The organism is Embleya sp. NPDC127516, from assembly GCF_044765325.1.
In the GTDB taxonomy this organism is placed as follows: domain Bacteria; phylum Actinomycetota; class Actinomycetes; order Streptomycetales; family Streptomycetaceae; genus Embleya.
The window spans coordinates 115,030-230,372 of the sequence record NZ_JBIWJT010000017.1 but is presented as its reverse complement, the minus strand read 5'-3'; the positions used below and the strand labels follow the sequence as shown (position 1 = coordinate 230,372).

93 protein-coding genes and 5 pseudogenes (1 of these 98 running past the window's edge) are annotated in these 115,343 nt (G+C 71.2%); 46 read left to right on the top strand and 52 right to left on the bottom strand.

Features of this window, described 5'->3' with window-relative positions; genetic code table 11:
- The 4 genes from ACIRL2_RS31045 to ACIRL2_RS31030 form a co-directional block, all read right to left on the bottom strand.
- On the bottom strand, window positions 1–8,483 hold the 5' portion of the coding sequence (locus ACIRL2_RS31045) for an amino acid adenylation domain-containing protein (RefSeq protein ID WP_402236419.1). Its footprint begins 1,921 nt before the window's first position; the window shows 8,483 of its 10,404 coding nt (coding positions 1–8,483); it begins with the start codon at window positions 8,481–8,483; its stop codon lies beyond the left edge, outside the window.
- Window positions 8,484–9,535: 1,052 nt separating this feature from the next.
- Complete coding sequence (locus ACIRL2_RS31040) at window positions 9,536–9,940, bottom strand: RidA family protein (protein ID WP_395861353.1); 405 nt, start codon at window positions 9,938–9,940, stop codon at window positions 9,536–9,538.
- Window positions 9,941–10,284: 344 nt separating this feature from the next.
- Window positions 10,285–11,661 carry an amidase gene (locus ACIRL2_RS31035; protein WP_402236416.1) on the bottom strand — a complete coding sequence of 459 codons (1,377 nt, stop codon included), beginning with the start codon at window positions 11,659–11,661 and terminating at the stop codon, window positions 10,285–10,287.
- Window positions 11,662–11,791: 130 nt separating this feature from the next.
- Window positions 11,792–13,351: a purine-cytosine permease family protein gene (locus tag ACIRL2_RS31030; protein ID WP_395861349.1), complete on the bottom strand. Its 1,560-nt coding sequence runs from the start codon at window positions 13,349–13,351 to the stop codon at window positions 11,792–11,794.
- A 126-nt stretch (window positions 13,352–13,477) separates the two neighbouring features.
- Between ACIRL2_RS31030 and ACIRL2_RS31025 the strand changes: the two genes are divergently transcribed.
- From ACIRL2_RS31025 to ACIRL2_RS31005, 5 genes are all read left to right on the top strand, one after another.
- A complete protein-coding gene (locus tag ACIRL2_RS31025) occupies window positions 13,478–15,043 on the top strand; it encodes a PucR family transcriptional regulator (RefSeq protein WP_402236413.1) in 1,566 nt (521 codons plus the stop codon).
- Window positions 15,044–15,155: 112 nt separating this feature from the next.
- Window positions 15,156–15,824, top strand: a complete 669-nt coding sequence (locus ACIRL2_RS31020; RefSeq protein ID WP_395861345.1) for a DUF1989 domain-containing protein — start codon at window positions 15,156–15,158, stop codon at window positions 15,822–15,824.
- A gap of 13 nt (window positions 15,825–15,837) precedes the next feature.
- A complete protein-coding gene (locus ACIRL2_RS31015) occupies window positions 15,838–16,995 on the top strand; it encodes a tRNA-dihydrouridine synthase (protein ID WP_395861343.1) in 1,158 nt (385 codons plus the stop codon).
- A 150-nt stretch (window positions 16,996–17,145) separates the two neighbouring features.
- Complete coding sequence (locus ACIRL2_RS31010) at window positions 17,146–18,024, top strand: polysaccharide deacetylase (RefSeq protein ID WP_395861342.1); 879 nt, start codon at window positions 17,146–17,148, stop codon at window positions 18,022–18,024.
- 52 nt (window positions 18,025–18,076) lie between these two features.
- Window positions 18,077–18,823, top strand: coding sequence for a class I SAM-dependent methyltransferase (locus tag ACIRL2_RS31005; protein ID WP_395861340.1), 747 nt, complete (start codon window positions 18,077–18,079; stop codon window positions 18,821–18,823).
- A gap of 538 nt (window positions 18,824–19,361) precedes the next feature.
- On the opposite strand, the gene ACIRL2_RS31000 is transcribed toward ACIRL2_RS31005, so the two are convergent.
- Together ACIRL2_RS31000 and ACIRL2_RS30995 are read right to left on the bottom strand one after the other, a co-directional pair.
- A complete protein-coding gene (locus tag ACIRL2_RS31000; RefSeq protein ID WP_402236409.1) occupies window positions 19,362–21,410 on the bottom strand; it encodes a DUF6596 domain-containing protein in 2,049 nt (682 codons plus the stop codon).
- Window positions 21,407–21,736: a YciI family protein gene (locus ACIRL2_RS30995; protein ID WP_395861336.1), complete on the bottom strand. Its 330-nt coding sequence runs from the start codon at window positions 21,734–21,736 to the stop codon at window positions 21,407–21,409. The genes ACIRL2_RS31000 and ACIRL2_RS30995 overlap by 4 nt, the downstream gene beginning before the upstream one ends.
- A 179-nt stretch (window positions 21,737–21,915) precedes the next feature.
- Here ACIRL2_RS30995 and ACIRL2_RS30990 point away from each other — a divergent pair, with 179 nt between their 5' ends.
- On the top strand, window positions 21,916–22,512 hold the full coding sequence (locus ACIRL2_RS30990) for a dihydrofolate reductase family protein (protein WP_402236407.1): 597 nt from the start codon (window positions 21,916–21,918) through the stop codon (window positions 22,510–22,512).
- Between the two features lie 598 nt (window positions 22,513–23,110).
- On the opposite strand, the gene ACIRL2_RS30985 is transcribed toward ACIRL2_RS30990, so the two are convergent.
- Window positions 23,111–24,115, bottom strand: a complete 1,005-nt coding sequence (locus tag ACIRL2_RS30985) for an SDR family NAD(P)-dependent oxidoreductase (protein ID WP_395861332.1) — start codon at window positions 24,113–24,115, stop codon at window positions 23,111–23,113.
- A 404-nt stretch (window positions 24,116–24,519) separates the two neighbouring features.
- Between ACIRL2_RS30985 and ACIRL2_RS30980 the strand changes: the two genes are divergently transcribed.
- Window positions 24,520–24,930, top strand: a complete 411-nt coding sequence (locus tag ACIRL2_RS30980) for a hypothetical protein (protein ID WP_402236404.1) — start codon at window positions 24,520–24,522, stop codon at window positions 24,928–24,930.
- A gap of 66 nt (window positions 24,931–24,996) precedes the next feature.
- Here the strand turns inward: ACIRL2_RS30980 and ACIRL2_RS30975 are convergent, their stop codons facing one another.
- The gene (locus tag ACIRL2_RS30975; protein WP_402236403.1) at window positions 24,997–25,311 is read right to left on the bottom strand and encodes a DUF6479 family protein; all 315 of its coding nucleotides are present in this window, start codon (window positions 25,309–25,311) and stop codon (window positions 24,997–24,999) included.
- Between the two features lie 361 nt (window positions 25,312–25,672).
- On the opposite strand from ACIRL2_RS30975, the gene ACIRL2_RS30970 reads away from it, so the two are divergent.
- The 3 genes from ACIRL2_RS30970 (at window position 25,673) to ACIRL2_RS30960 (ending at window position 27,950) form a co-directional block, all read left to right on the top strand.
- Entirely contained in the window at window positions 25,673–26,854 is a 1,182-nt protein-coding gene (locus ACIRL2_RS30970) for a zinc-dependent alcohol dehydrogenase (protein ID WP_395861831.1), read from the top strand.
- A gap of 249 nt (window positions 26,855–27,103) precedes the next feature.
- Window positions 27,104–27,472, top strand: coding sequence for a hypothetical protein (locus tag ACIRL2_RS30965; RefSeq protein WP_395861326.1), 369 nt, complete (start codon window positions 27,104–27,106; stop codon window positions 27,470–27,472).
- Between the two features lie 145 nt (window positions 27,473–27,617).
- On the top strand, window positions 27,618–27,950 hold the full coding sequence (locus ACIRL2_RS30960) for a hypothetical protein (RefSeq protein WP_402236400.1): 333 nt from the start codon (window positions 27,618–27,620) through the stop codon (window positions 27,948–27,950).
- A gap of 119 nt (window positions 27,951–28,069) precedes the next feature.
- Here ACIRL2_RS30960 and ACIRL2_RS30955 read toward each other — a convergent pair whose 3' ends face one another.
- Window positions 28,070–30,730 carry a serine/threonine-protein kinase gene (locus tag ACIRL2_RS30955; RefSeq protein ID WP_402236397.1) on the bottom strand — a complete coding sequence of 887 codons (2,661 nt, stop codon included), beginning with the start codon at window positions 30,728–30,730 and terminating at the stop codon, window positions 28,070–28,072.
- A gap of 336 nt (window positions 30,731–31,066) precedes the next feature.
- On the opposite strand from ACIRL2_RS30955, the gene ACIRL2_RS30950 reads away from it, so the two are divergent.
- Both ACIRL2_RS30950 and ACIRL2_RS30945 read left to right on the top strand, forming a co-directional pair.
- Complete coding sequence (locus ACIRL2_RS30950; RefSeq protein WP_402236394.1) at window positions 31,067–31,519, top strand: hypothetical protein; 453 nt, start codon at window positions 31,067–31,069, stop codon at window positions 31,517–31,519.
- Window positions 31,520–31,817: 298 nt separating this feature from the next.
- Window positions 31,818–32,132 carry a GNAT family N-acetyltransferase gene (locus tag ACIRL2_RS30945; RefSeq protein WP_402236391.1) on the top strand — a complete coding sequence of 105 codons (315 nt, stop codon included), beginning with the start codon at window positions 31,818–31,820 and terminating at the stop codon, window positions 32,130–32,132.
- A gap of 326 nt (window positions 32,133–32,458) precedes the next feature.
- Here the strand turns inward: ACIRL2_RS30945 and ACIRL2_RS30940 are convergent, their stop codons facing one another.
- Complete coding sequence (locus ACIRL2_RS30940; RefSeq protein WP_395861316.1) at window positions 32,459–32,611, bottom strand: hypothetical protein; 153 nt, start codon at window positions 32,609–32,611, stop codon at window positions 32,459–32,461.
- Window positions 32,612–33,380: 769 nt separating this feature from the next.
- Between ACIRL2_RS30940 and ACIRL2_RS30935 the strand changes: the two genes are divergently transcribed.
- Window positions 33,381–33,932, top strand: a complete 552-nt coding sequence (locus ACIRL2_RS30935; protein WP_402236389.1) for an AAA family ATPase — start codon at window positions 33,381–33,383, stop codon at window positions 33,930–33,932.
- An 807-nt stretch (window positions 33,933–34,739) separates the two neighbouring features.
- The gene (locus ACIRL2_RS30930) at window positions 34,740–35,228 is read left to right on the top strand and encodes a hypothetical protein (protein ID WP_395861312.1); all 489 of its coding nucleotides are present in this window, start codon (window positions 34,740–34,742) and stop codon (window positions 35,226–35,228) included.
- Between the two features lie 420 nt (window positions 35,229–35,648).
- On the opposite strand, the gene ACIRL2_RS30925 is transcribed toward ACIRL2_RS30930, so the two are convergent.
- Both ACIRL2_RS30925 and ACIRL2_RS30920 read right to left on the bottom strand, forming a co-directional pair.
- Window positions 35,649–36,311 (bottom strand): response regulator, encoded by a 663-nt coding sequence (locus ACIRL2_RS30925; protein ID WP_395861311.1) that lies wholly within the window; start codon window positions 36,309–36,311, stop codon window positions 35,649–35,651.
- Entirely contained in the window at window positions 36,308–37,432 is a 1,125-nt protein-coding gene (locus ACIRL2_RS30920) for a sensor histidine kinase (RefSeq protein ID WP_402236386.1), read from the bottom strand. The genes ACIRL2_RS30925 and ACIRL2_RS30920 overlap by 4 nt, the downstream gene beginning before the upstream one ends.
- Before the next feature lie 278 nt (window positions 37,433–37,710).
- Between ACIRL2_RS30920 and ACIRL2_RS30915 the strand changes: the two genes are divergently transcribed.
- Window positions 37,711–38,109: a DUF6223 family protein gene (locus ACIRL2_RS30915; protein WP_402236383.1), complete on the top strand. Its 399-nt coding sequence runs from the start codon at window positions 37,711–37,713 to the stop codon at window positions 38,107–38,109.
- Between the two features lie 336 nt (window positions 38,110–38,445).
- Here ACIRL2_RS30915 and ACIRL2_RS30910 read toward each other — a convergent pair whose 3' ends face one another.
- The 9 genes and pseudogenes from ACIRL2_RS30910 to ACIRL2_RS30870 all read right to left on the bottom strand — a co-directional run bounded on the left by ACIRL2_RS30910 (window position 38,446) and on the right by ACIRL2_RS30870 (window position 46,950).
- A complete protein-coding gene (locus ACIRL2_RS30910) occupies window positions 38,446–38,949 on the bottom strand; it encodes a dihydrofolate reductase (RefSeq protein WP_395861305.1) in 504 nt (167 codons plus the stop codon).
- Window positions 38,946–39,743: a thymidylate synthase gene (locus ACIRL2_RS30905; protein WP_402236380.1), complete on the bottom strand. Its 798-nt coding sequence runs from the start codon at window positions 39,741–39,743 to the stop codon at window positions 38,946–38,948. The genes ACIRL2_RS30910 and ACIRL2_RS30905 overlap by 4 nt, the downstream gene beginning before the upstream one ends.
- Window positions 39,744–40,103: 360 nt before the next feature.
- A pseudogene (locus ACIRL2_RS30900) lies at window positions 40,104–40,274 on the bottom strand (TauD/TfdA family dioxygenase); the annotation flags it as partial.
- Window positions 40,275–40,567: 293 nt separating this feature from the next.
- Entirely contained in the window at window positions 40,568–41,062 is a 495-nt protein-coding gene (locus ACIRL2_RS30895) for a type II toxin-antitoxin system RatA family toxin (protein WP_395861300.1), read from the bottom strand.
- 235 nt (window positions 41,063–41,297) lie between these two features.
- Window positions 41,298–42,251: an SDR family NAD(P)-dependent oxidoreductase gene (locus tag ACIRL2_RS30890; RefSeq protein WP_402236378.1), complete on the bottom strand. Its 954-nt coding sequence runs from the start codon at window positions 42,249–42,251 to the stop codon at window positions 41,298–41,300.
- Between the two features lie 69 nt (window positions 42,252–42,320).
- Window positions 42,321–43,076, bottom strand: coding sequence for an SDR family NAD(P)-dependent oxidoreductase (locus ACIRL2_RS30885; RefSeq protein WP_402236375.1), 756 nt, complete (start codon window positions 43,074–43,076; stop codon window positions 42,321–42,323).
- A complete protein-coding gene (locus ACIRL2_RS30880; protein WP_395861294.1) occupies window positions 43,073–43,588 on the bottom strand; it encodes a MarR family winged helix-turn-helix transcriptional regulator in 516 nt (171 codons plus the stop codon). Before ACIRL2_RS30880 ends, ACIRL2_RS30885 begins: the two co-directional genes overlap by 4 nt.
- Window positions 43,589–44,216: 628 nt before the next feature.
- Window positions 44,217–45,041 (bottom strand): alpha/beta fold hydrolase, encoded by an 825-nt coding sequence (locus ACIRL2_RS30875; protein ID WP_402236372.1) that lies wholly within the window; start codon window positions 45,039–45,041, stop codon window positions 44,217–44,219.
- Window positions 45,042–45,486: 445 nt separating this feature from the next.
- A complete protein-coding gene (locus ACIRL2_RS30870; protein WP_402236370.1) occupies window positions 45,487–46,950 on the bottom strand; it encodes an MFS transporter in 1,464 nt (487 codons plus the stop codon).
- 233 nt (window positions 46,951–47,183) lie between these two features.
- Here ACIRL2_RS30870 and ACIRL2_RS30865 point away from each other — a divergent pair, with 233 nt between their 5' ends.
- On the top strand, window positions 47,184–48,125 hold the full coding sequence (locus ACIRL2_RS30865; protein WP_402236368.1) for a helix-turn-helix domain-containing protein: 942 nt from the start codon (window positions 47,184–47,186) through the stop codon (window positions 48,123–48,125).
- A 272-nt stretch (window positions 48,126–48,397) separates the two neighbouring features.
- Here the strand turns inward: ACIRL2_RS30865 and ACIRL2_RS30860 are convergent.
- The 3 genes and pseudogenes from ACIRL2_RS30860 to ACIRL2_RS30850 all read right to left on the bottom strand — a co-directional run.
- Window positions 48,398–48,556: pseudogene (locus ACIRL2_RS30860) on the bottom strand (alpha/beta hydrolase); the annotation flags it as partial.
- 237 nt (window positions 48,557–48,793) lie between these two features.
- A complete protein-coding gene (locus ACIRL2_RS30855; RefSeq protein WP_395861288.1) occupies window positions 48,794–49,441 on the bottom strand; it encodes an NAD(P)-dependent oxidoreductase in 648 nt (215 codons plus the stop codon).
- A gap of 243 nt (window positions 49,442–49,684) precedes the next feature.
- Entirely contained in the window at window positions 49,685–51,148 is a 1,464-nt protein-coding gene (locus tag ACIRL2_RS30850; protein ID WP_402236365.1) for an MFS transporter, read from the bottom strand.
- Window positions 51,149–51,234: 86 nt separating this feature from the next.
- Here ACIRL2_RS30850 and ACIRL2_RS30845 point away from each other — a divergent pair, with 86 nt between their 5' ends.
- Both ACIRL2_RS30845 and ACIRL2_RS30840 read left to right on the top strand, forming a co-directional pair.
- On the top strand, window positions 51,235–51,987 hold the full coding sequence (locus ACIRL2_RS30845; RefSeq protein WP_402236364.1) for a TetR/AcrR family transcriptional regulator C-terminal domain-containing protein: 753 nt from the start codon (window positions 51,235–51,237) through the stop codon (window positions 51,985–51,987).
- 283 nt (window positions 51,988–52,270) lie between these two features.
- Window positions 52,271–52,696 carry a hypothetical protein gene (locus ACIRL2_RS30840; RefSeq protein ID WP_402236361.1) on the top strand — a complete coding sequence of 142 codons (426 nt, stop codon included), beginning with the start codon at window positions 52,271–52,273 and terminating at the stop codon, window positions 52,694–52,696.
- Between the two features lie 55 nt (window positions 52,697–52,751).
- On the opposite strand, the gene ACIRL2_RS30835 is transcribed toward ACIRL2_RS30840, so the two are convergent.
- Window positions 52,752–53,387, bottom strand: a complete 636-nt coding sequence (locus tag ACIRL2_RS30835; protein WP_395861281.1) for a hypothetical protein — start codon at window positions 53,385–53,387, stop codon at window positions 52,752–52,754.
- A 592-nt stretch (window positions 53,388–53,979) separates the two neighbouring features.
- On the opposite strand from ACIRL2_RS30835, the pseudogene argJ reads away from it, so the two are divergent.
- Window positions 53,980–55,175 (top strand): annotated as a pseudogene (argJ, locus tag ACIRL2_RS30830) (bifunctional glutamate N-acetyltransferase/amino-acid acetyltransferase ArgJ).
- 447 nt (window positions 55,176–55,622) lie between these two features.
- On the top strand, window positions 55,623–56,465 hold the full coding sequence (locus ACIRL2_RS30825) for an alpha/beta fold hydrolase (protein WP_395861271.1): 843 nt from the start codon (window positions 55,623–55,625) through the stop codon (window positions 56,463–56,465).
- Between the two features lie 147 nt (window positions 56,466–56,612).
- Here ACIRL2_RS30825 and ACIRL2_RS30820 read toward each other — a convergent pair whose 3' ends face one another.
- Entirely contained in the window at window positions 56,613–57,434 is an 822-nt protein-coding gene (locus ACIRL2_RS30820; RefSeq protein WP_395861269.1) for a MerR family transcriptional regulator, read from the bottom strand.
- A 100-nt stretch (window positions 57,435–57,534) separates the two neighbouring features.
- Between ACIRL2_RS30820 and ACIRL2_RS30815 the strand changes: the two genes are divergently transcribed.
- The 3 genes from ACIRL2_RS30815 (at window position 57,535) to ACIRL2_RS30805 (ending at window position 61,626) form a co-directional block, all read left to right on the top strand.
- Window positions 57,535–57,675, top strand: coding sequence for a hypothetical protein (locus tag ACIRL2_RS30815; RefSeq protein WP_402236358.1), 141 nt, complete (start codon window positions 57,535–57,537; stop codon window positions 57,673–57,675).
- A gap of 98 nt (window positions 57,676–57,773) precedes the next feature.
- On the top strand, window positions 57,774–58,808 hold the full coding sequence (locus tag ACIRL2_RS30810; RefSeq protein WP_402236356.1) for a hypothetical protein: 1,035 nt from the start codon (window positions 57,774–57,776) through the stop codon (window positions 58,806–58,808).
- Between the two features lie 556 nt (window positions 58,809–59,364).
- Entirely contained in the window at window positions 59,365–61,626 is a 2,262-nt protein-coding gene (locus tag ACIRL2_RS30805) for a catalase (protein WP_402236354.1), read from the top strand.
- Between the two features lie 147 nt (window positions 61,627–61,773).
- Here ACIRL2_RS30805 and ACIRL2_RS30800 read toward each other — a convergent pair whose 3' ends face one another.
- Window positions 61,774–62,739, bottom strand: coding sequence for an LLM class F420-dependent oxidoreductase (locus ACIRL2_RS30800; protein WP_395861263.1), 966 nt, complete (start codon window positions 62,737–62,739; stop codon window positions 61,774–61,776).
- Window positions 62,740–62,896: 157 nt separating this feature from the next.
- Window positions 62,897–64,633, bottom strand: coding sequence for an amidase (locus tag ACIRL2_RS30795; protein WP_402236350.1), 1,737 nt, complete (start codon window positions 64,631–64,633; stop codon window positions 62,897–62,899).
- 222 nt (window positions 64,634–64,855) lie between these two features.
- On the opposite strand from ACIRL2_RS30795, the gene ACIRL2_RS30790 reads away from it, so the two are divergent.
- Window positions 64,856–65,857, top strand: coding sequence for a LacI family DNA-binding transcriptional regulator (locus ACIRL2_RS30790; protein WP_402236347.1), 1,002 nt, complete (start codon window positions 64,856–64,858; stop codon window positions 65,855–65,857).
- 353 nt (window positions 65,858–66,210) lie between these two features.
- Here the strand turns inward: ACIRL2_RS30790 and ACIRL2_RS30785 are convergent, their stop codons facing one another.
- On the bottom strand, window positions 66,211–67,587 hold the full coding sequence (locus ACIRL2_RS30785; RefSeq protein WP_402236345.1) for a phosphoribosyltransferase family protein: 1,377 nt from the start codon (window positions 67,585–67,587) through the stop codon (window positions 66,211–66,213).
- 337 nt (window positions 67,588–67,924) lie between these two features.
- Window positions 67,925–68,416, bottom strand: a complete 492-nt coding sequence (locus ACIRL2_RS30780; protein WP_402236342.1) for a MarR family transcriptional regulator — start codon at window positions 68,414–68,416, stop codon at window positions 67,925–67,927.
- A gap of 85 nt (window positions 68,417–68,501) precedes the next feature.
- Between ACIRL2_RS30780 and ACIRL2_RS30775 the strand changes: the two genes are divergently transcribed.
- From ACIRL2_RS30775 to ACIRL2_RS30765, 3 genes are all read left to right on the top strand, one after another.
- Window positions 68,502–69,383: an NAD(P)H-binding protein gene (locus tag ACIRL2_RS30775; protein ID WP_402236341.1), complete on the top strand. Its 882-nt coding sequence runs from the start codon at window positions 68,502–68,504 to the stop codon at window positions 69,381–69,383.
- Window positions 69,380–69,880, top strand: a complete 501-nt coding sequence (locus ACIRL2_RS30770; protein WP_395861252.1) for an anthrone oxygenase family protein — start codon at window positions 69,380–69,382, stop codon at window positions 69,878–69,880. Before ACIRL2_RS30775 ends, ACIRL2_RS30770 begins: the two co-directional genes overlap by 4 nt.
- Window positions 69,881–70,141: 261 nt before the next feature.
- A complete protein-coding gene (locus ACIRL2_RS30765; protein ID WP_395861250.1) occupies window positions 70,142–70,402 on the top strand; it encodes a hypothetical protein in 261 nt (86 codons plus the stop codon).
- Between the two features lie 227 nt (window positions 70,403–70,629).
- Here the strand turns inward: ACIRL2_RS30765 and ACIRL2_RS30760 are convergent, their stop codons facing one another.
- From ACIRL2_RS30760 to ACIRL2_RS30750, 3 genes are all read right to left on the bottom strand, one after another.
- Window positions 70,630–72,012, bottom strand: a complete 1,383-nt coding sequence (locus ACIRL2_RS30760; protein WP_402236337.1) for a glutamate decarboxylase — start codon at window positions 72,010–72,012, stop codon at window positions 70,630–70,632.
- A 150-nt stretch (window positions 72,013–72,162) separates the two neighbouring features.
- Window positions 72,163–72,561, bottom strand: a complete 399-nt coding sequence (locus tag ACIRL2_RS30755; protein WP_395861246.1) for a hypothetical protein — start codon at window positions 72,559–72,561, stop codon at window positions 72,163–72,165.
- Between the two features lie 265 nt (window positions 72,562–72,826).
- Window positions 72,827–73,279, bottom strand: coding sequence for a DUF3052 domain-containing protein (locus tag ACIRL2_RS30750; RefSeq protein ID WP_402236334.1), 453 nt, complete (start codon window positions 73,277–73,279; stop codon window positions 72,827–72,829).
- Between the two features lie 366 nt (window positions 73,280–73,645).
- Between ACIRL2_RS30750 and ACIRL2_RS30745 the strand changes: the two genes are divergently transcribed.
- Window positions 73,646–76,264: a hypothetical protein gene (locus ACIRL2_RS30745; protein WP_402236333.1), complete on the top strand. Its 2,619-nt coding sequence runs from the start codon at window positions 73,646–73,648 to the stop codon at window positions 76,262–76,264.
- Window positions 76,265–76,408: 144 nt separating this feature from the next.
- On the opposite strand, the gene ACIRL2_RS30740 is transcribed toward ACIRL2_RS30745, so the two are convergent.
- Entirely contained in the window at window positions 76,409–78,520 is a 2,112-nt protein-coding gene (locus ACIRL2_RS30740; RefSeq protein WP_402236331.1) for a SpoIIE family protein phosphatase, read from the bottom strand.
- 497 nt (window positions 78,521–79,017) lie between these two features.
- Here ACIRL2_RS30740 and ACIRL2_RS30735 point away from each other — a divergent pair, with 497 nt between their 5' ends.
- Window positions 79,018–79,329 carry a chaplin gene (locus ACIRL2_RS30735; protein WP_395861238.1) on the top strand — a complete coding sequence of 104 codons (312 nt, stop codon included), beginning with the start codon at window positions 79,018–79,020 and terminating at the stop codon, window positions 79,327–79,329.
- A 157-nt stretch (window positions 79,330–79,486) separates the two neighbouring features.
- Here ACIRL2_RS30735 and ACIRL2_RS30730 read toward each other — a convergent pair whose 3' ends face one another.
- Entirely contained in the window at window positions 79,487–79,843 is a 357-nt protein-coding gene (locus ACIRL2_RS30730; RefSeq protein WP_395861236.1) for a MarR family transcriptional regulator, read from the bottom strand.
- 252 nt (window positions 79,844–80,095) lie between these two features.
- Here ACIRL2_RS30730 and ACIRL2_RS30725 point away from each other — a divergent pair, with 252 nt between their 5' ends.
- From ACIRL2_RS30725 to ACIRL2_RS30715, 3 genes are read left to right on the top strand one after another with little or no spacing between them, the layout of a single operon-like run.
- A complete protein-coding gene (locus ACIRL2_RS30725; protein ID WP_395861234.1) occupies window positions 80,096–80,488 on the top strand; it encodes an STAS domain-containing protein in 393 nt (130 codons plus the stop codon).
- On the top strand, window positions 80,485–80,721 hold the full coding sequence (locus ACIRL2_RS30720; protein ID WP_395861232.1) for a DUF2795 domain-containing protein: 237 nt from the start codon (window positions 80,485–80,487) through the stop codon (window positions 80,719–80,721). Before ACIRL2_RS30725 ends, ACIRL2_RS30720 begins: the two co-directional genes overlap by 4 nt.
- Window positions 80,722–80,772: 51 nt before the next feature.
- Window positions 80,773–80,943, top strand: a complete 171-nt coding sequence (locus ACIRL2_RS30715) for a hydrophobic protein (protein ID WP_395861230.1) — start codon at window positions 80,773–80,775, stop codon at window positions 80,941–80,943.
- A 227-nt stretch (window positions 80,944–81,170) separates the two neighbouring features.
- On the opposite strand, the gene ACIRL2_RS30710 is transcribed toward ACIRL2_RS30715, so the two are convergent.
- The 3 genes and pseudogenes from ACIRL2_RS30710 to ACIRL2_RS30700 form a co-directional block, all read right to left on the bottom strand.
- The gene (locus ACIRL2_RS30710) at window positions 81,171–82,097 is read right to left on the bottom strand and encodes an aldose 1-epimerase family protein (protein WP_402236328.1); all 927 of its coding nucleotides are present in this window, start codon (window positions 82,095–82,097) and stop codon (window positions 81,171–81,173) included.
- Between the two features lie 74 nt (window positions 82,098–82,171).
- Window positions 82,172–83,542 (bottom strand): chloride channel protein, encoded by a 1,371-nt coding sequence (locus ACIRL2_RS30705; RefSeq protein ID WP_402236325.1) that lies wholly within the window; start codon window positions 83,540–83,542, stop codon window positions 82,172–82,174.
- Window positions 83,543–83,733: 191 nt separating this feature from the next.
- Window positions 83,734–84,231, bottom strand: a pseudogene (locus ACIRL2_RS30700) (DUF389 domain-containing protein); the annotation flags it as partial.
- Between the two features lies 1 nt (window position 84,232).
- Here ACIRL2_RS30700 and ACIRL2_RS30695 point away from each other — a divergent pair.
- Window positions 84,233–84,538, top strand: a pseudogene (locus ACIRL2_RS30695) (GMC family oxidoreductase); the annotation flags it as partial.
- A gap of 218 nt (window positions 84,539–84,756) precedes the next feature.
- Here ACIRL2_RS30695 and ACIRL2_RS30690 read toward each other — a convergent pair.
- The 5 genes from ACIRL2_RS30690 to ACIRL2_RS30670 all read right to left on the bottom strand — a co-directional run bounded on the left by ACIRL2_RS30690 (window position 84,757) and on the right by ACIRL2_RS30670 (window position 90,651).
- A complete protein-coding gene (locus ACIRL2_RS30690) occupies window positions 84,757–85,776 on the bottom strand; it encodes a cytochrome d ubiquinol oxidase subunit II (RefSeq protein WP_402236322.1) in 1,020 nt (339 codons plus the stop codon).
- Entirely contained in the window at window positions 85,773–87,278 is a 1,506-nt protein-coding gene (locus ACIRL2_RS30685) for a cytochrome ubiquinol oxidase subunit I (protein WP_402236320.1), read from the bottom strand. The genes ACIRL2_RS30690 and ACIRL2_RS30685 overlap by 4 nt, the downstream gene beginning before the upstream one ends.
- Entirely contained in the window at window positions 87,275–88,645 is a 1,371-nt protein-coding gene (locus tag ACIRL2_RS30680; protein ID WP_402236318.1) for an NAD(P)/FAD-dependent oxidoreductase, read from the bottom strand. The genes ACIRL2_RS30685 and ACIRL2_RS30680 overlap by 4 nt, the downstream gene beginning before the upstream one ends.
- 4 nt (window positions 88,646–88,649) lie before the next feature.
- Window positions 88,650–89,489, bottom strand: coding sequence for an SDR family oxidoreductase (locus ACIRL2_RS30675; protein WP_395861218.1), 840 nt, complete (start codon window positions 89,487–89,489; stop codon window positions 88,650–88,652).
- 565 nt (window positions 89,490–90,054) lie between these two features.
- Window positions 90,055–90,651, bottom strand: a complete 597-nt coding sequence (locus tag ACIRL2_RS30670; RefSeq protein WP_395861216.1) for an NADPH-dependent FMN reductase — start codon at window positions 90,649–90,651, stop codon at window positions 90,055–90,057.
- Window positions 90,652–90,763: 112 nt separating this feature from the next.
- Here ACIRL2_RS30670 and ACIRL2_RS30665 point away from each other — a divergent pair, with 112 nt between their 5' ends.
- On the top strand, window positions 90,764–91,600 hold the full coding sequence (locus tag ACIRL2_RS30665) for a helix-turn-helix domain-containing protein (RefSeq protein ID WP_402236314.1): 837 nt from the start codon (window positions 90,764–90,766) through the stop codon (window positions 91,598–91,600).
- A 316-nt stretch (window positions 91,601–91,916) separates the two neighbouring features.
- On the opposite strand, the gene ACIRL2_RS30660 is transcribed toward ACIRL2_RS30665, so the two are convergent.
- Complete coding sequence (locus ACIRL2_RS30660; protein WP_402236313.1) at window positions 91,917–93,005, bottom strand: hypothetical protein; 1,089 nt, start codon at window positions 93,003–93,005, stop codon at window positions 91,917–91,919.
- Window positions 93,006–93,337: 332 nt separating this feature from the next.
- Between ACIRL2_RS30660 and ACIRL2_RS30655 the strand changes: the two genes are divergently transcribed.
- Complete coding sequence (locus ACIRL2_RS30655) at window positions 93,338–95,980, top strand: ATP-binding protein (protein WP_402236311.1); 2,643 nt, start codon at window positions 93,338–93,340, stop codon at window positions 95,978–95,980.
- Between the two features lie 154 nt (window positions 95,981–96,134).
- Here ACIRL2_RS30655 and ACIRL2_RS30650 read toward each other — a convergent pair whose 3' ends face one another.
- On the bottom strand, window positions 96,135–97,655 hold the full coding sequence (locus ACIRL2_RS30650) for a hypothetical protein (protein ID WP_402236309.1): 1,521 nt from the start codon (window positions 97,653–97,655) through the stop codon (window positions 96,135–96,137).
- Window positions 97,656–98,318: 663 nt separating this feature from the next.
- On the opposite strand from ACIRL2_RS30650, the gene ACIRL2_RS30645 reads away from it, so the two are divergent.
- Together ACIRL2_RS30645 and ACIRL2_RS30640 are read left to right on the top strand one after the other, a co-directional pair.
- Window positions 98,319–98,546, top strand: a complete 228-nt coding sequence (locus tag ACIRL2_RS30645) for a hypothetical protein (RefSeq protein ID WP_402236307.1) — start codon at window positions 98,319–98,321, stop codon at window positions 98,544–98,546.
- Window positions 98,547–99,109: 563 nt separating this feature from the next.
- Window positions 99,110–100,198, top strand: coding sequence for a glutamate--cysteine ligase (locus ACIRL2_RS30640; RefSeq protein ID WP_402236304.1), 1,089 nt, complete (start codon window positions 99,110–99,112; stop codon window positions 100,196–100,198).
- Between the two features lie 418 nt (window positions 100,199–100,616).
- Here the strand turns inward: ACIRL2_RS30640 and ACIRL2_RS30635 are convergent, their stop codons facing one another.
- The 4 genes from ACIRL2_RS30635 to ACIRL2_RS30620 all read right to left on the bottom strand — a co-directional run bounded on the left by ACIRL2_RS30635 (window position 100,617) and on the right by ACIRL2_RS30620 (window position 105,490).
- The gene (locus ACIRL2_RS30635) at window positions 100,617–102,521 is read right to left on the bottom strand and encodes a pentapeptide repeat-containing protein (RefSeq protein WP_402236302.1); all 1,905 of its coding nucleotides are present in this window, start codon (window positions 102,519–102,521) and stop codon (window positions 100,617–100,619) included.
- 288 nt (window positions 102,522–102,809) lie between these two features.
- Window positions 102,810–103,748: an alpha/beta hydrolase gene (locus tag ACIRL2_RS30630; RefSeq protein ID WP_402236444.1), complete on the bottom strand. Its 939-nt coding sequence runs from the start codon at window positions 103,746–103,748 to the stop codon at window positions 102,810–102,812.
- A 690-nt stretch (window positions 103,749–104,438) separates the two neighbouring features.
- On the bottom strand, window positions 104,439–104,621 hold the full coding sequence (locus ACIRL2_RS30625; RefSeq protein WP_402236300.1) for a DUF397 domain-containing protein: 183 nt from the start codon (window positions 104,619–104,621) through the stop codon (window positions 104,439–104,441).
- Complete coding sequence (locus ACIRL2_RS30620; RefSeq protein WP_402236297.1) at window positions 104,621–105,490, bottom strand: helix-turn-helix domain-containing protein; 870 nt, start codon at window positions 105,488–105,490, stop codon at window positions 104,621–104,623. The genes ACIRL2_RS30625 and ACIRL2_RS30620 overlap by 1 nt, the downstream gene beginning before the upstream one ends.
- Window positions 105,491–105,695: 205 nt before the next feature.
- Here ACIRL2_RS30620 and ACIRL2_RS30615 point away from each other — a divergent pair, with 205 nt between their 5' ends.
- From ACIRL2_RS30615 to ACIRL2_RS30595, 5 genes are read left to right on the top strand one after another with little or no spacing between them, the layout of a single operon-like run.
- The gene (locus ACIRL2_RS30615; RefSeq protein WP_402236294.1) at window positions 105,696–106,139 is read left to right on the top strand and encodes an ATP-binding protein; all 444 of its coding nucleotides are present in this window, start codon (window positions 105,696–105,698) and stop codon (window positions 106,137–106,139) included.
- Window positions 106,136–106,405 carry a hypothetical protein gene (locus ACIRL2_RS30610; protein ID WP_402236292.1) on the top strand — a complete coding sequence of 90 codons (270 nt, stop codon included), beginning with the start codon at window positions 106,136–106,138 and terminating at the stop codon, window positions 106,403–106,405. The genes ACIRL2_RS30615 and ACIRL2_RS30610 overlap by 4 nt, the downstream gene beginning before the upstream one ends.
- Window positions 106,402–107,280 (top strand): hypothetical protein, encoded by an 879-nt coding sequence (locus ACIRL2_RS30605; protein WP_395861187.1) that lies wholly within the window; start codon window positions 106,402–106,404, stop codon window positions 107,278–107,280. Before ACIRL2_RS30610 ends, ACIRL2_RS30605 begins: the two co-directional genes overlap by 4 nt.
- On the top strand, window positions 107,277–107,699 hold the full coding sequence (locus ACIRL2_RS30600) for a hypothetical protein (RefSeq protein ID WP_402236289.1): 423 nt from the start codon (window positions 107,277–107,279) through the stop codon (window positions 107,697–107,699). The genes ACIRL2_RS30605 and ACIRL2_RS30600 overlap by 4 nt, the downstream gene beginning before the upstream one ends.
- A complete protein-coding gene (locus ACIRL2_RS30595; RefSeq protein WP_402236286.1) occupies window positions 107,696–107,896 on the top strand; it encodes a hypothetical protein in 201 nt (66 codons plus the stop codon). The genes ACIRL2_RS30600 and ACIRL2_RS30595 overlap by 4 nt, the downstream gene beginning before the upstream one ends.
- 87 nt (window positions 107,897–107,983) lie before the next feature.
- On the opposite strand, the gene ACIRL2_RS30590 is transcribed toward ACIRL2_RS30595, so the two are convergent.
- On the bottom strand, window positions 107,984–108,655 hold the full coding sequence (locus ACIRL2_RS30590) for an NAD(P)H-binding protein (RefSeq protein ID WP_402236284.1): 672 nt from the start codon (window positions 108,653–108,655) through the stop codon (window positions 107,984–107,986).
- 144 nt (window positions 108,656–108,799) lie between these two features.
- Complete coding sequence (locus ACIRL2_RS30585) at window positions 108,800–109,771, bottom strand: GlxA family transcriptional regulator (RefSeq protein ID WP_395861179.1); 972 nt, start codon at window positions 109,769–109,771, stop codon at window positions 108,800–108,802.
- Window positions 109,772–109,842: 71 nt separating this feature from the next.
- On the opposite strand from ACIRL2_RS30585, the gene ACIRL2_RS30580 reads away from it, so the two are divergent.
- From ACIRL2_RS30580 to ACIRL2_RS30565, 4 genes are all read left to right on the top strand, one after another.
- Window positions 109,843–110,484, top strand: coding sequence for an HD domain-containing protein (locus ACIRL2_RS30580; RefSeq protein ID WP_395861177.1), 642 nt, complete (start codon window positions 109,843–109,845; stop codon window positions 110,482–110,484).
- Between the two features lie 130 nt (window positions 110,485–110,614).
- A complete protein-coding gene (locus tag ACIRL2_RS30575) occupies window positions 110,615–111,217 on the top strand; it encodes a DJ-1/PfpI family protein (protein ID WP_402236280.1) in 603 nt (200 codons plus the stop codon).
- Window positions 111,218–111,353: 136 nt separating this feature from the next.
- Complete coding sequence (locus ACIRL2_RS30570; RefSeq protein WP_395861173.1) at window positions 111,354–111,563, top strand: hypothetical protein; 210 nt, start codon at window positions 111,354–111,356, stop codon at window positions 111,561–111,563.
- Between the two features lie 382 nt (window positions 111,564–111,945).
- Window positions 111,946–114,450: a hypothetical protein gene (locus ACIRL2_RS30565; protein WP_402236277.1), complete on the top strand. Its 2,505-nt coding sequence runs from the start codon at window positions 111,946–111,948 to the stop codon at window positions 114,448–114,450.
- 115 nt (window positions 114,451–114,565) lie between these two features.
- On the opposite strand, the gene ACIRL2_RS30560 is transcribed toward ACIRL2_RS30565, so the two are convergent.
- Entirely contained in the window at window positions 114,566–115,204 is a 639-nt protein-coding gene (locus ACIRL2_RS30560) for a DUF4157 domain-containing protein (protein ID WP_402236275.1), read from the bottom strand.
- Window positions 115,205–115,343: the final 139 nt, after the last annotated feature.

The window sequence follows — 115,343 nt, the reverse complement described above, 5'->3', positions numbered from 1 at the left end:
AGTCCGCAGGTGAGGAACACGGCGGTCACCGCGTGGCGGGTGAGGACGCGGTGGAGGGTGTCGATGTCGAGGGGGTCGGGTGGGGCGAGGACGACGGTGCCGCCGTTGAGCAGGGGTGTCCACAGTTCGTAGGTGGAGGCGTCGAACGCGGTGGGCGAGTGCGCCAGGACCCGCTCGTGGGCGCCGCCGCGCCAGGTGGGGATCAGTGCCAGCGCGGCCACGTCGTGGTGGGTGACGGCGATGCCCTTGGGTTCGCCGGTCGACCCGGAGGTGAACATCACGTACGCGAGCCGGCGCGGGTGGCAGGCGATGTCCGGGTCGGCGTCGCTGTGGTCGCCCCGTTCGAGCGTGGTCAGCGTGTCGGGTGTCAGCAGCAGCACCGCGTCCGTCCGGCGCATGATCAGGTCGATGCGCGAGGGCGGGAACCGCGGGTCCAGCGGCACGTACACCGCTCCGGCCTTGACGATTGCCAACAGGACCGCGACCAGGTCGAGGGAGCGTTCCAGCAGGACCGCCACCGTGTTCTCGGGTCTCACCCCACGGTCGATCAGGGCGTGGGCAAGGCGGTTCGCGCGCTCGTCCAGTTCCCGGTAGGTCACGGTCGTGTCGCCGGCGATCACGGCCGGCGCGTCCGGCGTGGCCCGCGCCTGCCGGGTGAACAGTTCGGGCAGTGCGGCCCACGGCACGCCCTCGTCCTGTGCCTCGGGCCGCCCGGTGCCGGACCGCAGCGTGTGTCGCTCGTCCTGGGAGAGCAGGTCGATGCGGCCGATGGGTGTGTCGGGATCGGCTGCGGCTGCCCGCAGCAGGCGGGTCCATCGTGCGGTCAGCGTCTCGATCGTGGACCGGTCGAACAGGTCGGTGGCGTACTCGAGCGTGCCGTCCACACCGGCGGGATCGCCGTGCGGACCGTACCGTTCCTCCAAGGCGAACGCGAGGTCGACCCGGGCGGTTCCGGTGTCCAGGGGCACCGCGTCGGCGCGCAGTCCCGGCAGGGCGAGGTCTTGTGCCGGTGCGGGATGGAGGCCGAGCATCACCTGGAAGAGTGGGTGTCGGGACAACGACCGGGTGGGGTTGAGTTCTTCCACCAGTTGCTCGAACGGCAGGTCTTGGTGGGCGTACGCGGTCAGGGCGTTGTCGCGGACGCGGGCGAGGAGTTCGGCGAACGTGGGGTCGCCGGAGGTGTCGGCGCGCAGGACGAGCGTGTTGACGAAGAATCCGACGAGGTCGTCGAGGGCTTGGTCGGTACGTCCGGCGATGGGGCTGCCGATCGGGATGTCGGTGCCCGCGCCCAGGCGGGTGAACAGGGCGGCGAGCCCGGCCTGCAGGACCATGAACAGGCTCGCACCGTGGCATCTGCCCAGATCGGTCAGGGCGGCGTGCACTCCGGCGTCGAGTTCGAAGGCGAGGCGCTCGCCGCGGTGGGTGGCGGCCGCGGGGCGGGGCCGGTCGAAGGGTAGTGGGAGCTGGTCGGGCAGACCCTTCAGGGCGCCCTTCCAGTAGGCGAGTTGGCGGGCCGCGAGACTGTCGGGGTGGGCCGGGTCGCCGAGCAGATCGTGCTGCCACAGGGTGTAGTCGGCGTATTGGACCGGCAGCGGTTCCCATGCGGGTTCCTCGCCGCGGGCCCGGGCGGCGTAGGCGCGGGTCAGGTCGCGCGAGAGCGGGCCCGTCGACCAGCCGTCCCCGGCGATGTGGTGCACCAGGAGCAGCAGCACGTGCTCGTCCGGTCCGGTGATGAAGAGCTCCGCGCGCAGTGGCGGTTCGACGGCGAGATCGAAGGAGTACCGGGCGGCGGCGGCGAGCCGCTCCCCGAGATCGCTCTCGTCGAGCCGGGTGACCGGCAGGCACAGGTGCCCACGGGTCTGCGTCGCGTCCAGCACCCGCTGGTGCGGCACGCCGTCCTCCGACTGGGGAAATACCGTGCGCAGGCTCTCGTGTCGGGCTGCCACGTCGGCGAGGGCGGCGTGCAGGGCTTGTCGGTTCAGGTGGCCGGTCAGGCGCAACGCGAGGGGAATGTTGTAGGTGGGGCTGGGACCCTCGAGGCGGTGCAGGAACCACAGGCGGCGCTGGGCGAAGGACAGCGGCACGTGCCGGGGGCGTTGCCCGCGGCCCAGGGCGGGCCGCCTGACCGGGCTCCCCTGGTCGAGTCGTCCGGCCAGGTCGGCTGGGGTGGGGGCTTCGAAGAGGGTGCGCAGTTCCACGTCGGTGTCGAGGACGGCGCGGATGCGGGAGGTGAGGCGGGTGGCGAGGAGGGAGTGTCCGCCGAGGTCGAAGAAGTTGTCGTCGGCGGACACGTGCGGGAGGTCGAGGGTTTCGGCGAACAGTTCGCACAGCAGACGTTCTTGCGGGGTGCGTGGGGCTCGGTGTTCGGCCGGGCGGTGTTCGGGTGCGGGGAGCGCGGAGCGGTCGAGTTTGCCGTCGGTGGTCAGCGGCAGCGCGTCCAGGGTCGTGAACGTCGAGGGGATCATGGATTCGGCCAGATGCTCGCGTGCGTGCGCTCTCAGGTCCGAGGGGCGCGCGACGCGGCCGGCGGTGGGGACCAGGTAGGCGACCAGGCGTTTGTCGCCGTTCCGGTCCGCACGGACGACGACGGCGGCCCGGTCCACGTCCGGGTGGTTCGCCAGGACGGTTTCGATCTCGCCGGGTCGGATGCGGACACCGCGGATCTCGACTCGGTCGTCGGCGCGGCCGCAGAGATCGAGTCCGTTCTCGTCCGAGCGCCATTTCGCGAGGTCGCCGGTGCGGTACATGCGTTCGCCGGGCCGGCCCCATGGGCAGGCGACGAACCGTTCGGCGGTCCGGTCGGGCCGGCCCAGGTAGCCGCGGGCCATGCTCGCCCCGGCGAGGTACAGCTCCCCGATCACTCCCGGCGGCACCGGCCGCAGGGCGGCGTCCAGCACGTAGGCGCGCATGCCTGCGACGGGCCCGCCGATCGGCGGGGCGGAGCCGGTGGGGGCGAACGGGGCACTCGTCGTCGCCGATACGGTGGTCTCGGTCGAGCCGTGGGCGTTGATGGTGCGTCGCCCGGACGCCCACCGGTCCAGCGGGTCCACCGGGCACGCCTGGCCGGCGACGGCCGGCGCGGTCGCCGGGCCGTCGTTCGCGATCGCACCGACCGGCGCCGACGCCGGCACGGTGGCGTGCGCCGGCCCCGACGGCGGGTCGGTGAGCGCGGACAACGGGTCGGCCACCGGGGTGAGCACCAGCGTGGCGCCGGACAGCAGGGCGGCGCACAGGTCCCGGACGAAGAGGTCGAAGGTGGGAGAGGCCAACACGCGGCTGCCGGTGCCGAGTCCGAGCTGCTCGGCCCGGGCGGCGGCCATGTGGGGGATGCCGCCGTGGGTGACGGTGACGCCTTCGGGCCGGCCGGTGGCGTCGGAATCGTAGACGACACAGGCACTGTGCCGGGGGTCGACGGCGATGCCCGGGTCCGTGGCCGGTCGTTCCTCCCCCAGGACGGTGACCGTGTCCGGGTGGTCGAGGACGAGCGCGGGGCGGGCGTCGTCGAGCATCGACCGGATGCGGGCGGCCGGGGAGGCGGGGTCGACGGGCAGGTAGGCGGCCCCGGCCTTGAGCGTGCCCAGGATCGCGACGACGAGGTCGACCGAGGGGGGCAGCACGAGGGCGACGATGTCCTCGGGGCCGATGCCGCGGGCGATCAGGGCGTGGGCGAGCCGGTTGGCGCGGGCGTTCAGTTCCCGATAGGTCGGTTCGCCGTCGCCGGCGATCAGCGCGAGAGCGTCCGGTGTTTGCTCCACTTGTGCGGCGAACAGTGCCGGCATCGATCGTCCCGGCGTCGCGGGAGCGGTCCGGTCGAACTCTTGGAGCACTCGTCGGCGTTCTTGTGCCGACATGATCTCCACGTGGCCGATCGGCCGGTCGGGGTCGTCCGCCACCGACGCCAGCAGGCGCGTCCACCGGTCCGTCAGCGCCTCGACGGCGGCGCGGTCGAAACAGTCGGTGGCGTATTCGACGGTGCCGACGATCCCGTTCGGGGCGCCGTCGGGGGTGTGCTGTTCGGCGAGGCTGAGCGTCAGGTCCATGCGCGCCGTGCCGGTGGGTGTCGGCCGGCCGCTCACGCGCAGGCCGGGGAGCTCGAACGTCCCGGCGGGGGTGTTCTGGAGGACGAGCATCACCTGGAACAGGGGGTGGTGCGCGAGTGAACGCGCCGGACTCAGCTCTTCCACCAGGCGTTCGAAGGGCAGGTCCTGGTGTGCGTAGGCGGCCAGGTTGGTGTCGCGAACACGGGTGAGGACTTCGGTGAACGAGGGGTCGCCGCTGGTGTCCGTGCGCAGGACCAGGGTGTTGACGAAGAACCCCACCAGGTCGTCGAGGGCCTCGTCGGTGCGCCCGGCGATCGGGGTGCCGATGGGGATGTCGTGCCCGGCACCGAGGCGGCTGAGGAGGGCGGCGAGACCCGCTTGGAGGACCATGTGCAGACTCACCCCGCGTTCGCGGGCGAGATCGAGCAGCGCGGCATGGAGGTCGGCGCCCAGCGTGATCTCGGTGGTGGCGCCGCGGTGGGTGGCCTCCGCGGGGCGTGGCCGGTCGGTGGGCAGCGCGAGTTGCTCGGGCAGGCCGGCCAACGCCTCTCGCCAGTAGGTCAGTTGGCGGGCAGCCAGGCTTTCGGGATCCGCCGGATCCCCCAGGAGGTCCCGCTGCCACAGGGTGTAGTCCGCGTACTGCACCGGCAGCGGCTTCCATGCGGGTGCCTCGCCGCCGCGCCGCGCGGTGTACGCCGCCGTCAGGTCCCGTGCCAGTGGGCCCATCGACCAGCCGTCCCCGGCGATGTGGTGCACCACCAAGGACAGCACGTGCTCGTCCGGGGCCAGGGCGAACAGTTCGGCGCGAAGCGGCGGTTCGGTCACCAGGTCGATGCCGCGGCGCGCCGCCGTCGCGAGTCGGTCCTCCAGCTCCGCCTCGCCGACGGACGTCACCGCCAGGGACAGGTGCCGACGGATTCGCCTCTCGTCCAGGACCTGCTGACAGGGCAGCCCGTCCTCGGACAGCGGGAAGACGGTGCGCAGGCTCTCCTGTCGCACGGCGACGTCCCCCAGGGCCTGTTCCAGCGCCGCCGGGTCGAGTTCCCCGGACAGGCGCAGCGCGAGGGCGATGTTGTAGGTGGGCGTGGGGCCGTGCATGCGGTGCAGGAACCACAGGCGGCGCTGGGCGAACGACAACGGCAGCGGCTCCGGACGCTGCTGCGGGCGCAGCCCGGGCCGAGCCTGCCCCGCCTCGTCGAGCCGGGCGGCCAGGCCGGCCGGCGTGGGTGCCTCGAACAGGGTACGGATCCCCACCTCGACGCCCAGCACCGCACGGAGGCGGGAAATGAGGCGGGTGGCCAGCAGGGAGTGGCCGCCGAGGTCGAAGAAGGAATCGTCGGCGCCGACCCGGGGCACGCCCAGGACCTCGGCGAACAACTCGCCCAACACCTGTTCGTGTGGGGTGCGCACGGCCCGGCCGCCCGCACCGGGGTGATGCTCGGGAGCCGGTAGCGCGGCCGTGTCCAGCTTGCCGTTCACCGTCAGGGGAAGCGCGTCCAGGGTCACGAACTCCGCCGGAACCATGTAGTCGGGCAGGTGCCCCCGCGCGTGCTCGCGCAGCTCCGGGGCCCGCGCACCGCTGGGGGCCGGAACGATGTAGGCGACCAGGCGCTTGTCGCCGGGCCGGTCCTCGCGGGCGACGACGGCGGCGTGAACCACGTCCGGATGCGCCGCGAGGACGGTTTCCACCTCGCCGGGTTCGATCCGGAAACCGCGGATCTTGACCTGCCGGTCCGCGCGGCCGAGGTAGACCAGGGCGCCGTCCGCGCGCCGGCGCACCATGTCCCCGGTGCGATACATCCTCTCGCCCGGTGTCGCGTACGGGCAGGCGACGAAGCGTTCGGCGGTGAGGCCGGGGCGGTTGAGGTAGCCGCGGGCGAGACCTTCGCCGGTGAGGTACAACTCGCCGGGCACGCCGGGCGGTACCGGCTGCAGGGCGGCGTCGAGAACGTGGGCGCGCAGGTCGGGCAGGGCGGTGCCGATCACGCTGGCGCCCGCCGCGGCGGCGGTCTCCCGGTCGAACGCGGCGTGGGTGGCGTACACCGTGGTCTCGGTGGGGCCGTACATGTTGACCAGCACGGGCGCGTCGTCGCCGTGGCGGCTGTACCAGTCGTCCAGGCGGGCGGGGTCCAGGGCCTCGCCGCCGAGCAGCACCGTGCGCAGCGACAGCGCCTGCCCGACCTGCGGGGCTTCGCGGTCGGCGTGCATCAGGGGATGGAACGCGGACGGGGTCTGACAGAGCACCGTCACGCGCTCGTCGGCCAGCAGGCGCAGGAACTTCCCCGGGGAGCGGGTGGTGTCGTGGGGAACGACGACCAGGCGCCCGCCGTGCAGCAGCGAGCCGAAGATCTCCCAGACCGAGGCGTCGAAGGTATAGGAGTGGAACAGCGCCCACACGTCGTCCGGACCGCACGCGAAGAGGTGTCGGGTCGTGGAGAGCAGCCGCACCACGTTGCGGTGCGGGATCAGCACACCTTTGGGTCGGCCGGTCGAACCCGAGGTGTGGATGACGTAGGCCGGATGCCGGGGATCGATGGCGACGACGGGATCGGAATCGGGGTGGTTCTCCAGCAGCGCCGCCGTCGAAGGGGCGTCCAGCAGCAGCGAATCCGTGCCCGGGGCGGGATCGATCGCGGCCCGGATCGCGGTATGGGTGAGCAGCAGAACCGCGCCGGTGTCGGCGAGCGTGGCCACGATCCGCGCGGCGGGGCAACCGGGTTCGATGGGCAGGTACGCGGCACCGGCCTTGAGCACTCCCAGGATCGCGGTCACCATCTCGACGCCGCGGGGCAGCACGAGGGCGACGATGTCCTCGGAACCGACACCGCGGGAGATCAGGGCGTGCGCGAGCCGGTTCGCACGAGCGTTCAACTCCCCGTAGGTCACGGCGTCGTCCCCACACACGACGGCGACGGCCTCCGGGGCGGTGTGAGCGCGAACCTCGAACAGCCCGGGCACGCTGGTGTCCGCGACTTCGGCCGGCACCTCGTCGCGGCGGCCCACCAGCTCGCGGCGCTCACCGTCGGAAAGCAGGTCGAACGCGCCGATGCGTCGATCGGGGTCGGCCGTGGCCATGGCGTCCAGAAGGCGCAGCAACCGCGTTTGATGGTCGACCAGATCCGCGTCGCCGTACCGGTCCGCGGCGGCGTGCAGCTCCAGCCGCATCCCGGCTCCGTCCCGCTGCTCCAGGGCCACCAGCGTCGGGGCGGCGACGGCTCCTCGGGAGAGGTTGTGCATCGTGGAGCGGTGGCCGGCGAACGTGAGGGAGGCGCCGAACGTCATGACGTTGACGATCATGAAGAACCGGGAGCCGATCCGGTCGGGCAGGCCGAGGTCGCGGGTCATGTCCTCGCCGCGATAGCGCTCGTGCGCCACGGCCTGCTCCACCGCATGGTCGACTCGGGCGAGCAACTCGGCCAGCGGCATGGCCGGATGCACCTTCAGGCGCAGCGGCACGACGTTGGCCAGTACTCCCGGGATGTTGAGCAGGTCACGCCGCGAGCGGCCGGAGACGACCAGGCCGAGCAGCACGTCCCGCGCGCCGGTCAGCCGGTGCGCGTACGCCGCCGCGGCGGCGACGACGTAGCGCGACCGCTGTGTCCCGGTCTGCTCGGTCGCCTTCCGCAGCGCCTCCGACGATGCCATCGGGCGCGCTTGGGTCCTCCGGGCGGCACCGGGAAACCACAGGCCGTCGCCTGCGCCGACTTCCGTGTGCGCGAGGTCCGGCCGGGCGGGCAGCGGGGCCGGGTCGGGCAGGTCGGCAAGCACTTTCGTCCAGTGCGCGCGGTCGGCGTCGTACTGCCCTGAGGTCCGGTAGTCCAGGTCGGCCCGCACCAGATACGCCGGCGACCCGAACGGGGAGGCTCCCGTCGCCTTTCCGGCGACCATGGCCGTGTACACCCGTGCGACCCGGCGCGCGACGAGGGCGAACCCGAAGCCATCCATCACCAGGTGGTGACTGCTGCCGTACCACCACCAGCGGTCCGTCCCCAGTCGCAACAACACGAACCGGAACAACGGACCGCGCGACACATCCATGGGGGTGTCCATGTCCGCTGCCATCCACGCCCGCGCCGCCGCCTCCGGGCAGGGCTCACCGCTGACGTCGACAAGCGGGAACGACAGGTCCGGGTCCGCGTCCACGACCTGCACCGGGCCGTCCTCGCCCTCGATGACGCGCGCCCCCACCGCCTCGGTCTCCGACACGGTCTGCCGCAGCGCGGCCTGGAACAGCGCGGCGTCGACCGGGCCGTGGATCTCCACGCACTCCGCGACCCGGTACGCCGCTCCCCCACCGGGGGAATGTTGCTCGGCGAGCCAGAACTCCCGCTGTGCGGAGGTCAGCGGCAGCGCACGGGAGGCGACTCCCTCGCGCCCCTCCACGGGGTTCGAACCGGGTTCCGGGTCGGGATCGGACACGATCGTGGTGCCAGGGCTGGACAACGGAGGACCTCCGGGAGGCTCGGACAACAGACGGGGACCGCAGCTGCGGGGTCGGTCGGGGGCGCCACCCGGGCGAACACTGCCGAGGAATGAAAGCCACGGGAGCGGCGGCCGCCACATCCGCGGTGTGCGTGGCGACTCCCGGCCCGGGCCGTCCGAGCGTGCCTGTGCACCGATCGCCGACCGCGCCTTGTCTTCCGCGCGGCATTTCTCCGAACATACGAAAATCCAACCAGGGGGTTAGTCGAGTGGGCAACGAAACAGGCGCGACGCACTACGAACGGGTGAACAACCCTGGGCCGCTTGGCGGGCCGGGACGACACGTGGCCGACGTCGCCTCGACACACGTCGAGGCCGAGGTCGCCGAGCGGGACTTTCGCCCGAACGGGCACGTCCCCGGCGCGGCTGGGTCGAGGCCACCGCCGTACTCGCCGACGAACCCCGCAGGCGTACCGCTACGCCGAAACCGGCCTGGTCACCGATGCCGGTGAACTCCACGACATTGCCCGGGCCGTCCTCGGATTCAGTGGTCGCGGACACGGGGACGACGAACCCAATAGGGTGCCGCCCAAGCACGACAGGTCTCCGAACTCGCACGCTCCATGCGCGGGGACTCCGCCAACGGCTACTTCATCAACCTGCCCGGCACTCGACGGCCGCAGGGCGCTTGCCCACAGGGATGATCCGCGCGACGGACAACGACACCGGCTCGACGACACGCCGGACCGTAAGCTTCCGTCCGGAGCGACGAGACGGACCTGTCGGCCGGGTTTCCGTCGCCAACGACTGGTGCGTCGATCACCTTGCCTCGGTGCGCCTGGGGCCGTCGGCCGGGACGGCAGCCGACGGCCCGAGCAACGTATGGGCCGCTAAACGGTATTCGTCCGGCCCCGGGGCCGCGTGGTGCTATCTGAACAGGCGGTCGCTGCTGTTGGCCATGCGGTGGGTGCCGCTGTGTGCGTTCACCCAGTCACGGATCATCTTGACGGCGTTGCCGCATTGCCAGTTGTTGTCGTAGTCGCGCACCCCCGCGACCCGCCGAACGCGTCGCCTCAGCGCACCGCGCCGATGGCCTCGATCTCGATCAGCCACTCGGGATCCGCCGGCGCGGCGACCTGCACGAAGGACTCGGCCGGGAAGGGGTCGGCGTACGACGCTTCGCGTATCGCCTCGTAAAGGTGCTGGTGCGCGATGTCCGTGACGAAGACGGTGACCTTGACCAGATGGTCGAGGCCGGATCCGGCAGCTTCGAGGACGCTGCCGACATGGGCCATGGCCTGGCGGGCCTGGGCCGCGAAGTCGCCGGGCGCGACGGTTTTCCCGTTGTCGTCGACCGGTGCCTGCCCCGAAGTGAAGATCAGGTCGCCGACGCGGATGCCGAGGGAAATGCGGGTCGGGGCGTACCAGTCGGCGTCGACGGTGACACGAACGGGAACGGAGGCGGCCGGCTTGGTCATGGTGGGTCCCTGAGAGTGGTCGACGGCCCGGGAGGACCGGGGGCTGAGGATGGATCTCCACGGTGGCCGGGGCCGAGCGCGGTGGTCCGCGAGGAGTGCAGTCGCGGTAATCGCGTCGCACGGAGGCAGCGGCGATCCGCCGTCTCCGCGCAGGACCGTAGCACATTTTGAACCGATCGATCCAAAACCGTTTCGGGCGCTCCGTTGCCCCGCAAGGACTGCACGGCCTCTGCGAACCGCCGTGAGCGGCCCGGGTTTCGGGCTTCGCCCCGAGGAGGCGGACGACCGCGGCTCCGCCCGAATTCGTGCCCTGTAGCAAGGAATCGGGATTCCGCCCCGGGAAGTCACCCCGAAACAGCAACCGTTGCCTCGGCCCGTGTCGGGAGCTCCGCGATGTGGAAGAGGGTGTGCTCGCGGCCTGTCGGGGCGACCAGTTGCAGGCCGGTGGGGAGGCCGTCCACGGGAGCCGCCGGCAGCGTGAGCGCGGGAACGCCGACGAGGTTCCAGGGGAAGGTCAAAGACAGCAGGATCGCGCGGACCTCGACGGGCGTACCGGCGACGTCGAGGTCCCGGCAACCCAGGGGTGGCGCCACCACCGGCACCGTGGGCATTGCCAGTACGTCGTGTTCCTCGAAGAGACGGGCCACCGTCCGCGCCGCGAAGCTCCGGACGCGGTGTGCGTGGCCGACCTCGTCGTCCCCGACCGCCCCCGCCACGCGCAGGCGTTGCAGGACCTCCGGATCGAACAGACCGGGCTCACGCTCGATCCGGTCGGCGTGCACCGCATGGGCCTGCCGGCCCTGAATGGCGAGGAACGCCTGCCGCAACCGCGCCGCTCCGGGGAAGGGGACGTCGGGAACGGGGCCGACACGCTGTTCGAGTGCATCCCGTGCGGCCCGCGCCACCCTCGGGTCCGTGGGTCCCAGCCCGCGGGTGTCCAGCCACGCGATGCGGAGCGGAGCGGTCGTCCGGGCAAGCTCCGGCGCGCTGCCCGTGAGCACGTGGTGCGCGGTGAGACAGTCCCGTGCGCCGCGAGCGTGGATGCCGACGTGGTCGAAGGCCGTCGCCAGCGGGAAGACGCCCTCGGTGGGCAACGCTCCGAAGGCGGGCTTGAATCCGTGGACGCCGCAGAGTGCCGAGGGGATGCGTACGGAACCGCCGGTGTCGGTGCCCAGAGCCAGCGGAACCATTCCCGCCGCGACCGCCGCCGCGCTGCCACCACTGGATCCACCGGTCATGCGGCTCGGGTCGTGCGGATTGCGCGAAGCCCCTTGGAGAGAACGGTCGCCGGTCGGGCCGTAGGCGAACTCGTGTGTGGTGGTCTTTCCCACGATGACCGCGCCTGCCTCGCGAAGCCGGGTCACACAGGCCGCGTCGACGGCGGGAACGTGGTCGCAAAAGTGTGCCGACCCGTAGGTCGCCGGCAGGCCCGCGACGTCGATGAGGTCTTTGACGCCGACCGGGACACCGTGCAGGGCGCCACGATAGCGGCCCGCGCCCAGTTCGCGGTCGGCCCGCTCCGCCGCCTCCAGAGCCCCGGCCGGATCGACCGCGACGAAGGCGTTGAGCCGATCGTTCGCTCTGGTGATCGCGTCGAGCGCGTGGTGGGCCAGTTCCACGGCCGAGACGCGTCGTGCGCGCAGGGCGTCGGCGAGGTCCGCGAGCGTGTGGTTCGTGAAGTAGCCGGAGATCGCCGGCTCGACCCTGCGGTCGGTCGTCATGTGCGTCCCTCGTATCGCGTCGTCGTGCGTCGTCGTGGGTGGTCGTGCGCGGTCGTGGGCGGTTCGACGCAGGGCCGGTCCCGTCCCGTCGGCCCGCCCCGGCACGGAGGCGGGCCGACGGGACGGTCGATCACCGGACGGTCGCCACGTTCGCCGTGTCCGTGCTCCCATCCGCCGGCGTGGCGGACGCGGCCGAGCCCGTGGCCGGCGCCCCGTCCCCGACGGGTTCCCCCGCGCTCGGAGCCGGGTCCATCCGAGCGGGAGCGGTGGACTCTTCGACCTTTCGCCCCGCCGCCGCGCGCGAGAGCAGATAGTAGAACCCGCCGGCCACGCCGAGTCCGGCGAGCCAGGACAGGTCGATGTCGCCGAGCGCCCGGGCGACGGGCCCGCGCATGACCGGAACCAGACCGTACTGGCAACTCCACGCCGCGACGACGCCGAGTCCCAGGCTGATCAGACCGGGCCGGTTGAACGCGGGGTAACGCGAGGCGGGCCCGGTCTCGTACAGCGAGGCGACGTCCGGCCGGCCGCGGCGCACCACGAAGAAGTCGACGACGACCACGCCTGCCCAGGGGCTGATCCACACCAGGATCGATGTCATCCAGTTGTCGAAGGCGTGCGCGAAACTGTCGGAGCGCAGGAAGACCAGCAGCACCAGCGTGGCCACGGCACCGGACGCCAGGGTGATCTTCCATCGGGCCGCTCGCAGACCCACCGACAGTGCGGCCAGCGAACACGAGTACAGGTTGAGGATGTTGGTGGCGATCGGGCCGTGCATGACGAGCAACAGCACCGGCAGCGCCAATCCTCCGAAGGCGCCGATCACCAGTTGCGACGGGTCACCACTTTCACCGGAACTCGCCAGACAGGCGCCCAGCGCGGCCAGCCACACCGTGGGCACGTACATCCCCAGCGCCGTGGCCCACACGACCTTGCGACCGGACGTACCGGGTCTGACGAAGCGGCTGTAGTCGCCCGAGTACGGGAGCCAGCTGACCGCCCAGCCGACGCCGATCGCGGTGACCAACTGGGTCACGGCGGTGAACTTGGCACCAGGGGACGTGGCCGTCGATCCGGTCCAGTCCAGGTCGACCTGGGTCAGCGCGACCACCGTCATGACGGCCATGACCACCACCGTCAGGGGCACGGTCCACTTCTCGAAGGTGCGGATCGCGTAGAACCCGAACAGGGCCAGCCCCAGTTGCACGGCCATGATGACGGCAGCCACCAGGTATTGCAGACCGGCCCCGCCGGTGATGCCGAGTTCGTCCAGCATCGCGATGGCGAGGTCCAGCACCACCCAGGTGTTCACGCCCACCCAGCCCATCGCGAGCAGTCCCTGCATCACGCCGGGCAGGATCGCGCCGCGACGGCCGAACGCGGAGCGGCCGAGCACCATCTGGTTGACGCCGGTGCGGTGTCCCATCAGGTTGAACACGCCGAAGACCGCGCACCCGACGATGTTGGCCACCACGACCACGAGCAGCGTCTCGACCAGGCTCAGGCCCAGGGTCACTCCCAGTGCCCCGAGCACCCAGTTGATCGGCGCGATGTTGGCGCCGGCCCAGATCCAGAACTGCTCCCACGCGGTCGAATCGCGACCCGACGCCGGAATCGGATCGATCCCGTGCGGGTCGAAGACTGCCTTCGTCGGGGTCTCGCCTGTCTCGTGTGGTGCGTTGGGCGACATGACACTCCTCCGGGGGTCGGCGACATACGTCGGCTGTGAGTGACTTCACGGAACCACCGGAGCGCCACTGCCGGAGAGTGGAGAGAAAGTGCCTTTTCGGGGTCGATCGATGGTTGAATCCACACCATGTTCACGTTGCGTTCGCTGGCCGAGTCGGAAGAGTTGCGGCTGACGGTCCTCGTGACCGGCGCGCCGGGGGCACTGGACGCGGACGTGGCCTGGGTGCACAACACCGAACTGCCCGACCCCTCGCCATACGTCGGCCGCAGCGAATTGGTGATGACCAACGGCCTGTGGGCCGAGCACGCCGAGGCCGCGGACTTCGTCGCGAACGTGCGTCGGTCGCACGCCGCCGGGGTGGTGTTCGGACTGCGCAGGTCGGTTCGCCGGACACCGTCCGACCTGGTCGCCGCGTGCCGCGAGGCAGACCTGCCGCTGCTCGAACTGGCGGTCGAGGTGCCTTTCACCGCGCTCTCCCACGCCGCGGCCGCCGCCTACGCGCGCCGGCGGCACGACAGCCTGGAGGCGTCCGTACGCAGAGGCGACGCGCTGGCCGAGGCCATCTCCCGGGGAGCGGGCACCGAGGGGGCGCTGCACGTCCTGCGCCGGGAGGTGGATCTGCCGCTGGCGGTGGTCGAGCGCTCGGGACGGCGTCTCGCCGAGGCCAGCATGCACTTGGGCGACGACGAGGCGACCGCCGTCGCCGCGGCTCTGACCCGACGTCCGCCCCCGCTGGAGGTGAACATCGGGAACGACCGGACCGTGACCCTGTTCCTGGTCGGCGCCTTCGGCGAACCCGACGCCGCACTCGTGTGCCCGGGCCCGCCGTCGGCGATCGGCGAGTTCGAGCAGACGGCCCTCCAGCAGTGCGCGCACTTCCTGAGCCTGGAGACCGCCCGGCGGCGCGCCGAACGGGCCATCGAGTCGCGGTTCGCCGCCGAACTCGTCGACATGATCATGTCGGGCCTCGGCGCCTCCCGGGAACTCGCGCACCGACTCGAGGGGTTCGGCCTCGACACGGGCGGGCCGACCGCGATGTGTGCCATCGCCCCCGCGCACGGCGACCATGCCGTCCTCGACGAACTCGCCGAGGCCGCACAGGTGGCATTCGCGGCCGCCGGCCTCCCGGCAGTCATCGCGCCGGGGGGCCGCGACATCATCTGCCTGTTCACCTGGCGGGACGACGAGGAGGATCTCGGCGCCTGGCTCGCCGGCCTCGTCGCGCGACTGGGCGGACGCGTCCCCGATCGCCGCGTCGTCCTCGGCTACAGCGGCGTCACCACGCCCGGCGCGCCCTTGCGTACCCCGCTGGTGGAGGCACGCGAGGCCTGTCGCATCCTGGCCCGACAGGCTTCCGGGCCGAGCGTCGCGACGTTCGCCGAACTGCCCTCGTACTCCGCGTTGTTGGGCCAGATCGACCCCGCCGTTCTGCGCCGCATGGCCGACACGCTACTCGGCCCGTTGCGCGAGCAGGACGCCTCCCGCAATACCCAGTTGGAGATCACGCTGCGCACGTTCCTGGATCGCGGTGCGCAGTTCTCCGCGACCGCGGAGGCTCTGTTCGTCCACGTCAACACGCTGCGCAAACGACTGGCCCGAATCCGTGAGTTGACCGGTCGCGACCCGCTCCTCATCGACGGCCGGGTGGACCTCTTTCTCGCGCTGCAGGCGGACGCGATGACGGGGCCGTGAGCACCCTCGGAGGGGTCCTCTCCAGAGGGGGGATGATCCGACACCGTATGGCCCCATCCAGTGTCGAATCCTCCCCTGTCGTGCGCGCACCGTGCGTGTTTGAGTAGGCGACATGGAACTCACCTTCCGGGTACACCGGATCGAGGTGCCGGCCCGCGAGGGACGCGCACTACGCGTCGCCGCCGGACAGCGGCTGCGGGTGGTCGACGTCGAAGGCCGCCAGGTCGGAGACGTATTCGCGTTCACCGACGACGACTCCGGCGAACATCTGAGCGCGTCGCACACCCGCGCGCACCTGAGCAAACTCTTCCCCGACGTCGGCGAGCACTTCGTCACCAACCATCGCCGCCCGATCCTGCGTCTCGCCGCGGACACCTCCCCCGGACGCCACGACATGCTCATCGCGGCGTGCGACGCCGCGCGATACGCGGCACTCGGGGCACCCGATCACGCGTCCTGCGCGGACAACCTGCGCACCGCCATGGCCGAGATCGGCCGCCCGGTGTCCCACATCCCACAGCCGGTCAACGTCTTCATGGACATCCCGGTGCGCGTGGGCGGCGGACTCGACTGGGTCAGCGCCTCCACCGGCGCCGGCGACAGCATCACCTTCGAAGCTCTCATCGACTGCGTCGTCGCGGTCTCCGCCTGCCCACAGGACCTCGTCGACATCAACGACGGGACACCCACCGCGCTCGAACTGCAATTGATCGACCACTCCCCCGGCATCACCGACCCGTTCGGCGAAACACCCGCCGACCCGGCCGACACCCGACTCTAGAACGGAACTTGCGATGACCACGCCTGCTACGACCACGCCTGCCGCAACCACCCCTGTCGCGGGCCATCCGGCCACCGAGCCCCTCTCGTTCGCCGGGCTACGCCTGACCAACCGCTTCGCGGTCGCGCCGATGACCCGGGTATCCGCCACCGAGGACGGCGTCCCGACCCCGGAAATGGCCGACTACTACGCCGAGTTCGCCAAGGGCGGCTTCGGACTGGTGATCACCGAGGGCACCTACACGGACACCACGTTCAGCCAGGGTTACGCCCGCCAGCCGGGCATCGTCGCCGGGCGGCACGTATCCGCCTGGACGGCGATCGTCGACCGGGTCAAGGCCGCCGGGACACCGATCGTCCTGCAACTGATGCACGCCGGGGCACTGTCCCAGGGCAACCACTACCGCACCGAGACCCTGGGGCCCTCCGCCGTCCGGCCCCGCGGGGAGAAGATGCCCGAGTACGGCGGCTCGGGACCGTGGGACGTCCCCCGCGCGATGACACCCGACGACATCGAGGAGGCCGTCGAGGGCTTCGTCGCGTCGGCGGTCAACGCCCGCAGGGCGGGGTTCCAGGGCGTCGAGGTACACGCGGCCAACGGCTACCTCCTGGACCAGTTCCTCACCGACTACACCAACGAGCGGACCGACCGGTTCGGCGGCGACGCGCACAACCGCGTCCGCCTGACCGCCACGGTGCTCAATCGCATTCGGGTGGCGCTGGGACCGGACTTCGTGGTCGGCGTACGCCTGTCGCAAACCAAGGTCAACGACTTCACCCACCGCTGGTCGGGCCCCGCGGAAGCGGAGACCATCTTCCGGGCGGTGGCCGAGGCGGGAGCGTCGTACCTGCACGTGGCCAGTGAGGGACGCGACTGGCTCGAGACCGCGAAGCTGGAGGGCGGGGAGACGATCACCGCGTTGGCCCGCCGCGTGACCGGCCTCCCGGTGATCGCCAACGGCGGCATGCACAAGCTCGACCAGGCCGGACGACTGCTCACCGAGGGACACGCGGACGTCCTGTCCATCGGCCGCGGTGCGCTGGCCAACCCGGACCTGCCGTACCGCGTCACCAAGGGCGAAGCGCTGGACCGCTTCGACCACACGATGGTGCAACCGATGGCCACTCTGGAGAACGCGCGCCTATGGCGAGAGAAGCGCGACGCCGTGTGATCTCCTGGCGATCTCCTTCCCGACAGCACCTGCGATGCGGTGGCGCGGGTACGATTCCCGCGCCGCCGCGGGACCCGTCGAGGCGCGAACGCGGCGACCGCACACCGCGACGCAACTCGCGCGACAACGACACGACCAGCAGAGGTACACATGAGCGACAAGTGGCGAAACGGTGCCGGGGCTGTGGCCACCCTCACCTTCGATGTGGACGCCGAGGCACCGATCCTGGCGCACGGACGCCATTACGCCGCGCACGCGTCCACCATGTCGCACCAGGCATACGGACCCGACGTGGGCGTACCGCGCATCCTCGACCTGCTCGACGAGACGGGTGTGCCGGCGACGTTCTTCATCCCCGGTTGGGTCGCCGAGCGCCGCCCGGGCCTGGCCGCCCGGATCGTCGACCGCGGTCACGAGGTCGCCCACCACTCCTACAGCCATCGCCCGCCGACGAGCCTGGCGCCGGGTGAGGAACGCGCCGACTTCGAGCGCGGCATGGAGGTCTTCGCGGCGCAGGGCATCGAGATCAGCGGCCACCGGGCGGCGAACTGGGAGGCGACCTACGAGACCACCGAACTGGTCGCCGACCACGGGCTCCTGTACGACTCGTCGCTGATGGGCGACGACCGCCCCTACCGCATCCCCACGGCAAGGGGCGTCGTCACCGAACTACCCGTGCACTGGTCGCTCGACGACTGGGAGCAGTACGCCTTCCTCCCGGCCCCACACGTTGGATCCGTCATCGAATCCCCCCGCAAGGTCCTGCAGATGTGGACCGACGAGATCGACGCGATGGCCCACTACGGAAGTCTGTTCAACCTGACGAACCATCCCTTCCTCACCGGGCGTCCGTCGCGCGCGATGGCACTGCGCAAGCTGATCGAACACGCGCTCTCCCGAGGTGACGTGACATTCCTGCGCTGCCGTGACGTGGCGAAACTTGCCGCCGAAGACGCCGATCTCCCCACCCGCCCCTCGGCACCGCCGCCCGCGGACTCGCTGGGCGTGTTCCCCCCTGGGCCCGCGTGACGTCGGAGACACTCGGCCCCTGCCCGCCGGCGGCGCTCGCATACTGGACCGCATGGACGTCTACGACACGATCGGGATCTCGTACACGCGGACTCGCCGGCCGGATCCGCGGATCGCGGCACAAATCGTCGCGGCACTCGCGGACGCGGCGGACGTGGTCAACGTGGGGGCCGGAACCGGCTCCTACGAACCGCCGCACACGGTCCTGGCGATAGAGCCCAGCCGCGTCATGATCACCCAGCGGCCGCCCGGATCCGCGCCCGCGGTGCAAGCGGTCGCCGAACACCTGCCTCTGCCCGATCGGGCCGTCGACGCGGCCATGGCCCTGCTCACCGTCCACCACTGGACCGACCCGGCGGCGGGGATCGCCGAACTGCGCCGCGTCGCCCGCCGCCGCATCGTCATCATGACCTGGGATCAGAAGATCTTCCGCGAAAGTTTCTGGCTCGTGCGCGACTACCTGCCCCAGGCCGCCGAGTTCGACGACGCGCGGGCGATGGACCTGGACCGATTGACCGAGTTGCTCGGCGGAGCCCGCCGGGAACCGGTCCCGATACCCCACGACTGCACCGACGGATTCGGCGCCGCATACTGGCGCCGACCGCACGCCTACCTCGACCCCCGCGTACGCGCGGGCATCTCCATGCTCGCCCAGACCGGCGAGCACGCCCTCGCCCCGGGCCTGGCCCGACTCGCCGACGACCTGAACACCGGCCGCTGGCACACCCGTTACGCCGACCTGCTCTCCCACGACAGCATCGACGTCGGCTACCGCCTCGTCGTCGCCGACCTGACCTGATGTCCGAAGCCCGGTTGAAGTGGCCGGTCCGTAGTGCCCTCGATCCGCTCGATCGCCTGAAGTGCGGTTCGCTCACACGTCATTGCCGAAGTTCTCGTGCACCGAGGCGAGTTCCGTGGAGGGGTCTGCAGTCGATCATGCCGTTGCTCTGGAACACGTCGACGGCCGCGCCGCCGCGTCAGCGAACTTTCGCCGCGGCGCCGCGAAGAAGTCCGGGGACAAGGCGGCGGTGAACGGCGGACAGCGCGGGCCAGACCAGACGATCCCATCGTCGCACTCGTGGAGGGCTCGGCCGCACCGGCGGTCGACATTCCGGTGGCGAGGGTTCCAGCGGCAAGAGCCACCGCCAATCCCATCTTCATGCTTCGCAAGGTGTTCCCCCTGTGCAGTCACGAATCGTGCGGTCGATACGAGAAACTACGCGTCAGGCTCGGGGCGGCGCGTCCCGTAGTGGGTTGACCTTTCTCCCGTCACCCGGTGGACCGAGGCCGTACGTCAGCGTGGATTCTCCAACCGGCGTGGTACGCGGAGCCTCGCCTCAGGACTCGTCGCCGTCCTTGTCCCAGTCCCGCAGTCGGCGCAGCGGGTGGCCGGTTGCCGACTTGCACAGGAACTCGGCGCGCTCGTAGGACAGTCGTCCCCGGCCGGTCTGCGGGCAGACGTCCTCCGCGCCCAGGATGCCCGCCCGCGCCGGGCCCGGGCGTCGGTCGGCGAGGAACACCGGGCCGCGGGCGCGGCCGGCCAGGAGTTCGGGCAGGAGCGCGGCGGTCCCCGACCGCCAGGTGATCCACGCGCCACGCCGATTCGGCCGCTGGTCCGCCTGCCGGTCCGCGCGGCGGGCTCGTCGCTCCGGCAGGTCGAGGTCTTGGACATTGAGTGCCAGCACGGCGGTGACGGTGGCGCCCGACTCACGCAGCAGCGTCCACAACGTGCGTTCCCGCAACGGGGCTTCCGCGTCCCCCGGCCACGCCGTTCCGGTCCTGACCGGGGCGGGCGTCGGCGCGGGGCGGTGTTCGGGCGTCCGCTGGGGGATGGCCGCGTCGAGGCCCGGGGTGTGCGTCCACGCCCCGAACGCCCGTACGGCGGACCGGTGTCGGTTCCAGGTGGCCGCCGCCACGCCGCCCCACGACACGCGGAAGGCGTCGGCGATCTGCTCGGCCGTCAGCGACGCGAGCGGCAACCCCACGCCCAGAGACAGCCGCAGGCGCCACAACGTCTGTCCGTAGGAGCGGGCCGTCGCCGGCGCGAGCCGGTCCTGGGCCAGAAACGCGTCGATGGCCTCGCCGAACGTCCGCGTGGACGCGTCCCCGATCGGGATCGCCTCGGCACGACGCGTCAGGTAGGCGCGTTCCGCGGCGTTTTTGGTCAGCAGCGCCGCGCGCTCGAACTCGCGGCGGGCCTCCTCGCCCCGCCCCAGGCGCAGCAGCAGGTCGCCGCGCACCCCGGGGAGCAGGTGGTAGTCGCGGAGTGCGGGGTCCGAGGTGAGCGTGTCGACGAGGGCGAGGCCGGCCGCGGGGCCGTCCGCCATCCCCACCGCGACCGCCTGGTTGAGCCGCACCACGGCAGTGGGCAGGAGTCGGGCGAGGGCGGCGTACAGTCCGGCGATCCGCACCCAGTCGGTCTCCTCGGCGGTGCGCGCCTGGGCATGGCAGACGGCGATCGCGGCCTGCAACACGTAGGGGCCGGGCCGGCCGGGCGTACCGACCGTGCGGGCCCGCAACATCGCCGCGAAGCCGCGGCGGATGAGCAGCCGGTCCCAGCGTCCCCGGTTCTGCGTGTCCAGCGGGACGGGTTCGCCGGCGGGGCCGGTGCGCGCCGCCGTACGGGATGCCTGGATCTCCATCAGCGCCACCAGGCCGTGTACTTCCGCCTCGTCGGGCACCGACTCGGCGAGCAGGCGCCCCAACCGGAGCGCCTCCAGGCACAGGCCGGGCCGGATCAGGTCGTCGCCGGAGGTCGCCGAGTAGCCCTCGTTGAAGATCAGGTAGACGACCTCCAGGACGGAGGACAGGCGTTCGGACAATTCGGCGCCGTCCGGGAGTTCGAACGGCACCCGCTCCTCGGCGAGCGTGCGCTTGGCCGTTGCGATGCGGCGGGCGATCAGCGGTTCGACGGAAAGGAACGCGCGGGCGATCTCGGAGGCGGTGAGTCCACCGAGCAGCCGCAGGGTCAGGGCGACGCGCGCCTCGGTCGGCAGGACGGGGTGGCAGGAGACGAACATCAGCCGCAGCACGTCGTCCTGCTCGGACGCCGGCTCGGCGGCCCCGAGGTCGTATGCGGGGCCGCCGACACCGTCGTCCATCCGCCGCCGCTCGGCCAGGTCGTGCGCGAGCGTCTCGCCGTGTTCCGCGAACCGCCGGTCGCGGCGGATGTGGTCGACGGCGCGGCGCTTGGCGACAGTGGTGAGCCAGGCACCCGGATTGTCCGGGACTCCCGACTGCGGCCACTGCTCCAGCGCCGCGACCAGCGCGTCCTGCGCCAGTTCCTCGGCCACGCCGACGTCGCGCACCATGCGGGTGAGCGCGGCGACGATCCGGGCCGACTCCATCTTCCAGATCGCGTCGACCGTGCGGTGGACGTCCGTCACGGACCGAAGACCTGCTGGATCACGCTTTCGCCGTCACCGACGATCCTGCGGAACCGGCGGCCCAGTTCGACCGCCTCCTCCTTGGAGCGGACCTCGACCAGGGCGAAGCCGACGACCGCCTCCTTGGACTCGGCGAAGGGACCGTCCGTGACGGTGATGTCGCCGCCCTCGGAAACCAGCCGGACGCCGCCCGGCTCGAGCCCGCCGGTGGCCAACAGCACGCCCGCGGCGCTGAGCTCGTCGATGAAGGCGCCCATCTCGGCGAACAGCTTCTCGTCGGGGGCCTTCGCGTTCTCCGAGGCCTTGGACGTCATCAGGTAGCGCATGGTGTTCCTCCGGTTTCGTCTCGCCCGGCCGGATCGCCGGGCACACCGACACGTCGCGCCGGCTCTGTGACAGGGAATCGCATTATTCCCTGTCGCATCGGCGGATCGACGAAGGTGCGAGCCACGGGGAGAAAATCCGAGGGTCACCCGCCCAACCAACGAGGAAACGAGACAGTTCGATGCGCATTGTGATGGGTGAATTCGTCAGCTTGGACGGCGTCATGCAGGCTCCGGGCCATCCGGACGAGGACACCGAGGGCGGGTTCGCCCACGGTGGCTGGACACACCCGTTCTTCGATCCGCGGGTGATGGGCGGCGCCCTCGCCGAGTGGGCCGCCGACACCGACGCGCTGCTGTTCGGACGCCGCACGTGGCAGGTCATGGCCGCGGCGTGGCCCGGGCGGGCCGGCGACCCCTTCGCCGACCACATGAACTCGGTCGCCAAGTACGTCGTCTCCGGCACCCTGGGCGACGACGACCTGACATGGAACAACACCACCCGCATACCCGGCGAACAGGCACTCGACCGGATCGGGAAGTTGCGGGACACCCCGGGTCGGGACCTGGTGGTGATGGGCAGCCTCGCGCTCGCCCGCACCCTCCTGACCGAAGGACTGGTCGACGAACTGCGACTCATGATCATGCCGGTGCTCCTCGGCGGCGGAAAGACGATCTACCCGACCGACGGCACACTGCGGACGCTCGAACTGGTCTCGACCACGGTGAGCGACACAGGCGTGCACGTGTGCAGCTACCGACCGGTGACCGCGGCGTAGTTCGCGCCCGGGACCGGGTTCCCACAGCGCGGCCGGGCACGCACCCGGCCGCGCCTGCACGGTGATGAATCCGCGAAAGGCTCGATACGCTCGTCGCGCTCGACATGCGAGGGACATCGGAACGGGCACGGAACCCGGACGGGGCCGACGCCACGTGCGGCCGAATGCGGGGTAATCCGGCGCGGGCGATGCTGTGTCGGCAAGGGAGTGGGCGCCCCGATCGCATCTTCCTCGATCGGGACGTCCGTGCCGCACGCTACCGGGTCGGTGACCGAAATCGATCATTCCCAGCCGCCAAAAGATAGGTTGCCCCGTGATGTCCGGGCGGCGGCGACGCACCGAGAACACGCGCAGACCGCGGCCGCGTTCGCCGGCCGGCTTGAACCCGATCGGCACGCCGTCAACGCGGCGCTCTCGGCTTCCGCCCGGTACGGCGAGGCGACCGAAGGTTGCCTGCCCGTGATCGCCCGACCTCGACCAAGTCGTGTGCTCCGTCGGGTTCACCGTGACGCGGCCCGCGACCGACGCCAACTCGCTTTCACCCGCCGGGGCGGCGACTACCTGGATCGCGAGCGATCGATGCCGCCTCGTTGTCGGGTCAGGGGGTGCCGGGTTCGTTCCAGCGACGGGCCGCTCGTTCGCCCAGTGTCGATACGCGGTCCGTCCACGGGGTTCCCTTCGCATGCTCGCTCGCGCCCGACGCTTCTCGGGAATTCGCGCGGGAGCCGGGCGAGGGCAACAACCGGGCGGTGAGCGAGAGCGCGCGGGTCATGGTCGCGGGGGCGAGTCCATGAGCCCGGACGGCAACCTTGGCCACCGCCGTGAGCACGAGCTCCGGCTTGCGCCGAATCCCGGCGCGCACGATCAACCGGGCCGCTCGCTCCGCGTCCATGGACACCAGAGGCAGCGACGCGGCGGCGGCGAACCAGGCGTACTCACGCGAACGGCGCCCCGTGAAACGCGCGGCCCGATGGGAGCCGGTACGCATGAGTCCGGGCACCGCCGTGGTCACGCTCACTCCCGAACCCGCGAGCTCGGCGCGCAGCCCTTCGGAGAACCCGGTCGCGGCGAACTTCGCGCACGCGTAGGGCAGCAGGTGCGGCGGAGCGATCCGGCCGCCGATCGAGGTCACGTTGATCACCCTGCCCTCGCCGCGCTCGCGCATGCCCGGCAGCACCGCCAGGGTCAGGCGCACCGGAGCCATGAACATGACCTCGACCGCCCGGCGGAACGCGTCGACGTCCAGGGATTCGAGAGGTCCCACCGTGATGATCCCGGCGTTGTTGACGAGGATCTCCACCGACCCGTGCCGCTTCGTCACCTCCGCGACGAGCGCGTCGATGTCGTCCGGATCGCCGAGGTCGCAGCACTCCCAGGAAACCGGGCGACCGGTGTCGCGGCGGATGAGCATCGCGGCGCGGGCGAGTTCCTCCTCGTCCCGGGCACAGATCGTCACCCGTGCTCCCAGCCGGGCCAACTCGCGTGCGATCAGTAGACCCAGACCGCGCGAGCCACCCGTGACCAGCGCGACCCGTCCTTCGACGTCTTTCCGCGAACGCGACCGGACCCGTCCTTGGGTACGGGCATGCGAGGTGTCGATCACGGCGTTTCCCTTTCTCCGATGCCAACCGCCCGGTGCCGGCTTCATGTGACGTCGTTCCCGAAGGCACCCCGAAGCCGATGCCCTCGCAGGGGCATGGCAATCACACCGGACCAGGCCCTTAGGGTCGCCCGGCGCTCCCCGGCCGCAGCCGGGTGGCACTCCACATCGAGGGCGGCGGGAGAGGGTCGGGGAATTCGCCGATGTTGCAACTCATCCGGGTTGGCGTGAGCGCCGTCGTTGCTCGGTCGTGGGTGACGCCGCGCGCGATCGCGCATGGGTTGGTGATCGGTGGACAGCCGTAGGGCATGGCTGTTCACACACGTTCCGTCCACATTGCGGCGTCCGGCGATCGGGTCTATCTCACGCTCGTCGACCCGGCGCGATTGCTCCGATACTTCCCGCCGGTGACGGAGGTCCATTCGGTGGCCGAAGGGTCCTGGGAGGTCACCGTCGGAGAGGGTACGACTGCCGTGCGGGCCTCGATCGTGCTGGAGCCGGACGGGCCCGCGACCCGGATCGGCTGGGCCGTGCGCGATACGCCGTATCGCGGCACCGTCGTCGTTCGGGGCGGCCCCAGTGACGTCGACAGCATCGTCACCGCGAGCGTCAAGGACGCGGACGACCCGCCGGATCTCGATGGCGAACTGGCCCAGACCCATGACCCGGGCGACTTCGGCGGGTCGCACGGCCGGGAAGCACTGCCCGTGGACGCCCTCACCGGCGACACCGATTCCGGCCTGGCCACCGGGGACGTGCTGGAGCGGGCTCTCGACCATTTGCGCGCGTACATCGAATCGGATGCCGGCCGGCGCTGACTGGTCGTCCGGCGCCGGCCGCTGCCCGTCCGCCGCACCTGCTCGGCGACTCGGTCCCGGTGTGGCTCAGGCGTCCTTGTCGTGCTCGTGCGCATCGGAGCCCGCCGGTCGGGAACCGAGGTTGCCGTAGCCGGGCATCTCGTGCGGTCCGCGCAGGCGACCGTCCCGAGGGATCGGCGCGGGCTCGCGGTTTTCGCCACCGGGGTCCGGGGCCGAGGCGGTGGGCAGATCCCGCGGCGGGGCCGGAGGCGGGCGGCGCCTGCGACGCACGCCGCTCACCACCGGAATGATGAGCAGTACGGCGATCAGCAGGACGGCCACAATCGCCACCCCCGCGACGGTTCCGGGCGATGCCGATGCGAACTGTGCCAGAGCAACCATGTCGGCACGGCTACCCCGCCTCACCGAGGCGATGCCTTACGGCCGGACGCAGGACACCGGTGGGGTACCAGGGCCCGACCGGGCATGGTCGGCATGTCGGGGCGATCCTCCCCTGGAGGTCCTCGTTGGAGATACTCGTTGGAGATCCTTGTGGACGTGGTCCGCCCGCGACGAGCGGGTCTGCCGGGATGTGGCCCGACGGCGACCGGCGCCCCGGTGTTTGATCGGACGCCGACCGGTCAGTCGGTTCGGTAGCAGGACGTCACGGCCCGGCCGGCCCCGCCGCCGGGTGCGGCCTCCCTGCACGGCGGCCCCACGGATCGCCGCTTCGAACGAGCACTCGCCTCCGGAGATGATCGCGATGAAGGCACTGACCTGGCACGGTAAGCGCGACGTACGCGTGGACACCGTCCCCGACCCGACGTTGAAGGACCCGGACGATGTGATCGTCAAGGTCACCTCCTCCGGGATCTGCGGCTCGGATCTACACCTGTACGAGGTCCTGGGTCCGTTCCTGAGCGAGGGCGACATCCTGGGCCACGAGCCGATGGGCATCGTCGAGGTGGTCGGCGCCGAGGTCACCCACGTACGGCCCGGCGATCGTGTGGTGATCCCGTTCAACGTCTCGTGCGGGGTGTGCCATACCTGCACGCACGGGCTGCACTCGCAGTGCGAGACCTCACGCGTGCGCGAACAGGGCATGGGCGGCGCGCTGTTCGGCTACACCAAACTCTACGGACAGGTCCCGGGCGGGCAGGCCGAATACCTGCGGGTGCCGTTCGGCAACAAACTCCCGATCAAGGTCCCCGACGGGCCGCCGGACGATCGCTACGTCTACCTCTCGGACGTGCTGCCGACCGCGTGGCAGGCCGTCGAGTACGCCGCCGTACCGCCCGGCGGCACCGTCGCCGTCCTCGGTCTGGGCCCCATCGGCGACATGGCGTGTCGCATCGCGCTGCACCGGGGCGCCGAGCGCGTGTTCGGCGTCGACCTGGTACCCGAGCGCCTGGCCCGGGCCCGCGGGCGCGGAGTCGAGGTCTTCGACCTCACCGCCCACCACGACATCGCCGAAACGATCCGCGCCCTCACCGACGGTCGCGGACCGGATGCGGTGATCGACGCGGTGGGCATGGAAGCCCACGGTGCGCCGGTGGGCAAGCTCGCTCAGCAGATCGCCGGCCTGCTGCCCGACGCGGTCGCCGAGAAGATGATGCGCAAGGCGGGCGTCGATCGGCTCAGCGCCCTGTACACCGCGATCGACCTGGTCCGTCGCGGCGGCACCATCTCGCTCTCCGGCGTCTACGGCGGCATGACCGACCCGCTCCCGCTGCTCACCATGTTCGACAAGCAGATCCAACTGCGCATGGGCCAGGCCAACGTGCACCGGTGGGTGGACGACATCCTCCCGCTGTTGGAGGACGACGACCCGCTGGGCACCGAGGGCTTCGCCACCCACCACGTCCCCCTGGCCGAGGCACCGCAGGCGTACGAACGGTTCCAGAAGAAGCAGGACGGCACCGTCAAGGTCCTGCTGCGCCCGTGAGCCCTCCGCGGCGCGGCCTCGGCCGAGACCGAGGCCGTGGCCGTGGACTCGGGAGGCTGTGGACCCCCGACCGGCCTTACGCTGGAATCGCCGACGGAAGTGGCGCACGAGCGTGTGGACGCTGCTCGTTCACGAGAACGCCAAGTGGCCCGGTAATGAGAGGGATCGGCGGGCGGAGGCCCGTCGCACGGAAGCGAGTGCGGCCGGCGGCCACGAGCGGCGCGCCCGGGTCGAACGGAGTGATTTGTCATGGACATCACCAACCGAACCGTGACCGCCAGGCGCGCGGCCGGATCACGGTGGGCCTTCGAAGTCCGTTGGACGGTGACGCTCACGCCCTCGGAAGCGAGCAGCGGCACCCTGTTCCAGGATGCCTACCGGATGTGGGAATGGGATGTCTCGGACCACGACGCGCTGACGAACTGGTCCACGTCCGATCCTTTCGATCCCCCTTCGACCACGGTCAAGCGCATAGCCCGGCTGAACATGCCCGCAGACGCGCTGGACACCGAATCGGGTGAAGAGGAGATCCGCGCACAGATTGGTGTGCGCAACGTATCGGCGGGCGGACCGTGGCTGATCGACAGGTTCACCCCCATCGTTCACATCTCGCCGTGAGCCCTCCGCGGGCAGGTCGAACGCCCGCAAACGGCGGACGCCGATCCTGCTCGGCACCGCGATCACCGGAGCCGGGTTCCTGTGGCAGAGCCGTTCCGACGCCGCCGGCGGCTACGCGCTGGGCGTTCCGGGGCCCGGGATCGTGATGTCCGCGGGGGTCGGCCTGCTGGTCACCCCGACCACCGCCACCGTCACCTCCGGCATCGACACCCGCAACGCGGGCGCCGCGTCGGGGCTGATGAACACCACCCGGCAACTGGGCGGCGCCCTGGGCCTGGCCGTGTTGGTCGCCGTCGCCGGAGCCTCCGACGCGGGCCGAGTCCCGGCCGACCCGGCAGCCGATCACGGCCGCGTCTTTCTCGTGATGACCGCGATTCTTCTCGCCGTCGTCGCCGCCACCTTCGCCCTCCCTCGTCGGGCCGAGGGCGTCGAAGCGGGCCCGGCACCGCGGGAGGTACGGTCCGAACAGGGCGGCTGAACCGCCGTGCGGGTCGGGAGGGCGGGACGCGGGCGGTGCGCACGACCAGGCCGGTTGCGTCCGTGGGCCCGTTCCCGCGGCTGTCCGGTGCCGGGTGTGCGGGTGTCGGCAAAGTGCTGTCAGGTCACCGGGTTGTTGTACGTCGAATTGACGACACCGTTCGCTTTCTGCCCGGCGGTCGCCGGATTCATCTCGTTGAGAATCTCGGTGGCGTAGGTGCGCAGCGGTGCGATGGCGAACCCCGGTGCCTGCGGCAGCATGCGCGCCGCCTCGGTCGCGATGTCCTGGGCGGTCTTGAGCATCGGGTTGTCCGCCGCCCGCTTGGGGACGACCCCGGTGCGCGCCGGCATGCTCTGGCTCGCGTCGGACCACTTCGACTGCCAGTCGGCGGTGGTCGTCATCGCCAGCAGCCGTGCGGCGCCCGATACCAGGCGGCTCGCCTTGGCCACCACGAGCACCGTTCCGACCAGCGGGACGGGCGCGGGGCGGTCGGCGACCGGGCTCGGCAGCGGGAACACGCCCAGCTTGCCCTTGAGGTCGGGGTGCGCGGCGATGAGCGAGTCGTAGATCCAGTCGCCGCCCACGATCATCGCCGTGTCGCCCGCTCCCAGCACGTCGTACGGGCTGCCGGTGTCCGCGGTGTAGTCGCCGACGTTCTTGGGGGCGGTCGAGAACGCCTGGAGTTTCTTGAAGTACACCATCCCCGCCTGCGCGGCCGGCTGGTCCAGGCGACCGCGCCAGGTCGTCCCCTCCTTCTCGGCGATCCGGCCACCCGCAGCCCAGATCGACGACGCGATCACCTGCCAGGCCTGGCCTGGCAGGTGGACGGCCTGGAACTTGGGGTTGCCCGCGTGGAAGGCCTTCAGCCTCGCCAGTTCGGCGAGCCAGGCGTCCTGGGTCCGCGGCACCGTGAAGCCGGCCGGATCGCACAGGTCCTTGCGGTAGAGCACCACGGACAGCGCGGCGTTCTGTGGTACCGCGACCAGTTGCCCGTCGATCTCGCAGGCCTTCCGCATGGCCAGAGTCCACGAGTCGACGTCGAACAGGCCCCGGTACGCCGTCAGGTCGGCCAGGTGGCCGCGTGCGTGGTACCTGGCCAACTCGCTGACCTCCACCTCGAACACGTCGGGCGGGCTGCCCGCCGCCAGCGCGGTCGCGAGCTTCTGGTCCTCGGCGAACGTCACGACCGTGGGTCTGACGGTTGCCTGCGGCTGCTTCTCGCTGAAGCCGGTGCCGAGTTCGGTGAGCAGCACCCGCTGCGCGGTGTTGTTGTCGGCGCCGAATTCCGTGCACCACATGGTCAGTGTGTACGAACCGGTCGGCGCGCCGGGTACCTGCGCCGGTACCGACGGGGCCACGGGCTGCGAGCCGGTGGGCCCGCTGGGACTCGCCGGCTTGGCGGCCGGATCGTCGTCCCTGCCGAGCAACCACGCGGCGACGCCGCCGCCGACCGCGGCGGTCGCCGCAGCGGCGCCCAGCGCGATGAACCGCCTTCGATCGGGCGGGGTTTCCCGCTTGGGCGGCGGGAACACCGGTGCGTAGCCGGGGCGTTGCACCGGCGGCGGCATTCCGGCCGGAACAGGCGAGTGCGCGGCACCGGACGAGTGCACGGGCACGTGTTCCGGAACGGGCGAGTGCACGGGCGAGTGCACGGGCGCGTGTGCGGGAACGGGCGGCGGCGCGAGCGGCCGGGGCGGGGCCGGGGCGCCCTGCGGAGCGGCCGCGGCCGGTGGCTGCCGCGGGTACTGCGGGGGCGGGCCGTAAGGCCCCGGGACGTTCCCTGATCCGGGTGGCCCGGGGACACCCGGTCCAGCGGCACCCATCCCTGCGGCACCTGCCGCCGGGATGCCGGCCGGTGGCCCAGGAAAACCCTTCGGCGGTGGGTCGGGCAGCGCGGACGGGTCGCCCGACTGTGCCGCGACCTGCCGGGCGAGCGGGTCGGGAAGCCAGTTGTCCAGGGAGAGTTCGCCGGTCTGCCCGGCCTGCGGCAGCGCGCGGTGCAGGACTTGGTCGGTCGTCGGGCGGGAGACCGCGTCCTTGGTCAGGCAGTCGGCGATCAGGGCGTGCAACGAGGCGGGCACCCCGTCCAGGACCGGGTCCGCGTGCACCACCCGGTACAACAACCCCGGAACCGACCCCCCGCCGAACGGCCCGTTGCCGGTGGCCGCGAAGACCAGCACGGAACCGAGCGAGAACACGTCGGACGCCGGGGCGACTTCCTCGCCGCGTGCCTGCTCGGGTGAGAGGTAGCCGGGCGAACCGACCACGAGGTCCGTCGCGGTCACCGAGGTGTCGTCGGCGGCCCTGGCGATCCCGAAGTCGATCACCCGGGGACCGTCCAGGGCGAGCAGCACGTTGGACGGCTTGAGGTCGCGGTGGATCGTGCCGGACGCGTGGATCGACTGCAGCGCCTCGGCGAGCCCCGCCGCCAGCGCGCGCAACGACCGCTCGGGGAGCGGTCCGTGCTCGCGGACCGCGTCCTGCAGGCTCGGCCCGGCGATGTACGCGGTGGCCAGCCACGGCATCGGACCCTCGGTGTCCGCGTCGACGACGGGGGCGGTGTAGAAGCCGCCCACCCGCCGCGCGACGGCCACCTCGCGGGCGAACCGCCGCCGGAAGTCCGGGTCTTCGGCCAGGTCGGGCCGGATCACCTTGAGTGCGACGGAGCGCCCGCTCGGCGAACGGCCCAGGAACACCCGGCCCATCCCGCCCGAGCCGAGTCGCCCGGTGAGCCGGTACGCCCCGAGCTGTACGGGGTCGTGCTCCTGCAGCGGCTCCATCGGCCCTCCCCCGACCCGCGCACCCCATGATCCGCGTGGGACGGCAGTCTGCCAGAGCCACCCGCCGGACGGGACTGCCGGGCGTTCTCGGGTCCACGGCCCGCCACCCGATCCGCACGTCGCCGACCCCGCCACATACGAACGGGTACGAAGGTCGGGGCCGCGCCTGGCGCAGGCGGTGGTCTCCGGACGTGGTGGCCGCGGATGAAGGTACGCAAGAAGTCGGATGTGCCGACACCGGCCCCGGCGTCAGACTGGGCGTCGGTTTGTCGTCGAGGGCGGGGAGACGAGCACGTGGGTATGGTGCGAACGACGGTCGGGACACGAGCGGCGGCCATGGCGCTCACCGTGTTGGCCGGTGCGCTCGCTGCCGCGTGCGGCACCGGGAACCAGGCGGACGACGCGAAGGGCGAACCGGCGGCACGTCGCTGTGAACCGGTGCGTTCCACTACGTCCGGCCTGTCGGAGGTGTTCCCGGAGTTGGCCCGGTTGGGTCCTGTGGTTTCCGCCGGCTGGTGTGGCCAGGCTCACGGCTCGCTCGACACGGGACGCGTGCAGGTGCCGGGGCCGTCGGACTGGGTCTACTACGGTGTCGTCCGTCTCGCCGACGGCGCCGCCGCGGAAGCATGGGGGCCGTGGAAGCCGGCCGCCGGGCCTCCGGCAGGGATACCGACCGCCTTGAGTTCATTCATACCCGTGGATGGCCAGTGGTCGTCCAACGAGGCGGGTGCCTACCTGAACCGCTCCTCCGCGACGGTCGTCCTGGGTTCGGTGCCCCTGCGGAATTGAAAGCCGCGGCAGGCCCGCCGGCGCCTCCTGGGGGTAACCGGAGCCGGGCACCCTCGCGAGCCCCCAACTACCGGCGGACGTCCTCGCCGAGGCGGCCGCGATATCGGCCCTCACCTGCTCCCGCCCGGGCGCCGACCCTCCCACGGCGGAGGAGGTACGGGCGTTTCGCCGATAGTGGAGCGTTCGGCCCCGCCGGAAAGGCCCCGGCAGGACCGCCGCCTCCACGCGGCAACAGTGGGGCCGGTGCGGCCGCGTACGATGCGATTTCGCCGGATCGGTCATGAGCACAGGAGTACGTATGGGGACCAAGGTCGTCGACAATCCCGAGAAGTCGCGATACGAGATTCTCGCGGGTGAGGACGCTCTCGAACTCGCGGGCTTCACCGAGTACTTCCTGCACGACGAGGAGATCGCCTTCATTCACACGGAGATCGATCCCCGGTTCGAAGGGCAGGGGCTCGGCGGGACGCTCGCCCGTGCGGCGCTCGACGCGGTGCGTGAACGCGGGCTCGCCGTGCTCCCGTACTGCCCCTTCATCCGTGGTTGGATGCGTAAGCACCCGGAGTATGCCGACTTGGTCCCCGAGTCCCGCCGCGCGGCCTTCGGGCTCTGACCTCGGCTGCCGAAGCGCTGCCATCCGAGAGGTGGTCGGCGTGCCGGCCATCGACCGTCACGGTGTGTCCGCTCGCCCGAGGCAGCACGCCGACGGCGCCGGGTGAAACGTCATCGGCCGCCGGTCGCCGCTCCGGCCCAAGCTCCATGGCGGACCGAGTCGTGACCTCGACGAGATTTCGGCGGGCCGCCTGCGTAGGGAACGGTCGCGGCCGGCATGCGACTTCGGGCGTTGGTCGCGCCGCTCGATGACACGCCGTTCTTCGCGCGAATGCCGGCCGCCCCGGGCGGTGGCGGCTGGACCCGAGGCCGTGGATTGCGAACCGTTCAATCAGCTCTGTGATTCGCCGCGTCCAGGGCTGTGCGGACCAGGTCGATATCGACGGTCGGCACTGCGAGTTCCCAGAGTTGGTCGTCCGCTCGCGTGGTGAGCAGGTGGAAGAGGCCCCGCTTGATGGACCGGGACCCGGGGCCCGTCACGGGTCCGACCGTCGGCACCGAGTGGGGCTGGAGCAGCGGGATGCCGTGGCCATGCCCCCGGAAGGGGCGGTAGGGCCGCCAGACGACGGGGACGGCGGCGGTCGAATCGAGGACAAGGAGACCTTGTTTGAACCGCGTCCCCTGGCGTGCGAAGGCGGAGACGAAGATCGGAACGCCTTGTCGAAGGTCGTCGAGGTCGTCCTCGGGCTGTCTGGCCGAGCGTCTGGACACCGCACCGTGGAGGACATCCGTGAAGGTCCTCGTGCCGGCGGCCCTTCGCCCCCGCGCCGCCGTGGTGCCTCGTTGTTCGGGCGTGTTGTTCGTAGCCACTGCCAACCCCCGGCGTCGTGCCGCTTGGCGCTGGACTCGAGCGTAAATGCTCGCGTTCGGCCCGGGAAGTCGCGGGCTGTACAAGTGTCACCTGATGGCACACCTCTCGAACCGGCCGCCCAACGCGTCCTGTTCCTCGTCGGTGGACACGCCCGTCCTCGCTCATCGGTAGGGCCGGTCGACCGGCCGGGATCCGGTGGACCCGGGCAGACGTCGGCGGAAGTCACCGGCCGGCGAAAGAGTGGACGCCGCAACCACCCGGTCGTGGGCGCGAGTTCGAGTGCGCCAGAATGAGAATGTGCCGCGGGCCCGGATTCCTTCGTGGTTGCGTCGCCGAGAACGCTGTGCCGCACATCTCGTCCTGCCGCTGCTCCGCCGTCGCCCTGTCCGGCCAGACCGAACCCGAGAGAGTGCCATGACGCCACAAATTCTTGCTGTCGTGAGTGGGGGACCCGGTTCCGGGAAAACAACCCTCGTCCACGCACTCGCGGATGACCTCGGCTGCCCCGCGATCATCCGTGACGACATCGCACGCGGCATGGTCATGTACACCCCCGAAGACCGAAGCGGTGGCGGTGGCGGAAATCCTCTTGGCCATCGGCCGCCGGACGCCGTCTTCGATGTACTGAAGGTCCTCGTTCGGGCCGGGGCCTCGGTGGTCGTCGAGGCCACGTTCCCGGACCGGCTGTGGCGCCCGAAACTGGAACCGCTCAGCCGTATCGCCCGGACCCGCGTCGTGCACTGCACGGTCCCGACATCGATCGCCCACGATCGAATCGCGCAGCGCGCACGGGAGAACAACCATCGATCCGCACCCGTCGATCACGACCTCCCCGACGCCATCACCGCCGAAGAACACACCCTCGAATCCGTCGTCCCCACCTCGCCGGACGTGCCCACCCTGACCGTGGACACCTCGAAGGGCTACAACCCGTCCATGGAGGAGATCATCTCCTTCGTCCGGGCAGCCCACCCCGCCGGTCCACGCTGATGACACCGCAACCGACGACGGCGGACTGACGCCCGGGAAGGACTGGGGCAGGTTGAGCCGGTTGCCGTCGAAGTCGGCCGTGACGTCGCGGATCACCAACCATCCCGGACCCACACGCTACCCGCGCTCACGCTCTGTTGTCCGGGGTGGTCGCGGCGGCGTCGACCGCGCGTGTGGTCGACGCCCCGCAATCCCGCGGGCGGTCGCGCCGGGCGCTCGAACGCGGGTCAGGGAATCGGGGAGAGGACCTCCCCGCCGCCGCCACCCGCACACCGGCAGTGTCGGCGCCGGCGACAACCGGAACGCCGTATAGGAAGAATCCGACCCACGGCCGAAGAAGGGCTCCCTCGGCTACATGGACGGCGCAGTCGCCTCCGGCCGCGACGCCGCAGCCACAATCGCCGAACTGCCGGCCCGCACAGTTCGGTAGCCCCACCCCCGACCACATCCTCGGGTGCCGCAACAGCGCCCCGCCGTGACCGAGCACGGCGCCAATCCGTGGCCACCACGAGCGTCGAACCGCCGTATCGGCGCAGTTTCGCTCACGTCTCGTCGGTGGAGAGTTCCCCGCTCTTTCGTGTCGCGCGCAGCGGAACCCGTATCGCCATGCCCATGGACGGCTTCTCCCGGTGGTCGCGGATGCGGCAGTCGGGAAGGGCGAGTTTCGGGTTCGTCCCCGACTCCCGATCACGTCTCGCCGATCCGGTCCGGCGGGTTTGCGAGGGTTTACCTGTTCCGTCGTGTGGACACTCGGGTGTTCGTCCGTGGGCGCTTTCGTCCTGCGGTTTCACGCGAGGAGCAACGAACATGACAAGCAGGTGCGGGCGTGCCGCGGGAGCGATTTCGATCGCCGCGGTCCTGGTCCTGACCGCGGCGGCCTGCGGTGACGACGACGACGGGGGCAGCGACACGTCGACGCCCAGCGCGATCGCCTCCGCGCTCGAATCCGCGGGCAAGGAAGCCAAGGACGCCGTCGCGTCGGCGAGCGCGTCCGCGGCGTCCAAGCTGGACGAGATCAAGGACGGCGTGGACGCCAAGGCGGACGCGAGCGTCGGCCCGACCGCTGTCGACGGGGACCGCACCACGGCCGAGGTGACCGTCAGCAACGGGACCGACAAGAGCGCCGACTACACGCTCAGCGTCGATTTCCGCGACGACGCCGGCAACATCCTGGACGTCGTCGTCGTCGATGTCGACGAGGTCGGCGCCGGCAAGCAGGCCAAGACCACCGCCCGCAGCCACCGCACACTCTCGGGCCCCACCAAGGCCGACATCGGCCGTGCGATCCGACACTGACCACGCCGGGCACGGCAGAGCCCGGACCGCACGGCCGGTTCCGCGACACACCGGTCGGGGCTGCTCAAGCCTCACGCGGCCGATCAGCGCAGGACACCCGCCGCGACGGTGCGGCCCCACCGTGGTCGACGGCCGCCGGGACAACGCCGCACAGCCGATGCCGTAGAGGGTGGTGCCGAGGCTCTCCGAAACACGGTCGAGTCGGCCCGACACGACACGGCTCGGCCGGTCGAGGCCGACAACCTCGTGCCGGGTCGCGGCCGCCACAAGGCAATTCATGGTGTCGTGTCCGAGCCGAGCCGTCACGCGTCGCCGTTGACGGCGAACAGGCCGGAAAAGCAGCGCCTTCTTCCAGGCCGGCCTCCGAGGAGTGGGTCCTCGTGTCGGTGCCGGACAGCGGCTGACGCTCGGATGGCGGAGCTAGGGGGTGCGTAGGGTGACCAGACCGGATTCGTAGGCGAGGACGACGAGTTGGGCGCGGTCGCGGGCGTGGAGCTTGCTCATGGCCCGGTTGATGTGGGTCTTCGCGGTCATCGGGCTGATCACCATGCGGGCGGCGATCTCGTCGTTGGACAGGCCCTGCGCAACCAGGGCGACCGCCTCGCGTTCGCGGTTCGTCAGCTCCTCCAAGCCTGTGACGGCGCCGGGGTGACGTGGCTGGGCGACGTATCGGTCGATCAGCTTGCGGGTGATGGAGGGGGCGAGCAGGGCGTCGCCGCGCGCGGCCACCCGTACGGCGTGCAGGAAGTCCTCCGGCACGATGTCCTTGACGAGGAACCCCGCGGCGCCCGCGCGCAACGCGTCGAACACGTATTCGTCGAAGCCGTAGTTGGTCAGGATGACCACGTGCACCCCGGCCAGCGCCGGGTCCGCCGCGATGCGCCGCGTCGTCTCGATGCCGTCGAGGACCGGCATCCGGATGTCGACGAGCGCGACGTCGGGCAGGTGCCGGCGGGCGAGTTCCAGGCCCGTCCGCCCGTCGGCGGCCTCGGCCACCACCTCGATGTCGTCCTCGATGTCCAAAAGCGCGCGGAATCCGCTGCGCAGCAGCGGCTGATCGTCGACCAGCAGGACGCGGATCACGGCGTGCGCTCCACCGGGAGTTCGGCCTGGACGGTGAAGCCGCCCTCGCGGCGGGGTTCGGCGCGCAACCGGCCGCCCAGGGCGGTGACCCGTTCGCGCATCCCGAGCAGTCCGACGCCGGGTTGCGGCGGGCTGTGCGGAGTGGCGGCGCCGTCGTCGTCGACGCGGATGGCCAGGATGTCGGGGCGGTAGTCGATGCGGACCGACGCGGACGCGGCGGCGGCGTGCCGGGCGACGTTGGTCAGCGACTCCTGGACGATCCGGTACGCGGTCCGTTCAACCGCTGCCGGCACAACCTGCCGTCGGCCCTCGATCGTCAGCGTCGCGTCCAGGCCGCGACTGCGGGCCCGGTCCACCAGGTCCGGGACATGGTCGAGCCCGGGCGGCGGGGCCTTCGCGTCATCGCGCAGCGCCTCCAGGGTGGACCGCAGGTCCCGACTCGCCTCACGGCCGGCCTCCCTGATGGCCAGCAGCGCCTGTGGGACCTCCTCGCCGCGCTTGCGGGCCAGGTGGACGGCGACCTCGGCCTGCACCTTGATCACCGAGATCTGGTGGGTGAGCGAGTCGTGCAGCTCCCGCGCGATGTGCAGCCGCTCCTCGTCGGCGCGGCGCCGCGCGGTCTCCTCCCGGGTGCGCTCGGCCTCGTCGGCGCGCCGTTCGGCCTGCCGCAGCGCCTCACCCGCGGCTCCGGCGGCGATCAGCCAGGCGATCTCCAAAGCGCCACGGGCCTGCGCGTACGCCGCGCCCACCTCGCGCAGATCCACCAGCGCCGCGAGCGGGAGGACGGCCAGCAGGACTACGGACGCCGCCACCGCGACCGTGCGGTGCCCCGCCCGCACCGCGGCGTACACCGCGAACAGGTAGGCGACGACCGGCACATCGAACCCGGCCGCCTGATAACCCAGCGCGCACAGCCCGGTGACGGCCAGCACCGCGACCGGGGCCCGCCGCCCGGCGGCCAAAGCCAGGCCCCCGGCCACCAGCAACACGTAGCCGAGCAGGTCGAGCGGAGCGGCGGAGCGCTCCGCGGACAACCCGGTGGCCAGCAGCGCCCCCGCCACACCGACGGCGACCGCCCCGTCCCTGACCCCCGCCGCGACAACGAACCGCCCTGTGCCCATGCGCGCACCCTAGCCCGGCGTGGCGGGCGGACGGATCCCGCTCGCGGATGAGCGGCCCGCTACCGCAGCCGCGGTAGCGGCACGGCGTTTGCGGCGTGCACGGTAGTCGGCTGCGGCCCCGGTGGCAGCGCGAAGTGTCCGCGCCCGGCGGACGACCGGAAGCGGGGCGAGCGGACAAGCTCGGGCGGTACCCAGTCGTCAGACGAGGTCGTCAGACGAGGTCGTCAGACAAGGTCGTCAGACGTCAGAGAACGTCGTCAGAGATAGAAGGAGCACCCATGTCCGTCGGATCCGTGCTTGCCGCACCGGCAGCCGCCTACGTCTCCGCCCAGCCCACCGCCGCCGGTGTCACCGACATGGGCGCGGGGCGCATCGGAGCGATCACCGCCGCGCTGCTGGGGCTGACCGCCGTAGCCGTCGGCGCACTGGCACTGGCCCGCGCCACCGGCCGCACCCGCGCCGGCCGCATCGGCCACGGCCGCGGCGGTGCCGTGGCCGTGGCGGCAGGACTCGCCGCCCTCGCCCTCGGCGGACTGGTCGCGGCCACCGCCGACGGCGGCCTCGGCAGCGGCAACGGACTGGGCGGCGCCTACGTGGCCCTGATCGTGGGTCTCACCGGCACCACCCTGGGCGCCCTCTCCCTCGCCCGCTCCCGCCGCACCCACCCGAGCGTCTGACCCCGCCCTCCAACCGCGCGTGTTCGCAGTGGCTCGCGGTTCTCCCGGTGGGGCCGCCGGCGAAGGTCGACGTTGCCGAGCGAGAGCCCGCCGAAGGCCGAAGTGCGCGGGTGCGCAGCAGAATCCGGTCCTCGGACAACGCACAACAACCCGCACGCGGCACTGTGGTCAGGTGCGGTGCCGCGTGCGGGGTTCTGTGGCAGTGCGACCTGTGGGGCGGCGGCTTGGGCGGTGCCGGCCTCAGGGAACGGTGAGGATGATCTTTCCGTGGGCCTGGTGGGAGCGGAGCCGTTCGGCGGTGGAGAATCGGCGCGGGTCAGGGTGGCGAGTCGACGGTCACCGGGTGTAGCTGCGGATGCGGTAGCGCAGCCCGGACGTCGAGCACTGCCAGCCCTTGTCCTCGGCAACTGTCCACGTCGGGTCCGGTGTCGGGGCGTAGGTGTCGCCGTCCACCGTCGATTCGACTTCGGTTACCGAAAGCATCGTGGCGTATGCCAAGGCGGCACGATAGATCTCCCCGCCGCCGATCACCCATGCGGCACCAGGGACGCCCGGTTCCGACGATTCGGCTGCGAGTTCCAGAGCTTCGGTGATGGACCCGGCACGTTCCGCGCCTTCGGCCGCCCATCGTGGATTGCGAGTCACCACGATGTTGCGCCTGCCGGGCAGCGGCCGGAATCGCGAAGGCAGCGAATCCCACGTCTTGCGCCCCATCACCACTGGATGGCCCAGGGTGGTTGCCTTGAAATGGGCCAAGTCCTCGGGCAGTCGCCACGGAATCGCGTTGTCCGCGCCGATGACGCCGTCGAGGGTCTGCGCCCAGATGAGCCCGACGTTCACACCGCTACCGGGGCTTTGATGGCCTGGTGGTGCCGGTAGTCGAGCACCTCCACATCGGCGTAGGCGTAGTCGAAGAGCGAGTCGGCTCGGCGCAGGCGCAACTCGGGAAACTCGAACGGGGTGCGGGAGAGCTGCTCGGTCACCTGCTCGACGTGGTTGTCGTAGATGTGGCAGTCGCCGCCGGTCCAGATGAAGTCGCCGGGCTCGAGGCCGGCCTGCTGCGCCACCATGTGCGTGAGCAGGGCATAGCCGGCGATGTTGAAAGGGACACCGAGGAACATGTCCGCGCTGCGCTGGTACAGCTGGCAGGAGAGCTTGCCGTCGGCAACGTAGAACTGGAAGAGGGCGTGACACGGCGCGAGTGCCATATTGGTCAGCTCGGCGACGTTCCAGGCGGAGACGATCATCCGGCGGGAGTCCGGGTCGCAGCGCAGAGTGTCGAGAACATCGCTGATCTGGTCGATGTGCCTGCCGTCCGGGGTGGGCCAGGAGCGCCACTGTGCGCCGTACACCGGACCGAGGTCGCCGTTCGCGTCGGCCCATTCGTCCCAGATGGTGACCCCGTGCTCACGCAGCCAGCCGACGTTGGAGTCGCCGCGCAGGAACCACAGGAGCTCGTACACGATGGACCTGAGATGCACCTTTTTGGTGGTGACCAGCGGGAACCCCCGCGAGAGGTCGTAGCGTAGTTGGTGCCCGAAGACACTTCGAGTCCCGGTGCCCGTCCGGTCGGCTTTGGCCGTCCCGGAGGTGAGCACCAACCGCAACAGGTCTTCGTACTGGGTGTCCGCCACGGCCGTCGAGTCTACCGGCTTGCCACAGCCGCACTCGACGGCCGTGCCTCCCCCGCACGCCGCGACGCACCGGACACCGGCGGCCGATCCGGTCAGCGGCTGACGGCTCGGAGTGCGGCGTGGCCGGCGGCGGTGCAGATGGCGGAACGCTGTCCACATGCGCGCCGAACACGTGTCTGGCGGCCGTGGCGTCCGGGGGCTCGGTGAGCACGCTGAAGGTTTCCGCCCGCCGCTGTCGCAGCTCCAGTTCGATCCGCACCGTCGTGCCGCCGGCGTTCATGTCCTCGCGCAGCGCGGTGGCATCGCGGGAGAAGACGACACCCGCCGGTGGCAGTTCGGCATCCCCGGGAGCGTCGAAGGTCAGGCCGATCGGGATGTCGGCCTGATCGAGGTGGAACGGGCCAGGCAGCGGCTCCGGAGGGGGTCGGGGTGGTGGTCGACGAAGGAGGTGCGACCGTGCAGGACGGTGGTGTTGTCCAGCACGAGGAGGTCTCCGCGGCGTAGGGGTAGGCGCAGGAACAGCCTCTCGTCGCCGAGTACTTCGTTCGAAGGCGTCGAGGGCTTCGATCTGGGCCGGTGTCAGTGGCTCGCCGGCCGCGTGCGATCCCACAGGTACGGTCGTTCGGCGGTGAACCGTTCTTTCACCAACGCTCCCTGCGTCTCGAGTACGGCCTCTCCCCCGCGAACACACGAACCGGAGCGGGGCCGACGCCACATCGACATCGGTGACGGTTCCTCGCCCGATGAGCACGTAGCGGCTTGGGTCGGTGCGCGCTGCCGGGGCGGCCGGCGCCGTCCCGGTGCGGCGACATGTTCCCCCGCGATCAGGACGTGCGGGCTCGGGCTCCCGCGTGGACCCGCTCGGCCTCGGCCTTGATCGCCACCAAATGGGCGGGGGCCAACTGGTCCAGCGCCCGGTTCAGCAGACCGCCGAGGTCTCGGGCCGCGGAAAGTTCGGCGACCGGCGCTGCTGGGGCGGCCGGTTCGAAGTCGTGGGTGATGGTGAGCTCCGTCGTGGTGTCCGACGTGGACACCGCCCGCCATTGCCCGGCCATCCGCTTCATCATGGGCGCGGTCTCCACCTGGCGGTAGTCGATGACGCGGCCCACTTCGTCGATGTCGCGCCGCGAGACCCACGACTGGCTGCGGCCGCCGATGTCCCCGGTGAGGGCGACGATCTGATGCGTGGGCGAACTCTCGGTGACCCGCGCGGCACTGGTCGAGGGGAACAGGCGGACCCATCCCTCCACGTCCAGCAGGACTTTCCACACGTCCGTGATCGGGGCGCCGATGGTGACGGTGTGCTCGAGGTGGCGCATGGCGGTCCCTTCGAAGCGATCGCCGGGCGATCGCACGGCCTGCGAGGTGTGCGCTCCCGCGATCGACGTGCCGGCCGACGCGTCGGCGGGAACGCGAGGTGGTGTGGCGCGACCAATTTCGCGTACGACCCACCTTTGAGCAAAAACACGGTTGGGCCATTCGGGAGTCCGCCAAGCGCCCACGGGCCGGCGACCCCGCCACCGAGCCTGGGATCGGGAAGGCCGGAGCCCGGCTTTACGTGCCGACGGTCGGGGTGCCCGCGTCGATGCCGAGCATTTTGGCGGAGAGCACCACTTCGTCCATGGCGCTGGTCGCCACGATGTGGCCCTCGGTCGCGAGGATCCGGTCGAAGTTGGCGAGGTATTCGCCCGGAGTCGCGCCGCCGGGATCGGCGGAGAGGTAGCCCGGCGCCACTCCCAGGAAGACCCGCGCGGCGCGGCCCGCGCCCACGCTGAACGTCTCGCCGGTGCACGGGGCGTTCTCGTCCGCGAGCACCGCGACGAACGGCGCGACGTATTCGGCCTTGAAGAAATGTTCGAGGAGGGCCCGCAGTCCGTCGTCGGGGATCTCGGCGGTCAGCCGGGTGTACGCGGTCGGCATGATCGCGTTGACCTTGATCCCATGGGCCGCGCCGTCCTGCGCGAGGGCTCGGGTCAGACCGAGGACGCCGGCCTTGGCCGAGATGTAGTGGCTGGTGTGGGGGATGCCCAGCACCGATGTGGAGGACGAGTTGATGACGCGTCCGTACCCCTGCGCCCGCATGACCGGCCACGCGGCGCGGATCATCTCGACGCTGCCCCAGTAGTGCACGTCGACCATGCGGCGGAACTCGGCGTCGGGGATGGCGTCGATCTCCCCGCCGCCGGAGATGCCCGCGTTGTTGACCAGGATGTCGACGCGACCCCAGGTCTCGACCGCGGCACCGATGACGCCCGCCGCGTCGGTGCTGATGTCGCGCGTGTCCGCGCGCGCGGTGCCGCCCGCCGCGCGGATCTCGGCGACCACCAGCTCGGCCGCGCCGAGTTCGCCCGCCCCGGCCGGATCGTCGGCGGGCGGCTCGCCGTGGCTGCCGCCGCCGAGGTCGTTGACCAGGACGCGGGCGCCGAGTCGGGCGAGTTCCAGGGCGTAGCCGCGGCCGAGCCCACCTCCGGCGCCGGTGACCACCGCGACGCGGTTCTCGAAGGTCATACCGTCTCTTCCTTTGTCGGCGGGCCTGCCGGTGGGTCGGTGTGCGGTTGCGCCGGGTGGCGCGACGGCTCAGTGGACCGTGAGGCCGCCGTCGATGCTGACGATCTGGCCGGTCATGAAGCTGCCCGCGTCGGAGGCGAGCAGCAGTGCCAGGCCGGTCATCTCCTCGGGGTCGGCCATGCGCTTGAGCGGGGCCGCTTTGGTCATGCGTTCCTGCATGTCGGGTGTCGTCTTGAGGACCATGTCGGTCTTGACGGTGCCGGGCGCCATCGCGTTGACGCGGATGTTGTGGACGGCGAGTTCACCGGCCATCGTGCGGGTGAAGGCCACCAGCGCGGACTTGCCCGCCGCGTACAGGCCCTTGCCTTCGGCGCGCGTGAACACGGCTGCGCTCACCACGTTGACGACCGACGCGCGGCCACTGGCGATCAGGTGCGGGAGCGCGTACTGGACCAGGAAGACCGGGCCGCGCAGGTTGACCGCGAACGACTTGTCCCAGGCTTCGGGGGTGATGTGCCCGACGGGCTGGGCGAGTTCGTTGGCGGCGTTGTTGACGACGATGTCGAGGCGCCCGAAGCGCGCCACGGTGGCGTCGACGAGGGCCTTCAGCTGGTCGAGTTCGCCCAGGTGGGTGGCGACGGCGAGGGCCTGCCCGCCGGCCGCCTCGATCTCCTCGGCCACGGCCTTGCAGGCGTCGGCCTTGCGGCTGGCGATCACGACCGCGGCACCGGCGCGGGCGTAGGCATGGGCGATGGCGCGGCCGATGCCGCGGCTGCCGCCGGTCACGATGGCCACGCGGCCGGTGAGGTCGAATCGGTCGGTCACGAGGTCACCTGTTCGTCGGTCGGTTCGGAGTCGGTGCGGGGTGCGGCGTCGAGGCCGGCCCGGGCGGCGGCATCGCGCCAGCGTGCGGCGAAACGCTCGAGGAGCTCACCCAATTGCTCGCGTTCGGCGGGGTCCCAGTCGCGGACCGCCCAGGCGATGTCGGCGAGCCATGTGCCGCGCACCCGGGCGCGCAGGAGCAGACCTGCCTCGGTGACGCGGACCAGGCTGGCCCTGCGGTCGTCGGGGTCCGGATCACGCGCGACCAGTCCGGCGACCTCGAGCGGCCGGACCTGGCGGCTGGCCGTGGACTGGTCGACGCCGAGGCGTACCCCCAGTTCGCTGACGCCGAGGGGGCCTTCGCGTTCGAGGACGGACAGGATCGACAGGCCGGACGGGTGCAACTCGACGCCGGCGACCGCCAGCAGCCGGTTGCGGTAACCCGGCAGCCGCGCCATGTCGGCCACCTGGCCGACGAACGCTTCGATCCGGCGCACGGCCCATTCGTCTGACATGGCGTCACCTTTGCATGCATCAATACATCGATACAAGACCTTCGCGAGCAGCGTTTGTCAGGGCGGTGGGGCGTGAAGCCGGTGTCGCTGTGGCACCCGGCGCTGCCGACTCCCGATGTTCGAAGTCGGGGTACACGGCGAAGCAGCCGGCGCGCGGCAGACTCCGACGCCCCCGTGTGATCGGCGGGCGACAGCGGATGCCCCTGTCGGTCCGTCTCGGATCCCATCGAACGCGTGGGCGCGCCGCCCGACGCGCGGCCGAACGCGGTGCGGCGCCCCCTACCGGGCCGCGAACCCGGGAACCTCCGGCCGACCGAACACCCCCGCGCCCCGGAGCGCCCTGGTGGAGGCGATTGTCCACGGCCCCCGGCAGGCCGCGGATTCTCCGGCGGAGCCGTGCTCGTCCAACGGGTCGTGTCACCGATGGCACGGCAGGTTTCGTGGGTGCTCGGTGACGAGGTACGGGCCGCCGTCCGCTCGCGGGTCCCGCGCGCCGCACGGTCACCGTCTCCCGACTGCTTGCGAGTCGTGGGCCGCCACCCGGAACCCCGCGGGTGTGCTTCGCACACCGGCCACCGGCGCCAGGACGGGGCGCCGGGCCCGCTCGGGAGCGACGCCCGACCCCTCCTCACCCGTCCGAGGGGAAGCCTGCCGTCAGGAGGGCCGACAGTTGCCCGGCTGCGTCTTCCTGGAGGAGGTGGCCAGCCTCCTCGATCCAGTGCAGCTCGGCGTGCGGGATGCGCGCGTGCAGCCACTCGGCGTACTCCGGAGGAAGGATGCGGTCCTCGCGGCCCCAGATGATGCGCACGGGAAGCGAGATCCCGCCCAGCAGGTCTTCGTACGCCGCGGTATCCGCCTGCCTGATCTGGCTGTACTGGCGGTAGAACGCGGCCTGCCCCGCGGCCCCCCGCCACGGTGCGAGAAACGCGTCGAGGACTCCCGGTCGGAAGCCGACGTGTGTGGCGTGCCGCATGTGGGCGGCGACGAGCGCTTCGTGAGCGTAGTCCGGAAGCTCGCGGAAGACGTCCGCGTGCTCGAGGATGAGCCGGAAGAGCCCTCGCTCCCACTCACCGCCGGTCACCGCGTCGAAGAGGGTCAGGTCCCGGTAGTCCCTCTCCTCCAGCAGCAACGTCCGCAGTACCACCGCCCCGCCGATGTCGTGGGCGACGACGCTGGGACGGGACAGCTCCCAGTGGTCGAGAAGCCGGGCGAAGTTCCTCGCGTGAGCCGCCAGGCTGAGGTCCTGGCCCTCGCGCTGGTCCGACCGGCCGAAGCCGAGATGGTCGAAGACATAGACCGCGCGGGTACGCGCGAGCGCCGGAGCGATGTCCCGCCACAGAACGGAGGAGTACGGGGTGCCGTGCACCAACACGACCGGGTCCCCGCTGCCGAGAACCCTCCACCGCACCACCCCCTCGGGCGTCTCGAACTCCTCGACCGGCGTCCAGCTCATCCTCGGCCTCCTCTTTTGCGCATGATCGGCACGTTTCTCCCGGCTCATGCCCGATTCCACCCCGGGCATGAGGCCCAGTGCCTCTCGAAATGATCAACAACACCGTCCATGGTTCCTGGCGCCTCCCGATCCGAAGCCTCCCTTCAGGACGAAGACTTCGGATCAGCACCAAGACTTCGCAGGCGCGGGCAGGTCAGGGCCGGCCGGCAGGTGCTCGGTGGTGTTCGCCTTCGCCGGCAGGGGCGATGCCACCGGCCAGGGCGAACAGTTCCCCGACGATCGGTGCGTCGACTCCGGTCACCGGGAAACAGACACCGCGATGTCGAACGCGGGTCCCGGCACGCAACAGCAGGTTCAACCCGGCGCAGTCGCGGAACCGGATCCGGCCGAGGTCGACCACGATCCGATGGCCCCGGTCGGGGCGCCGACGCGGCCCCGGCCACGCTCAGCGCTTCGTGTCGCGTGGCAGCAGCCACCACGCCACGGCCGCGGTCACGGCCAGGAGCACCGCCTCGGCCAGCACGCCCGTACGCATGCCGGACAACGAGAAGCCACTGCCGTCGGACCTTGTGGCCAGCGACCCGAACAGGGCCACCGCCAGCGCGCCGCCGGTCTGCCGCAGCGCGTTCAGCAGCCCGGACGCCGCTCCGACACGCTCGCCGGGCACGCTGTCCATGAGTTGGGCGGTGAACGCCGGGACGGAGAGGGCACCGCCGATGCCCATCGGAACCAGCAGGACGATCACGAGCCAGATCGGCGTGTGCGCGTCGAGCGGCAGCATGGCCAGCATCGCGCCCGCCATGATGAGCTGCCCGGCCGCGATGACCGGCCGCCGCCCGATGCGTTCCGCCAGACGCGGCGACACCAGGTTGGTGGAGGTGATGACCGCCGCCATCGGCACGAACATCAGGCCGGCCTCGGTGCCCGACATGCCGCGCAGCTCCTGGTAGTACAGGCCGAGCAGGAAGATCCCGCCGTAGAACGCCGCGTTGATCACGAAACCGACGGTGAGTGGGATGACCACCAAACGCTGCCGCAGCATCTCCAGCGGGACCATCGGCGCGCGGTGCCACCGCTCGGCGAGGTGGAAGCCCACACCGCCCGCGACCGCGATCGCCAGGGCACTGAGCACTCCCGGCTGTGTCCAGCCCGCGTGGCCGCCCTCGATGACCGCGTACGCGACCCCCGCCAGCGCCACTATCGCGGTCGCCTGGCCCATCAGGTCGAGCGGCGCCGGCCGCTTCGGGGACGGCGCGATGCGAGTCAGCAGGACCAGAATCAGCACCCCGATCGGCAGGTTGAGCAGGAACACCGCCCGCCAGCCCGGGCCTTCCGTCAGCACCCCGCCCAGCACCGGGCCGGCGGCCATCGCCACCGAGCCGCCCACGGTCCACAACGCGATCGCGCGGGCCCGTTGCCGGGGCTCGTCATAGGTTTGCCGGATCAACGCGAGCGATGCCGGAATCACGATCGCCGCCGCGGCGCCCTGCGCGACGCGCGCCCCGATGAGCGTGCCGATTCCGGGAGCCAGCGCGCAGGCGAGCGACGCCAGGGTGAACAGCGTCACGCCCCAGGCGTAGGCACGTCGCGCACCGGTCCGGTCGGCGAGCGCGCCCGCCGACAACATCAGGGCCGCGAGCATGAGCGTGTACGCGTCGACGACCCACTGCAGCCCGGTCATCCCGCTGTGCAGTGACGAGCGGATCGACGGCAGCGCGATGTTCACCGCGGACACGTCGATCGAGATCACGGTGAATCCGAGCAGCGCGGCGACCAACGCGAATGGCGACGGCCGCTGCTCCGCGCCGACGTCGGACGAGGCGCGGGCGGATCTCGCGGCGGACGGGTCGGCCGTCGGCTCGGCGCGGGTGTGCTGGTCACCGGTGTCGGTGAGCGTGCTGGTCGACATGCGCGGGGCCTCCGTCGGTGGTGCCGTGGGACTGGATCGTGCGGGCGGTCCGGCCTCCGGGTCCGCGGCCCGGTGTCGCGCACCCCCTGGGATCCCCGAAGACGGGCCGCCCGCAACGAGCACAACTCTCCCGGCCCCGGGCGAACAGTGGCAGGACGCGTTTCACCGGGGCGGGGCGTTCCGGGGAGTGACACGGCCCCCCACCTCCGAACGCCACCTGAGACAATGGTTCGATGGCTGAGGTCACCGAGCTGGGCAGGTACTTGCGGGCGAGGCGTGCACTCGTGCGCCCCCAGGATGTCGGGCTGCCCGCGGGCAATGGGCTGCGGCGCACCCCCGGGCTGCGCCGTGAGGAGTTGGCGACGCTGTCCGGCGTGAGCGTCGACTACTACACACGGCTCGAACGCGGGCGCGAGAGCAACCCGTCGCCGGCCGTCATCGACGCCGTGGCCCGCGCCCTCGGGTTGTGCGGCGACGCGCACGCGCGCCTCCACGAACTGGCCGACCTCGCGGCGGGCCGGGCCTCCGATATCCCGGGGGCCACGGACCGCACGGTGCGTGATTCGGTACTGCGCGTGCTGGAGGCGGTGCGCCCGCTCCCGGCGTACGTCGTCAACCGGTTCAACTACGTGTTGGCCGCGAATCCGCCCGGGCGGCGCCTCACCCCCGGACTGTGGGACCTCCCCCCGGAGCAGCGCAACATCACGCGCTACCTTTTCCTGCACCCCACCGGCCGAACGCTGTACCAGCCGTGGGAGGAGACCGTCGCGGCGTCCGTCGCGCACTTGCGCGCGGTGGCCGGCGCCGACCCCGATTCGCCGCAACTCGCCGCCCTGGTCGGCGAGCTCCTGCTCAAGTCGACGGATTTCGCACGGCTTTGGGAACGCTACGAGGTCTTCGAGCGCGGCGGTGGCCGCAAGACGTTCGATCATCCCAAGGTCGGCCTCATGACCTTGACCTTCGAGGTGATGCAGTTGTCGCGCACCGGCGGACTGCGGATGGTCGTCTACAACGCCGAGCCGGGCACGGCGGACGAGGCGGCGATGCTGCGCCTCGAATCGGCATCCGGTACCCGTACGCCGGAGGCTCCTGCGTCCGACGCCGCATCGTCCGACACCTCGCCGTCCGACGCCTCCACTTCGGACGCCTCCGTGTCGTCCTGCGCGAACGCGTAGGTCGCGGCACCGGCGCCGCCGAGAAGTACTGGTGTTCGACGGCGCGGCGACCGGCGCGGCGTGGAACCCGGTTCCGGCGCGGGCCGGTTCGGCCGAGTGCGACGGGATGCGCCGGACGACGTCGTTCACCGTTTCCGCCGCGCACGCGACTGCGCACCGTCGGCCGCGGCGGTGACCAGTCCGTGCCACAGCAGGCGTCCGGGGTGCCGCCAGTTCGGGAACGCCGACCGGAAACGGGCTCCGGCCGGCGCACCGGGCACTGCGATCTCGTGTCAGCTCAGATGCCGGGCGAAGAACCTCGGCGAGCTGTCTACTTCGAACGACGGCACATCCCCGTGCCTGCCGGGGTTGGCGTGCAGCGTCTTCTCGGCCGAGGCCAGGGCGTCGAACAACGCCAGGCTCTGGTCCCGCGGCGGCCGCTCGACACGCCAAGGTGCCGGTCCCGCCCGCCGACCGGGGCACCCGGAGGTTCGTCGCCGACGCCTGCGAGCAGCGGTTCCTCTGCGCCGCCGAGCCTGACTGGGACGACGTCGCCGCCGCGCATCGGCACCTCGGCCTCGGCCTCGGCCGTCGTCTCCTCCCGTTGGTTCGGCGGAACCGCGTGTGCACGGCCGGATGGCGGTCGAACGTTCAGCGGACAGTCGGCCGGAGCACCCAAGCCTCGCGGATCATTCGGCGAGGGTCGGGGCAGCGCGGGACCAGCGGTGCTCGTCGAGTTCGCGGGCGATGAAGCGGGCGAGGTCGGTGCGCGTCACCTTCCGGCCGCCCTTGGGGTTGCTCGCGTCGAGGACGCGGTAGTTGCCGGTGGGGGGTTCGTCCTGCAACCGGGCGGGGCGAACGAAGGTCCAGTCGACGGCACTTCGGCGGACGATCGTTTCCATCAACCGCATGTCGTCGTACAGCTCCCGAACCAGCGGTGTGACGAGGTTGCGGTACCACCAGGGGAAGTTGGGGTCGCGGTGGTGGACTCCGCCCGAGGTGACCGCGATCAGCCGGGGTACGCCGGCGCCTTCCATCGCGGACACCAGGGTCCGCGCCGCGTCGGAGTAGAGCCGGTGTGCGTGCCGCCCCGGCGGGCCGATCGCGGAGACCACGACGTCGTGGCCCTCGACGGCGGAGCGTACGCCGGCGGCGTCGCGCACGTCGGCCCGCACGACGTTCGACTTCCCCGTGCCGGGCGAGTCCTCCGCGGTCGGGGGTTGCCACCGGGCCGGCTCGCGCACCGCGGCGGTGACGTCGTGGCCCAAGCGCAGGGCCTCCCGGACGACGAGCTGCCCGGTACGGCCGTTGGCTCCGAAGACGATGACGTTGCTCATGACGGGGCTCCTCACATGGTCGATGGTCTGATGCGGGTCACTCGTCGGGTGCACGAATGCACGGGTCCACGAGTGCACAGGTGCACGGGTCTGCGGGTCTGCGGGTCTGCGGGTCTGCGGGTCTGCGGGTCTGCGGGTCCGCGGGGCCACGGGTCCACGGCCACGGGGCCACGGGTCCACAAGTGCGACCGAATTACCGGCCGGCCCGAGACAACCCGGGGCGCGGCCCGGTCGGTCCTTCGGCTACGAGGCACGGCTGCGGCCGCGGTCACGGTCACGGTCGCGGCCGCGGTCGCGGTCACGCGGCAGCAGGAGCACCAGGGCAGCGCCGACCAGGCAGGTCGCGGTGACCACGAGTGCGCCGATGACCAGGCCGTCCGCTCCCGGGTCGGGCGCACCGGGGTCGTGGGCGGCGAAGTACACGGTGCCCAGCACCGCGACGCCCAGGGCCGTGGAGAGTTGTTGGAGTGCGTTGAGGGCGCCCGACGCACTGCCCGTCTCGGCGGGTTCGGCTGCCGCCAGGATCGATTGGACCAAGGTGCCCGACACCAGTCCCACGCCCGAACCCACGACCAGGGTGGGTATCGACAGCGCCCAGGCCGGAGATCCCGACGCGGCCACCGCAGCCAGGCCGAGCGTGCCGAGCGCCTCGACCCCCAGCCCCACGTGCAGGAGCGAGCGGCCGAGCCGGACGGCCACCGCCGGGGCGACGAGTGAGGCGAGCCCGATGCCCACGGCGAGCGGAGACAGGGAGAGCGCGGTCTCCCACGCGGACCGGCCGAGAGCGAGTTGGAGGTGGAGGGAGAGGACGAGCAGCAGTCCGCCGAGGCCGGTGAAGAACGCGGCGGTGACCGCGAGGCCGCCGACGAACGCGGGTTTGCGCAGCAGGCTCGGCACCAGGACCGGCGAGCGGCTGGTGCCTTGACGTCGACCGAAGGCGATGAAGGCCACGATGCCAACGGCGATCTCCGCGAACGTCCACCACGGCCAACCCGCCTCCCGGCCCTGGATCAGCGGGTGGACCACGAGCGCGGACCCCATGGCGACCAGGAGGGCACCCGGCGGGTCGATCCGCACGAGCGGGTCCCCCGGGTCGGCCGGCATCCACCGCAGTGCCCCGACCACGGTCAGCACGCCGAGCGGAAGGTTGATCAGGAAGATCAGCCGCCAGTCGAGTCCGGCCGGGTCGAGGGCGATGAGCCCGCCCGCGAGGACGGGGCCGCCGACGCCCGCGAGCGCCATCACCGGTCCGAACGTCGCGAACGCGCGGCCGCGTTCGCGTTCGTCGAACGCCGCGCTCAGGACGCCGAATCCCTGCGGGATCATCAACGCGCCGAGCGCACCCTGCGCCACCCGAGCCGCGACCAGCACGGCCGGCGAAGGCGCCGTCGCACACACCGCGGAGGCCACCGTGAACCCGGCGGCGCCCAGGACGAACAGCCGCCGCCGACCCCACCGATCACCCAGCCGGCCGCCGACGATCAGCAGGACGCCGAAGGCGAGCGTGTACCCGGCGGTGAGCCACTGCATCATCGCCGCGCCGCCGCCCAGCCCGGCGCGGACCGATGGGGCTGCCACGTTCATCACGGTCGCGTCCAGCAGGTCCAGGGCTTGGGCGAGCAGCACCACCGCCAGGATCCGCCACCGATGCGGATGGGCCGTAAGCGGTGCCGCACGGGCAAGCGACGTCGAAGCGGGAACGGTCACGAGAGGTCTTCCCATCAGTCTTAACAAACACTGTTCGTCAAGCACTGTGCCTTAACGAACAGCATTCGTCAAGATAGGATGGCGCCATGCCGCAAGCCCGCTCCCGCTCTCGTCCCTCGAAATCCATGCTCGGCCTGGACGCCGTTCTGGCGGCCACCATGGCGCTGGTCGACGAGCTGGGCTGCGAAGCGGTGAGCCTGCGGCGCGTTGCCCAGGCCCTCGAGACCGGCCCCGCCTCGCTCTACGTCTATGTCCGCGATCGGCAGGAGTTGATGGCGCTCGTCCTCGACCACGCGGTGGCCGACGTGGTCGTGCCCGACGAGGGCGCTGGGGACTGGCGTACCCGCCTCGAACTGCTCGTCGGGCGCATCGTCGCCGCCCTGGCCGGCCACAACGACATCGCCTCCGTCGGCCTGCGGGACGCCCTCCCCGGCCCGCACGGCCTGCGCCTGACCGAGGAGACGGCGCGCCTGCTCCGCGCGGGCGGACTCGACGACGACGCCTGCTCCTGGGCCATCGACCTGCTCGGCCAGTACATCTACTCGACCGCCCTGGAGCACGCCGGCGACCCACAACCCCGGCGGGCCCCCACACAACCCTCGTCCGACGCCGACTCGACCGGGCCCGAGACGTTCACCACCCGACTCGACGCCACCTTCCGGGCATTGCCCGCCGAGCGTTATCCCACGCTGCGAGCCCTGGCGCCCAGGCTCACCGGCGGCGACCCGAACGCCAGGGCCGCATGGAAACTTCGCGTGATCATCGACGGCCTCCTCGCCCAACCCCCTCGCCGGCCCACAGCCCACCAAGACGACACCGCCGCACCCACGCCGACCTGACCGAGCGCCATTCGCACACCCAACTCCCCTTTCGACGGCACCACTTGCGGTGTACGCCGGACGAGCACCGCGGTGCGGCCCCGGGCGGAGAAGGGGATGGGCACTCCCGTACGAACCGGCCTGCGCCGTACGGCGCCGCCACTCCGTCGACGTCGCGGCCCGGATCACCGGCCCGAGCCGAGGACCGCCGCCCTCGTGCGAGGGCGGCGGCCTGCGGCGTCGCACCGGTCAGCCGGCCTGCCCGGTGGGCTTGGAGGCCAGGACGTCGGTGCGGCGGCCGAGAATGAAGGCGGGCACGTGCTCCAACACCTCGTCGATCGCGGCGCAACAACATCCCGACCTTCGCGGTCTACTCCGGTACGAAGGCATACGTCACGCACCTGTCCCGGTACCTGCGAGCCGATTTGCCGACCTCGTCGGCGAACTGGCCCTGAAATCAGGCGAGTTCTTCATTTGGTGGAACGACCACCGCGACCGGCGCCGCACTCACGGCGCCAAGTCCTACCACCGCCCCCTCGTCGGAGACCTCCACTTCTCCTACGAGTCCTTCCCCGCGCCCGGCGAAAGCGACCAGACCCTGTGGGTCTACAACGTCGACCCCGGCTCCGAAACCGCCCCTTCCCTCCCACTCCTCGGCAACTGGACGGCACCACAGCGGGACACGCTCCCCCGACCCGATCCGACCATCGCACCCGAGGCAACCCCGTGACGATGTCGCCGGACGGCACCGAACCGGAGTTCCGAACCGACCGGGCGTCGGCCCGTCAGTCCTCGCCCGCAGGCGCCTCACGCAGGTCCCGTCCGGTGGCCGCGAAGGCGAACCACATCTCCTCGTACCGGACGCCGTCGTGCGCCAGTTCGTCGGGAACGCGCACGGTGCCGCGCCGGTCGCGCGTCGCCGGCCGCACCGTGAGCGGGAACGCCCGCGCCTCGTCCGCCTCCCCGGGGTGCGCGCTCAGCACCCGAAACTCCCACGTCTGGGGACCGGCCGACGTCGGATCCGGCTCGTCGCGACACAGGATGTAGTGCTCGTGTCGGTGGTGGACGCGCGAGCGAGCCCGTATCGCCACGGGCCTTTCCGCGCCGGGCAGTTCGCTGCGGATGCGGCCGATCGCACGCCACGGCGCCTCGGGCCGGTGCAACCCGAGCCCGTCCGCGGCCAGTTCGCGGCGCAGCTCGGCGTACAGCGGTGCGATCGCGGTGAGCCCGTCGACGGCGTGTACGACGTCGCTGTCGCTGTCGCACCACATCATGCTGTGCTCCCAGCGCGCGATGCGCTCGCGCACCCACGGCTTCAGCACCGCGTCGATCCCGACGCCGAGCCGATCGCCGCGCTCCGCCCACTCCACGGCGAACAGCGCCCCGTCATACGCCTTGCGGAAGTCCTCGAGCAGCCCCATCGCATCCCCCTGCACGGTCCCAACCGTCGTAACCATGGCCGACGGTACGCGAACGCGCCCGGCCCGGGGCGACCCCGGCCGTGCGTCGCGCCGTCGGATCGTCAGACCTGTGTGGCGGTGCCGTCCTCCGCGACCCTGATCCGGGCCACGTAATCGGTTCCGCAATGGGGCCCGTTGGGATGGGTGGCCTCGGGGACCAGCGTGAGTCGCGCGGGTGGCGGGGAACCACCCGAGACGGTCGTCACCCGCACCAAGGCTTCGACGGGCCGTGCCGTCACTCGACTCCGACACGCCGTACTCCGGCGGGATCCTGGACCTGCGCGAGAGCGGCCCGACGGTGATCGAGCCGCCGCCCGGGCCGCTGGTCGGATCGGTCGGGGTCACCATCACCCGCACGCGCCTTGCTTCCGCCGGTGGGCCGAGGGCGTCGACCGGAAGAACGCCTTCGCGCAGACGCCGACCTGGGGGTGGGGCGCGCGGGACGAGGCCCTGCACGGTCGCGTGGTCGGCTCGGCGCGCGGGGTCCGGTGACCGGCCGGCAGGGCGCGAAAACCCTGGACGCAGCGACGATCAAGCTGCAAACATATGCCTCATGACACATATTCATGCAACGCATGAGGAGCGCGCGGCGTTGACGTGGCCCACCGGCTTCCGGGCGTACACCGGTCATGGCGGGCTGCGCGATCGGGGGGACGACATCTCGATCGTGGCGTCGGACCGGCCGGCCGTCAGCGCGGCGATGTTCACCCGGAGCCGCTTCGCGGGGCCGGCCGTGCTGCTCAGCCGCGCGCACGCCGCCGGGCAACACCTCCGGGCTCTCTGCACGTTGGCGAAGAACGCCAACGTCGCCACCGGGCGCCAGGGCGAGGAGAACGCCGCCGAGGTCGTCCATCGGGTCGCCGGGATTCTCGACATCCCGGAGAACGAAGTGCTCATCGGCTCCACCGGGGTCATCGGACGCCCGCTGCCGATGGACACCATCCGCACCCACCTCGACGAGACCGCGCAGCGCGGTCCGGCGGCCTTCGAGGCGGGACCGCTGGAGGTGGCTCGCGCGATGATGACCACCGACACGCGGCCGAAGACGGCCGTACGGACCGTCGGTCCGGCCCGCATCGTCGGTGTGGCCAAGGGCGTCGGCATGCTGGAACCCGACATGGCCACCATGCTCGCCTACCTGTTCACCGACGCGGCCCTTTCCCCGGCCGATCTGGACACCGCGCTTCGCGGTGCCGTGGAGACGACCTTCAACTGTCTGAGCGTGGACACCGACACCTCCACCTCCGACACCGTGGCCGTGATCGCCAACGGCGCGGCCGGCCCGGTCGACTTCGCGGCGTTCTCCCTCGCACTCGCCGACCTGTGTCTGGACCTGACCACGCAACTGGCGGGCGACGGCGAAGGCGCGACCAAGCTTCTGCGCGTCACCGTCGGCCGGGCCGGGGACTACGAGCAGGCCAAGCGCGTCGCGAAGACCGTGGTGAACTCGCCCCTGGTCAAGACCGCGGTCCACGGAGCCGACCCGAACTGGGGCAGGGTCGTCATGGCCATCGGCAAGAACACCGACGACACGGACATCGACCCGAACAAGGTGACCGTGCGGTTCGGCGCGATCGAGGTCTACCCCAGGGAGCCCGAACCGGACACCCTCGACCAACTCGTCGACATCATGGGGCGGGACGAGGTCGACTCACCATCACCCTCGGCCTCGGTGACGCCACCGCCACCGTCTACGGCTGCGACCTCTCCGAGGGCTACATCCGCGTCAACGCGGACTACACCTCATGACGGCCGCCGATCGCGGACAAGCGGCCCCTGGCGATGGCCGCCACCCACGGTTCCACCGAACGGCGGACCGACCTGTTCGACCGCCGGCACGACAGTCTCCGCCACCGCGAAACCGCTCCCGGTCCGAGCTCAAGCCAACGGCTCGGTGCGTCGAGATCTCACCACGGACGACCTGCTCGCGGTAGCCGCGGGCCTGTGCATCGCGGGAGGCGGCGCCGACCAGGGCCGCCGCCTGCTGCACCTCGCACGCCGAGGCATCCAAGAACCGGCGAACACAACCGAGATCCTCTGCCCCACTGCCCGCAGGGCGGCACGACCGGTCCGGACCGACACCCCTCGGCGCACCCCCGCACACGGGGACGCTCAATCCTGCTCCACGCCCTCGCCGCGGCTGGGCGATGACTTTTGTACAAGACCGACGGCCGGTGGCCCACTCATCATCGCCGCATGAGTGAGTACGACGTCGAGCACAGTTCACACGGCATGCACGTGATCCGCGACGGCCCGCGGCAGGCGCCGCCGGTGTTGCTCATCCACGGATCGGGGGCCGCAAGCGCCTCGTGGCGCCCCTTGGTCCCGGCGCTCGCCGCCCACCACCACGTCATCCGGGTCGACCTCCCCGGATGCGGCCGGTCCCCGTCCGCGACGTCCTACCGGGTCCCCGTACAGGCGGGCAGGATCGCGGCGCTGCTCGACGACCTCCAACTGGGCTCCGTCACCGTGGTCGGGCACTCCAGCGGCGGCTACGCGGCCACCGCGCTCGCGGAGCAGCGCCCCGACCTGGTGGGCTCGCTCGCACTGATCAGCACCGGACCGAGTCTCGACGCGCTGCTTCCGCAACCGGTCGTCCTACGGGTCCTGCTGGGCCCGCCGTTCGGGCCGCTCCTGTGGTCGCGACGTTCGGACGCCATGATCCGCAAGGGGATCAACGCGACGGCCGCCCGCCCCGTGGACATCCCGGACGGTGTGGTCGCCGAGCTGCGAGGCACCACGTACGGCGCCTTCAGGGCCGTGATGCGCGAGAACACCACGTACGTCGCCGAGCGGAGCGTGCCCGAGCGTCTCGCCTCCCTCGGGGTTCCCGTGCTGGTGGTCTTCGGCGCCGCCGATCCCCGCTGGGATCCGGCCTCGGCGCGCCGGTACGAGACGGTGCCGGGCGCGCGGGTCGAACTCCTGCCGGACGTGGGGCACATACCCCTGTGGGAGGCGTCCGAGAGGACCGCGCAGCTGCTGCTGGAGTTCGCGGCACGAGGCACCGGCACCCCGCCGGTGCGGCCCCGACAGTCTTGAGCTCGGCGCGTCGGCGGAACTCGGCAGGATGATCGACGACATCGCCTGGCCGGATGCATCGCCGACCCGGCCGGGGCCGGGCATCGGGAGGCCACGACACTCTCCCGATGCCCGAAGGTGCCGAACGCTCGGACTCGGCGCGATTGGTCAGCGCGGGTTCACCGGTGCCTGCAACTCCGTCACCCAGTCGTCACGGTTGTCCGGGCACTCGAGGTTGACCTCGCGGGGGTATGCGGTCGACCGGTAGCCGTTGGCGTCGATCCAGCGGGCGAGGGTCTGCGCGGTGGGGAGCACGGCGTCCATCGAACCGTGGTGCACGATGGTCGCGGCCTGGTCGAGGGATGGCAGGTCCAGGACGCGGAAGGCGCCGTCCTGGAGAGGAGCGGAGACCTGAACGGCGGCGTGGACGCTGATTCTGCCGCCGCCCTCCGGGGCGTCCTCGTAGTAGGCGACACCGGGGCCCGTGACGGCTATGCCCGCCGAGCCCAGGTACCGGAACAGCTCTTCGTAGAGCGGCCCGACGACCGGCCCGATGTCCTCGGGCTCGAAACTCGCGGCGGTCGCGGTCAGCTCCGCCACCCGGACGGTGGGAACGCTCTTGATGACAACGTCGTTCGTGGGCATGTGCCCCTCGCTCTCGATCGCTCGGAGCCTCGCCTCGACGTGGACCAGCCGTGCTCCTGCGGCAGCCATGGCGGCCTCCAGTTCGGCCCGCCGCAACCGCAGCATGCCGCGCAGTTCCTCGACGCCGACCTTCTCGTCCACGATGCCCCGGACCTGCTGGAGGGTGAATCCGAGGTCCTTGAGCGCGATGATCCGGTTGAGGCGGGCGAGTTGACCGGCGGTGTAGTGGCGATAGCCGCTGGCAGGGTCGACGTGAGCCGGGCGCAGCAGGCCGGTCGCGTCGTAGTGACGCAGCATCCGGACCGAGACGCGGCCGTGCCGGGCGAAGTCTCCGATGGTGAACATGATGTCTCCAAGCCGACCGCCTGACACGGTGTGAGGGTCAAGAAGCTACCCCGCGGCCGAGGGACGGCGAGAGCGCGGGGAGCTTCATCGACGCGGCTCCGTGAAGTCACCGACAGGGGAGCCGGCGCTGTCCATCGCGGTGCAGCCGGAGTTCGAGGCGGTCGAGGTGGCGCGGACGTGCGGCAGGACCGTGTGGAAGCCGTTGGCGAAAGAGATCAAGATGGCAACCCACCGTGACTGATGGGTTGCGCATACGGGTACACGCTCCTCGTCCGGCGACCGGGAGCGCGTCCGGTACAGGTGCGGCCCGGCCGTGTTTCCACGCGCAGGGAGAACGCCTTGACCTTCGCATCCGACCCCCAATCGCCCACGCCCACACCGACGCCGGGACATCGCCAACCCCCCGCGCCCACCGGCTACTTCGAGACTCGGGCGGCCCCACCCGGCGAGCCCCCGCGATTCGCTGCGCCGCCGACCCACCCCGGCGAGCCGGCGCTCGCGCGACCCGCCGGCACACCGGACGAACCGTATGGCGAGCACCTCACGCGCCCGACACCGGACGACCGCGTCGAGGCAAACTCCGACAACCCGGCCGAGACATTGCTGCGTTTGGCGACCACCCATCGCACCGTCCCCGAGGTCGCACGGATGATCGCGATCCTGAAGGACTGCTCCGGATTGGCCGCCGACGACGCCCTGCGCGAAGCCGCGCTGACACGACCGGTGAGCGAACTCGTGCTCCTGGCGAACCTGCTGAGCAATCCCACCCACGCCAGACAAGGCCGGCGCCCCGCCGAGCAACCCGACCCACGCGATGCGCGCATGCCGGTCGGCCCGACGCACACCGGCGCGTACCCACCCCCACCGCCGGCGTTCATCGCCGAGAAGTCACCGGTGGGAGCGCCGTCGAGGGTCGCGGAAAAGGGGGCGGGGGCTGGTCTGCGGTGGGCCACCGCGGTGGGCCTGGCGGTATCCGGGCTGGCGCTGGGCAGCGCGATTCCCGCGAGTGTCCGCACGCCCCCGTACGCAGCGGGGTGGTTCGCGCTGCTGGGCCTGACAACCCTGTTCCTCGCCGGGATCACGGCCGTACGCGCCGGTCGCGGCATGCGCCTGGCGGCGTTGGCGGCGGGGTGCGCGACGATCGCCACCGCGCTCGTACCGCCGCTGCTCGCCGACTCGGGTGCGGCGTTCGAGGCGTGGGGTCCCGTCGCCCTGGGCGCGGGCACACTCACCGCGTTGTGCGCCGCCGCGTTCCTCACCCGATCCACCGCGCCGCCCGACCCCGGTGACCCGCACCGGGAGATCGACTTCGAGCCCTGGGAGGCCACGATGCTCGAGCACCGCCCGGCGAGCACCACCCGCATGTTCGGCTGAACCCGAACCCTGGCCGACCGGTCGTTCGACACCCATTTCACCACCATTGAGAACCGGAACCGGAACCGGCACCGGAACCGGGCGCGGAGCCGGGGCTGGGACCGGACGGCGCGAACCGGCCGAGATCAGCCGTCCGTCGGCTTGACGATGGCCATCCCGGCCGCCGGGAGGTGGCACCGCCCCGGGGGGATCCGTGGGTTCGGGTTCGGCGGTACGCGGGAGCGGGCCGCGTGGTGGCGCGGCGCTGTCGGAGCCACCCCTGGGCGGTGGGGCGAGTCACGATGTCACCCACGTCGACGCCGTCCGGCTCGGCAAGACCGACCCTCGGCCGCGCCGCCGGAGCGCGAACCGAACCCGGGCCGTGCCTGACGCATGCCGCGTGATGTCGACGGCTCACCGCGAGCGCTGTCGGAAGATCTCGATTCGATCCCGGCAGCGCGGGTAGCTCTGACTCCCGCGACCGGTTCGGAGGCACCCGACCCTCGGCACGCGGCCGTGGGGGTTCCGCCGGTTCGAGCCCGGTCGGCACCCGCGAACCCTGGTACCCGGAGGAAAAATGGCAAAGCCCAAGTCCAAGCGCGCGAGCCGCAAGCCCGACCCCGCCGGCGTGATCCCCGGCCGTCCCGGCAGCGAGCACGCCCCGCTGGAGGAGCCCACGCGGCCGCGCGAACCGCTCCCGCCGAAGCCTGATCAGAGCGGCCCGGACCCGGTGAGCCCGACCGGGCAGCCCACCGGCACCGACCAGGCGGCGGTGGCGCAGGGCGGCGCCTACCTGACCACCGCCCAGGGCTTGCGTCTGCCGGACACCGACCACTCGCTCAAGGCGGGACCGCGCGGGCCGGTCCTGCTCCAGGACCACCATCTGCGTGAGAAGATCACCCATTTCGACCACGAGCGCATCCCCGAGCGGGTCGTGCACGCCCGGGGCGCGGCGGCCCACGGTGTCTTCGTCGGCTACGGCAGCGCGGCGGGCGTGAGCAAGGCGGCGTTCCTCGGCAAGGACGTCGAGACGCCGGTGTTCGTGCGCTTCTCCACCGTGCTGGGATCGCGGGGATCGGCCGACACGGTGCGGGACACCCGCGGGTTCGCCACCAAGTTCTACACCGCCGAGGGCGTCTTCGACCTGGTCGGCAACAACATCCCGGTGTTCTTCATCCAGGACGCGATCAAGTTCCCGGACATCATCCACGCCGGGAAACCGCACCCCGACCGCGAGATCCCGCAGGCGCAGAGCGCGCACGACACCTTCTGGGACTTCGTCTCGCTGCACACCGAGGCCACCCACCACACCATCTGGAACATGTCGGACCGCGCGATCCCGCGCTCGTTCCGCACGATGGAGGGCTTCGGGATCCACACCTTCCGGCTCGTGGCCGCCGACGGCACCACCACACTGGTGAAGTTCCACTGGAAGCCGAAGGCGGGCGTGCACTCGCTGGTATGGGAGGAAGCACAGATCATCAGCGGCATGGACCCCGACTTCCACCGCCGCGACCTCGCCGACGCGATCGAGGCCGGGGCGTTCCCGCAGTGGGAACTGGGCATCCAAACCTTCCCGGACACCGCCGACCAGACCTTCGAGGGCATCGACCTCCTCGACCCCACCAAGATCGTTCCCGAGGAACTCGCCCCCGTACAGCCGATCGGCCTGCTCACGCTCAACGCCAACCCGAGCAATTACTTCGCCGAGACCGAACAGGTCGCCTTCCACCCCGGCCACCTGGTCCCCGGCATCGACATCACCGACGACCCACTGCTGGCGGGCCGACTGTTCTCCTACCTCGACACGCAGATCAGCCGACTCGGCGGCCCCAACTTCGCGCAGATCCCCATCAACCGCCCACACGCGCCGGTCAACGACATGCTCCGGGACGGCCTGCACCAGGACGCCGTGCACAGCGGCGTGGCCCCCTACCGACCGAACTCGCTCGATGGCGGCTGCCCCTTCACCGCCGGGGCCGACCACGGCGGGTACGTCGAGGTACCGGTCCCCCTCCCGCCCGCGGCCAAGGTACGCGAGGCCCCGGCCTCCTTCGCGGACCACACGAGCCAACCCCGACTGTTCTGGCTCAGCCTGACCCCCATCGAGCGCGAACACGTCATCGCCGCCTACACGTTCGAACTCGGCAAGTGCCACGAACAGGCGATCAAGGAACGCACCCTGCGGGTCCTGGCCGACATCGACCCGTTGTTGTGCGCGCGCGTCGCCGAGGGCCTGGGGCTGCCGGCGCCCTCGCCCGCGGCCCCCCTGGCCTCGGTCGAACCGAGCCCCGCGCTGTCCCAGATCGGCGGGACGTGGCCGGTCACCGGCCGCGTGATCGGCATCGTCGCCGACCCCGCAGCCGACTTGGACGCCGTTCGCGAGGTGCGACGGGCGGTGTTCGACGCGGGCATGGTGCCGCTGGTCATCGCGCCCACCGGCGGCATGCTCGGGGCGGACGGCGACGCACCCGTCCCCGTGCAACGCACCTTCGCCACCGCGCGCTCGATCGAGTTCGACGCGATCCTGCTCGCCGGCTCACCGGCGCCGGGCAAGGACGCGTACGGGGCACGGGACGCCAAGGCAGGCAACGGGACGTCGCTGTCCGCCACCGATCCGCGGATCCTGCTCATGCTCGCCGAGGCATACCGCCACGCCAAGGCCATCGGTGGTTGGGCCGACAGCGAGGACTGCCTGGTCGCAGCCGGCATCCCGACCAACGCCCCCGGCGTGGTCGTCGCCGAGAACGCGTCCGCCGTGCTGTCCGAAATCACCGGCCTCCTCGGCACCCACCGGGTATGGGACCGCTTCCCCGCGGCGGACGCCGACACCGTCTGAGCCCCACCCAAACCCCCCTTCCCCGACGCGGGCCGATGGCGACGCGTCGGGGAAGCGGGGAAGGGACCTCGCTCGAAGCGCTGGTGACGTGCCCGGAGGGGCGGCCGCCTCGGCCGCGATCGGAGGCCCGCCCCCAGTCCCTCGCGGTCACAGCTCGCGCAGTGCCGCCAGGAGGTTGTCCCGCGCCCAGTCCAGGAACGCGTGCTGGGTCTCGCCACCGATCTGGATCAGCGCGACCTCGGTGAACCCGGCCTCTACGAATGGGCGAACCGCGTCCACGAACGCGTCCACGTCGTCACCGCAAGGGATCGACTCGGCGACGTCCTCCGGTCGCACGAACTGTGTCGCGCCCGCGAATCCCGCGGTGCCCGGAAGCTCGGAGTTGACCTTCCAGCCGCCCCCGAACCAGCGGAACTGCTCGTGTGCCCGCGCGATGGCGACACTCCGGTCGGGGTCGTAGCTCACCGGCAACTGGCCCACCCGGGGCTTCCCCGTGCCGCCGTGTCGGTCGAACTCGGTCAACAGCCCGCCCTCGGGCTCGGTCGCGATGACCAGGTCCGCCAGCCGACCCGCCAGGGCACAGCTCTGCCGTCCGGAGACCGCGATGCCGATCGGCGGCGGCCGATCCGGCAGGTCCCACAACTTGGCGGACTCGACGTCGAAGTGGGTGCCGTGATGGTCGACGTACCCGCCCGCGAACAGCGCCCGGATGATCTCCACCGCCTCGCCGAGCATCTCCTGGCGCACGTCCGCCGCCGGCCAGCCGCCGCCGACCACGTGCTCGTTCAGGTTCTCCCCGGAGCCGAGCCCGAGCCGGAACCGGCCGTCCGACAACAACTGCACGGTCGCGGCCTTCTGCGCCACCACCGCCGGGTGGTAGCGCATCGTCGGACAGGTCACGTACGTCATCAGCGGGATCCGCGAGGTGGCCTGCGCCGCCGCGCCCAGCACGCTCCACGCGTACGGCGCGTGGCCCTGCGCGTCCAACCACGGAAAGTAGTGGTCCGAGGTCACCGAGAAGTCGAACCCGGCCTCCTCCGCGTGCACCACGTGCGCGACCAGATCCTTGGGCCCGGCCTGCTCGGTCATCATCGTGTAGCCGATCTTCACCATGGAACCCGGGTGCCCGGACAAGCCGGTGGAAAACCGGACCATCGACACCGACAGCCGGCGCCCCGCTCGGGCCTTCGCGGGCGCATCCGTCTCCGCGTGCCCGCCAGGGACTGCGTCGTGACCGCACCCGGCGGCGCGGCGCCCCGACGCCGGCGGGTCAGCTCGTCGCCAGCCGTGGTGTGCGCGGCGGTGCGGTGCGGCGGTTTCCGGTGGCCTCGAAGGCCGCCGCGACGGCGAGCAGGGCGTTGTCGTCGTAGGCACGGCCCGCGAAGGTCAGCCCGACCGGCATGCCGATGTCGGCCATGGTGCCCATCGGCACGGTGACGGTCGGGATGCCCAGGTGTCGGGGCACCAGATTGCCGTTCGCGACCCACACGCCGTTGCGCCAGCCGAGGTCGGCGGACGCCTCGGAGACGTCCATGTCCGCCGGGCCCACGTCGGCGACGGCGGGGAACACCACCGCGTCCAGGCCCAGTTCGTCCATCCACAGCTCCAGGTCCACCCTGCGCGTCTCCTCGAGCCCGCGCAGCCCCTGCTCGAGGTGTGGCATCTCGGTGATCGACGCGTACGGACGCTCGCGCACGAACCGCGGATAGTCGCCGATCGTGTCGTCGAAACCGGCGTAGCGGTCCGGCAGTTCGCCGGAACGCCTGGGCCAGATCCGGTCGCCGTCGACGTCGGCCAGGCCGGCGAACGCCGGGTCGCCGTTCGCCCGCAGGAAGTCGTCCCACGCCCAGGCCGACAGGTCCTCGATCTCGACCGTGAGGAAGTCACGTCCGACCAGGCCCCGGGTCGGCAGGGAAGGCGCGCCCGGGCGGTCGGCCTCGTAGTTCGACACCACGGGGAAGTCGACCTCGACCACCTCGACGCCCGCTGTCTCCAGGTCGCGGCGGGCGGCCTCCCACAGGGCGATCACCGAGGCGCGCGTCTCGATGCGCTGTCCGGTCTGGCCGCCGATGCCCCCGTCCGGGTTCGTCCCGGCGTCGGGGTCGGCATTGATGTACATCTTCGGCACGCCGACGCGCTTGCCGGCGAGCGAGGCCCGTGCCGTCGTCGCGTCCGCGGGGGCCAGCGCCGGGTACGAGGCCGGGCGTACCTGTGACGGCGCGGGCAGCGGCACCCACGGCTGGGATCGCCAGAGGTCGCCGCGGGTGTCCGGGTCGTCGGCGACGATGACGTCGAGCAGCTCGAACAGGTCGGCCATGGTGCGGGTGTGCGGCACCACGACGTCCATGGTCGGCACCAGCGGCCAGTTCCCGCGCACCGAGATCACGCCGCGGCTGGGCGTGTACGCGCACAGCGCGTTGTTCGAGGCGGGCGCCCGGCCCGACGACCAGGTCTCCTCGCCGAGGCCGAACGCGCCGAACGACGCCGCCGTCGCGGTGCCCGAGCCGTTGGACGAGCCGGAGCCGAAGGCGCTGGTCAGCCAGTCGGCGCTGTACGGGCTTTCGGCGCGCCCGTACACGCCGCGCTGCATGCCGCCGTTCGCCATCGGCGGCATGTTGGTCAGGCCGATGAGCACCGCCCCGGCCGCGCGCAGCCGCTCGACGGCGAAGGCGTCCCGCTGGGCGACGAGGTGTTCGAACGCCGGTGAACCGGCCGCCGCCGTCAGGCCCTTCGCAAGGTAGCTGTCCTTGGCGGTGTACGGGACGCCGTCCAGCGGACCGAGCGTTTCGCCACGCGCGCGACGTGCGTCCGAGGCTTCGGCATCGGCGCGAGCGTCCGGGTTCATCACGACCATCGCGTTGAGCGCGGTGGCGGTGCCGGGCCGGTCGTAGGCCTCGATGCGCGCCAGATAGGCGTCGAGCAGCCCGACCGCAGTGACCTCGCCCTTCTCCAGCGCCGCGCGCAGGTCGGCGATGCTCGTCTCCACGACGTCGAATCCGCGCGTCATGCGGGGGTCCTCCTGGATGGTTCGGTCGAACGGGGCCACGGGCTCGGAACGGCGTCGCGGGGAACCGCCTCGAGTGGCGGGGCCTACGGGTCGATGCCACACCCCGAATCGCGCGGGCAGACCTCACGACAAGGTGTGCCGGATCGATCCGGCAGAACCGAATCTAGACTCTGCCGGATCGATCCGGCAAGTGCCCGTCCGGGTGATCTAGACTCCGTGGCTGTGACCGCCCGCATCGTGACCCTGCTCGACGTGGCCCGCGCCGCCGGAGTCTCCCGGAGTACCGCCTCGGACGCCCTCCAGGGCTCCGGGCGGGTGGCGGCGGCCACCCGCGCACGGGTCCGCGAGACGGCCGACGCCCTGGGCTACCGCCCCAACAGCGCGGCCCGCCACCTACGCCGCGCCGGCACCGGAGCCATCGGCCTGTACCTCCCCCGGACCGCGACCCGGCTCGACTACTACATGAACCTCGCCTTCGGGTCCGTCGCCCGGGCCCAGGAAGAAGGATTCGATCTGGTCCTGCTCGCCGGATCCGCGGGCACCGGAGGACCGGTCGCCTCGCGGGTCGACGGCCTGCTGCTCATCGACCCCGACACCGAGGACGAGACGGCGACCGAGATGCTCGCAGCCGGGGTCCCCGTCGTCACCGGCGAGCGGTTCCCCGGTCCCTCCGCCGCCCCCAGCGGCGCCGTGGTCTGCGACACCGCCGCCTCCCTCACCGCGCTGCTGGACCACCTGGCCGACCGCGGCGCCCGCCGCCCGGCCCTGCTGGCCCCCGGCGGCGAGTCCACCTGGGCCCGGGCTCTACGAACGACCGCCCGCACCTGGGGCAAGGCGCACCGCACCCCTGTCGCCGTGCGCCACGTCCCGTTCGCGGCCACTCCCGCCGACGCCGCCGACGCGGTGCGCGGCCTGCTCGAAACCGAACCGGCGGTCGACGCGGTGATCTGCGGCCCGGACGGCGCCGCCCCGGGCGTCCTCCACGGCGCCGCCGCCTTCGGCCGTACCGCCGGCCGGGACCTGCTGGTCGCGTCCTGCGTGGACGGCACCGCCACCCGCACCAGCAGCCCACCGATCACGGCGGTCGACCTCAGGCCCGCCGACTACGGACGCGCCTGCGCCGAACTGCTCTGCGACATCATGGCCGACCGCACTCCACCCGACACCGTTCGCCCGCACGACTGGGCTTTGCGTACCCGGGCCTCGACACAACCCGAGAGCTGAGATTCCACAACCCTCCGCCGGTATCGCCCGCCTGCTCCGCACCCCGACCCGTCGGGCCCGGCTGACGACGAGCTCGCTCACCCTCCCGGTTGCGGTCCACGGACGTGCGCTCCACGAGCAGCACGACCGCACACCTCGACGCCGAAGCCATCACGAACGCGCCCCGGCCACAAGGGAGCAGCGTCGTGATCGTCTCCGTCCTCACTCGCTGCTTCCAGCAACAGCGGGATTCCTGAGGCCACTTCCTTCCTCATCGAAACCGCGCCGCGACAAGGTCATCTCGCGTGCGGCGGTCCGCGTGCCGGTGGTCCGCGTGCCGGCGCTTCTGCTCGCGACGCCATCGTCGGCCGCGCTCAATGTCCGTTCGCGCCGGCGGCCGGTCGGCCGAGGAACCAGTCCCGGGCCAGGTCGGCCACCGCGTCGAGGGTGCCCGGTTCCTCGAACAGGTGGCCGGCGCCGGGGACGACCTCGAGACGGCTCTCGCACCGGAGGAAGGTACGCGCGCGGTTGTTGAGCTCCAGTACCACGTGGTCGTTGCCGCCGACGATGAGCAACGTCCGGGCCGTGACGGCGGGCAGATGTGCTTCCGCCAGATCGGGCCTGCCGCCCCGGGAGACGACCGCCCCCACGTCGTCACCGAGTTCGGCCGCCGCCCACAATGCGGCTGCGGCGCCGGTGCTCGCCCCGAAGTACCCCACCGTCCGCCCTTTGCCTTCGGGTCGCTCCCGGAGCCCGCGTGTGACGTCGATCAGGCGCCGGGCCAACAGTTCGATGTCGAAGACGTTCGACCGGCCGCGTGCCTCGCTCTCGGTCAGGAGATCGAACAACAACGTGCCCAGGCCGGCCCGGTTCAGCGCGGTCGCCACGAAGCGGTTGCGCGGGCTGTGTCGACTGCTGCCGCTGCCGTGCGCGAAGACGACGATCCGTTCCGCTCCCGCGGGCAGACTCAGGTGCCCCGGTAGCCGCGCGGTTTCGACCGGTAGGTCGATGTCGCTGTGCGTGGGCACGGATTCCGCGGAGCGCGTCGATCCGCTACCCGGTCTCGTCCCCGCCGTCCCCGCTTCCGCTGTCGGCGGCGGCTCCGACCGGCGAGCGACGGCCCGATCGAGACACTCGACGACCTCCTCGTCGGTGGTCTGGGAGAAGTTCGCGTAGAACTGCCCCACCGCCATGAATCCGACCGGGTTGTGCAGGCAGATCACCTCGTCGGCGTCCGGATCCGGCTCCTTCCCCCAGCCGGCCGGCGCCACCGGTACGGCGAGCACCACGCGCGCCGCGCCTCGATCTCGGGCGGCGCGACAGGCCGCGCGGGCGGTGGATCCGGTCGCGATGCCGTCATCGACGACCACGACCGTTCGGCCGCCGAGTTCCACCGGTGGCCGCTCGCCCCGGTAGCGGCGGGCACGCCGTTCCAACAGCTCCCGTTCTCGCCGTTCGATCCCTTCCAACGCGGCGCGGGAAATGCCCGAGGCTCGCACGACGTGGTCGTTGAGGACGACGACCCCCTCTTCGGCGACGGCACCCATTCCCAGTTCCGGTTGGGAGGGAACGCCCAGTTTCCGCACCAGGCATACGTCCAGTGGAGCGCGGAGGGCATCGGCCACCTGGGCGGCCACCGGCATTCCGCCCCGGGCCAGGCCGAGCACGATCACGTCCTGGTTCGCCACGGGCAAGGGCGCCAGGTACTCGGCCAGTTTCCGTCCCGCGTCGACACGATCGGTGAAGAGCACGACTTCATCCCCTTCCGGGCACGACCCGGTCTCCTACCGGCCGCCCGGGACATCGACCGACCCCGTACGAGCGGGCAGCCGCACGAGCAGGCTGCGGTACGGGCGGCCACGGAATTCGGCCGCCACGCGCACCGATTCCCATCGGGCGACGACCCGCACCTCGGACGGATGGGCGGCATGGAACCGATTGTCGAATCCGTCTCCCTCGTCCCTTCGATTCTCCGACGTCCACTGCCGAAGCGCCTGCCGTCCGTTGCCCCACTCGACGTCTCCGGCACGACGTGAGGTGACCGAGGCCGCCGGGCGGTGCCGAACCGATCGGTTTGCCCGGATGCGGTCAGTTCGCCAGATCTTCGGTCGCGTCTCGCCCCGCCGCGGCGGCGCGGCGGAGGAACTCCGCGAAACGTTCGAGTTCCGCGCCTTCGTAGTCGGCGCAGATCTGCTCCACCGAGGTGTTCATGCCGGCGAAGAGCGCCAGGAGTTCGGCGTTGCGGTCACGCAGGGCCCGGATTCGGGAGCCTCGGCGGTCCGAGGGATCCGGCTCGCGGGACACCCAACCGGCGCGTTCGAGTCGGTCGAGCACCCCGGTCATCGTGGCGGCGTGCAGACCGGCTCGTCGCGCCAGTGCGCTCGGGCTCAGCGGGCCGTGGGCGTTGACGATGTCGAGGCAGTCCAAGTCGACGTCGCGGAGCGTCAGATGGGCGCTGACCTGCCGGTTGAGCAGGGACAGTTGAAGGCTCAGCGCACGCAACCCCTCTTTGACGTCGACGGTTGCCCGTCGGCGGCGCGGGTCCGCGTCGCCCGCATCGCCATGTGTTACGGATTCCATAATGTACGACTCCCAAATCAATATGCTACGGTTCTCGTATATTACGTCACGCGAAAAACCCTGACCCGGGTGAGGAGACGCACGCATGTTCCTGGTGATCGGAGCGACCGGCATCGTCGGACGCGAAACGGTGAACCTGTTGCTGGAGTCCGGCCGGAAAGTGGCGGCGGTCACGCGCGACCCCGCCACTGCCGCACTGCCCGGCGGCGCGCATGTCGTTGCCGGCGACCCGTCCCGGCCCGACACGCTGACGTCGCTGCCCGACGTGGTCGAGGCGGTCCTGCTCAGCCCACGCGCCGCCGGCAGCGCGAGTTCCGAACTGCTGTCACTGGCCGCGGCACGAGGCGCACGGCGGGTGGTGGTGCTGTCGGCCGCGACCGTGGAGCACCCGGTCGGCCACCCACGCTTCATCGAGGAGTTCAAGCGGACCGAAGCCGCCGCACGGGAGTCCGGTCTGCCCTGGACGTTTCTACGGTGTGCCGACTTCGCCGCCAACGCCCTGGCCTGGGCGCCGCAGATTCGCGCAACCGGCGTCGTGCACGGCGCCCATGGCGGCGCGGCGACCTCCCCGATCCACCACCGCGACATCGCGGAGGTGGCGGTCGCGGCACTGATCGACCCCGCGCACGCCGGACGCGCCCACCTGCTCACCGGCCCGCAGTCGATCACGCAGTACGAAAAAGTCCGCCTCATCGGAGCGGCCGTCGACCGGACACTGGCCTTCCGGGAACTCGCCCCCGAGCAGGTCCGCCAGGCGATGCTCGCTCAGGGCCTCCCCGAGGACATCCCCGACCGACTGCTCGGTTCACTGGCCGACTACGCCGACCGGCCCGGGCCGACCACGGGCACCGTGGAACGGCTCCTGGGCCGACCCGCGCTGACCTTCGCCACGTGGGCGGCCGACAACGCCGCGGCCTTCACGGCCCGGGCCGACTCCTCCGCGTCCGGCGGGGAGGACCAAGCATGACCGAGACCCCGCTCGGCACGGTTGCAAGATGGGTGAGCCTGCTGTTCTCGGGTCTCTTCGCAGGCTTCCTCGTCGCGGTCCTCGTGCTCGAAATGTCGCTGCGCGGTGAAGACCGCCACGTGTACACCCAAGTGCGGCACGTGGAACTCGATTCGCTGGACAAGCTCGCGACCGCGACGCTGCTGCCGGCACTGATCGCGACAGCGTTTCTGGTCGCCGTCACGTTCAAAACCCGAGAACGCGCGTTCCGACTGCGGTCGACCGGACTCGCGCTGCTCCTCCTGATCGTCGCCGTGACGGTCGTGGTCAACATGCCCATCAACGCGGACCAACTCGACTGGGATGTACGGCAACCCCCTTCGGACTGGGCGAGCGTTCGTGACCAGTGGCAGATCGCCCACGCCATACGCACCGGCGCGGCCGTCATCGCGTTCGCGACTCTCATCGCCGCCTCGACGCGCACGGCGCGCGGCACCCGCGAGCCGGCCCGCGCATAGCTCCCGGGCCCGGTCCCAGCGGCAGCCGATCAAGGCGAACCGGCCGCCGCTTGGGCCGGGTTCCGTCGAGCTCCCGGTTTCGTGCGCACAGCCCGCAACGCGACGCGTCGGACGCCACCGAGGTGGCAACGGGCCGGCCAGGCAACGTCGGCATGGGGGACATGACGAAGGGGTTCCGGCTTTGGGAGGCGGACACCGCGAAGCCTTTCGGTAGGCTCTGTCGTCGCATGTCGATGGGTCTGCAACCGGAGGGAAGACACCATGACGACGCGAGCGACGTTGACGGACACGATGGCCTTGTCGACCGGCGACTGCGCAGTCTTCATGACTGTCGAGAGCGGAGAGTTCACCCGAGGGCAACGCGTCAAGGTGACTCGCGACGCATGTCTCCTGGGCGAAACGGTGATTCATTTCGGATTCGCCGCGGCGGCGGCGGACGAGGAAGGCAACCGTTCATCTCATGCCCTGATCAAGGGCATTGCCTGTGTTCGCGGTGACGTGATCGAAGGCTTGGAAGGGTGACGTGCCTCCAGGCAGCGAGGAACTCGGCTACCCGGAGGCCACGTTGGGCCTTTGATCCGGGCCGGTAGTCCCCGGCGCCGTAACCGATTCGACACAGCCGGGACGGGTTGACGGCGGTGCGACCGGACTTGCTCGGCGGGGTGGGACGGTGTGGCGACCGATGGACCACAGGCGCTCGCGGCCCCGGCCCACGACCGGCCCGACCGCGGAGAGCCGTTCGAGGCCGGTCAGTGGTGGAAGCCGCCGCGGTTCTCGTCGCTCGGGTGGCCGTCTTCGAGTTCCCTGATGGCCCGGCGCATGTCGTCGGCGAGCAGATCGATCTCGTCGCGGTCGACGCCGTGGCGCACGAGTACCCGCTGGATGACGGTCTCCTGGCGGTCGGGCGGCAGCGGGTAGGAGGGCACCTGCCAACCGCGCATCCGGAGCCGGTCGGTGAGGTCGTACAGACTCCACTCGCGCGTGTCGGAATCGGTCAGCGTGTAGGAGACGGCCGGCAGCGCTCCCACCCCGTCGTAGAGCAGGGTGAAGGGGCCCATGTCGGCGATCTGCCGGGCCAGGCCCTGGGCCGTGTGCGCACACGCCTCGTAGACCCGCCGATACCCCTCCCGGCCCAGGCGCAGGAACAGGAAGTACTGGGCGATGACCTGCCCGCCGGGGCGCGAGAAGTTCAGGGCGAGAGTCGGCATGTCGCCGCCGAGGTAGCTGACGTGGAAGACGAGGTCGGCGGGCAGGGCGGCGGTATCGCGCCACAGGGCCCAGCCGACACCGAGCGGGGCCATGCCGTACTTGTGGCCCGACGAGTTGATCGAGGCAACGCGCGGCACCCGGAAGTCCCACAGCAGGTCGGGATGCAGGAAGGGGGCGATGAACCCGCCGGAAGCCGCATCCACGTGCACGGGGATGTCGAGGCCGGTTTCCGCCTGGATCCGGTCGAGTTCGGCCGCGATCTCGGCGACCGGCTCGTATGTGCAGGTGTAGGTGACACCGAGGATCGCCACGACGCCGATGGTGTTCTCGTCGACGTAGTCGCGCAGTTGGTGCGGCTCGAGGCCGGTCGCTCCCGCCTCCACCGGGACTTGGCGCAGCTCGACGTCGAAGTAGCGGGCGAACTTCTCCCAGCACACCTGTACGGGCCCGCACACCAGGTTGGGCCGATCGGTCGGCAGGCCCGCCTCGCGCCGCCGGTTGCGCCACCGCCACTTCAGCGCGAGGCCGCAGAGCATGGCGGCCTCGCTGGAACCGGTGGTGGAGCAGCCCACGGCATTGTCGCCGCCGGCCGGCGCGTGCCACAGGTTCGCGAGGATGTTGACGCATCGCGACTCGATCTCCGCGGTCTGCGGGTACTCGTCCTTGTCGACGATGTTCTTGTCGAGGCACAGATCCATCAGGCGGCGCACCTCGTCGTCCGCCCAGGTGGTGCAGAACGTGGCGAGGTTCTGTGCGGCGTTGCCGTCCAAGAGCAATTCGTTGCTCAGCACCTGGAAGACGATGTTCGGGGGCGTCGGGAGTTCGGGGATGGCTCGCTTGGACAAGGGGCGTTCGCTCAGCGGGGAGGCGAAGACGTCGTCGGCGGGGCTACCGACCTGTTCCCTGGCCTTGTGCAGAGCCATCAGAAAGCCTCTCATATCGCCGTATAAGCATCTCCTTCCGAACAATACGAGTGAACTCCGACGCCCGATAGCGGGCATACTCCGCCCGAGGTTCAGCGGTACGCGCCGCCCGGGACGTCGGACGCGGCACGGCCGACCGTCCTGCGTGGCTCACCGGTTGCTCCGTTGTGGGCCGGTACACAACGCCCAGATGATGGCGATGTCGATGGCGATCACGATGATCGACCACACCGGGTAGTGAGGCAGCCAGACGAAGTTCGCGAGCATGCTCAGCCCCGCCAGGAGTACCCCGAGGAAGCGGGCCCAGAGGGCATTCGTGAACAGGGCGAGGCCCGCGAGGAAGACGACGATGCCCAGGATCAGGTGGATCCAGCCCCAGCCGGTGGTGCTGTACGAGAAGGAGTAGTTGCGCGTCTCGACGATGACATCGTCTTTCGCGATGGCGGCGATTCCTTGGAAGACCGCCAGGACGCCGCCGATGGTCATCAGCACCGCGGCGAACGTGGTCCAACCCGACGAGTGAGTGGCTCGTTGTGTGTGCGTGGCCATGTCCAGGCCTCCCTATCGGGGCAACCCCTGGGGTGGATGTCCCCTCCTCCCACACTGACCCCTCCGGTGGGTCCCTGCGACTGGGATCACCCGGTTCCACCGGCAAACGGGTCCGTGCCGCGTATTCGTCCTCCGAGGGGCCGCGCCCGGTCCACGACCATGCCGATCTCCCATGGCAATCGGCGCCGTGCGGATGCGGGCTCCCGGAGCGGGTACCGATGCGGGCGCCTGGGCACGTCACTCGCGGAGCGGTCCGAGGCGTGCCTCAAGGACCCTGCTCGCGCGGTGTCGATTCGGGCTGGACCAGAGGGTTGCCGGACCATGCCCCGAGGGTGACGGTGCCGATGGATGCGAGGCCGGCCGTTTTCGCCGCTTCGGCGATCTCGCTCGGATCGGCGTGGCCGGGCCGGCCCGTCTCCGGAGTGAGGACCCAGAGCACGCCCTCGTCGGCAAGGGGTGCCGACGCATCCGCGAGTTCGTCTGCCAGGTCGCCATCGCCTTCCCGCCACCACAGCAGGACGACGTCCACGACTTCGTCGGTTTCGTCGTCCACCATCTCGGTGCCGATCGTGTCCTCGATGTCGGCACGGATCTCGTCATCGGTGTCATCGTCCCAGCCCAACTCCCGGACCACCGCGGACGGAACGATGCCCATCCTCCGCGCGTAGTCCTGCGCACCCCCGGCAGCCACCATCACGGCCCCCTTCTCGAAACCCACGCCCTGGCACGACGATGCACACGTACGCAAAGCGGTTCTCAGTCTCATCGCCAGGGTGGCACCCGTTCAAGGCTCGACCCGAAAACATTCTGGCGGCAGGCCTGTTGACTGAAGGGGCGATCGTGGCCGCCGGGGCACCTCGGGCGCAGCACACCACAGCACATCGGCGCCGCAGCACCACACCGCACCGGTTCATCCCCTGCCGAGTACGAGGGTGGACCGGGGCGCTCGTGTCGCCGCTGCTGGGCACGGCGCCGTCGGGCGCGTCGGCTGGTACCGGTGCGGCGGAGGAGGGACCGGTGCACCCGACCGCGAGGGCGCCGCGTGGCGAACATGCCGGCGACGACGTGCGGAACGGGGTGGCGGATGGTATTCGAGAGCGCGTCCGATCGGGGCGCCGCGGCGCTGGTCGCGTTGCGGTGGGGAGACCGGGCCTGGGCCGATGAGCTCATGGGGCGGTTGCGTGCCCCGCTCCTGGACGCGCTCGCCACGGCACCGATGCTGCCGCCGACGCTCGTCCGGGCCGCGGTGGCCGGCGAGGACGCCGAGGCGCTTGCGGCGCTGGGCAGGAACCAGACCCCGACGCCGGCTGCCGCATTGGCGATCGCGACGCTCGGCAGCCCGGCTCTGGGGGTACGCCTGTACCTGGCCGAGTTTCCCTTCGGCTCCGACGTGCTCGGCCGGTTCGGCCCCGCCACACAGCCGGAGCCGGTCGGCGACCGTGCCCGGGCCCAGGCCCGCAGGACCGAGATTCGGCGCGCCGTGGCGAACGCGCTCCCGCTCAGGGGCGCTGTGCTGGCCGCCGCCGATCCGGCCGATCCGCGGTGGCGCAGGCCCGGCGGCCTGGTCGAGCGGGTGTTGGAGACCCGGGCGGACGACCGGCTCATCCCCACGCTGCGTGGGCCGTTCCCCGAGTTGATCGGCCACGCGCTGCGGGTACTCGGCGTGGATCTGCCCCGACCTGTCCTGCTCGACGCCGCCCGCAGGCTGTTGGAGTCCGACGGGGAGTCGTTCGACGCCTTCGTACGTGCTGCCGGGATGCACGCCGACTTCGGCCACGCGGACCTGGCGGGCCGATGGCACGAGGCTGCCGCGACCGCCTTGCCGGTCAACGACGCCACCTTCGCCGATCACCTGCTGCTGCTCGGGTTGCGCCACCTCGACAAGCGGGTCCCGCGCGGCGAGTGCAAGTACACGGACGACCAGGACGAGGACTGGAACGCCGACTTCGCCGTCTACGCCCTGCACGCGTTCGCGAAGGTCACGGCCGATGTGCCGCTGTGGGACCTGGTCCGGGCCGAACACGCGCGCCGCCCGTTCACCGGTCCGGGACTGGCCGCGCTGACCCGGCGTCCGGACTGCCCGGCGGACCTGGCCGCGCAGGCGTACGCCGAGGAGCCGTACCGGGTCCTGTCCCTCGCGCCGCGCGTCCCGTTGGCGTGGATCACCGCGCTCCGCTCCGACCGCTCGAGTGGCATGGTGGTGGGGCCGGCCTTGTCGCGCGGCCTGGCGGAAGGCCGATTCGACCCGGCCGAGGTGTTGGCGACGGTCAGCCCGGCGGTCGACGTCTTCGCGCACCTTCCCCTCGACGCCCCCGGTGTCCGCGAGGCCGTGACCGGCCTCGCCGCCCGCCTCGGCGCGAGCCCCGGGCCGTGGGAGGCGATCATCCAGGAGCGGGCCTGGCTCTTCGGCACCGCACGGCAGTTGGTCGACTCGGCGCTCACCGGACGGATGCCCGAACACCACCCGGTCACCTTCGCACGCACACCCCACGCCGCGAACCGCGCCGAGGCGGTGTTCCAGACGTTGTTCGCGTGCGCCGGGCCCGAGGCGCAGGACGCGCTGATCCCCTCGCTGCCGGAGCGCCACCTCGAACTGCTGTGCATGCCCGGCGTGGTGACCGAGGCAGTGCGAGCCGAGATCCTCGCCCGTCGCGGGTCGGCCGCGGCTGTGGCGATGGCGACGTTCGCGGCGGGCTTGTCGCCCGCGGAGACGGCCGCGCTGCTGGACCGCGACGAGCCCGAGGTCAACACCCTGTTGTACGCTCGCGCGCCGCTCACCCTCGAACAGCGCGTGCGCCTCACCTCCGGCACGGACCGGCACGGCCGCCCCCGGGCGGTACCGGTCTCCGAACAGGTCGCGGCGTGGGGCGGGCGGCACACGTCGCCCGCGGAGCACCACGACCGGGTCGCGGCCGCCCGACAGTCGGGGCATCCGCTGGTGCTGCGGCACTTCCCCTGGCGCTTGGCGGGGCGGACCGCTGGGCCGCAACTGGCAATGTTGGTGCGGCTGTGGGAATACGGCGGGCCGGACGACGTCAGGGAGTTGCTGGGCTGCGCGACCACGCCGCGCTGTGGTCATCCCGCGTGCCCCTGGCCGGCGGGGACACAAGCGGTGGTTCGCCGGGCGTTGGCCGCCGGCCCGGCCGCCGGACTCGACCTCTTGCGCCGGGCGGCCGAGGAAGCGGTGCGACCCGAAGTGCTGATCGCGGAACTGCGTGTGGCCAACCCCAGGGTGGAACACCCGGTCCATCCCGGCCCCTTGCCGTGGCCGGAGATCCTGCGGGCACAAGCCGAGCGGTCGTTCGACGCCGACGTGATCTCGTTCCTCCTCGCGAAACCCGACTGTCCCGCCGAGTTCTACCGCGCCGCACTGCGCAGCCCCGCCGTCTTCCAAGCTCGGGCGCCGGCTACCTGGGTGGCGCAGGGCCTGGCCCGTGGCGTGATCACCGTGCTGGACGTGGCGGGCGCGTGTACGCCGGCGGCCCTCGCGTTCCGCGCAGTCACCACCCACGCCCGACAGAGCCGCCACTTCCTGCGCACCCCCCAAGCCCGCGAACTCATCCGCCGGGTGCGCACCCGTCTCGACAACCCCGATGCGTGGGTGGTCGCCGTGCACCTCCTGCCGGACTTCCCCGGCACCCTGCTCGAACTCGTCGACATCGCCGCGGCGTCGGGATCCTCGGAGCCGCGCCGGCGGCCATGACTCCGCGCCCGGTCACCGGCGTCCCGCGCCACCCACCGTTCCGGTCCGCACCGGCCGCCGGGGATCGGCGTGCGCTTCGGTCGGCTCGCGCTTGGCCGCCGGAAGCGGCCGGGGCGCCGGCCCGGGCGGACCTCGTCCACGGGGTCAAGGTCGATCGGGTCCGGGGGTGCGACGGTCCGCGGCCACCGTGCCGGCTTGTGCGATCAGGAGAGCGACGTCGTCGTGGTCGTCGGGGTGTCGCAGGGCTCGCAGGAGCCACTGGCAGGTGTCGTCCAGGGGCAGGCGGGATTCGTCGAGGGTGCGCAGCAACGTGTCCAGACGTTCGTCGATGGCGTGGTGGCGGGTTTCGACGAGGCCGTCGGTGTAGAGAACGAGCCGGTCGCCCGGGTTCAGCTCGAAGTCGGTGGTGTGGAAGGAGATGCCGCCGACGCCGAGCGGTGCCCCGGACGGCAGGTCCAGCAGTCGGGGTCGCCGTCCGGCGGGGGCGAGGACCGGCGGTAGGTGGCCGGCGTTGGCGATGTGGCACCGGTGCCGGTGCGGGTCGTAGACGGCGTAGATGCAGGTGGCGATGTAGTGCTCGAGTCCGTCGGTAATCCTGTCGAGGTGTTGGAGCACGTGGTCGGGAGGCAGGTCGAGGTCGGCGAAGGCGCAGGTGGCGGTGCGCAGTCGGCCCATGGTGGCGGCGGCGTCGATGCCGTTGCCCATCACGTCGCCGATCACCAGCGCGGTTCTGTCGTCCGTCAGCGGAATGACGTCGTACCAGTCGCCTCCCACCTCGTGGGATGCCTGGGCGGGCTGGTAGAAGGAGGCGACGTCGAGGCCGATGAGCTCGGGTGGGCGACCGGGCAGGAGACTGCGCTGGAGGGTCTCGGAGACGTTGCGGACGCTCTGGTGCCAACGGGCGTTGTCGATGGCGACGGCCGCGCGTGCGGCGAGTTCGACGGCGAGGATCACGTCGTCGTCGTCGAAGGGAAGCGGGTTGCGGGCGCGCAGCAGGTCGAAGGCACCGAGGACCTCGTTGTGGGCGATCAGCGGCACCGCGAGGTAGGAGTGCACCCCGGCCCGGGCGAAGGCGGTCGCGACGTCGGCATCGGGGGCGATGTGCTGCAGATCGCTGGTGTCGGCGTGGGCGACCACGACGGGCTGCCCGGTGTGGACGCACTGCGTGATCAGACGGTCGGCGCTGTACGCGGCGAGGTCCCCGACCTTCAGGGAGTCCGTCGCCGGTGTGGGGTAGGCGGAGGCGACGGCGAGCGCGCGGAACATCTCCGGCCCCCGGTCCACGGATGCGCTGGTACGGCGGAAGGCCAGGACGGCGTCGAGGACGTCGACCGCGGCCACGTCGGCCAGGTCGGGCACGGCGACCTCGACCAGTTCCTGGGCCGTGGTCTCCACCTCCAAGGTGGTGCCGACGCGGGCGGAGGCGTCGGCGATCACGGCCAGCCGGCGGCGGGCCCGATCCGCCTCGGTGGCGACCCGGTGGCGTTCGCTGACGTCGACCACCGTGGTCGCCACTCCGATCACCCGCCCGCCGGAACCTTCGAGCCGGAAGTACGAGACCGACCAGGCGTGGTCGTGGTCGGGGTCGGCCGGGGTGCGGCCGACCGTGTACTGGTCGATCAGGGGCGTGCCGGTGAGCAGCACTTGGCGCAGCGCGGACTCGATGGTGTCGACGTCGAGGGACGGGACGATGTCGACGGGGTGCCGCCCGATGTGGTCGGCCGCCGATTTGCCGTTGATACGTTCCAGCGCCGGATTGACCAGCAGATAGCGCAGGTCGGTGTCCAGCAGGGCGATACCGATGGCGGCTTGCGACACCAGGCGCTCGGACAGGGCAAGATCCGTCTCCACCCGCCGCAGCATGCTCTGGTCGGCGGCTATGCCGAGGGCGTAGACGTCGCCCAGGTCGTCCAGAAGGCGCATATTGCGGAACTCCACCAGGCGCGTCGTGCCGTCCCTGCGAAGGATCGGGAACGCGCCGGCCCAGCTCGCGCCGGTGCTCAGGATCTCGGCGAACAGCTTGACCACCAGGTCCCGGTGCATCGGGTGCACCAGCACGTCGGCCGCGTACTGCCCCAGAGCCTCCTCGGCCGTGTGGCCCAACACCTTGTCGGCCTGCGGGCTCCAGAACACGATCTTCCCGCGGTCGTCCAGCACGATCGCCGCGACGCTCAGCAGGTCCAGCAGCCCTCCGGGCGGCGAGGGCACGGCCGCCTGGCCGTGCTCGTCCCGTGGGGGCGACTCGTGTGCACTCATCCCATACAGCTCCCTCCCCAGCGCGGCCAACGCGGTCACGCGCCGGCTGAGGGCTTGTCTCCATGCTGCTCCCGAACCCGGCGCCGCACGATCCGGCGGCCCCGCGGCACGGGTCCGGAGGCCGGCACCGCTGAACCCTTCCTCGGCGAGCCACGTCGATCCGGCAGCCCCCGAAGCCCGGCGCACACCCCCGCCGTCGCGCGCTTTCAGGGGTGAGATCGGGGTCCCGGGCGAACGTGACGGCCGGCGAGTCGGTGCGGCTCGCCTTCGTCGCCGCGCTCGGGCACCCTGCGGGCGGGCCGGGCGTCGGCATGTGTCCATGCCACCGAAATCGGCGACATCGGCGAGACCGTCTCCGGCTGGGAACCCACCGTCCGACGTGTGGTGTGCGTCGTTCGGGTGAACGGTTGCCGGGGCCGAAGCCTTTGGGCGTGTGGGTCGTTGGTCGGGACGAGGGCGTCGGGACGGTCCGGCGCCGCAGCGAAGAGGGAGTGTTCGTGGGTTCGTTCAAGAAGGTCACCATGGTGATGGCCGGCACCGCAGCGGTCCTGATGGCGGGCGCGGGCGCCGCGCACGCCGAGGCCGACGCGGACGGCGCCGCCGTCGACTCCCCCGGTGTGGCCTCCGGCAACAACATCCAGGTCCCGGTCCACGTGCCGATCAACCTGTGCGGCAACACCGTGAACATCGTCGGCGTCCTCAACCCCGCCATCGGCAACACCTGCCTCAACATCGACGGGGACGACGAAGGGCACAAGGGGCACGACGGCGGCCACGAGGCGCCCCAGCACGGCGACCACCGAGGCTGACCCCTCCGAGGGCATTTCCCCGGACGTTCCTCCGCGTCCGACACACCGAGACCCCCGCGCCTGCATCCCGCGGGGGTCTCGGCACGCCCGACCCCCGTCCCGCGTCGGGATGGCGCCGGGGGCGACCTCGGCCCCGGTTGCGGGCTCGGGCATCGGGTCAAGGCGCCCGGGTCCCGGACGGATCCGTGTCGACGTCCGCCGCGTCCGCCGCGTCCGGGTGCTCCTCTACGGGCAGGTCGAGGGCGTCGGCGACGGCCCGGCCCCGGTCCGCGGGATGGCGCACCTCCGTTCCGGGGACGATGCGGTACGTGTTGCGGCGCCCGCTGCGCTCCCGGATGAGATACCCGCCGTCCTCCAGGTCGGCCAGGATGCCCTGGACGGCGCGCTCGGTCAGCAGGCACACGGCCGCGATGTCGCGCACACGCGCCTGCGGATCACGAGCGATCACCGAAAGCACACGGGCGTGACTGGTGAAAAAGGTCCACGACGGCCGGGCCTCGTCCGCATCACTCATGACACCCATCGTAAGCTCGTTCATTCCGGCATCACTACACCGGAAATAGAGTTCCCGAATTCCTTGACGTGCTTTTGCCGGCGTCCGATCCTGGAGTTGACGGGACGCGGGTCAAACCGACCCGACCGGTCCGCACCCCGATCGAGATCCCCACCACGGCACCCGAGTGAGGGAATGGCAATGTCCCCACGTCGCCCCAACACCCGCCGCCGGGGCACGAGTCGCCCCGGACGCCGCCGGCACGGCGCAACCATGACGCGGCATCTCCGTGTAAACGCCGCCACAGACGGCGCCCGAACCCTCCTGCGGATCGGCGGAGAGATCGACATCGACACCGCGCCACAGCTTCGGCGAGCCCTCGACACCGTCCTGGGTTTCGGAGCACGTCGAGTGAACGTGGACATGCGCGCGGTGACGTTCTGCGACAGCACCGGAATCCACGCCCTGCTGTACGCACGAGCCAGAGCCGTCGAGCGCGGGATCGCACTCACCCTCGTACCCTGCGACAAGCTTCGCCGTCTCCTCGACATCACGGGCACCGCGCACCTGTTCACCTGTCTCGCGTTCGCTCCGCCACCCCGTGCGACTGCGGGCGGCTCCCCCAGGGGACCGGGTGACGACGGCATCGAGGGGGCGTCGCCATGAGCGCCCCGGCCTGTTCCGGAACGGACCCCACGCCCATGGAGGTCCACTGCGCGCTCCGAGGCGCGACCTATCCCGCCCGGCCCGGCGGCCTGATCGCGTACGCCCGCGCCCACCACGCGCCCCCGTCGGTCCTGCGCGTGCTCGCCACGCTGCCGGACCACCCGATCGTCGGACCCAACCAGGTCTGCATGGCCCTGTTCGGCCGACACCGGGAAACCCAGCCCGGGCCCTGACCGACCGGTCTCGGCCGCCCACCCACGACCAGTCTTCGACAGGTGATCGTCATGATCCCGCTTCTGCTCGTCCTCCTGCTGGCGCTGGTGCTCTTCGGCGCCGGATTCGCCCTCAAAGCCCTGTGGTGGATCGCCATCATCGTCCTCGTCGTGTGGCTCCTCGGCTTCGTCTTCCGAGGCACCGGCGCCGGGGGCGCGCGAGGCCGCTGGTACCGCTGGTAGCCCTCGCGGGGCAACCACCGACGCGAGGTGACAACGCGGCCGGCCGTTCCGGTCTCCCCATGCACACGGGGCGATCGGGTCCGGCCGGACGAACCCCGACCGCGGGTCCGACGCAGGTCGCCCGGGGGCATCGCGGCTCGGCGGGGGCCGCCGCGCTGCCCCCGCCGAGACCGACGTCGAAGAGGCCGAGCGTCGCCGAGCGGGCCGCGGGTCACGTCGTCTCGGTGTCAGCGTCGCTCGGTCCACGCGTGCAGGCCCCACCTGAAGGTGTGCTCGGCACCGGGCTCGAGTTCCACCAGACCGGCGCGGCTTCGGAACGCGTCCGCCGGGCAGGACATCGGCTCCACCGCGATGCCTTTGCGCCGCGCCGGCTCGGGGAGCGTGTCTCCCGTGTACACCTGCACGAACTCGACTCCCTCGCCGAGCCACAGGTCGGTGCCGTGCGATCCGGAAGGGTGCGCCAGCCGTACCGCGGCAAGACCGGAGGAGTCCCGCTCCAATTTCGTGAATGCCGTGTCCAGGTGCTGCGCGCCCACGGCCCTGGGGATGCGGAAGTCGAAGAGTGAGCCGGCCACCGGTTCGGCCGCCGCGGGCATGCCCGAGTCGTCCGCCGGAAGCCATTTTCGGGCCGGGAGGGTGAGCACCGCGTCGTCCACCGGGTCGGTGCCCACGGTGAGGTAGGGGTGCCGGCCGACACCGTAGGGCGCTGTGCCGGTACCGACGTTCCGGGCGACCACGGCCACCGCCGGCCCCGCCGGCCCGAGCGCGTACTCGACCCGGACGTGGAGGAGGAAGGGGTAGCCCGGCTGTGGCCAGAGCGTGACCCCGAGAAGTACCCGATCCTCGTGCTGTTCCAGCACCGGCCAGGACGTCCAGCGCAGCAGCCCGTGGATCGCGTTGCCCTTCTCGGGCTCGGTCAGGGGCAGCCGGAAGTCCTCGCCGTTCCACCGGTACCGTCCTCCGCCGATCCGGTTCGGCCACGGCACGAGGACCTGGCCACGGCCGCCCACGATCGGCTCGTCGGCGGAGAAGCCGTCCAGTACCGGCCGTCCACCGACGAAGTAGCCGCGCAGGGCACCGCCGAGTTCCACGACGGCGGCGGTCTGTTCGCCTTCGCGCAGCACGATCTGCCGCCCTGTCGGACTCACGGACACGATCGGCCTCCACCTCGGGTGCCGGGTCAGGTACATACGGCCCGAGCGGCCCCATGTACCGAACGGGCGTCGGACTAGGACGGGTCGGCGTGGGCGCCGACGGGCTCGGAGCCCGGTGGCGTGGCGGGCGCAACGCGGGGCACGGGGACGAGTCGCAACGAGACGACGTACGAGACCACGACCGCGACGATCACGAGCGGCATCACGGTGAGCGCCGAGGACCCCAACAGCAGGGTGGCCAACAGCACCGAGGTCATCGGGAGTTTCAGCATCGCCACGCACATCGCGCCGATACCCATCGCGAACCCGGACGTCAGATCCAGGCCGGGGAGATGGGACAGCGCGATCCCGCCCACCGCGCCCACGAACATCGAGGGAAAGACGAGACCTCCCCGAAAGGCGCTCAGTGACACGCAGTACGCCACCGACTTGCAGAAGATGAGCAGGACGAGCGCGCCCACCGAATATCCGTCACTGCCGGCGAGCAGCGGGTCCAGCGCGTGCTGCCCCGAGTACAGCACCCCCGACGCGTCGTACCCCGACCCTTCGGCATACACGAGCGCGGCGAGCCCGACGATCGTCCCCATCGCCACGGTGACCGGCACCCTGTGCCGCTCCACCCGCGGCTCCAGATACAGGGCGCCCCGGCGGATGCCCGTGCCCAGGAAGGCCGCCGCAAGCCCGATGACGAGGGCCCAGCCGAAGGACGCGAAATCCGGCACATCGGCGGCGGGCACGTCGTCGAGGGTCAGGGAGTAGGTGCCCAGGCCGGTCCACGAGCCCAGGCCGATGAAGACGAGCGAACCGATGCCGGCCGCAAGCAGTCCCGGCACCAGCACCATCCCGAGCATCGGCCCACCCAGGCCCGATGCCTCCATCAGCAGGAACGCCCCCAGGAGCGGCGATCCCAGCAGCGCGCTGACCGCGGCGAAACTCCCGGCGGCGCCCACGGCGGCGCTCACCTTCGGCCCGATGTCCCGCTTCACCAGCCGTGCGCCGAACACGGCGAGGCCGGCGCCGAGAGCGATGAGCGGCGCCTCGGGCCCGAGGACGACGCCGATCCCGAGGGAGGCCAGCGCCGCGAGCGCGATACCGGGCAGCTCCTTCGCGGACGCCGCGCCCGTCGAGCCGAGGCCCTCGGCCGGCTTGTGCCCGCCCTCCCCCGGTAGATGGTTGATGATCAGCCCGACCAGCAGCCCCGCCACGGCGAGCAGCGGTACCGGCCACCACGAGGGCGTGTCGTCGAAGCCCAGCGCCTCGGGCAGATCCGTGTAGGTCAGCGACTCGAACCGGGAGACGAGGGCGAGGAATCCGAACGCCGCCGCCGAGATCGGGACCCCGAGCACCGCCGCTATCGCCAAGAGCCCCAGGTACCCGCGAGAACGGACCGGCGCGAAGGGATCCGGTGACACCTTTTCGGGCACTCCGGCAGGCGTGGCCGACACTCGCATCGTCTCCTCAGCAACGGAACCCACCCGCAGGCGTCGGCTCACAAGCCTTTGTCCGGTGATATCACGCGGCTGGAGCGGGTTCCGCGTCCCCGGCCCGGGGAGCCCCGGCATGTCCCGCACCGTCATGCCCATGGCGCAATCGGACCGCGGCCGAGCCGCCATTCGGGGCCTCGATCACGGCGTTCCTACCCGCCGTGACCGGGCCGGCTGCCGGTTTGCCCGCGGCGCCGGCCGACCCGCCGCCAGATCTCCCGCTGGAGGCGGAGCGTTGCGGTGCCCACCGCGACCAGGACCACGATGTTGACCAGCAGTTGCACGAGCGACCCCCATGCCTCTCGCCAGGCGGCGAACGCGACGGAGACACCGACGTCGGCGGCCGCCGGGATGGTGGTGACCGAGATGAACACGCCGAGCAGAGCACTCGTCCTCGCCTCGGTGAGCGAGACGATGCACACGATCCCGGCCAACGTCGCGACGGCGACCGAGAAGAAGTTGGGGGTGTTGATGAGATTGGACACCGGCCGCAGTCCCAGGCCGAACGCCCGCGACTCGAGGTCGAATGCGCGAATAAGGAGGCTGAACAACAACGTGGCGACGATCGCCGGTACGAAGCCCACGAAGAGCGCGCGCAGACCCTGTCGGATTCTCGTGCGATCACGGCGGTCGATGCCCAGCGCGACGCTTGTGCGGCACAAGCTCCGGAGCAACCTCGAACACCTGGGGATGCACCCGCACCACCTGCTCCCGCACAGCCTCTACCTGCACAAGGGCATGCCGATCGGTGCCACCGCGCACCAGGCGGGCACCGTGCGATTCGGCACCGATCCGTTGAGTTCGGCTCTCGACGTCAACTGCAAGGCCCACGACCTGGACAACCTGTACGTCGTGGACACGAGCTTCTTCCCGAGCATCGGCGCGGTCAACCCCTCGCTGACCGCCATCGCGAACGCCCTGCGGGTCGGTGACCACTTGGCGGAGCGCCTGGGCTGAGCCTCCCCGTGCCGGGCTCCCCGGCCGGGGAACGCCCTTGTCCACAGGTCACATTCCGCTTCTCGGCCGGGGATGACAATCGTCGCCGCGTGACTTGCGCATCGGGCTTGCCGGCGGGCCGCCCGTCTCCGCCGCGCCCGATGCGGTGCGGTTCAGTGCGGTGCGGTGCGGTGCGGTGCGGTGCGGTGCGGTTCGGTGCGGTGCGATGTGGCAAGCCGTCACTCCCCGACGTCCTCGTCGGTCAGCGGTTCCAGCACCCCGTGCGTGTCGAGGCGGTACAGCACCACGAGCGCCGGGCCGATCAGCACGACGGCGATGAGTGCGACGATGAGCATCCAGCGCAGCGACTCGCTGTCTCCCGCTGCCTGCCGCACGGTCAGCGAGGTGGGCACCAGATAGGGACGCTGCGCGAATCCCCAGGCCGCGACCGTCAGGGCGACCGAGGCCACCGAGGTGTAGCGCGCCCATCCGGCGTTACGGCCGGAGACCAGCCAGGCCGTGGCGGCCACGGCACCCGCGGCGACCAGGATCAGCACGAGCCCGATCCCGTGGGTGAGGCCGTGCCGGACGTACGAGGCGTGCTCGTCGGTCACGGCCAGGGCGAGCACACCCAGGACCACGAGGGCCGCGATGCCGATCCAGGCGCGCAGCCGGAAGTAGCCGACCAGGTCGTGGGCGCCGAAGCGGCGCGCGTCCGAGGTGAGGAACACCGCACCGAGGAAGGCGGTGGCCGCGACGGTGAGCAGTCCGGCGAAGATCGAGGTCGTGTTCGCCCAGGCGTCGGCCGAAGCGGTGGTGCCCGGCTCGACCCGGCCGGAGGCGACTCCGCCCGCGGCGGCTCCCAGAAAGAACGGGGTGAGCAGCGAGGAGATCGCGAACACGGCCCCGTACACCCGGCGTTCGGCCAGCCTGCGGGTGGGCTTGCGGAGCGCGAATCCGGCGCCGCGCAGGAGCATGCCCACGGCGGCCAGCACCAGCGGCAGCCACAACGCGGTGAACACCGTCTGGAAGAACACCGGGAAGCCGGTCCACATGAGGATCAGGACGAAGATCAGCCAGACGTTGTTGACCTCCCACACCGGCGCCATCGCGTGATCGATCAGCCGGCGCGGGGCCTTCCCGCGCTCCGCACCGCCGGCCAGCAGGTCCCAGAACCCGGCGCCGTAGTCGACGCCGCCGCCGCAGACGTACGCGGCGATCACCACCAGCAGGATCCAGGCCACGGCGTCGGCGATCACGGCCCGCTCCCGGGGTCCGGGCCGGTGCCCGATCCGCTGCCCGAAGTCCCCAACGGAGCAGAGGGCTTCGGGCCGGTGGTGACCAGTTCGCCGCGTGGGCCGTACGGGGTGTCGCTCTCCGGTCCGTCGGCCGGCACGCGGCCGACTTTGGAGTCGGCCAGGCGCCAACGACTTCGCATCTTGAGGAGCACGCCGAGAAACGCCCCGAAGATGAGGACGTAGAGCACCACGATGACGGCGAACACGGTCCACAGCGTGGCCGCCCCGGTCGGTGTGACCGCTTCGGAGACCCGCATGTTCCCGTAGACGATCCAGGGTTGGCGACCCACCTCGGTGGTGATCCAGCCGCATTCCACGGTCACCACACTGGCCGCACCGGCAAGGGCGGCGCTTCGGAAGAACCACCGTGACCGCGGCAGGTCACGGCGGCGCAACCAACACCAGCCGTACCACAGCGCCAACAGGATCAGCAGGCTGCCGATGGTCACCATGATGTCGAAGGCCCAGTGTGCGATCGTCGCCTGGGTCGGGGTGGGGCGGTCGGAGGCCGGCACGGCGGTCAGCCCGGTCACCTTGGTGTCGGGGCTGAAGCCGGCCAGAATCGAGTCCAGTTGGGGGATTTTGAGACCCCCCTTGACACTTCCGTCCGATTGCAGGCTGCCGAACATGTACTCGGGTACATGGGTGTCGGTGTTCCAGACGAGTTCGGTGGCGGCGAACTTGACGGGCTGCTTGTGGAAGACGGACCGGGCGATGGAGTCGCCGAGGACGAACTGCACGGGGGTCAGGACGGCGGCGATCGTGAACGGCACCCGGAACCCGAGCCGGTGGTAGCGGTCGCGGCGACCGCGCAGCCACCCGACCGCGTAGACACCGGCCACGACGTAGCCCGCGGTCAGGAACATCGCGACCACGAAATGCCAGTACTGCGGTCCGAACATCGGCGTGAAGATCACCGATCGGATATCGACGTTCACCGGCTTGCCGGTCGGATCGAGGGTGAAGCCCGCGGGGGTGTTCATCCAGGCGTTGGCGGCGATGATCCCGAACGCGCCGAGCAGCGCCGCCAGCGGCAGGGGGACGCCCAGCCAGAAGTGCGTCCACGGCTTCAGCCGCCGCCAACCGTACAGGTAGATCGCGATCAGGATCGCCTCGAGGAAGAACGCCCAGGCCTCGACCCCGAATCCGATGCCGAAGACGTCGCCCCACCGACCCATCATGCCCGGCCACAGCAGTCCGAATTCGAACGACAAGACCGTGCCGGTGACGATGCCGACCGCGAACTGCACTGCCATGACGGCGGACCAGCGCCGGGCCAGCAGCATGGCCACCGGGTCGTTCTTGCGCAGACCCCGATGGTGCATCACCAGCGTGATGAACGGCAGTGCCACGCCCAACGGCACCAGGGTGATGTGGGCGGCCAGCGTGAACGCCATCAACTCCCGTGCGGGAAGCAGCTGTTCCGGTGCGGCTGCGGCCAGCAGCTGGGGCATGAGGTTCATGCGGGCCTCGACGACTCGTGCCGGGCGACCTCGGGGTCGTTCGGCGGACCGGGGGATGTGGCCGAGGGCGGGGCGGGTTGCGGGTCGGTCGCGATGAAGGCGCGTTCGCGGCGGGAGCCGGTGGCGAAGACCACCGCCCAACTCGGCAGCGCCCCGATCCGGCTGCGGAAGCCGGTGAGGAAGACGATGTGGATGAGCAGCCAGATCAGCCGGCCGATCAGGCCGGACGCGTGGAACCGGCCCATCTTGACGACCGCCTTGCCGCGGGAGATGTACGCGGCGCTCCCGAGATCCAGGTAGCGGAACGGACGCGCCTTGCCGGTCCGGCCCTCGACGGCGTGGCGAATCCGGCGGCCGGCGTAGGCGCCGCTCTGCATCGCGACCTCGGCCAGACGGGGCGGCTTGTTCAGGCTCATCAGGTCGCCGACGACCCGGATCTCCGGATGGCCCGCGATCGTCAGGTCGGGCTCGACCCGGACGCGTCCCGCCCGGTCCTGTTCCGCCCCGGTGGCCCTGGCCGGCGCCGTCGCCAGCGGCGGTGCCTCGACCCCGGCCGTCCACAGCACCGTGCGCGCCTCCACCTGCTCCGTGCCGCCGTCCTTGTGGCGTACGGTCAGGCCCTGTTCGTCCACGTGGGTGACGATCGAGCCGAGGTGCGCCTCCACGCCGAGGTCGTCCAGGGTTCGGGCGGACCGACGGGACAGGACGGGGCCGAAGGCGGCGAGGACCGCGTCCGAGGCGTCGAAGAGCAGCACCCGGGCCCGACTCGGGTCGACGGTGGAGAACTCCCGGTTGAGCGTGTGGCCGGCGATCTCCCGAATCTGGCCTGCCAGCTCGACTCCGGTCGGGCCGGCCCCCACCAGGGCGAAGGTGAGCCATTGCGCGCGCTCGCGTTCGTCCTCGGCGGCCTCGGCCATCTCGAACGCGCGGTAGAGCTTGCTTCGCACGTTCAGCGCGTCTTCCAGCGTCTTCATGCCCGGGGCGTGGGCCGCGAACTCGTCGTGCCCGAAGTAGGACTGGCGCACGCCGATCCCCACGATCAGCTCGTCGTAGGGGAGTTCGAGCGTGCGGCCGTCCGGCCGCTCGACGTGCACGACCCGTCGGGTGACGTCCACGTCGGTCGCCGTCGCCTCCAGGCAACGTACCTGCTCGTGGCGGCGCAGGACGGCGCGCAGCGGTTGCGCGATCTGGCCTTCGGACAGGATGCCGGAAGCACACTGGTACAGCAGGGGCTGGAACAGGTGGTGCGCACAGCGGTCGACCAGGGTCACCGCGACCGGGGCGCCGCGCAGGGCCCGTACGGCGAACAGTCCGGCGAAGCCGCCGCCGAGGATCACCACCCGACGAGGAGTGACGTGGTCCTCCACGCCCTCACCCTCCGGTGGCGAAGCCGGGGAAGAGCGTCATGCCGCCGTCGACGTAGATCGTGGTGCCGACGACGTAGTCCATCAGGTCGGAGACCAGTGCGGTCACCGCGTCGGCGATGTCCTGCGGATCACCGACGCGACGGTAGGGAATCAGCTTGAGGAGATCGGCCTCCGCCTCGGGGGTGTCCCACGCGCTGCGGTTGATCGGAGTACGGATGGCGCCAGGGGCGACCGCGTTGACCCGGATGCCCTGCGGGGCGAGTTCCTGCGCGAGGGTCTGCATCAGCATCAGGACGCCGCCCTTGGAGGCGGCGTAGTTCACGTGGCCCGCCCACGGGATGATCTGGTGGACCGAGCTCATGCAGACGATCTTCCCGACCGAGCGGGAGACCTCCGGGACGGCGCCGCGGCGCAGGAACTCCTTGGTCGCCTCCCGGGCGCACAGGAACTGGCCCGTGAGGTTCACGTCCAGGACCTTCTGCCACTCGGCGAGCGACATCTCGGTGAAGGCGGCGTCCCGCTGGAGCCCCGCGTTGGCCACCATGATGTCGATCGTGCCGAAGTCCTCGACCATGCGCGCGATCATCGCGACGACTTGGTCCTCCCGAGAGACATCGGCCTCGTGCGCGTAGGCCCGTACGCCGAAGGACTCGATCTCTCGGACCACGTCCTCGGCGGCCTCCCGGCCGGCGACGTAGTTCACGACGACGTCGGCACCCGCCCGTCCCAGTCCGATCGCGGTCGCCTTGCCGATGCCGGAGTTCGCCCCCGTCACCAACGCTTTCTGCCCTCTGAGGATGGGCGGCAGCACCGGCCGGCCGGGCCTGTCCACACCTGTGGTCATCGCGCTCTCCCATCATCGCCCCGCACGGCGGCACCGAAGCATCACCGTGTCCGACGGCACGCCGTGCGACGCCGAGCGACCCGACCCGCCCACCCGATCGGAACAGTCGCACCCCTCGGATGGCTCAAGCTCGGCGCCGCCCGCCGCACCGCCCTCGTCCGGACCGAGCGTGCCCCCCGGCGCTTGTGCCGTGCGGGGGCGGCGCGGGGAGGGCGGGCCGTCGAGCTGTTGCGGGCACATCCGCGTGGATGGGTCGTCCGAAGATCCGCGTGCCCCGGGCGGCCGACCTCCGGACGTGGCCCGTCATCGCCTGCCACACCCGCTCCGGGCCGGCCCGAACCCTCGTCGCCCATGGGAGAATCCCGCCGAACCGCCCCACTCCTGCCCGGGTCCGCCGCGCCGGTACGGCCGGCCGCGCCTGGGAGATCGGCGCCGGCGGCCCGATCGTCCAGCGCCCACGGGTCGACCCCGTACGTCCGCTCCGCGAACGCCATGCGGCCGAGCGCGAGCCGGCCGACCGGCGGATCGGTACACCCGGGCGGCACCTACTCCATGGCCGCCGCGCTCACGCCGGGTACGGAGCCGCCTCGCGAGCGGCTCGGAGTGCGCCCGCCCACCAGGACAGCTGGTCGAGGAGGGTTTTGGCGTACCCCGGCGCGTCGGCGTCCAGCGGCCGGCCGTCCTGCCATGCGGTGAAGTAGTTCGGGAAGGCGAGGCCGTCGCGAACGGTGACCGCGTGCAACTCGGTCAACACGTTCTCGAGGTGCAGGACCGCGTGCCGCCCGCCCGCCGCGCCGCCGTAGCTGACGAAGGCGACGGGCTTGGCCGTCCACTGCGTGAAGTGCCAGTCGATGGCCGCCTTCAACGAGGCGGGGTAGCTGTGGTTGTACTCGGGCGTCACCACGATGAACGCGTCGGCGTCCTCCAGCGCCGACGTCAACGCCGCCATCCCGGCCGGGCGGGGGTAGTCGTCGCCCGCGTACTTCGGGGACGCGGCGGGCAGCGCCAGCGGGATGTCGATTTCGGCCAGATCGACGACGTCCACGTCGAAGCCGCCGTGGGTGGCGGCCTGTGCGGCGACCCACGAGGCCACCACCGGGCCGAACCTTCCGTCTCGAACGCTTCCGACGATGATCAGCAACCTGTGCTCGGTGTTCTCCATGTCCACCACGATCAGGCGACGCCGAGGCGGCAACCAGACCGGGCTCAGGCCGGCCCCCGCAGGGCCGGCCTGAGCCCTCCACACCCCGCCGACACCGCCATAGGCTCACCTCATGGGTACGCCGTTGGGAGACTTCATCCGCGCGAAGCGGGACAGCATCCAGCCGGAATCGCTGGGACTGCCGGACCATGGACGCCGCCGTGCACCGGGTCTGCGCCGCTCGGACCTCGCCGCGCGCGCGGGCATCAGCGTGGAATACCTGACCCGCATCGAACAGGGCCGGGACCGCAATCCCTCCACGCCGATCGTGCACGCGCTCGCCGACGCGCTGAGTCTGGATCCGTCGGAACGCGAGCACCTGCGCTACCTCACCAAGATCACCGGCGGTGAGTGCCCCTCGCACGCGCGGCCCGCGCCGCCGAGCCGGGCGGTGCGACCGTCCGTCCTGGAAACGCTGCGTCTGCTGGACCCGGGGATCGCACTGGTGACGAACCGGCTCGGCGACGTCCTCGCCCACACCGAAGGCTTCGCGGCGCTGGCCGACGGAACGGGACTTCTCGACGCCGAGGCCCCGAACCTCACCCGCTACGTCTTCACCGACCCGCGCGCCCGCGAGTTCTTCGCGGACTGGGACGACGTCGCGGACGAGCGGGCCTTCGACCTGTGGCTCGGGCCGAGTATCGAGAACACCGCGTGGTTCACCGCGGAACTCGCCCCCGTGGCGGGCCCGGACTTCACCCGCCGCCTGAAGGGGAACGTGGTGCCGCAACGCGGCCCCCTCCGACTCGACCATCCCGCGGGATACGCCTTGCGATTGCTCCGGGAGACTCTCGAACTGCCGTCGGACGCACAACAACTGGTGGTCCTGCTGCCCGCGGACGAGGCCACGGCGCAGGCTCTGGAAGAACTCCGCCACGGACCGAGCGGTCGGCTCCGGGTGGTCTCGTAACAGCTCGTGCGGCCCGCCCCGGAGACAGTAGTGCGCCCCTCGGACGGCGTCACCGGGCGCAGGATCCGCTCGGCGGCGGGCCGGCTGGCATCCCTGGGCCCCGCCCGTCGACCGGTTGTCGCGCGGGGCGGAGGCCGGCGACGTACGAGCGGCGGTCCCGCGCCGCGCCGCCGGCGACCGGATCGACACCGGCGCCGCCCCGCCGACCGGCTCTCGGTGCGAGGTGAGCAAGCCATGGGGGCGGCGCCGATCCGCGGGCGGTGTCCCGGGTTCACGGGCACACCCGCCCGCGGAACGCGGCCGGCGCGCGGTGCGGTTACTGCACCGGGTAGAAGTGGTTCGGGACGACCACCCCTCGCCACCCGTGCCAGGTTCCCTTCCAGCGGTTGGTCAGGAACTCCTTGGTGTGGCCCGGGACGAACAGGTCCAGCGTCCCCACCTGGTGGCTCACCACGATCGGGGTCGCCTGGCGGTAGAGCCCGGCCGTGGAGTCGTTGGGCTTGGGAAGCTTCTCCCAGTTCCAGCCCTCCTGGTCGCGGTAATAGGCGTTCCACACGTGGCCGTCCACGCCCATCGCGAAGATCTCCTCGGCCCACCAGCCCCAGTTCACCGCGGTGGGTGCGCTGGCCAGCTTCACCGGCTGGTTGCCGACCCGATGCCAGGACTCCCAACTGGACGGTGTCGACTGGCGTCCCTGTGTGCGGTACAGGTAGCCGTCGGCCCCGCGCGCGTACAGCCGCATCACGTTGATCTCGGGGCTTGCCCCCGCGCAGGCCGAGGTGAACTCGACCGGACCGGGGCGGGTGAACCCCCAGCCGGACGAGGAGAACGTCGACTCGTTCCAGGTCGCGGTCCAGAACTGCTTGTCGGTCCCGCGGACCGCGTAGTGCAGCAGGTGGTCCGCGGACGACCACACGGCCGTCATCGAGGTGTTGTCCGGCGGGCTGTGCGGTCCGTTCCAGCCGGTCACGCCCTGCTGGTAGTCGCGCCAGTGGTGCCAGGTCGCCGAGTCGAGGCCGCGCGCGAAGACGTCGATGCGTTGGCGGTTCTTCCACAGCGTCGCTCCGGGAGCGGAGGTCAGCGCCCCGCCCAGGGCCTCTTCGTGGACCGTGGCGAAGCCGGGCGTCCAGTCCATCGCCACGAGTTGGTCCGCCCCGCCCTGGAACCAGCCGCCCACCTTGAAGATCCGGAACCAGCCGCCGGTCGGCCCGCCCGGGCGCACCGCGACGCCCATGTAGGAACTGTCCAGCGCGAACGCGTTGTTGACCAGCGCCTCGTCGGACTCGACGGGCGGTTCGACGGCTTCGATGTCCAACCGGGGCGCGGGCCGCTGAACCCGACGGTCCGGTTCGGACGGTGGTTCTCCGGTACGGCCGACGACCGCCGGGGACTCCACTTGGGTCATTTCTCCCCCACATTGATATTTCCGTTGAGTGTTGCCTTGCCGTGCCTGTCGACGTCTCGCGTCGTGACTCGCCCGCGGGCCGCGGGCCGCCGTGGATCGAAGGCCGTCGCCGCCGTTCCCCCCGGCGAGGTGCCGACCCGATCCGTTCTACGGGCGTTGACCTGTGGTGGGCATCGGTGGTCGCCACCTATGTTGGGAGCGTGGCCACCTAGACACGCCCTGGCACGGACGCGTGGCCACAAACGCCGTGGACGGCACCGGAACTGCCGTGGACGGCACGCATCGAGGCGACAGCGGATCGGCAGCGGGGCAGGATGTCGGTGGGGGGCGCCATGCTGGAACGCGACCGGGAATTGGCCGAGTTACTCGCGGCGAGCGACGACGCCGGGCATGGGTGGGGCTCGGTGGTGCTGGTGTTCGGCGAGGCCGGGATCGGCAAGACCAGCCTGGTCCGAGCATTCACGGAAGCCGTCGGAGCGGATGTGCGCGTGCTCGTCGGCGCCTGCGACGACCTGATGGCGCCGCGCGCGCTCGGTGCGTTGCGCGATGCCGCCGCGGGCACCGGCGGCCCGCTGGAGCGGACTCTCGCCGAAGGGGCGGCGGGCGAGGCCGTGTTCGCCGCGATCTCCGCGGAAATGTCGCAGGCGGGCCGGGTGGTGCTGGTCGTCGAGGACGTGCACTGGGCCGACGACGCGACCCTGGACGCCCTCACCTATCTGGCCGGACGCGTCGACGACCTCGGCACGGTCCTGGTCCTCACCTTCCGCGACGACGAGCTGGGTACCCGGCATCCGCTGCAAAGACTGCTCGGCGCCCTCACCCGCGCCCGGGTGCGCAGACTCCCCCTGCGACCGCTGTCCCCGGACGCCGTCGCCCGACTCGCCGCCGGATCCGGACGCGATCCGCGGACCCTGCACGCCGTCACGTGCGGCAACCCGTTCTACGTCACCGAGGTCCTCGCCGACACCCCCGGAGAGGTGCCGGAGACCGTCGCGGACGCGGTGCTGGCCCGGGTACGTGTCCTCGGCGAGGACTGCCGCACCGCGCTGGAGCAGTTGTCCGTGGTGCCCACCCACGTCGGCCTGCGCCTCGCCGAGGAACTGCTCGGCGACCGGCTGGACGCCCTGGCCGAGGCGGAGCGGCGCGGCATCGTCGAAGTACGGCCCGAGGGACTGGCGTTCCGGCACGAGCTCGCCCGCCGCGCGATCGAGGGCAGCCTGCCCGCCCTGCGCCGCCGTACCCTCGACCGTGCCGTGGTGCGCGCCCTGCTCGCCCGGCGGGAACCGGACCGGGACCGGCTCCTGCACCACGCGGTCCGCTCCGACGACGCCGAAACCATCGCGGCCCACGCCCCGGCCGCCGCCCGGGAGGCGGCGCGCGCCGGCTCGCACCGGCAGGCGCTGACGCACTTCGAGGCCGCCCTGCGCCACCCCGACCGCTTCACCGCCGCCGACCGCGCGGGCCTGATGGACGACTACGCCTGGGAGCTGTACAACGCGCACCGCTTCACCTCGGCGGTACGCGCGGGCCAGGAGGCGGTGCGCCTGTACGAGCCGTCGGCGGACCCCGCGGCGTTCGGCCGGGCGCTGGTCCGGCTCTCGCGCCACCACTACATGACCGGGGAGACCGACGCCGCCGAGGACGCCGTGTCCCGGGCGGTCCGCGTCCTGGACCCGCTCGGCCGCACCCCGGAGCTGGCGTCCGCGCTCACCCATCAGGGCGCGCTGCTCGCGCTGACCGGCCACAGCGAACGGGCCGTCCGCGTCCTCGACCAGGCCCGGCGGCTCGCCGGTGAACACGGCTGCCCGGATCTGATCTCGTTGTGCCTGAACTATCTCGGGGTGGCCCGGGCGGACCTGGGCGAGCCGGCCCCCGCGCTGCGCTGCGTCCGCGAGAGCCTCGCCACCGCCCTGCACGCCGGGTCCCACGAAAGCGCCGCCCGCGCCTACACCAACCTCGCCGAACTGCTCTACCGCTTCGGCGACTTTGCCGGGCTGGACCGGTGCGTCGAGGAGGGACTGGCGTTCACTCGCGAATGCGGCTTCTGGTCGCACGCCTACAACCTGGACGTGCACCGCTGCCTGGCCCTGATGCGACGCGGTGAGACGGCGTCCGCCGAGCAGGGGCTGCGGGCACTCGTGGAGGGCGTCGACGACCCGGGGATGCTCTACGTCTACAGCGTCCCGCCGTACGCGAGGCTCCTGGCCCGCCGCGGCGACGCCGGCGCCGAGAAACCGCTGATCCAGGCGTGGCATCGCGCGTTGCGCCAGCGCTCACTGCCCGGACTCGCCTACGCCGGGATCGCCTACGCCGAATGGGCCTGGCTCGCCCGCCGACCGGAAGCCGCCGGCGCCGTCCGCGACCTACTGCTGCCGTTTCTGGACCGGCCCGGCAGGGAGTCCTTCCGCGCCGAACTCCTGTGGCATCTGGCCCGATCGGGGCCGGCGGCCGAGCCGTTCGAGGGCTGCCCGGAGCCATACGCGGCGAGCCTGCGCGGCGACTGGCGAACTGCCGCGGAGGGCTTCGCCGCCGCCGGGGCACCCTACGAACAGGCGCTGGAGCTCGCCGAGTCCGGGGAACTCGGCCCGACCCTGACCGCACTGGGCGTGCTGGACCGACTCGGCGCCTCGGCCGCGGCCGACCCGGTCCGCGCCCGACTGCGCGCCCTCGGGCTGCGCCGCGTGCCCCGCGGCCCCGTACCGACCACCCGCACCCATCCGGCGGGACTGACCGCCCGCCAATCCGACGTCCTCGAACTGCTCGCCGAAGGCCGCACCAATGCCGAGATCGCCCGGCACCTGGTGTTGTCGGTGCGGACCGTGGAACACCACGTCGCGGCGATCCTCGACAAACTGGGCGCGACCTCGCGCCGCGAGGCCACCGAAACCGCCCGCGCCGCGGGCTTGTTGGGCCTCGGACCCGCAGCCCCGACCCGGTGGGACCCGGGATCTCCCGGGACCGTCGGGTTCGCGTAGTCGCAGACGCCGACGACGCGCTCGGGTCGGTGATCGCCGACCGGAGCGCGTAGTGGCCCCGGGTCGCGGCCACATCACCTCGTCCGCACGGGCGATGGTCTGTGTCGGGCGTGGCCCGGGGTCGCGTCCGACGTCAGGAGTTCCTCGGGTGTTGTCAGCCCATGGCGGGGCCGCGCGGGTCCTGTCTCGTTTCTCTCGAGTTCTGACCCTCGCGTCGACGAGGCGTTGGGTCGGCTCCCTCACCGGCGGGGGTCGAAGACGGTGTGGACGAGCCGGCTCCCCGGGGTGAACGGGCCGGCGTGAACGTGCGGGCCACAGTGGACAGGGTTCCGTTGGCCCACAGACTTCTCGGGTCGGGTACGCGAAGATCCGGGATTGTGGCGTCCGCGCTTCCCGGGGTGGTCTCGGCCGTCGTCCTCGTCCCGGCTACGGGGACCGGCAGGACCAGCGGTATCGTCGCCGGGGATTCGGGCGACTGCGGCGATGGCAATACGCGTTGTGGCTTGGGGATCGGTGCCATCGGTTCGGGGGAAATGCTCGGGCGGATCCACGGGTTGGGGGGAGGTATCGGCCGGAGCGGTTCGGCGGCCGCGGCCAGGAGATACGCGTTGTTTTGCGGGACGTATCCCGATCTCCAAGAACGGTCGAGCTCGGTGACCTGCATGCCGTGCAGGAAGTCGTTCAGAAAGCGGGGCCGGTCGTCGGCACTCCGACCCAGGGTCCACATCAACTCGGCGAACAGCTCTTGGGGCAGGCCCTTCTGCGAGTCCCCGCCGAGGACGGCCCCGGCCACCGTGTCCGCGTCCAATTCGCCTGCGCTATTGGCATAGGTACCGATCTTCGTCGCGACCGTTGCGGCCGCCTGTTGGTTGCGGAGCACCGTATCGGAACCGAAAAGTCTCTGATGGAGATCGGCTTTCCGATTGCTGATCGTCCCCGAATCCGCGCCGGACGCCTCGATGCTCCGAAGCTCATTTCCGTAGCGGTGCACGACCGCTCCCCAGATGGCCCGCATTTCGTCGGGTCGCACGCTGTTGAGCACGATGTTCGGAACGTTGCGGTACAGTTTCCCGGCTCTCCGGCGGGCTTCTGCGGCCCAGCCGATTCCGTGGCCGAACTCATGGACCGCCGTGCTGGCCACGCCGAATCTACGGTGCGCGCCGAAGGCGTTCCTCTCTTCTTGCAAAAGACCGCGAAGAAAATTTTCCCGATTGTCGGTTCTGAGGAGTGTGGACTTGAACCACAATCCTAGTTGCGCGGGATTGTCGCCCTGCGTGGCCACCGCGCGGGCGTTGGGAAAATTCCCCGGGACGGTGTCGTCGATCGTCACGGACCGCAGGTCGACCTCGCCATATTGCCTGGCCATGACGAGCAAGGAAAGAGCGGTCATTCTTGCATGCAGCGGATCCGTTTCCGGGTGTATCGTAACGAATGCTCCGCCTTTGCTGCCCCGTATTTCCGTCAAACCCTGCCGCAGATATTCTTGGATTTCACCCGTTCCGGTCAACCGGTCGAGCTTCCAGTAATCGTAATAATTTCGGGCGACGGCCGGATCCTGCAACGATGCATCATAAGCAATTCGATCCATGCGGAACCGCAGAGCTTGGGCCGATTGGAATTCCGCCCAGGCCCGGGCCATCGTCCGCTGGTGTTCCTCCTGGGCCTGCCGGTTCATCGATGACAACGACCCCCTGCCCTTTGCCGTTTCCAACGAAAAGAATGAGTTCGGCGTGACGTCGGATTACTCGGCCGCGGGGCCGGGGCCGAGCAGAGCGTGCGTCGCTTCCGTGGCTCGTCTCGGACGATGGTGTCTGCTCGGGCCGACTCCCCGTGCCGGCGCCGAAGTCGATGTGTGGGCGTCCGCGCATCACGCATCGGCAGGCGGCGTAGGAGATCCTATTCGTCCCACACCCGGGAATCCATGGGGAGTTACAGCCACAGAAGCCGGACTCCGGGCGCGCAGACAAGAGCAGTTGGCGTCGTCTCGTCGTCGTGGGCCACCACTTGATGCGAGGGTCCTCTACCAGGTGGCAGCAACGCATCGCACTGGTCGACCTGGTGGGTCGGATCAGGACCCGGCGCACCCAGCTGCTCGACCGCCCGCACCCGCGCCCACGAGGCGCCCACCCGGGCAAGTGCCCCTTTGGGCGAAATCCTCGGCCTCGCCGTGGTCTCCGGTCCTCAAGTACGCGATCCGCACGAGTCGCCGCGATCCGCGGCTTCCTGCTGCTGGAACGCCTTGCCGGCCGGTGAGAGGGCCTGCGCACGTCGTGGCACCGCGGGACGTCCAAGTTGACCGATGCTGTGAAGCAATATGCGGGTTCGACATAATGATCATATGCCAAACGAACGCAACGACTCGGTATCCGCCTCGGGCAATGCCGTCGCCGTGGGCCTTTCCCTCGGGCTCGCGATGGGTGTCGTCCTCGGACTGCCGGTCTTCGGCAACCTCGCGCTGGGCATTGCCCTGGGCATGTGCCTCGGCGTCGCGGTGGGCGGCACGTTCGCGGCGCGAGGACGCCCGCAGGGCGGTACCGCCGAAGGTCCGCAGGACGGCTCGCGCTGACGGCGGCACCGGAGCGCGAACTTCGCTGAGTACAGGCTCGGCCGCGGGTGGGGTCACCGACGAGGCGCCTTCGGACTTCGCCCGTCGTCCGGGCACGCGGTGCTTCCGGGCACGCGGTGCTTCCGGGCACGCGGGTGCTTCCGTGTCACGGCGTGCCGCCCCCGCAGGGTCACTCGATCGGACCAACGTGGCGCGAGCCGTCCTCACCCGCCGCAGGCTCCGGGCAGGCCCCGCTCGGACGCCGTCCGTAACGCGCGTCACGGAACCGCGCGGCCTGCTCACCGGTCGCTGCGGCGCCCCCCTCGTGCCCGGTGGCGACGCGGCAGGGCGGCCGTGATGGTGGAGATACCGACCAGGTCCGCTTCGATCGGCGGCCCGGCACCAACCGCCCATGCGAGCGCCCCGGCCCCTCCCGCTCATCCCGCGGCGGCCCGCACGCCGTACTCGATCGGGCCGGAGGATCGCCGATGTCAGATCCCCGCAGTACCCACGCCACACCCGCCGCCGGCGCGACTGACGTCACAGGTCCGGCCGCCGAGTCCACCGCGGGTAACGTGCCGACGATGGGGGTCGAGGAGGAATTCCTCCTCGTCGACGCGCACTGCCCGCACCCGGCACCCCGCGCCGAAGCGGTTCTGGCCGAGGCCGACGACGGCTGCGACACCACCCACATCGAGGCCACCCGCTACCAGGTGGAGTCGGCCACCCCCATCGCCCACACGGCCCAGGAACTGCGCACCCACCTGCTCACGCTGCGCCGCCGCCTCGCAGCCGCCGCCACCGCGCACGGCTGCCGGCTCGTCGCCTCCGCCACCCCGGTGGTCCTCGCGTCCCCGCCCACGTCGCGGCTCGTCGACGCCCCCCGCCGACACGAACAACGCGCCCGATACGGCTCGCTCACCGACACACTCGTCGTCTGCGGGTGTCACGTCCACATCGGCACGCTCGACCTGGACACCGCCGTCGGCGTCCTCGGCCACATCCGGCCCTGGTTGCCCACGCTGATCGCGCTCGGCGCCAACTCGCCCTTCTGGGAAGGCCGCGACACGGGACATGCCAGCTGGCGGGCCGTCTCCGTCTCCTGCTGGCCCGCCTCGGGATCCCCGCCGCGCCTGGACTCGGCCGAGCACTACCACCGCACCCTGGCCGATCTCGTCGCGAGCGGTGCCGTAATGGACGCCAAGATGATCTATTGGGACGCGCGCCCCTCCGCCCACTGGCCGACCGTGGAGATCCGCGCCCCGGACGTGTCCACCAGCGTGGACGAGGCCGTCCTGCAGGCCGTCCTGGTCCGCGCGTTGGTCACCGGCGCGTTGCGTGCCGTCCGCGACGGCCACCCAACCCCCGACATCCGTGACGGCGTGCTGACCCTGGCCCGCTGGCGCGCCGCCCGCGACGGCCTCGAGGGCCGGGCCGTCGACCCGCACACGGCGGACCTGCTCCCCGCGAACACTGTCGTCGACGCCCTGATCGACCACGTGAGCAGCGACCTCGACGCCACCGGGGATCTGCCCCACGTGGAGCGGACCCTGGCGACACTGCGTCGCGACGGTTGCGGCGCCCGCCGCCAGCGACGTGCCTTCGAACGCCGCGGGCTCCTGTCGGACGTGGTGGACCACCTCGCCGAAGCCACCATCGACCAGAACGCCTGACTCGTTTCGCCATCGAATCCCGCACCACTCGCCAGCCCAGCTGGTGGCACACCCGGCCCCGAACGCCGCCACGCCACCGAACTCCTCAGCCCCGCCGAGATCGCCCCCGAACGCACCATCGTGACGCCCGGGTTGTCCAAGAGCCTGCCCCTCGGCGGTCGGCGCTCGCCGCCGCCCTCTTCCCCGCGGGCGCCGAGGGCGACCGCAGCCGAACCGCCGTCGTCACGGTGGCCGGCGAGACCTGGTCCGCGCTGGTCCCGCCCCACGCAGGAGTCGCCCGCTACGCCTACCGGGAACCACCCGAGATCCCCGCCCACTTGGCCACGAGCGCCCGCCCCTCGACGTGCGGTATTCGCTTCTCCAGGCCCCGGGGGCGGTTCGTGCCGTGGCGCGGCCGTGCGGTGCGCGCTGTGCCCGGTCAACGTCTGACGCGGTTGCGGACGGCCAGGACCGCCAGACCCAGCAAAAGAAGCCGGCTCAGCCTTGAGACCGACTCGATATAGCCGCCGGCGGTCGTCAGGGGCTGTCCCGAGGAGCGGAACACCACAGAACCGAGCGCGACGTCCAGGGACTTCTCGAAACGCTCGCTGGTGAACCGGTCCCCGGTGGGGTTCCTGGGGCTGGTCTCGCCGATCTCGAAAGTGACCGTGCTCCCGCCGGCCGGTACGCGGTCTGCGGCCTCCCGCTTCGGTGAGTCCTGCGGAATCCCGGCCCACATCAGCAGCGACACCGTGAGGACGATGGAGGCGGCGAGCCAACCCAGGGCGCGGGAGGCACGCAGCCCGTACCCGGAGAGCAGCCAGTACGCGTGAAGCAGTCCACGTTCGGCGCGAGTGGTGCCGGTGCGGTCGTGGCGGCGCATCTCCCGCTCGCCGTAGGCGAAGTCCGCCGCCCACGGCTGGTTCCCGGCGTCCTCCTGAGCCCTGCGCAGCGCCCGGTACACCGGCTCCAGTTGTGCCGGGCCGACTTGCCCGGCGTCGAGCACGGCCCTGTTCCAGCCCCGCGCCGCCCTTGGCCGACCCGCGCGCCAGTGATGCTCCTCGGCCAGAGTGCGGCGCGGGGTGAAACACGAGCCATGACCCCATCGGCGTGGGCGGGGCGGGGTCGTGTCGAAGACGCAGACGCCCTCCAGCCGCATCCGGTCCAGATGCACCGCCCCGGTGAACAGGCACCCGGAGAGATCGATGTCGGCCAGGACCAGGTGCCTCGTGTCCGCCCCGCGCAACGAGACCAGGCGCACCCGGGCGTCGGGCGCGCCGGCGAAAGCCTCTTCCTCCAGTGTCCGTCCGTCGGGCAGGGCGAAGGGGGCAGCCTCCGCGACGACGGCCAGAGGGGAGGCGAAGGACGAGTGGGAGAAGTCGGCCGTGGCGTAGCGCAGACGTATCTCGGCTGTCGACGTCCAGCGAGTACGCCGGCACTCCACCCGGCGCGCGGCGAACGACACAGTGACCGGCCCACCGAATACCGCTCCGGACAACCCCACCTGCCCGGCACACACCAACGGCCCCAGATGGTCAGACCCCTCGAAGCTCGCCCGGTCGAACCTGAGTTCGCCTCCGAAGGTGGCCGCCTCGAACCTGGCAGCGCCTCGGAAGGTCACCGACTGGAACAGGGCGTGGTGCTGGACGACAGCCGACCGGAAGTCCGCCTCGCCCGTGAAGGTCGCAGATTCGAACATGGCGATGTACCCGAAGACCGCCGACTCGAAGATGGCTCTTTCCTTGAAGGTCACCTCATCGAACCGGACGGTCTCCCCGAAGGTCGCCGACTTGAACCAGGCGCGGCGTTCGAAAGACGCCGAGGAGAACTTGGCGACGTCCTCGAAGTGCGCGTCTTCGAAGTCCGCGTTTCCCTCGAAGGCCGCGGCCGTCTCGAACGTGACGATGTCCTTGAAAGTCGCCCGACTGAACCCGGCGTCATGCTCGAAGGTCACCGAGTCGAACAGGGCCAATTCCTCGAAGACCGCCATCTCGAACGTGGCCCGGCCCCCGAAGGTCGCCGCTTCGAACTCGGCCTGGCCCTTGAAGCGCGCCGAGTGGAATACGGCGGTCCCCCGGAAATCCGCCCGCTCGAAACTGGCACCTCTCTGGAAGATCGCCGCATCGAACCCGGCTGCACTCTCGAAGACCGCCGAGCCGAAATCGGCGAAGCCGAGGTGGAGAGCCCTCGTGGGAGTGCGCAGAGCGTCCAGGAGCGCCGCGAGGAGGGGCTCGGCGAAGGTGGTGCCGCGATGGTCGATGTGGCTGCCGGGGCCCAGACCGGCCAGGTAGGCGTCGTGTTCGGCCCCGGTCAGGTGGGCGAGGCAGGCCGTATGGCCGGACACGTGGACCCCACGGCATCCCACCGGGTCCGCTGCTGTGGCATCACGGCCACAGTGCGGCCACTCCGGCGGTTCCAGGGGCCGGGCGGGGTGCAAGGTCGGGTGCGGGTGCGGCACGGTCATGCCCGAGGGGACGAGGAGCACACGCGGGTAGTTGCACCCAGGCTTCCCCGGCACCGTACCGAAGCTCCTGCCGCAACCTGCCACGCGTACGGTCGGCCACACGCACGCGCACGGCGTGTTGCCGTCTCGGGTCGCCATTGCGCTGGAAGCGGTCGCTCGGGTACACGATCACGGCGCCGGCGAGGCCGTTCGCGGTTGGGTGATGCGGTCGAGCAGCCAGGTCTCGATGCCGTTGAGCGCTGTCTGAGCCATTGCGGTGGGGTGCCCGGTGAAGCCGTGCGGTGCCTCCGGGTAGACCCGGAGTTCGACGTGATTCCCGGCGGCGGAGAGTCGACTCGCCATCGCGAGGTTGTCTTCCAACAGCACATCCGCGCTTCCGACGACCAATAGCGCCGGAGGAAGATCGCGAAGGTCGGCGTAGATGGGAGAGATATCCGGATGGGTGCGGTCCGCGACGTGGCCCGCGTAGGCCCGGATGAAGTACTCGTCCGCGATCCGGCGTCCAGCCGGCGTCTGTGCGCTCAGGTCGTAGGTGCCGAACTGGAGTACGGCCCCCGCGAATTCGTCGACGACCCCGCTGTCCCTCAGTCGGAGCAGGGTCGCCAGCGCGAGTGTGGCTCCCGCCGAACTCCCGCCGATCACCAACCGGTCCGCGCCGAAACGCTTACGCGCCTGTTCCACGAGCCACAGTGCCGCCGCCGCACAGTCGTCGGGCGCGGCCGGCCACGGATGCTCCGGCGCCAGGCGATAGTCGACACTGACGACCGCTAGCTGGAGGGCGTCCGCGAGCCGACGGTTGCGCACGTCTCCTCGTGCTGCGGAGTCCATGTAGAAGCCGCCTCCGTGGATGTCCAGGTAGACGCCTCGTGCTCGCTCGTCGGACGGAGTGAAGATCCGCACCGGGACACGCGCTCCCGACGCTTCGGCCATCTCCTCGACGGCCGGTGGATCGGCCGGGACAGACGCGCACCTCTGCGCGCGGACCTCCCTCAACTCCTCCGCGCTGCCGGGCCCACGACCGGCCGCCCTCGAACGGTAGAAGCTCCGAGCTTCATCGACCTGCTCGGGCGGTAGGTCGGCGAACAAGTTGCCCAACGCGAAGCGCACGGCGCCCTCCAGTCGTTCGAGATCTCGTCCCCACGCTATTGCAGGTACGTCCGGCGCCAGGGAGGCAGGACGCGCACCCTCCGATCCGCCGGGCTCGTCACCGGTGTGTGTGCCCTCGTCCCACTGAACGACCAAGGGCGCGTTGCTGTTCGCGGCTCGATGCCAGGCGACCGGGTCGCGATCGCGGTCGATCACGGACGTGTAGGTGCCCGTGGCGACGTCGAACGACCAGACGCGGCGCGGGAGGAAGTCGGCCCGCTCGACGGCGGCGAACGCGTGCTCCCATCCGGGAGGCATGGCGTCGATGGACGCGAGATACGCGCCGACCCCCCGCGTCGTCACCTGTCGTCCTTCTTGTGCTTCCCCGGGCCAGGGGGTGAGCTGCCATCGGGGTGCGGGTCGCCTGGCTTGGGACTCGGGTCGGGTTTGGCCGGTTTGATCGGCGCATTGCCACCGTCGTGGTCTCCCATGCGTTCCCTCCCCGGGGGCCTCGCCGCATCCCTGGGGCGAAACGCGCTGTCGCGTCGGTAGTCCCTGCGGATGCGGCCTGGTGCGGGCGGAAGCGTGCTCTCCGGGCAACATACGGGCGACACGCCCGGGATAGGACAGTACGGTGACCCAAATGAGGACGTCCCCCACTGTCCGGGGGACGTCCCCTCCTGTCGCTAGGGACGTGTTGCAGCAACCGGCCTATCCACGAAGCACGGCAGTCATTGCTTCCCAGGACGCCGAGTCGAACGCGAGCACACCCCGCGCCCGGTCCTTGGTATCCCGAACGAGAGCATGCCCGTCGCGAGCTGCGCTCTCGATGCAGTTGTCCGTCCCCTCGCTGGCCTTGGCCTTGCGCCAGTGCAGTTCGGTGGTGCGTGCCATCAAGATCCACCCTTCTTGGCTTCGAGCAACTCGCCGAGGAATCTGAGCGATTCCAGAGACGGCAACGCTTTGGTCCGGATGTGTTCGTGCGCCGTTGCGTAGACGTCGACGGTCTCCGGCTCCGGATAGAGCGTGGCCGTCAGGCTTGTCACGCTCGCGATGAGCGGCAAGCCTTCGATGTCCAGCAGCGAGAACGGACCCTCCATCCCAGCGTGTGCGCCTGCATCATAGGGAAGCACCTGCACCGTGACGTGCGGTAGTTCCGTCGCGAGTTCGAGAATGTGACGAATCTGCTCGCGCATGACGTCAGGACCGCCGACGGTTCGCCGAAGCGCGCCCTCGTCAATGACTGCCCAAACACGCACCGGATCACGGTCGGTGCGCCGCAGGATGGACTGCCGCGCGAGCCGAATCTCCACTCCGCGATCGATCGCCTCCTGGGTGCTCCAGATGCGATGGGCAGCGATGATCTCGCGGATGTACGCCTCGGTCTGGAACAGGCCGGGCACCAGAAGCGGCGCATGTACATAGATGCGCCGAGCGGCGTCTTCGAGACTGATGTAGTCGAGATGGATCTCCGAGATGTGCCCGACGTGGGCGTGCCACCAGCCCTTCTTGGCCGCGTCACGGGCAAGCGTGATGAGGGCTTCGCGCTTGGCCGGGTCCACGATTTCGAGCTTGTCGAGGATGTAAGGCATGTCGCGGGCCTTCGGCGCGCTGTGCCCGTTCTCCCAGGTACTCAGCGTTCCGGTCGAGCGGTCGATGCGCTCTGCTGCGGCACTCATCGTGAGCCCGAGTTCTTCGCGCGCCCTGATCAGTTCCTGGCCGAGCCACGCCATGCGCACGGTCGGCTGCTTCCGAGGTGCCATCCGAACCACCCCTTCCTTGAACGCAGTTGGGCCTCACTCTAGAGGTCGAGCGGACCCTGATCGTCATTTTCTAAATCTTCAATTTCCGAAACTTGTGCATTTGAAGGCTATGGGTGTAGACCTGATTCATCACCCATTGCACTCGCAAGATCACGAAGCGCAGCATGATCGTTGCGCCGCGCCACCCCAACCCAAGGGGACAGCTGTGCCTACCGACGCCTCCACTTACCTCGACCGCCCCAACGCTTGTGCGCGGGCGACCTGGTTACTGCACCTCAAGCCGGGCCTGGATCAGCCCGTGAAGTGGGCGCGCGAACACGTGCAAGCGGCCTGCGAGCAATGGCAGGTGGCCGGTGACGACCTCGTCCTCGTGATGGCCGAACTCCTGACGAACGCGTACACGCACGCACGCCTCACGCCCGGCAAGCGCGTGCTGGTGAGGATCCACTGGCGCAAGCATGTGAACGAGATGATTCTGGAAGTCGTCGTTCCCCAGCCTCGGTTCGAGCTGCCCGAGCCCGCGGAACCCGATCCGGACGCGGAGAGCGGACGCGGTCTGGCGATGGTGCGAAGCCTGACCCGAACGTTCTCGTGCGAGGAACACACCCCGGGGCTGCAAACCTTCACCGCGATCCTGGCGGCAGCGTGAGCACCCCGAACGAGCCACCAGAGCAACCGAAGCGACCCGAGCGACCCAACCTCGCATGTCCTCCCGACTACGGCACGGTCATCGAGTACCACTCGCCCGATCCGCCCTGCCGTCGCCGCGGCGTCGTGCAGCGCTGGTGCGGCGACCACGTCGTCGTACGCCCGTTGAGCCCGCGGGCCACCCCCGAGCGCCCCTTCGACTCGGCGCCCTGGGGAGCGGCGACCACCGTGATCGTCCGCGAGCCACCACCCCTGGAGCAAGCGTGAACGAGTTCAACCCACCCTTGGCATACGGTCGCCGCAACGTGCGGGCGTCCGGCAAGTCGCCCCTGGTCCGCACCGTCGACCTGCTCCCCCGCCTTCGTGCGTGGGCACTGGCCCGACCCGTCGAGGGCGTGAACGTGGCGGACGTGTCCTCCATCCACCGCCCGGACTGGACCGGCAACCTGGCGCCGCTGTCCTGGACCACCGCGACGCCCACCCTTCCCCTGGCTCCGCGCCACCTGGACGCGATCGCCGAGGGCATCGGGCGACTCGACGGCGCGCTCCACCGCGCCCTGACCTTCGAACCGATCCACGACGGAACCGCCGTACTCGCCCACTCGGGAGAATTCACCGAGGAGTTGGGAGTGTTCGCCGACCAGCGCCGGGTTGCACTCATGGCGACAGCCCACCTACCGCAGGAGCACCCCCATCGTTCGTTGATCCCCCCGAGCGGCGTGGACGCGGTGTTGTCCGCGCCGGCAGGCACCGTGGTGTGGTCGATGGGCCCGGACGATGTCCGCGTCGATCCCGAAACCGGTGACACCTGGCTGCTCGGCTGCGGGGCGGAGCCGACCCACGGGCCGTTCGGCGCGAACCTGGCCGACATCGTCAGCCGCCTCGGACACCACCGGCTCGAACACAGGACATTGCACGGCCTGTCCACCCACTACAACAGGGGACTCGTCCGCGCGCTCGGCGGCATGGCACCGCACCTGAGCCCGGCCGTATTCGCCGTGCTCGTGGAGACGGCCGCGACCGGTCCCGTCGGGTCCGAAGCCCCCGAATCGGAGAGGTGGGCCGCCGTGCGTCCCGACGAGTTCGAGGTCCTGGTCCCGCTGGGCCTGAAGCACCTCTCGGCCCCCGAGGAATCCTCGTGAACAGCCCGAAAGCAGGCATCGACCCCGACGTACAGGTCACCAAGTACCCCAAGTCCGGGATGCGTCATCACGGCGACACCAAGCAGTACTACGTCTCGTCTCCGCGCGACGGATGCGTCCACTGCTGCGCCGACGTCCTCAGCCTGAACCCCCGGGAAGCCGAGGCGACGGTCATGGGGCTGCTGCGCGCGTTCCCGGTCTCCGACGCCAACCGCGTCGCCGCCGAATACCTCACCCATCTCCCGCAGACCCTCGAAGCGGAATCCCTCGACACGGACGCTCTCATCCGAGCCGCCGTCCACGCGGCGCGCATCGCGGCCAGGCTCGTGGCGCCCGCGCACAGCCACCGCTTACGGAAGGCGATGGCCTCGACCCTGGGCATGGCCCCACACCCGACGCCAGGCGGGAGTGCGCGATGAGCGCCCGACGGTTCGGCCCGTACGTACCGGGTCACCCGGTGCACGTCCCGCGCGAGACGTTCCGCCCGTTCCTTCCCCTCGTCGACTCGGTCGACCTTCAGGACGTCCCGCATCCGCACGGCCGTCCATCGTGGTCGCGTGGCGGCACACCAGGTGCGACACCGCAGGCCCACCGCGATCCGGGCTTCGACACCTGACGAAGCCACAGGGCCAGCCATTCGGGCAAGTTGCGCCCACCGCCGGTCGAAGGGGCCGCAGTCATCGGTCTCGGGCCCGGGGGTTGATCAACTCCCGCCGGCCGCCGCCTGGTTGATGTCCGGGCTGCGCAGGATGCGCTCGCCCGCACCGTTGCGTGCCACGACGGCGAGCATCGCGCGACCCAGATTCTCGGTCGTGGTCACGTACTTGGGGGCCACCCGGCGCAGCAGCGGGTACAGCCGGGAGATCACCACGTAGAGCCTGCGATAGGTCGGGGTCCGGGACATCTCGCCGTGTGACGCGTGGATGAAGCCGGGGCGGAACATGTACGCGCGGAACGGCATCGCGAGCAGTTCGTTCTCGGTGCGGCCCTTGACGCGGGCCCACATCGAGCGGCCGCGTTCGGTGCTGTCGGTGCCTTCGCCGGAAACGTAGACGAAGGTGAGCGCCGGGTTGGCGGGGAGGGCTCGGGCCGCGGCGAGGGTGTAGTCGTGGGTGATCCGGCGGTATTCGTCCTCGCGTTTGCCCACGGACGAGATCCCGAGGCAGAAGAAGCACGCGTCCACGGCTTCGAATTCGGGGGCGAGCGCCGAGAAGTCCGTGAAATCCGCGTGCACGATCTCGCGGAGCTTGGGGTCGGCCGTGCGGAGCGGTGCCCGGACGACCGCGGTCACGCGGGTGACGCGGTCGTCGCGCAGGCATTCGCGCAGGACGCCTTGGCCGACCATGCCGGTGGCGCCGAAGAGGAGCACGTGCACTGGGATCTCTCCTGGATAAGGGGTGGGCCGCGATACTCGTCAACGGCCAACCGCACTCGGCCGCGAGGTCGGCGAGACGTCGGGTCAGGACCGGGTCGGCGAGCTTGGACTGGGCGTACGCGAGGTTGGGGCGGTAACGACGGATCAGAGCGGGCGGTCGCCGGTGTCGAAGGTGCCGCGGTAGATGCTGGGCGGCACCCCGAGTCGGCGTTTGAACAGGGTGCGCAGGTTGGCCGGGGTACCGAGGCCGGATTGCCGGGCCACGGCGTCCATGGGCAGGTCGGATCCCTCGAGGAGTTCGCGGGCCCGGTCGATGCGGGCGTCGAGCAGCCACTGCATGGGCGGCAGGCCGGTCTCCGCGTGGAAGCGCCGGATCAGGGTGCGCCGGGACAGCCGGGCCCGTCGGGCCATCTGATCGACGGTCAGCGGCTCGTCCAGGTGGCGTACCGCCCACGCGCGTACCTCGTCGAGGCCGCCGCCGCGCTCGGGCGGGGTGGGGTGGGCGATGAACTGCGCCTGACCACCCGCGCGATGCGGGGCCGCGACGAGGGCGCGGGCACGCTGATTGGCGACCGTGGCGCCGAGGTCGGTGCGGATGATGTGCAGGCACAGGTCGATGCCCGCCGCGACGCCGGCCGAGGTCAGCACGTCGCCCTCGTCGACGTAGAGCACCTGCGGTTCGAGAAGCACGGACGGATGGCGCCGGGCCAGTTCGGCGGCACGCTGCCAGTGGGTGGTGACGCGTCGTCCGTCCAGCAGTCCCGCGCCGGCGAGCAGGAACGCGCCGGTACAGATCGACACCATGCGGGTGCCGCGGGCGGCGGCCGCGGCGAGGGCCGTGCGCAGCGGCGGCGACGGGGGATCGGGTGGGACCAGGCCGGGCACAACGATCGTGTCCGCGTGCGCGAGGGCGTCCAGGCCGTGCTCGACGAGCAGCGCGGGCCCGCCGTGGACCGGGACGGGGCCGGGGTGCTCGGTACACACGGTGACCGCGTACGGGCTGCCCGGCCAATCACCGAACGCCTGGATCGGGATGCCGAAGTCGAGCGCCAGGACTCCGGGCTGGGCCAGCACGACGACCCGGTGCGGTCGGCAGGGCGGGGCTGGGGCGGGCATGGCACGATACTATCGAGACGTGGCAATCGTGTCACTCCCCTGGTCGGCGACCCACTGTCTACGGTCGGGGTATGAACACAGTCGCCGCCGTTCCCACCACACCGACGGCCCGCCGCGCGATCGAGTACGTCCGGGCCTGTGAATCGGCGCCGATCGCCGAACACAGCTTCCGCAGCTACCGATTCGCTGCTCTGTACGCCGCGCACCAAGGGCTGCGCCCCGGCGCGGACTTCGACCCCGACCTGCTGTTCCTCGCCTGCGCGCTGCACGACCTCGGGACGTCGTCGCACGCCGAGGGAAGGCAGCGATTCGAGGTCGAAGGGGCCGACCTGGCCGCGGCGTTCCTGACCGACAACGGGCTCGCGTCCGCCGACGTCGATCGGGTGTGGGAGGCGATCGCGCTACATACCTCGGCGGGCATCGCCGAGCGCCGCGGCGTCCTGACATACCTGACCCGCAAGGGCATCACCATCGACTTCGGCGTCGACACCGAGTGTGTCACCGATGCCCAGGCCCGGGCGATCCACGCCGAGCACCCTCGACTGCGGATGGCCGAGACTCTGGCCGAGGAGATCGTCCGGCACGCCCGGCGCGGTCCGGAGAACGCGCCTCGCTACAGCCTCCCGGGCGAACTGCTCCGCGAGCGGGGGTGGGACGGGAGCGGGCGGACACAGATGGAGGAGGCGGCAGCGAGTTCGCGGTGGGGGGCGTGAACGGGGCTGTCGGCTCCCGGTCGCGGCGTCGCGGCGTCGCGGCGTCGCGGCGGGACACGGTGCGCCGAACGACCGCGAACGGAAATCCCCGGAACGGAATCCCCATGACCACGAGCGAACGGGCGGTCCGATGACGACCTACGGTGTGCTGATCTTCGACGAGGCGGAGGAACTGGACTTCGCCGGGCCGTGGGAGGTGTTCGGTGCCTCCTCGTTGCTGCGCGGTGGGGTCGACAGCCTCGTGCTGATCGCCGAACGCCTCGATCCGGTGCGGTGCAGCCGGGGCATGCGGGTGCTGCCGGACCGCACCCTGGACGACCACCCGGACCTGGACGTACTGCTCGTCCCGGGTGGGCGCGGTGCGCGCGTGGTCCAGCCGGACAACCCGGTCGTCACGTCCTGGCTGTCCCGGACGGCGGCGCGGACCGACTGGGTCGCGGGAGTGTGCACCGGTGCGTTCCTGCTGCACGCGGCGGGCCCGGCGCGCGGTCGGCGGGTGGCCACGCACCATGCCTACGAGGACGAATTGCAGGCACGCGGCGATGTCACGGTGGTGCGCGACGCGCGCTACGTCGTGGACGACACCCTGCTCACCAGCCAGGGCGTCTCGGCCGGCATCGACAGCGCCCTGTGGTTGGTCGGCCGGATCCACGGCCGCGACCACGCCCGGGACGTACGCCGATACATGCAATACGACCCGGCGCCGCCGTACCTGGCCGACGAACCACTGTGACCACGGGCGCGACGCGACCCGTTGGGGACGGCGTCCATCTTCTTTACCGGATGTTCAGCGGGTGGTCGGTTACGGGCGGTGTCGAGGGGCGCAAGCTCATTGGTGGCACGGCTACTTCGGGGGAGTGGGAATCGGCATGGACGCACTGCTGCTTGTCGCGGTCTCGGTGGCGTTGGTCGGGGTGATCGGACTGCTCGTGGTGCTCTCGTTCGGCCGACGCGAGGGCGACTCGGGGTCGCGGGACCTGCTGCGGGTCGGAGAGGACGCCGGCAACGACCCGGTTGCGGCGGGCAATCGGGCTTCGGGCAGCACCGCCTGGATGCGTGGCGGCGGGGGCGGACTGTGAGGTGATTCCGGGTCGGGCCGCCCGAAGCGGGCGGCCCGGCATACGTCCGACGGGGGTCGCCGGGACGATCGGATGAACCCTGTGACCGCCCGGCGGCGCACCACGTTCGAGGCCCGGGTCGGTTCACCCGTCTCGACCGCGACGAGCACCACGTCCTCGAAGCGCTCGCCGCGGACGGCCGCATCGGCTTCGCCCGGCGGTCGGGACGGCGAGTCCGGCACCGATGTTGGGCGGTCTGACGCCGGCGGGCGTCGGAAACGATCCGGAGCCGCCGTCGAGGGCAGCGATCTCTGCCCTCGAAGGCACCCTCGCGGACATGTGCCTCCCGCCACGGTTCACGAGACCATGACCTCGGCCCTCGTCGGCGTAGGAGGTCGGGTCCATGAGGCAGCGACAGGGCGAGCGGCCGGGCGCCGACGCGCACGACCACGCCGGACGCGACGGTCGCGAGCGGCCGCAGCACCGACCGACGCGGCCCCTCTCCCCCGCGCCCGCAACCCCCGGCCGGCTCACTCCCGCCACCGCGCTCGCCTTCCAGGGCTCGATCGGCAACGCCGCCGTGACCCGGATGCTCCGCGCGGATCCCGCCTCGCCCCCGCCGCTGCCCATCCAGCGCATGGACGGCGGCAACGGCGGCGCGGGGCAGCCCCCGCAACAGCCGCCCGCCGCGCAGCAGCCGACGCCCGAGCAGGTCAAGGCCGCGATCACCGCACTGGTGGACAACCCGCCCATGGTCAACTACGGCGCTCGCCGACAGGGCCGCGCGCATGGCGAGTTCTGGATGCGCTTCGCCCGCTCCAAGCAGGGCGAGGAGGCCGAGGAGACTCTGTCCGAGACCAGCGCCCTGCTCTTCGACAGCATGAAGGGCGCCCAGGAACAGGCCCGCGACGAAGACCCGGACAACGCCGCGGAGGACACCAACAACCGCGAAGTGCAAGGCATGCTGATCAACGACCGCCTGGTGTTCGCCTCGAACTACAACTCCTCGATCGACACCCTCGTGGAACGGGGGACACAGCAGGCCGGTGCGGATCCGACCCTGCAGGAGCTGCTGGAGATCGAGCAGAGCGACGAAGGACGTACCCGGGGCCTGCGCGGTCACGAGGCCGAGAACCTGCGCGCGAAGTTGTCCAGCTTTCGCCGCAAGAACGAGGCGATCCTCACCGAGCAGCGCGGCGCCGGCGAGCAGGGCCGAGGGCCGGACGCCACGGCCATGGCGCTGCGGGCCAAGACGGACTCGCCCGTCATCGTCGTGGACATCGAGGACCCGGACCTGCACACCATGCTCACCGACCGCGACCACGAGGGCCGGGTTTTCCTGCTCCGATTCGCGGCACTGGACCCCAGGACCATCACCAGGGGGAGGCACCAGGGGCAGCAGACGCAGGAGGGCTCGGTGCACGCGGAGCAGAAACTGCTCCTGGCTCTGCGCCACGCCGGCATCCACCCGCGGCGGGACGTCCGGGGGCCCATCGCGATCATGGGCAAGTACCGGCCCTGCATGGGCTGCGCGGCCGCGCTGATGTACTACCGGGAGCGGATGGGATACGCGGGTCTGAGCTTCGACGAGAACTACGGACACTACTTCCAGGGCTCCGTGGATTCCCTCTACACACACCAGCGCCACGTCATGGACCGGAACTACTACGACTACATCCGGCAGATGGTGCAAACCGACATCACCAGCACTCCCGCGATGGCGAACGAGGCTGCCCCGCAGGGAGCCCAGTTCCGGCGCGGCGGCCCCACCCTGCGCGTGCCCGGGCGCTACGCGTCGCGACAGGCCGACGTGACCCCGCCCACCAGCGACGCCGAACTCGACGACGACGGGATGTACACCCGGGTGCAGCGGCCGCTGGCGGACACCTGGACGCTGGACACGGCTCCCGCCGGGATCGGTCAGGGCTCGGCGACCCACACGATCCCGCGCCGCAAGTACGAGCGGCTCACCGATGATCAGGCCCGCGAACTCGACGGACTCTGGAACGGCACGAAGGGCGCTCCGCCCACCGACGAGAGCCGGCGGAGGGCGATAGAACTCGCGGATGAGTACAACACGCGCGACCGGATGACCCTCGAATACCTGGCGGGCGTCGTCGGCCTGCACCACGACCGCTTCGGCGGCTACATCGCCCGCTACCGCAGCGAGGGCCACTGGAAGCACGTGCCCTCGCGCTCCGGCAAGGTCGAGAGTGTGCCGAAGAACCGGAAGAAGGGCGCTCCCGAGAAGCAGTTCACCAAGGGCGGCGACCTGGACGAGGCCGGCAAGGACGTCATCAAGGGGGTGATTCGCAGCCTGCCCCGCAACTCCTGGTGCGCGGACTGGGAACGGATCCACCGCGGCGGCGCCGGCGGCGAACTCAACCCCACCCAGGCACCCGACGACCTGCTCAGGACACTCGCCCGACTCCGGCGCGACCAGGCATACAACGTGCCGAGCATGTCCAAGTACCTGCACACGGGCGACAAGGGCGACAATCTACGCAAGGCCATCAGCCGCAAGGGCGACAAGTTGCTCGCCGCACACGAGGCGTCCACGAAGCCCGTGAAGACCGAGGACGTCGACATGGATCCGCCGCCGTCAGGCCGCCCGGCCAAATCCTCGTCCCGTCCCCGAGGCGGACAATCGCAGCGGCCTCCCACCCGTCCGGGGCCGAGCTCGCACGGCGGCCGGGCCGGGAGCAGCATGGCCGAAAGCAGTGCGACCGGTGCCGGGCGCGCGCGACCGGTTCCCGAGGTCCCGGGCTACACCCTTCGCTTGGACGCGCGCAGCGGCCAGCCGTACTACCTCGACGAGGACTCCGGCTTCCACTACGCGTTCATCGACGGTCGCATGGTCCGCCTCTACGACGACGATGACATCGAGATGAGCGACGCCGGACGGTGATGCCGTGCCGCCGGCAACGCGCCTCCGGTGGCCCGTACGGCGTCCACCACCCGCGCCCGGCACCGACCGGTCGGGAAGGTCACGGCGGCCGCCTCGGTGCGGGGTCGACCGTCGGCTACGCGGTGCCGGTGTCCACGAGAGTGGGGGTCGGGCCGCTCATCACCTTCCGTGCCTGCGCCTCCGCGGCCCTCTCCCAGCGGTCGTCGGGGTCGGAGACGGCCAGGCCGCGATGGTCGACCTCGCCGCCGACCGGGCCCTGCCGCTGCTGGAGGTAGTGGCCCAACTCGTGGGCCAGGGTGTGTTTGTCGCCCCCGTCGGAGCCCATGACCACGTGGTGGCTGGAGGTGTACGCGCGGGCGCCGACCTCGGCCGCGGAGCTTCGGGCCAACTGCCCGCTGTGCAGGCGTACTCCGGAGAAGTCGGCACCGCCGAACCGGGCCTCCATCTCCGCCCGCAGTCCGTTGCCGAGCGGTCTGCCCGGGCTGCGCAACACCTTGTGCACCAACGAACGTTGCACCGGCGGCTGTTCGGCGACGTGGCCGCAGTCGGGCCCGTGCTCGTGGCGTTCCCGCCGGATCATCCGCGCCACCGCGGCATTGCCGACCGATCGCTGCAGGTCGGCCACCCGGGCGGGGCTCGGCGCGGATCCTGGCGCGAGTCCGACGGGCCTGGATGCACCGGATCCGCTGCGCCGCTCCGGCTCGGGGGTCGAGCCCGCCGGGGTGCGCGGCCGGTCGGCGGCGGGTGTACGCATATCCGAGCCCTCCCGAATCCGAAGAGGTCCGTCGATCGCGGCGGAGCGGAGCGAGCGGCGGGCCGGCGAACGTCCTGCGATGCCTTCCTACGGCGTGGCCGGAGGCGGCGAACAGGGCCCGGCGGGCAGCCTTTCGGGC

Bases quoted from the DNA above. Each gene is read 5' to 3' on its own strand.
- ACIRL2_RS30970 (WP_395861831.1), top strand. From the start codon at position 25,673: ATGAAGGCACTGACCTGGCACGGTAAGCGCGACGTACGCGTGGACACC.
- ACIRL2_RS30795 (WP_402236350.1), bottom strand. From the start codon at position 64,633: ATGACGCGCGGATTCGACGTCGTGGAGACGAGCATCGCCGACCTGCGC.
- ACIRL2_RS30800 (WP_395861263.1), bottom strand. From the start codon at position 62,739: ATGGTGAAGATCGGCTACACGATGATGACCGAGCAGGCCGGGCCCAAG.
- ACIRL2_RS30920 (WP_402236386.1), bottom strand. From the start codon at position 37,432: ATGGGCACAGGGCGGTTCGTTGTCGCGGCGGGGGTCAGGGACGGGGCG.
- ACIRL2_RS30655 (WP_402236311.1), top strand. From the start codon at position 93,338: ATGCTGGAACGCGACCGGGAATTGGCCGAGTTACTCGCGGCGAGCGAC.
- ACIRL2_RS30745 (WP_402236333.1), top strand. From the start codon at position 73,646: ATGGTATTCGAGAGCGCGTCCGATCGGGGCGCCGCGGCGCTGGTCGCG.
- ACIRL2_RS31040 (WP_395861353.1), bottom strand. From the start codon at position 9,940: ATGACCAAGCCGGCCGCCTCCGTTCCCGTTCGTGTCACCGTCGACGCC.
- ACIRL2_RS30875 (WP_402236372.1), bottom strand. From the start codon at position 45,041: ATGAGCTGGACGCCGGTCGAGGAGTTCGAGACGCCCGAGGGGGTGGTG.
- ACIRL2_RS30640 (WP_402236304.1), top strand. From the start codon at position 99,110: ATGGGGGTCGAGGAGGAATTCCTCCTCGTCGACGCGCACTGCCCGCAC.
- ACIRL2_RS30990 (WP_402236407.1), top strand. From the start codon at position 21,916: ATGCGCATTGTGATGGGTGAATTCGTCAGCTTGGACGGCGTCATGCAG.
- ACIRL2_RS30865 (WP_402236368.1), top strand. From the start codon at position 47,184: ATGGCTGAGGTCACCGAGCTGGGCAGGTACTTGCGGGCGAGGCGTGCA.
- ACIRL2_RS30775 (WP_402236341.1), top strand. From the start codon at position 68,502: ATGTTCCTGGTGATCGGAGCGACCGGCATCGTCGGACGCGAAACGGTG.
- ACIRL2_RS30620 (WP_402236297.1), bottom strand. From the start codon at position 105,490: ATGGCACCTCGGAAGCAGCCGACCGTGCGCATGGCGTGGCTCGGCCAG.
- ACIRL2_RS30595 (WP_402236286.1), top strand. From the start codon at position 107,696: ATGAGCGCCCGACGGTTCGGCCCGTACGTACCGGGTCACCCGGTGCAC.
- ACIRL2_RS30805 (WP_402236354.1), top strand. From the start codon at position 59,365: ATGGCAAAGCCCAAGTCCAAGCGCGCGAGCCGCAAGCCCGACCCCGCC.
- ACIRL2_RS30930 (WP_395861312.1), top strand. From the start codon at position 34,740: ATGACAAGCAGGTGCGGGCGTGCCGCGGGAGCGATTTCGATCGCCGCG.
- ACIRL2_RS31025 (WP_402236413.1), top strand. From the start codon at position 13,478: ATGTTCACGTTGCGTTCGCTGGCCGAGTCGGAAGAGTTGCGGCTGACG.
- ACIRL2_RS30945 (WP_402236391.1), top strand. From the start codon at position 31,818: ATGGGGACCAAGGTCGTCGACAATCCCGAGAAGTCGCGATACGAGATT.
- ACIRL2_RS30880 (WP_395861294.1), bottom strand. From the start codon at position 43,588: ATGTCAGACGAATGGGCCGTGCGCCGGATCGAAGCGTTCGTCGGCCAG.
- ACIRL2_RS30755 (WP_395861246.1), bottom strand. From the start codon at position 72,561: ATGGCCACGCACACACAACGAGCCACTCACTCGTCGGGTTGGACCACG.
- ACIRL2_RS30625 (WP_402236300.1), bottom strand. From the start codon at position 104,621: ATGGCACGCACCACCGAACTGCACTGGCGCAAGGCCAAGGCCAGCGAG.
- ACIRL2_RS30960 (WP_402236400.1), top strand. From the start codon at position 27,618: ATGTCCGCGGGGGTCGGCCTGCTGGTCACCCCGACCACCGCCACCGTC.
- ACIRL2_RS30670 (WP_395861216.1), bottom strand. From the start codon at position 90,651: ATGGAGAACACCGAGCACAGGTTGCTGATCATCGTCGGAAGCGTTCGA.
- ACIRL2_RS30585 (WP_395861179.1), bottom strand. From the start codon at position 109,771: ATGCCCGCCCCAGCCCCGCCCTGCCGACCGCACCGGGTCGTCGTGCTG.
- ACIRL2_RS30575 (WP_402236280.1), top strand. From the start codon at position 110,615: ATGACGACCTACGGTGTGCTGATCTTCGACGAGGCGGAGGAACTGGAC.
- ACIRL2_RS30760 (WP_402236337.1), bottom strand. From the start codon at position 72,012: ATGGCTCTGCACAAGGCCAGGGAACAGGTCGGTAGCCCCGCCGACGAC.
- ACIRL2_RS30715 (WP_395861230.1), top strand. From the start codon at position 80,773: ATGATCCCGCTTCTGCTCGTCCTCCTGCTGGCGCTGGTGCTCTTCGGC.
- ACIRL2_RS30770 (WP_395861252.1), top strand. From the start codon at position 69,380: ATGACCGAGACCCCGCTCGGCACGGTTGCAAGATGGGTGAGCCTGCTG.
- ACIRL2_RS30570 (WP_395861173.1), top strand. From the start codon at position 111,354: ATGGACGCACTGCTGCTTGTCGCGGTCTCGGTGGCGTTGGTCGGGGTG.
- ACIRL2_RS31020 (WP_395861345.1), top strand. From the start codon at position 15,156: ATGGAACTCACCTTCCGGGTACACCGGATCGAGGTGCCGGCCCGCGAG.
- ACIRL2_RS30975 (WP_402236403.1), bottom strand. From the start codon at position 25,311: ATGGTTGCTCTGGCACAGTTCGCATCGGCATCGCCCGGAACCGTCGCG.
- ACIRL2_RS30840 (WP_402236361.1), top strand. From the start codon at position 52,271: ATGAAGGCGGGCACGTGCTCCAACACCTCGTCGATCGCGGCGCAACAA.
- ACIRL2_RS31005 (WP_395861340.1), top strand. From the start codon at position 18,077: ATGGACGTCTACGACACGATCGGGATCTCGTACACGCGGACTCGCCGG.
- ACIRL2_RS30845 (WP_402236364.1), top strand. From the start codon at position 51,235: ATGCCGCAAGCCCGCTCCCGCTCTCGTCCCTCGAAATCCATGCTCGGC.
- ACIRL2_RS30730 (WP_395861236.1), bottom strand. From the start codon at position 79,843: ATGAGTGATGCGGACGAGGCCCGGCCGTCGTGGACCTTTTTCACCAGT.
- ACIRL2_RS30660 (WP_402236313.1), bottom strand. From the start codon at position 93,005: ATGACCCAAGTGGAGTCCCCGGCGGTCGTCGGCCGTACCGGAGAACCA.
- ACIRL2_RS30665 (WP_402236314.1), top strand. From the start codon at position 90,764: ATGGGTACGCCGTTGGGAGACTTCATCCGCGCGAAGCGGGACAGCATC.
- ACIRL2_RS30740 (WP_402236331.1), bottom strand. From the start codon at position 78,520: ATGAGTGCACACGAGTCGCCCCCACGGGACGAGCACGGCCAGGCGGCC.
- ACIRL2_RS30780 (WP_402236342.1), bottom strand. From the start codon at position 68,416: ATGGAATCCGTAACACATGGCGATGCGGGCGACGCGGACCCGCGCCGC.
- ACIRL2_RS31015 (WP_395861343.1), top strand. From the start codon at position 15,838: ATGACCACGCCTGCTACGACCACGCCTGCCGCAACCACCCCTGTCGCG.
- ACIRL2_RS30650 (WP_402236309.1), bottom strand. From the start codon at position 97,655: ATGAACCGGCAGGCCCAGGAGGAACACCAGCGGACGATGGCCCGGGCC.
- ACIRL2_RS30915 (WP_402236383.1), top strand. From the start codon at position 37,711: ATGTCCGTCGGATCCGTGCTTGCCGCACCGGCAGCCGCCTACGTCTCC.
- ACIRL2_RS30565 (WP_402236277.1), top strand. From the start codon at position 111,946: ATGAGGCAGCGACAGGGCGAGCGGCCGGGCGCCGACGCGCACGACCAC.
- ACIRL2_RS31030 (WP_395861349.1), bottom strand. From the start codon at position 13,351: ATGTCGCCCAACGCACCACACGAGACAGGCGAGACCCCGACGAAGGCA.
- ACIRL2_RS30870 (WP_402236370.1), bottom strand. From the start codon at position 46,950: ATGTCGACCAGCACGCTCACCGACACCGGTGACCAGCACACCCGCGCC.
- ACIRL2_RS30685 (WP_402236320.1), bottom strand. From the start codon at position 87,278: ATGAACCTCATGCCCCAGCTGCTGGCCGCAGCCGCACCGGAACAGCTG.
- ACIRL2_RS30835 (WP_395861281.1), bottom strand. From the start codon at position 53,387: ATGGGGCTGCTCGAGGACTTCCGCAAGGCGTATGACGGGGCGCTGTTC.
- ACIRL2_RS30965 (WP_395861326.1), top strand. From the start codon at position 27,104: ATGGACATCACCAACCGAACCGTGACCGCCAGGCGCGCGGCCGGATCA.
- ACIRL2_RS30950 (WP_402236394.1), top strand. From the start codon at position 31,067: ATGGCGCTCACCGTGTTGGCCGGTGCGCTCGCTGCCGCGTGCGGCACC.
- ACIRL2_RS30995 (WP_395861336.1), bottom strand. From the start codon at position 21,736: ATGCGCTACCTGATGACGTCCAAGGCCTCGGAGAACGCGAAGGCCCCC.
- ACIRL2_RS31035 (WP_402236416.1), bottom strand. From the start codon at position 11,661: ATGACGACCGACCGCAGGGTCGAGCCGGCGATCTCCGGCTACTTCACG.
- ACIRL2_RS30720 (WP_395861232.1), top strand. From the start codon at position 80,485: ATGAGCGCCCCGGCCTGTTCCGGAACGGACCCCACGCCCATGGAGGTC.
- ACIRL2_RS30890 (WP_402236378.1), bottom strand. From the start codon at position 42,251: ATGACCTTCGAGAACCGCGTCGCGGTGGTCACCGGCGCCGGAGGTGGG.
- ACIRL2_RS30895 (WP_395861300.1), bottom strand. From the start codon at position 41,062: ATGCGCCACCTCGAGCACACCGTCACCATCGGCGCCCCGATCACGGAC.
- ACIRL2_RS30855 (WP_395861288.1), bottom strand. From the start codon at position 49,441: ATGAGCAACGTCATCGTCTTCGGAGCCAACGGCCGTACCGGGCAGCTC.
- ACIRL2_RS31010 (WP_395861342.1), top strand. From the start codon at position 17,146: ATGAGCGACAAGTGGCGAAACGGTGCCGGGGCTGTGGCCACCCTCACC.
- ACIRL2_RS30725 (WP_395861234.1), top strand. From the start codon at position 80,096: ATGACGCGGCATCTCCGTGTAAACGCCGCCACAGACGGCGCCCGAACC.
- ACIRL2_RS30955 (WP_402236397.1), bottom strand. From the start codon at position 30,730: ATGGAGCCGCTGCAGGAGCACGACCCCGTACAGCTCGGGGCGTACCGG.
- ACIRL2_RS30675 (WP_395861218.1), bottom strand. From the start codon at position 89,489: ATGACCACAGGTGTGGACAGGCCCGGCCGGCCGGTGCTGCCGCCCATC.
- ACIRL2_RS30645 (WP_402236307.1), top strand. From the start codon at position 98,319: ATGCCAAACGAACGCAACGACTCGGTATCCGCCTCGGGCAATGCCGTC.
- ACIRL2_RS30580 (WP_395861177.1), top strand. From the start codon at position 109,843: ATGAACACAGTCGCCGCCGTTCCCACCACACCGACGGCCCGCCGCGCG.
- ACIRL2_RS30825 (WP_395861271.1), top strand. From the start codon at position 55,623: ATGAGTGAGTACGACGTCGAGCACAGTTCACACGGCATGCACGTGATC.
- ACIRL2_RS30765 (WP_395861250.1), top strand. From the start codon at position 70,142: ATGACGACGCGAGCGACGTTGACGGACACGATGGCCTTGTCGACCGGC.
- ACIRL2_RS30820 (WP_395861269.1), bottom strand. From the start codon at position 57,434: ATGTTCACCATCGGAGACTTCGCCCGGCACGGCCGCGTCTCGGTCCGG.
- ACIRL2_RS30560 (WP_402236275.1), bottom strand. From the start codon at position 115,204: ATGCGTACACCCGCCGCCGACCGGCCGCGCACCCCGGCGGGCTCGACC.